Annotated in this window: 108 protein-coding genes, 1 tRNA gene and 1 riboswitch (1 of these 110 running past the window's edge); of the genes, 68 read left to right on the top strand and 41 right to left on the bottom strand. The window is 67.0% G+C overall.

The window, feature by feature from the left end:
• Window positions 1–185: 185 nt before the first annotated feature.
• The 4 genes from VG556_RS13950 (at window position 186) to VG556_RS13935 (ending at window position 5,717) form a co-directional block, all read left to right on the top strand.
• Entirely contained in the window at window positions 186–3,035 is a 2,850-nt protein-coding gene (locus VG556_RS13950) for a M16 family metallopeptidase (RefSeq protein ID WP_100450884.1), read from the top strand.
• 213 nt (window positions 3,036–3,248) lie between these two features.
• Window positions 3,249–3,566 (top strand): DUF4156 domain-containing protein, encoded by a 318-nt coding sequence (locus VG556_RS13945; protein WP_005407628.1) that lies wholly within the window; start codon window positions 3,249–3,251, stop codon window positions 3,564–3,566.
• 103 nt (window positions 3,567–3,669) lie between these two features.
• A complete protein-coding gene (locus VG556_RS13940) occupies window positions 3,670–4,686 on the top strand; it encodes a 3-oxoacyl-ACP synthase III (RefSeq protein WP_014035559.1) in 1,017 nt (338 codons plus the stop codon).
• 140 nt (window positions 4,687–4,826) lie between these two features.
• The gene (locus tag VG556_RS13935; RefSeq protein ID WP_100450885.1) at window positions 4,827–5,717 is read left to right on the top strand and encodes an alpha/beta fold hydrolase; all 891 of its coding nucleotides are present in this window, start codon (window positions 4,827–4,829) and stop codon (window positions 5,715–5,717) included.
• 111 nt (window positions 5,718–5,828) lie between these two features.
• Here the strand turns inward: VG556_RS13935 and VG556_RS13930 are convergent, their stop codons facing one another.
• Window positions 5,829–6,260: a YkgJ family cysteine cluster protein gene (locus VG556_RS13930; RefSeq protein WP_029380125.1), complete on the bottom strand. Its 432-nt coding sequence runs from the start codon at window positions 6,258–6,260 to the stop codon at window positions 5,829–5,831.
• A gap of 104 nt (window positions 6,261–6,364) precedes the next feature.
• On the opposite strand from VG556_RS13930, the gene oleC reads away from it, so the two are divergent.
• The 3 genes from oleC to VG556_RS13915 all read left to right on the top strand — a co-directional run bounded on the left by oleC (window position 6,365) and on the right by VG556_RS13915 (window position 9,249).
• Window positions 6,365–8,023 carry an olefin beta-lactone synthetase gene (oleC, locus tag VG556_RS13925; RefSeq protein ID WP_041862955.1) on the top strand — a complete coding sequence of 553 codons (1,659 nt, stop codon included), beginning with the start codon at window positions 6,365–6,367 and terminating at the stop codon, window positions 8,021–8,023.
• A complete protein-coding gene (gene oleD, locus VG556_RS13920) occupies window positions 8,020–9,012 on the top strand; it encodes a 2-alkyl-3-oxoalkanoate reductase (protein WP_032962229.1) in 993 nt (330 codons plus the stop codon). The genes oleC and oleD overlap by 4 nt, the downstream gene beginning before the upstream one ends.
• Window positions 9,013–9,093: 81 nt before the next feature.
• Window positions 9,094–9,249 (top strand): DUF1328 domain-containing protein, encoded by a 156-nt coding sequence (locus VG556_RS13915; protein WP_005407633.1) that lies wholly within the window; start codon window positions 9,094–9,096, stop codon window positions 9,247–9,249.
• Window positions 9,250–9,325: 76 nt separating this feature from the next.
• On the opposite strand, the gene ddlA is transcribed toward VG556_RS13915, so the two are convergent.
• Complete coding sequence (gene ddlA, locus VG556_RS13910; RefSeq protein ID WP_100450886.1) at window positions 9,326–10,420, bottom strand: D-alanine--D-alanine ligase; 1,095 nt, start codon at window positions 10,418–10,420, stop codon at window positions 9,326–9,328.
• 335 nt (window positions 10,421–10,755) lie between these two features.
• Here ddlA and VG556_RS13905 point away from each other — a divergent pair, with 335 nt between their 5' ends.
• Complete coding sequence (locus VG556_RS13905; protein WP_005420772.1) at window positions 10,756–11,391, top strand: ubiquinone biosynthesis accessory factor UbiJ; 636 nt, start codon at window positions 10,756–10,758, stop codon at window positions 11,389–11,391.
• On the top strand, window positions 11,388–13,043 hold the full coding sequence (ubiB, locus tag VG556_RS13900) for a ubiquinone biosynthesis regulatory protein kinase UbiB (protein ID WP_014645548.1): 1,656 nt from the start codon (window positions 11,388–11,390) through the stop codon (window positions 13,041–13,043). The genes VG556_RS13905 and ubiB overlap by 4 nt, the downstream gene beginning before the upstream one ends.
• Before the next feature lie 52 nt (window positions 13,044–13,095).
• Here ubiB and VG556_RS13895 read toward each other — a convergent pair whose 3' ends face one another.
• The 4 genes from VG556_RS13895 to VG556_RS13880 are packed head-to-tail and all read right to left on the bottom strand — an operon-like array spanning window position 13,096 to window position 16,228.
• Window positions 13,096–13,881, bottom strand: coding sequence for a YaiO family outer membrane beta-barrel protein (locus VG556_RS13895; RefSeq protein WP_100450887.1), 786 nt, complete (start codon window positions 13,879–13,881; stop codon window positions 13,096–13,098).
• Between the two features lie 4 nt (window positions 13,882–13,885).
• Window positions 13,886–14,491 carry an acetyltransferase gene (locus VG556_RS13890; protein ID WP_100450888.1) on the bottom strand — a complete coding sequence of 202 codons (606 nt, stop codon included), beginning with the start codon at window positions 14,489–14,491 and terminating at the stop codon, window positions 13,886–13,888.
• A complete protein-coding gene (locus VG556_RS13885) occupies window positions 14,478–15,617 on the bottom strand; it encodes a glycosyltransferase (protein ID WP_100450889.1) in 1,140 nt (379 codons plus the stop codon). The genes VG556_RS13890 and VG556_RS13885 overlap by 14 nt, the downstream gene beginning before the upstream one ends.
• Window positions 15,617–16,228, bottom strand: coding sequence for a PIG-L deacetylase family protein (locus tag VG556_RS13880; RefSeq protein ID WP_014645552.1), 612 nt, complete (start codon window positions 16,226–16,228; stop codon window positions 15,617–15,619). The genes VG556_RS13885 and VG556_RS13880 overlap by 1 nt, the downstream gene beginning before the upstream one ends.
• A 166-nt stretch (window positions 16,229–16,394) precedes the next feature.
• Between VG556_RS13880 and VG556_RS13875 the strand changes: the two genes are divergently transcribed.
• Together VG556_RS13875 and VG556_RS13870 are read left to right on the top strand one after the other, a co-directional pair.
• Entirely contained in the window at window positions 16,395–16,982 is a 588-nt protein-coding gene (locus VG556_RS13875; protein WP_075077208.1) for an O-methyltransferase, read from the top strand.
• Between the two features lie 85 nt (window positions 16,983–17,067).
• On the top strand, window positions 17,068–17,811 hold the full coding sequence (locus VG556_RS13870; RefSeq protein WP_014645554.1) for a pseudouridine synthase: 744 nt from the start codon (window positions 17,068–17,070) through the stop codon (window positions 17,809–17,811).
• A gap of 70 nt (window positions 17,812–17,881) precedes the next feature.
• On the opposite strand, the gene VG556_RS13865 is transcribed toward VG556_RS13870, so the two are convergent.
• Window positions 17,882–18,430, bottom strand: a complete 549-nt coding sequence (locus tag VG556_RS13865) for a DUF2059 domain-containing protein (RefSeq protein ID WP_401730180.1) — start codon at window positions 18,428–18,430, stop codon at window positions 17,882–17,884.
• Between the two features lie 113 nt (window positions 18,431–18,543).
• Here VG556_RS13865 and arfB point away from each other — a divergent pair, with 113 nt between their 5' ends.
• From arfB to dcp, 3 genes are all read left to right on the top strand, one after another.
• Complete coding sequence (arfB, locus tag VG556_RS13860) at window positions 18,544–18,975, top strand: alternative ribosome rescue aminoacyl-tRNA hydrolase ArfB (RefSeq protein WP_005420755.1); 432 nt, start codon at window positions 18,544–18,546, stop codon at window positions 18,973–18,975.
• Between the two features lie 46 nt (window positions 18,976–19,021).
• Window positions 19,022–19,582 (top strand): lysophospholipid acyltransferase family protein, encoded by a 561-nt coding sequence (locus tag VG556_RS13855; RefSeq protein WP_226053502.1) that lies wholly within the window; start codon window positions 19,022–19,024, stop codon window positions 19,580–19,582.
• 111 nt (window positions 19,583–19,693) lie between these two features.
• Complete coding sequence (gene dcp, locus VG556_RS13850; RefSeq protein WP_100450890.1) at window positions 19,694–21,850, top strand: peptidyl-dipeptidase Dcp; 2,157 nt, start codon at window positions 19,694–19,696, stop codon at window positions 21,848–21,850.
• Between the two features lie 146 nt (window positions 21,851–21,996).
• On the opposite strand, the gene VG556_RS13845 is transcribed toward dcp, so the two are convergent.
• Window positions 21,997–22,443: a 3-dehydroquinate dehydratase gene (locus VG556_RS13845; RefSeq protein WP_100450891.1), complete on the bottom strand. Its 447-nt coding sequence runs from the start codon at window positions 22,441–22,443 to the stop codon at window positions 21,997–21,999.
• A gap of 3 nt (window positions 22,444–22,446) precedes the next feature.
• Window positions 22,447–22,848 (bottom strand): hypothetical protein, encoded by a 402-nt coding sequence (locus tag VG556_RS13840; RefSeq protein ID WP_014645558.1) that lies wholly within the window; start codon window positions 22,846–22,848, stop codon window positions 22,447–22,449.
• A 275-nt stretch (window positions 22,849–23,123) separates the two neighbouring features.
• On the opposite strand from VG556_RS13840, the gene lepB reads away from it, so the two are divergent.
• On the top strand, window positions 23,124–23,750 hold the full coding sequence (lepB, locus tag VG556_RS13835; RefSeq protein ID WP_100450892.1) for a signal peptidase I: 627 nt from the start codon (window positions 23,124–23,126) through the stop codon (window positions 23,748–23,750).
• Between the two features lie 123 nt (window positions 23,751–23,873).
• On the top strand, window positions 23,874–25,130 hold the full coding sequence (locus VG556_RS13830) for an MFS transporter (protein WP_014645560.1): 1,257 nt from the start codon (window positions 23,874–23,876) through the stop codon (window positions 25,128–25,130).
• A gap of 118 nt (window positions 25,131–25,248) precedes the next feature.
• Here VG556_RS13830 and VG556_RS13825 read toward each other — a convergent pair whose 3' ends face one another.
• Window positions 25,249–26,157: a LysR family transcriptional regulator gene (locus tag VG556_RS13825; protein ID WP_014645561.1), complete on the bottom strand. Its 909-nt coding sequence runs from the start codon at window positions 26,155–26,157 to the stop codon at window positions 25,249–25,251.
• Window positions 26,158–26,504: 347 nt separating this feature from the next.
• Entirely contained in the window at window positions 26,505–27,473 is a 969-nt protein-coding gene (locus VG556_RS13820; RefSeq protein ID WP_049404590.1) for a LysR family transcriptional regulator, read from the bottom strand.
• Between the two features lie 109 nt (window positions 27,474–27,582).
• On the opposite strand from VG556_RS13820, the gene aceB reads away from it, so the two are divergent.
• The 4 genes from aceB to VG556_RS13800 all read left to right on the top strand — a co-directional run bounded on the left by aceB (window position 27,583) and on the right by VG556_RS13800 (window position 34,550).
• Window positions 27,583–29,205: a malate synthase A gene (gene aceB, locus VG556_RS13815; protein WP_049404592.1), complete on the top strand. Its 1,623-nt coding sequence runs from the start codon at window positions 27,583–27,585 to the stop codon at window positions 29,203–29,205.
• 64 nt (window positions 29,206–29,269) lie between these two features.
• On the top strand, window positions 29,270–30,571 hold the full coding sequence (gene aceA / locus VG556_RS13810) for an isocitrate lyase (RefSeq protein ID WP_019337654.1): 1,302 nt from the start codon (window positions 29,270–29,272) through the stop codon (window positions 30,569–30,571).
• Between the two features lie 432 nt (window positions 30,572–31,003).
• A complete protein-coding gene (locus tag VG556_RS13805; RefSeq protein WP_032956218.1) occupies window positions 31,004–32,044 on the top strand; it encodes a GGDEF domain-containing protein in 1,041 nt (346 codons plus the stop codon).
• Between the two features lie 13 nt (window positions 32,045–32,057).
• Window positions 32,058–34,550: a putative peptide modification system cyclase gene (locus VG556_RS13800; protein ID WP_032956217.1), complete on the top strand. Its 2,493-nt coding sequence runs from the start codon at window positions 32,058–32,060 to the stop codon at window positions 34,548–34,550.
• 7 nt (window positions 34,551–34,557) lie between these two features.
• On the opposite strand, the gene VG556_RS13795 is transcribed toward VG556_RS13800, so the two are convergent.
• Complete coding sequence (locus VG556_RS13795; RefSeq protein ID WP_032956215.1) at window positions 34,558–34,851, bottom strand: NHLP-related RiPP peptide; 294 nt, start codon at window positions 34,849–34,851, stop codon at window positions 34,558–34,560.
• A 138-nt stretch (window positions 34,852–34,989) separates the two neighbouring features.
• On the opposite strand from VG556_RS13795, the gene VG556_RS13790 reads away from it, so the two are divergent.
• Window positions 34,990–36,156, top strand: coding sequence for a putative peptide maturation dehydrogenase (locus VG556_RS13790; protein ID WP_100450893.1), 1,167 nt, complete (start codon window positions 34,990–34,992; stop codon window positions 36,154–36,156).
• A gap of 19 nt (window positions 36,157–36,175) precedes the next feature.
• Here VG556_RS13790 and VG556_RS13785 read toward each other — a convergent pair whose 3' ends face one another.
• The 3 genes from VG556_RS13785 to VG556_RS13775 are packed head-to-tail and all read right to left on the bottom strand — an operon-like array spanning window position 36,176 to window position 40,984.
• Entirely contained in the window at window positions 36,176–38,191 is a 2,016-nt protein-coding gene (locus VG556_RS13785; protein WP_414616636.1) for an acetyl-CoA carboxylase biotin carboxylase subunit, read from the bottom strand.
• An 8-nt stretch (window positions 38,192–38,199) separates the two neighbouring features.
• A complete protein-coding gene (locus tag VG556_RS13780; protein WP_100450894.1) occupies window positions 38,200–39,810 on the bottom strand; it encodes a carboxyl transferase domain-containing protein in 1,611 nt (536 codons plus the stop codon).
• A 10-nt stretch (window positions 39,811–39,820) separates the two neighbouring features.
• A complete protein-coding gene (locus VG556_RS13775; protein WP_100450895.1) occupies window positions 39,821–40,984 on the bottom strand; it encodes an isovaleryl-CoA dehydrogenase in 1,164 nt (387 codons plus the stop codon).
• Between the two features lie 159 nt (window positions 40,985–41,143).
• On the opposite strand from VG556_RS13775, the gene VG556_RS13770 reads away from it, so the two are divergent.
• The 3 genes from VG556_RS13770 to VG556_RS13760 all read left to right on the top strand — a co-directional run bounded on the left by VG556_RS13770 (window position 41,144) and on the right by VG556_RS13760 (window position 44,130).
• On the top strand, window positions 41,144–41,761 hold the full coding sequence (locus VG556_RS13770) for a TetR/AcrR family transcriptional regulator (RefSeq protein WP_014645572.1): 618 nt from the start codon (window positions 41,144–41,146) through the stop codon (window positions 41,759–41,761).
• Between the two features lie 196 nt (window positions 41,762–41,957).
• A complete protein-coding gene (locus VG556_RS13765; RefSeq protein WP_014035592.1) occupies window positions 41,958–42,476 on the top strand; it encodes a c-type cytochrome in 519 nt (172 codons plus the stop codon).
• Between the two features lie 208 nt (window positions 42,477–42,684).
• On the top strand, window positions 42,685–44,130 hold the full coding sequence (locus VG556_RS13760; protein WP_049441793.1) for an ExeM/NucH family extracellular endonuclease: 1,446 nt from the start codon (window positions 42,685–42,687) through the stop codon (window positions 44,128–44,130).
• Between the two features lie 122 nt (window positions 44,131–44,252).
• Here VG556_RS13760 and VG556_RS13755 read toward each other — a convergent pair whose 3' ends face one another.
• Window positions 44,253–45,110, bottom strand: coding sequence for a membrane protein (locus VG556_RS13755; protein WP_046428023.1), 858 nt, complete (start codon window positions 45,108–45,110; stop codon window positions 44,253–44,255).
• A 43-nt stretch (window positions 45,111–45,153) separates the two neighbouring features.
• On the opposite strand from VG556_RS13755, the gene VG556_RS13750 reads away from it, so the two are divergent.
• Together VG556_RS13750 and zapE are read left to right on the top strand one after the other, a co-directional pair.
• Window positions 45,154–45,825: an alpha/beta hydrolase gene (locus VG556_RS13750; RefSeq protein ID WP_100450896.1), complete on the top strand. Its 672-nt coding sequence runs from the start codon at window positions 45,154–45,156 to the stop codon at window positions 45,823–45,825.
• Window positions 45,822–46,922 carry a cell division protein ZapE gene (gene zapE / locus VG556_RS13745; RefSeq protein WP_100450897.1) on the top strand — a complete coding sequence of 367 codons (1,101 nt, stop codon included), beginning with the start codon at window positions 45,822–45,824 and terminating at the stop codon, window positions 46,920–46,922. The genes VG556_RS13750 and zapE overlap by 4 nt, the downstream gene beginning before the upstream one ends.
• Before the next feature lie 100 nt (window positions 46,923–47,022).
• Here zapE and VG556_RS13740 read toward each other — a convergent pair whose 3' ends face one another.
• Entirely contained in the window at window positions 47,023–47,859 is an 837-nt protein-coding gene (locus VG556_RS13740; RefSeq protein ID WP_032956617.1) for a DUF2884 family protein, read from the bottom strand.
• A 554-nt stretch (window positions 47,860–48,413) separates the two neighbouring features.
• Here VG556_RS13740 and VG556_RS13735 point away from each other — a divergent pair.
• Window positions 48,414–50,816 (top strand): ribonucleoside-diphosphate reductase subunit alpha, encoded by a 2,403-nt coding sequence (locus tag VG556_RS13735; protein ID WP_032956619.1) that lies wholly within the window; start codon window positions 48,414–48,416, stop codon window positions 50,814–50,816.
• Between the two features lie 144 nt (window positions 50,817–50,960).
• Window positions 50,961–51,980: a ribonucleotide-diphosphate reductase subunit beta gene (locus VG556_RS13730; RefSeq protein WP_005420683.1), complete on the top strand. Its 1,020-nt coding sequence runs from the start codon at window positions 50,961–50,963 to the stop codon at window positions 51,978–51,980.
• A 123-nt stretch (window positions 51,981–52,103) separates the two neighbouring features.
• Here the strand turns inward: VG556_RS13730 and VG556_RS13725 are convergent, their stop codons facing one another.
• Entirely contained in the window at window positions 52,104–52,739 is a 636-nt protein-coding gene (locus tag VG556_RS13725; protein WP_032956621.1) for a LysE family translocator, read from the bottom strand.
• 152 nt (window positions 52,740–52,891) lie between these two features.
• Here VG556_RS13725 and VG556_RS13720 point away from each other — a divergent pair, with 152 nt between their 5' ends.
• The 3 genes from VG556_RS13720 (at window position 52,892) to VG556_RS13710 (ending at window position 55,398) form a co-directional block, all read left to right on the top strand.
• Window positions 52,892–53,293 carry an acyl-CoA thioesterase gene (locus tag VG556_RS13720; protein WP_053494645.1) on the top strand — a complete coding sequence of 134 codons (402 nt, stop codon included), beginning with the start codon at window positions 52,892–52,894 and terminating at the stop codon, window positions 53,291–53,293.
• Window positions 53,294–53,349: 56 nt separating this feature from the next.
• Window positions 53,350–54,156 (top strand): NAD-dependent protein deacetylase, encoded by an 807-nt coding sequence (locus VG556_RS13715; protein WP_100450898.1) that lies wholly within the window; start codon window positions 53,350–53,352, stop codon window positions 54,154–54,156.
• Window positions 54,157–54,297: 141 nt separating this feature from the next.
• Entirely contained in the window at window positions 54,298–55,398 is a 1,101-nt protein-coding gene (locus tag VG556_RS13710; protein ID WP_014645582.1) for an NADH:flavin oxidoreductase/NADH oxidase, read from the top strand.
• Window positions 55,399–55,401: 3 nt separating this feature from the next.
• On the opposite strand, the gene VG556_RS13705 is transcribed toward VG556_RS13710, so the two are convergent.
• Window positions 55,402–56,313 carry a LysR family transcriptional regulator gene (locus VG556_RS13705; protein WP_032962124.1) on the bottom strand — a complete coding sequence of 304 codons (912 nt, stop codon included), beginning with the start codon at window positions 56,311–56,313 and terminating at the stop codon, window positions 55,402–55,404.
• A 114-nt stretch (window positions 56,314–56,427) separates the two neighbouring features.
• Here VG556_RS13705 and purU point away from each other — a divergent pair, with 114 nt between their 5' ends.
• On the top strand, window positions 56,428–57,279 hold the full coding sequence (gene purU / locus VG556_RS13700; RefSeq protein ID WP_005411937.1) for a formyltetrahydrofolate deformylase: 852 nt from the start codon (window positions 56,428–56,430) through the stop codon (window positions 57,277–57,279).
• Window positions 57,280–57,331: 52 nt separating this feature from the next.
• Here purU and pncA read toward each other — a convergent pair whose 3' ends face one another.
• The 4 genes from pncA to VG556_RS13680 form a co-directional block, all read right to left on the bottom strand.
• Window positions 57,332–57,958, bottom strand: a complete 627-nt coding sequence (pncA, locus tag VG556_RS13695; protein WP_014645585.1) for a bifunctional nicotinamidase/pyrazinamidase — start codon at window positions 57,956–57,958, stop codon at window positions 57,332–57,334.
• A 55-nt stretch (window positions 57,959–58,013) separates the two neighbouring features.
• Window positions 58,014–58,700, bottom strand: a complete 687-nt coding sequence (locus VG556_RS13690; RefSeq protein ID WP_080281917.1) for an epoxyqueuosine reductase QueH — start codon at window positions 58,698–58,700, stop codon at window positions 58,014–58,016.
• A 161-nt stretch (window positions 58,701–58,861) separates the two neighbouring features.
• A riboswitch (cobalamin riboswitch) is annotated at window positions 58,862–59,091 on the bottom strand.
• A 133-nt stretch (window positions 59,092–59,224) separates the two neighbouring features.
• Window positions 59,225–60,634: a nicotinate phosphoribosyltransferase gene (locus VG556_RS13685; RefSeq protein ID WP_100450899.1), complete on the bottom strand. Its 1,410-nt coding sequence runs from the start codon at window positions 60,632–60,634 to the stop codon at window positions 59,225–59,227.
• 64 nt (window positions 60,635–60,698) lie between these two features.
• On the bottom strand, window positions 60,699–61,748 hold the full coding sequence (locus VG556_RS13680) for a bifunctional nicotinamide-nucleotide adenylyltransferase/Nudix hydroxylase (protein WP_014645588.1): 1,050 nt from the start codon (window positions 61,746–61,748) through the stop codon (window positions 60,699–60,701).
• 193 nt (window positions 61,749–61,941) lie between these two features.
• Between VG556_RS13680 and VG556_RS13675 the strand changes: the two genes are divergently transcribed.
• Window positions 61,942–63,834 carry a patatin-like phospholipase family protein gene (locus VG556_RS13675; protein WP_032962108.1) on the top strand — a complete coding sequence of 631 codons (1,893 nt, stop codon included), beginning with the start codon at window positions 61,942–61,944 and terminating at the stop codon, window positions 63,832–63,834.
• A 132-nt stretch (window positions 63,835–63,966) separates the two neighbouring features.
• Here VG556_RS13675 and VG556_RS13670 read toward each other — a convergent pair whose 3' ends face one another.
• Complete coding sequence (locus tag VG556_RS13670; protein WP_014645590.1) at window positions 63,967–65,334, bottom strand: helix-turn-helix domain-containing protein; 1,368 nt, start codon at window positions 65,332–65,334, stop codon at window positions 63,967–63,969.
• Between the two features lie 115 nt (window positions 65,335–65,449).
• Between VG556_RS13670 and VG556_RS13665 the strand changes: the two genes are divergently transcribed.
• Genes VG556_RS13665 through mmsB form a run of 5 tightly spaced genes read left to right on the top strand, consistent with a single transcriptional unit; the run spans window position 65,450 to window position 70,989 of the window.
• Complete coding sequence (locus VG556_RS13665) at window positions 65,450–66,955, top strand: CoA-acylating methylmalonate-semialdehyde dehydrogenase (RefSeq protein WP_014645591.1); 1,506 nt, start codon at window positions 65,450–65,452, stop codon at window positions 66,953–66,955.
• Between the two features lie 14 nt (window positions 66,956–66,969).
• Entirely contained in the window at window positions 66,970–68,136 is a 1,167-nt protein-coding gene (locus VG556_RS13660; protein ID WP_099475903.1) for an acyl-CoA dehydrogenase family protein, read from the top strand.
• The gene (locus VG556_RS13655; RefSeq protein WP_005407685.1) at window positions 68,133–68,930 is read left to right on the top strand and encodes an enoyl-CoA hydratase; all 798 of its coding nucleotides are present in this window, start codon (window positions 68,133–68,135) and stop codon (window positions 68,928–68,930) included. Before VG556_RS13660 ends, VG556_RS13655 begins: the two co-directional genes overlap by 4 nt.
• A complete protein-coding gene (locus VG556_RS13650) occupies window positions 68,927–70,102 on the top strand; it encodes an enoyl-CoA hydratase/isomerase family protein (protein ID WP_046428050.1) in 1,176 nt (391 codons plus the stop codon). The genes VG556_RS13655 and VG556_RS13650 overlap by 4 nt, the downstream gene beginning before the upstream one ends.
• On the top strand, window positions 70,099–70,989 hold the full coding sequence (mmsB, locus tag VG556_RS13645; protein WP_032962101.1) for a 3-hydroxyisobutyrate dehydrogenase: 891 nt from the start codon (window positions 70,099–70,101) through the stop codon (window positions 70,987–70,989). The genes VG556_RS13650 and mmsB overlap by 4 nt, the downstream gene beginning before the upstream one ends.
• 302 nt (window positions 70,990–71,291) lie before the next feature.
• On the opposite strand, the gene VG556_RS13640 is transcribed toward mmsB, so the two are convergent.
• Together VG556_RS13640 and VG556_RS13635 are read right to left on the bottom strand one after the other, a co-directional pair.
• Window positions 71,292–71,717, bottom strand: a complete 426-nt coding sequence (locus VG556_RS13640) for an organic hydroperoxide resistance protein (RefSeq protein ID WP_004153735.1) — start codon at window positions 71,715–71,717, stop codon at window positions 71,292–71,294.
• Between the two features lie 111 nt (window positions 71,718–71,828).
• Window positions 71,829–72,785: a cation diffusion facilitator family transporter gene (locus VG556_RS13635; protein WP_100450900.1), complete on the bottom strand. Its 957-nt coding sequence runs from the start codon at window positions 72,783–72,785 to the stop codon at window positions 71,829–71,831.
• 378 nt (window positions 72,786–73,163) lie between these two features.
• Between VG556_RS13635 and VG556_RS13630 the strand changes: the two genes are divergently transcribed.
• The 26 genes from VG556_RS13630 (at window position 73,164) to VG556_RS13505 (ending at window position 98,136) form a co-directional block, all read left to right on the top strand.
• A complete protein-coding gene (locus tag VG556_RS13630; protein ID WP_014645595.1) occupies window positions 73,164–73,676 on the top strand; it encodes a head-tail connector protein in 513 nt (170 codons plus the stop codon).
• Complete coding sequence (locus VG556_RS13625) at window positions 73,673–74,023, top strand: head-tail adaptor protein (RefSeq protein WP_014645596.1); 351 nt, start codon at window positions 73,673–73,675, stop codon at window positions 74,021–74,023. The genes VG556_RS13630 and VG556_RS13625 overlap by 4 nt, the downstream gene beginning before the upstream one ends.
• A gap of 23 nt (window positions 74,024–74,046) precedes the next feature.
• On the top strand, window positions 74,047–74,403 hold the full coding sequence (gp17, locus tag VG556_RS13620) for a tail completion protein gp17 (RefSeq protein WP_014645597.1): 357 nt from the start codon (window positions 74,047–74,049) through the stop codon (window positions 74,401–74,403).
• A gap of 71 nt (window positions 74,404–74,474) precedes the next feature.
• Complete coding sequence (locus VG556_RS13615) at window positions 74,475–75,134, top strand: phage tail protein (protein ID WP_014645598.1); 660 nt, start codon at window positions 74,475–74,477, stop codon at window positions 75,132–75,134.
• On the top strand, window positions 75,134–75,442 hold the full coding sequence (locus VG556_RS13610) for a phage tail assembly chaperone (RefSeq protein WP_014645599.1): 309 nt from the start codon (window positions 75,134–75,136) through the stop codon (window positions 75,440–75,442). The genes VG556_RS13615 and VG556_RS13610 overlap by 1 nt, the downstream gene beginning before the upstream one ends.
• A 50-nt stretch (window positions 75,443–75,492) precedes the next feature.
• Window positions 75,493–75,750, top strand: a complete 258-nt coding sequence (locus VG556_RS13605; RefSeq protein WP_014645600.1) for a DUF1799 domain-containing protein — start codon at window positions 75,493–75,495, stop codon at window positions 75,748–75,750.
• A gap of 75 nt (window positions 75,751–75,825) precedes the next feature.
• On the top strand, window positions 75,826–77,190 hold the full coding sequence (locus VG556_RS13600; RefSeq protein ID WP_046428054.1) for a phage tail tape measure protein: 1,365 nt from the start codon (window positions 75,826–75,828) through the stop codon (window positions 77,188–77,190).
• Window positions 77,187–77,516, top strand: a complete 330-nt coding sequence (locus VG556_RS13595) for a phage tail protein (protein ID WP_049441818.1) — start codon at window positions 77,187–77,189, stop codon at window positions 77,514–77,516. Before VG556_RS13600 ends, VG556_RS13595 begins: the two co-directional genes overlap by 4 nt.
• Before the next feature lie 2 nt (window positions 77,517–77,518).
• Entirely contained in the window at window positions 77,519–78,685 is a 1,167-nt protein-coding gene (locus VG556_RS13590) for a hypothetical protein (protein WP_100450901.1), read from the top strand.
• Window positions 78,686–78,746: 61 nt separating this feature from the next.
• Entirely contained in the window at window positions 78,747–79,898 is a 1,152-nt protein-coding gene (locus VG556_RS13585) for a hypothetical protein (RefSeq protein ID WP_100450902.1), read from the top strand.
• A gap of 31 nt (window positions 79,899–79,929) precedes the next feature.
• Entirely contained in the window at window positions 79,930–81,051 is a 1,122-nt protein-coding gene (locus VG556_RS13580; protein ID WP_146257713.1) for a hypothetical protein, read from the top strand.
• Between the two features lies 1 nt (window position 81,052).
• A complete protein-coding gene (locus tag VG556_RS13575) occupies window positions 81,053–81,505 on the top strand; it encodes a hypothetical protein (protein WP_100450903.1) in 453 nt (150 codons plus the stop codon).
• A 12-nt stretch (window positions 81,506–81,517) separates the two neighbouring features.
• On the top strand, window positions 81,518–82,657 hold the full coding sequence (locus VG556_RS13570; protein ID WP_053494634.1) for a hypothetical protein: 1,140 nt from the start codon (window positions 81,518–81,520) through the stop codon (window positions 82,655–82,657).
• Between the two features lie 40 nt (window positions 82,658–82,697).
• Window positions 82,698–83,834, top strand: coding sequence for a hypothetical protein (locus tag VG556_RS13565; protein ID WP_100450904.1), 1,137 nt, complete (start codon window positions 82,698–82,700; stop codon window positions 83,832–83,834).
• A gap of 152 nt (window positions 83,835–83,986) precedes the next feature.
• Entirely contained in the window at window positions 83,987–84,682 is a 696-nt protein-coding gene (locus VG556_RS13560) for a phage minor tail protein L (protein WP_100450905.1), read from the top strand.
• A gap of 63 nt (window positions 84,683–84,745) precedes the next feature.
• Window positions 84,746–85,486 (top strand): C40 family peptidase, encoded by a 741-nt coding sequence (locus tag VG556_RS13555; RefSeq protein ID WP_014645609.1) that lies wholly within the window; start codon window positions 84,746–84,748, stop codon window positions 85,484–85,486.
• On the top strand, window positions 85,479–86,072 hold the full coding sequence (locus VG556_RS13550) for a tail assembly protein (protein WP_049405454.1): 594 nt from the start codon (window positions 85,479–85,481) through the stop codon (window positions 86,070–86,072). Before VG556_RS13555 ends, VG556_RS13550 begins: the two co-directional genes overlap by 8 nt.
• Complete coding sequence (locus VG556_RS13545; protein WP_100450906.1) at window positions 86,069–89,557, top strand: host specificity protein J; 3,489 nt, start codon at window positions 86,069–86,071, stop codon at window positions 89,555–89,557. The genes VG556_RS13550 and VG556_RS13545 overlap by 4 nt, the downstream gene beginning before the upstream one ends.
• A 38-nt stretch (window positions 89,558–89,595) precedes the next feature.
• Complete coding sequence (locus VG556_RS13540; RefSeq protein WP_238381500.1) at window positions 89,596–89,886, top strand: hypothetical protein; 291 nt, start codon at window positions 89,596–89,598, stop codon at window positions 89,884–89,886.
• Window positions 89,886–90,596, top strand: coding sequence for a hypothetical protein (locus VG556_RS13535; RefSeq protein ID WP_100450908.1), 711 nt, complete (start codon window positions 89,886–89,888; stop codon window positions 90,594–90,596). The genes VG556_RS13540 and VG556_RS13535 overlap by 1 nt, the downstream gene beginning before the upstream one ends.
• Before the next feature lie 594 nt (window positions 90,597–91,190).
• Window positions 91,191–91,784 (top strand): lysozyme inhibitor LprI family protein, encoded by a 594-nt coding sequence (locus VG556_RS13530; protein WP_014645616.1) that lies wholly within the window; start codon window positions 91,191–91,193, stop codon window positions 91,782–91,784.
• Window positions 91,785–91,809: 25 nt separating this feature from the next.
• Window positions 91,810–94,215, top strand: coding sequence for a peptidoglycan-binding protein (locus VG556_RS13525; protein ID WP_100450909.1), 2,406 nt, complete (start codon window positions 91,810–91,812; stop codon window positions 94,213–94,215).
• Window positions 94,216–94,309: 94 nt separating this feature from the next.
• Window positions 94,310–95,341 carry a tRNA dihydrouridine(20/20a) synthase DusA gene (gene dusA, locus VG556_RS13520; protein WP_100450910.1) on the top strand — a complete coding sequence of 344 codons (1,032 nt, stop codon included), beginning with the start codon at window positions 94,310–94,312 and terminating at the stop codon, window positions 95,339–95,341.
• A 213-nt stretch (window positions 95,342–95,554) separates the two neighbouring features.
• Window positions 95,555–95,929, top strand: a complete 375-nt coding sequence (locus tag VG556_RS13515) for a hypothetical protein (RefSeq protein WP_014645619.1) — start codon at window positions 95,555–95,557, stop codon at window positions 95,927–95,929.
• 73 nt (window positions 95,930–96,002) lie between these two features.
• Window positions 96,003–96,686 (top strand): response regulator transcription factor, encoded by a 684-nt coding sequence (locus VG556_RS13510; RefSeq protein WP_004136763.1) that lies wholly within the window; start codon window positions 96,003–96,005, stop codon window positions 96,684–96,686.
• 25 nt (window positions 96,687–96,711) lie between these two features.
• Window positions 96,712–98,136 (top strand): sensor histidine kinase, encoded by a 1,425-nt coding sequence (locus VG556_RS13505; RefSeq protein WP_014645620.1) that lies wholly within the window; start codon window positions 96,712–96,714, stop codon window positions 98,134–98,136.
• 85 nt (window positions 98,137–98,221) lie between these two features.
• Here VG556_RS13505 and VG556_RS13500 read toward each other — a convergent pair whose 3' ends face one another.
• Both VG556_RS13500 and VG556_RS13495 read right to left on the bottom strand, forming a co-directional pair.
• Window positions 98,222–99,013, bottom strand: coding sequence for a zinc-dependent peptidase (locus tag VG556_RS13500; RefSeq protein WP_162838513.1), 792 nt, complete (start codon window positions 99,011–99,013; stop codon window positions 98,222–98,224).
• On the bottom strand, window positions 98,980–99,264 hold the full coding sequence (locus VG556_RS13495) for a hypothetical protein (protein ID WP_014645622.1): 285 nt from the start codon (window positions 99,262–99,264) through the stop codon (window positions 98,980–98,982). The genes VG556_RS13500 and VG556_RS13495 overlap by 34 nt, the downstream gene beginning before the upstream one ends.
• Window positions 99,265–99,408: 144 nt before the next feature.
• Between VG556_RS13495 and birA the strand changes: the two genes are divergently transcribed.
• The 4 genes from birA to VG556_RS13475 all read left to right on the top strand — a co-directional run bounded on the left by birA (window position 99,409) and on the right by VG556_RS13475 (window position 102,085).
• On the top strand, window positions 99,409–100,377 hold the full coding sequence (gene birA / locus VG556_RS13490) for a bifunctional biotin--[acetyl-CoA-carboxylase] ligase/biotin operon repressor BirA (RefSeq protein WP_046428093.1): 969 nt from the start codon (window positions 99,409–99,411) through the stop codon (window positions 100,375–100,377).
• Window positions 100,374–101,105, top strand: a complete 732-nt coding sequence (locus tag VG556_RS13485; protein WP_049441835.1) for a type III pantothenate kinase — start codon at window positions 100,374–100,376, stop codon at window positions 101,103–101,105. The genes birA and VG556_RS13485 overlap by 4 nt, the downstream gene beginning before the upstream one ends.
• Window positions 101,106–101,114: 9 nt before the next feature.
• The gene (locus VG556_RS13480; RefSeq protein ID WP_100450911.1) at window positions 101,115–101,969 is read left to right on the top strand and encodes an SPOR domain-containing protein; all 855 of its coding nucleotides are present in this window, start codon (window positions 101,115–101,117) and stop codon (window positions 101,967–101,969) included.
• A 40-nt stretch (window positions 101,970–102,009) separates the two neighbouring features.
• Window positions 102,010–102,085, top strand: a tRNA-Thr gene (locus VG556_RS13475).
• A 101-nt stretch (window positions 102,086–102,186) separates the two neighbouring features.
• On the opposite strand, the gene VG556_RS13470 is transcribed toward VG556_RS13475, so the two are convergent.
• The 13 genes from VG556_RS13470 to VG556_RS13410 form a co-directional block, all read right to left on the bottom strand.
• Entirely contained in the window at window positions 102,187–103,365 is a 1,179-nt protein-coding gene (locus tag VG556_RS13470; protein WP_423180019.1) for an integrase, read from the bottom strand.
• Complete coding sequence (locus VG556_RS13465) at window positions 103,365–103,589, bottom strand: hypothetical protein (protein WP_053461891.1); 225 nt, start codon at window positions 103,587–103,589, stop codon at window positions 103,365–103,367. The genes VG556_RS13470 and VG556_RS13465 overlap by 1 nt, the downstream gene beginning before the upstream one ends.
• A 2-nt stretch (window positions 103,590–103,591) precedes the next feature.
• Window positions 103,592–103,864, bottom strand: a complete 273-nt coding sequence (locus VG556_RS13460; protein WP_423180018.1) for a hypothetical protein — start codon at window positions 103,862–103,864, stop codon at window positions 103,592–103,594.
• Window positions 103,861–104,775, bottom strand: coding sequence for a DNA cytosine methyltransferase (locus tag VG556_RS13455; RefSeq protein WP_423180017.1), 915 nt, complete (start codon window positions 104,773–104,775; stop codon window positions 103,861–103,863). The genes VG556_RS13460 and VG556_RS13455 overlap by 4 nt, the downstream gene beginning before the upstream one ends.
• The gene (locus VG556_RS13450) at window positions 104,772–105,560 is read right to left on the bottom strand and encodes a hypothetical protein (protein WP_061478820.1); all 789 of its coding nucleotides are present in this window, start codon (window positions 105,558–105,560) and stop codon (window positions 104,772–104,774) included. The genes VG556_RS13455 and VG556_RS13450 overlap by 4 nt, the downstream gene beginning before the upstream one ends.
• Window positions 105,553–105,744 (bottom strand): hypothetical protein, encoded by a 192-nt coding sequence (locus tag VG556_RS13445; RefSeq protein ID WP_423180016.1) that lies wholly within the window; start codon window positions 105,742–105,744, stop codon window positions 105,553–105,555. The genes VG556_RS13450 and VG556_RS13445 overlap by 8 nt, the downstream gene beginning before the upstream one ends.
• Window positions 105,737–105,922 (bottom strand): hypothetical protein, encoded by a 186-nt coding sequence (locus VG556_RS13440; RefSeq protein ID WP_061478818.1) that lies wholly within the window; start codon window positions 105,920–105,922, stop codon window positions 105,737–105,739. The genes VG556_RS13445 and VG556_RS13440 overlap by 8 nt, the downstream gene beginning before the upstream one ends.
• A complete protein-coding gene (locus VG556_RS13435) occupies window positions 105,915–106,340 on the bottom strand; it encodes a hypothetical protein (RefSeq protein ID WP_423180015.1) in 426 nt (141 codons plus the stop codon). Before VG556_RS13435 ends, VG556_RS13440 begins: the two co-directional genes overlap by 8 nt.
• Before the next feature lie 85 nt (window positions 106,341–106,425).
• A complete protein-coding gene (locus tag VG556_RS13430) occupies window positions 106,426–109,116 on the bottom strand; it encodes a toprim domain-containing protein (protein WP_423180014.1) in 2,691 nt (896 codons plus the stop codon).
• Between the two features lie 109 nt (window positions 109,117–109,225).
• A complete protein-coding gene (locus VG556_RS13425; RefSeq protein ID WP_049419434.1) occupies window positions 109,226–109,471 on the bottom strand; it encodes a hypothetical protein in 246 nt (81 codons plus the stop codon).
• Entirely contained in the window at window positions 109,471–109,779 is a 309-nt protein-coding gene (locus tag VG556_RS13420; RefSeq protein WP_423180013.1) for a hypothetical protein, read from the bottom strand. The genes VG556_RS13425 and VG556_RS13420 overlap by 1 nt, the downstream gene beginning before the upstream one ends.
• On the bottom strand, window positions 109,779–110,348 hold the full coding sequence (locus VG556_RS13415) for a hypothetical protein (protein ID WP_235648725.1): 570 nt from the start codon (window positions 110,346–110,348) through the stop codon (window positions 109,779–109,781). The genes VG556_RS13420 and VG556_RS13415 overlap by 1 nt, the downstream gene beginning before the upstream one ends.
• Window positions 110,345–110,461, bottom strand: partial view of a hypothetical protein gene (locus VG556_RS13410; RefSeq protein WP_423180012.1) — the 3' portion only. Its footprint extends 48 nt past the window's final position; the window shows 117 of its 165 coding nt (coding positions 49–165); its start codon lies off the right edge, out of view; its stop codon occupies window positions 110,345–110,347. The genes VG556_RS13415 and VG556_RS13410 overlap by 4 nt, the downstream gene beginning before the upstream one ends.

The following is a 110,461-nucleotide window of genomic DNA, read 5'->3' as shown; positions in this document are numbered from 1 at the left end:
CCATTCGATGTGCCGCGGACACTGTCCGGACGCCTTCAGCCGGCACATGTGACGGTTCACGCCCCCCGGCTGGGGCCGGGCCGGATGGCCTTCAGGGCAAACACCCCCAGTGACTGGCGACCGATTCCTGCCGTTGCCTGCGCAGGCTAGGATCGGGGTTCACCTATGTGACCAAGGATCCGGATATGTCTCTCGCCCTTCGCCCGCGCGCCGCATTGCTGGCCGTCGCCCTCAGCACCGCCCTGGGCACGCTTGCGCCCACCTCCGCGCTTGCCGCCAGGCCGACGGCACCGGCCAAGGTCGATATCCCGTACGAGCAGTTCACCCTGCCCAACGGCCTGCGCGTGATCGTGCATACCGATCGCAAGGCGCCGATCGTCGCGGTCAACGTCTGGTACCACGTGGGCAGCAAGGATGAGCCGGCCGGCCGCACCGGCTTCGCGCACCTGTTCGAGCACCTGATGTTCCAGGGCAGCGAGAACCACGACGGCGAATTCTTCGAACCGTTCAAGCAGGTCGGTGCCACCAACCAGAACGGCACCACCAACACCGACCGCACCAACTACTTCGAGAACGTGCCGACCACCGCGCTGGACATGGCGCTGTGGATGGAGTCGGACCGCATGGGCCATCTGGTCGGTGCGATCGACCAGGCTGCGCTGGACGAGCAGCGCGGCGTGGTGCAGAACGAGAAGCGCCAGGGCGAGAACCAGCCCTACGGCCAGGCCTGGGACCAGATCAACAAGGCGCTGTATCCGGTTGGCCACCCGTACCACCACGGCGTGATCGGCTCGATGAACGATCTCAACGCGGCCTCGCTGGATGACGTGAAGACCTGGTTCCGCACCTGGTATGGCCCGAACAACGCGGTGCTGGTGCTGGCCGGCGACATCGACCTGGCCACCGCCAAGGAGAAGGTCGCCAGGTACTTCGGCAGCATCCCCGCTGGCCCGACCATGGCGCAGCCGGCGGTGAACGTGGCCAAGCGCAGTGCCGATACCCGCGAGACGATGACCGACAAGGTGCCGCAGGCGCGCATCTACCGCGCCTGGAACGTGCCGCAGGTCGGCACCGCCGACATCGACCAGTTGCAGCTGTTCTCCGAAGTGCTGGGCGGCGCCAAGTCCTCACGCCTGAGCCAGCGCCTGCAGCACCAGGACAAGCTGGTGGACAGCATCGGCTCGGGCCTGTCGACGTCGCAGCTGGGCTCCAACTTCGTGATCGTGGCGACCGTCAAGCAGGGCCAGGACCCGGTCAAGGTCGAGAAGATCATCGACGAGGAACTGGACCGCCTGATCAAGCAGGGCCCGACCGCGGCCGAGCTGGAGCGCGCCAAGACCGGCGCCCGTGCCGGCTTCATCCGTGGCATCGAGCGCATCGGTGGCTTCGGCGGCAAGGCCGATGCGCTGGCCGAGTGCGCGGTGTTCACCGGCGACCCGGGTTGCTTCCGCACCTCGCTGGCCAACATCGAGAAGGCCAGTGCCGCCGATCTGAGCCGCCTGGGCGCAGAGTGGCTGGACAAGGGCAGCCACACCCTGGTGATCGCACCGGGTGAGCGCGTGGCGCTGAAGGAAGAACCGAGCCAGACGCCGAAGCCGTTCACCGTGCCGGCGGTGGACCCGAAGTACAGCACCCTGCCGGAACAGGTGGACCGCAAGGCCGGCGTGCCGCAGACCCGCGAGTTCCCGCAGCTGAAGTTCCCGGCACTGCAGCGCGCCACGCTGAAGAACGGCACCCAGGTGATCCTGGCCGAACGCCACGAGATTCCGGTGGTGCAGTTCAGCTACCAGTTCCCGGGCGGCTTCAGCGCCGACCAGGGCCGCAAGCCCGGCACCGCCAACTTCACCATGAGCCTGATGACCGAAGGCGCCGGCAAGCTCGGTTCGCTGGCCTTCGCCGACGCCGCCGACGCACTGGGCGCCAGCCTGGATGCCTCGGCCGGCCTGGACTCGATGAGCGTGGACCTGTCGGCGCTGAAGGAAAACCTGGCACCGTCGCTGGCGCTGTACCGCGACCTGCTGCGCGAACCGCGTTTCGAGCAGGGCGAGATCGACCGGGTCAAGGCGACCTGGATCGCCGGCATCCAGCAGGAGAAGGTGAACCCGGGTGCAGTGGCCATGCGCGTGCTGCCGCCGCTGCTGTACGGCAAGGGCCACCCGTACGCCATCCCGTTCACCGGCAGCGGCGACGAGGCGGCGATCAACGGCCTGACCCGCGAAGATCTGGTTGATTTCCACCACGACTGGCTGCGCCCGCAGAACGGCACCCTGATCGTGGTCGGTGACACCACCCTGGCCGAGATCGTGCCGCTGCTGGACAAGCAGCTGGGCGACTGGAAGGCGACCGGCGAGGCGCCGCAGGTGAAGGCGGCCACCGATGTCGCGCTGCCGAAGGGCCCGCGCGTGTTCCTGATCGACCAGCCGGGTGCGGTGCAGGCCAACCTGTTCGCCGGCCAGGTGGTGGCGCCGTCCGGCGCCGCCAGTTCGACCCGCTTCGACATTGCCAACGGCGTGATCGGCGGCGACTTCACCTCGCGCCTGAACATGAACCTGCGCGAGGACAAGCACTGGTCGTACGGCGCGCGCAGCAGCGCGACCAGTTCGGTGGGCCAGCGCCCGTGGATGGCCAGTGCGCCGGTGCAGATCGACAAGACCGGCCCGGCACTGGCGGAAATGCGCAAGGAGATCGCCGCATTCGCCGACGGCAGCAAGCCGGCCACCGCTGCCGAAGTCAACCGCATCCGCAACATCCAGACCCTCAGCCTGCCCGGTGCCTACGAGACCGCCAGTGCCGTGGCCGCGACCATCGGTTCGATCGTGCAGTTCAAGCGCCCGGACGACTATGTGCTGCGTCGCAAGGCCGAGATCGAAGCGATGACCCCGGCGCAGGTGCAGCAGGCCGCTGCCGAGATCAAGCCGCAGGCCCTGACCTGGGTGGTGGTGGGCGATCTCAAGCAGACCGAAGCGGCCGTGCGCGCGCTGAACCTGGGCGAGGTGACGGTGATCGACGCCGAGGGCAACCCGGTCAAGAAATAAGGCACGACCCGGCCCGCCTGTGGCGGGCCGGCTCCCCCGGTAGTGCCGGCCGCTGGCCGGCAAACCCTTAAGGGGTCGGAGCCCCCTGCGAGGGATCCGACCCCTCCGCCGACCTGGGGTCGGATCCCCCGCAGGGGCTCTGACCCCGGCCCCGGCTACCCCCGATTCAGGCTGTTCAGGCAGAATCGCCCCATACCCTTCCAGGATCTGCCCATGCGCGTTCTGCTGCTTTCCTCCCTGCTGCTCACCGTCACTGCCTGTACCTGGGTGCCGATCGAACCGGCCGGCAAGGCGACCCGCGTGTTGCCGGCAGGTCCGGTTCCGGCCGGCTGCATCGCCAAGGGCGAGGTGGTGGTCACCGTGAAGAGCAAGGTCGGCTTCTACAACCGCAACCCGCTGCGCGTGCAGGAAGAGCTGGAAACCCTGGCCCGCAACGAGGCCCCGAGTGCCGGCGCCAACGCCGTACAGGCCGCCGCCGCGCCCGCCGATGGCAGCCAGCGGTTCGCCGCGTTCCAGTGCCCGCCGCGCTGAACGCTTCACCATACGGCCAAGCCTGAATTCGTAAAGATGCGGTGAAGGCCCCGGGGGTTATAGAATAGCGCCCCCTTTTGCCTGAGCCTTGGCGCTAACCTCGATGCTCTTCAAGAATGTCTCGATCGCCGGCCTGGCACACGTTGATGCGCCGCATACGCTGACGACCAAGGAAATCAACGAGCGGCTGCAGCCGACGTTGGATCGCCTCGGTATCCGCACCGACGTGCTCGGCGATATCGCCGGCATCCATGCCCGCCGCCTGTGGGACAACGGCGTGCTGGCGTCCGATGCCGCCACCATGGCCGGCCGCAAGGCGCTGGAAGACGCAGGCATCGATGCGACGCAGGTCGGCCTGCTGGTCAACACCTCGGTCAGCCGCGACTACCTGGAGCCGTCCACCGCCTCGATCGTGTCGGGCAACCTCGGCGTCAGCGACGAGTGCATGACCTTCGACGTCGCCAATGCCTGCCTGGCCTTCATCAACGGCATGGATATCGCGGCGCGCATGATCGAGCGTGGCGACATCGACTACGCGCTGGTGGTGGATGGCGAGACCGCCAACCTGGTGTACGAGAAGACCCTGGAGCGCATGACCGCCCCGGACGTCACCGCCGACGACTTCCGCAACGAGCTGGCCGCCCTGACCACCGGTTCGGGCGCCGCCGCGATGGTGATGGCGCGCTCGGAACTGGTGCCGGATGCACCCCGCTACAAGGGTGGCGTGACCCGTTCGGCCACCGAGTGGAACCAGCTGTGCCTGGGCAATCTGGACCGCATGGTCACCGATACCCGCCTGCTGCTGATCGAAGGCATCAAGCTGGCCCAGAAGACCTTCACCGCCGCGAAGATCGCCTTGGGCTGGGCCGTGGAAGAGCTGGACCAGTTCGTGATCCACCAGGTCAGCCAGCCGCACACCGCTGCGTTCATCAAGAACTTCGGCATCGACCCGAAGAAGGTCATGACCATCTTCGGCGAGCACGGCAACATCGGCCCGGCCTCGGTGCCGATCGTGCTGAGCAAGCTCAAGCAGCTGGGCAAGCTGAAGAAGGGCGATCGCATTGCACTTCTGGGCATTGGTTCCGGCCTGAACTGCTCGATGGCTGAAGTGGTCTGGTAAGCAGCCCGCTGCCCGACCTCCTGTAGAGCCGAGCCATGCTCGGCTCACGCGCGCAGCGCGGCTCTTCCGCAGCGGACCGGAGAGCAGCCGAGCATCGGCTCGGCTCCACATTGCGCCGCGACTCTCCCTAGGTGCTCCGCATGCGCGATCTTCCCGGTTACCCCGCCCACCCGAAGCGCTTCGAGGTACGCCCCGGCCTGTCGATGAACTATCTCGACGAAGGCCCGCGCGACGGCGAAGTGGTGGTGATGGTGCACGGTAACCCGTCGTGGAGCTATTACTGGCGCACGCTGGTCGCCGGCCTGTCGGACACGTACCGCTGCATCGTGCCGGACCACATCGGCATGGGCCTGTCGGACAAGCCCGATGACAGCCGCTACGAGTACACGCTGCAGTCGCGCGTTGACGACCTCGATGCGCTGCTGAAGCACCTGGGCATCACCGGCCCGGTGACCCTGGCGGTGCACGACTGGGGCGGCATGATCGGTTTCGGCTGGGCGCTGTCGCACCACGACCAGGTCAAGCGCCTGGTGGTGCTCAATACCGCCGCGTTCCCGATGCCGGCGGCGAAGACGATGCCGTGGCAGATCGCGCTGGGCCGCCACTGGAAGATCGGCGAGTGGATCATCCGCAGCTTCAATGCGTTCTCGTCCGGTGCCTCGTGGCTGGGCGTGGAGCGGAAGATGCCGGCCGACGTGCGCCGCGCCTACGTGTCGCCGTACAACAGCTGGGCCAACCGCATCAGCACCATCCGTTTCATGCAGGACATCCCGCTGTCGCCGGCCGACAAGGCCTGGTCGCTGCTGGAGCGGGCCGGCAAGGCGCTGCCGTCGTTCGCCGACCGACCGGCCTTCCTCGGCTGGGGCCTGCGCGACTTCGTGTTCGACGACCACTTCCTGAAGGGCTTCCAGGCCGCGTTGCCGCAGGCCCAGGTGCATGCCTTCGAGGACGCCGGGCACTACGTGCTGGAAGACAAGCACGAAGTGCTGGTGCCGGAGATCCGCGCTTTTCTGGACAAGAACCCGATCTGATCGGTGTGCCGACCAACGGTCGGCACCCACCCCTTCCTCTTCCGGTGGGTGCCGACCGTTGGTCGGCACACCCGAAGGGTTCATGAGGTTGCCGGCCAGCGGCCGGCACTACTACGCCGCGACCGGTGCCTGCGGCGGTGAGGACGGGCTGTTGCCGTTGTCGTCCGGGTGATCGTCGTCATTGTCGGCGTCATCGCGCCAGCGCCAGTCGGCCAGCGTCAGCGGGTCCAGGCCGTAGGCGATGCGTGCCTTGTCGCACTGCGGGCTGGCCTTGCCGTACTCCCACGATGCATCCACCTCACGGCACACGCTGGGCCGGTTGGGGTGGATGGTGCAGCGTGAGTACACGCCGATCTGCGCGTCCAGCGCCACGCAGCGCACCGGCTTGGAGTGGGTGCCGCGCATGCACAGGCGGTGCGGGTCCAGCACCTCGGTCAGCTGGTGCGGCACGCCGCCGGGGGTGACCTCGTCCGATTCCATCCAGTGGAAGGCCACGCGGTATTGGGTGCAGCAGGCGCCGCAGGTCATGCAGGGATGTTGCATGGGCAAGCCGCCTCGGGCGGCAGTCGGAATCAGGAACGAGGGTGCGGATTTTCCACGAAGTGGGCCGCCGCGCAAGAAATTCCGTAAGCGGCGACAATGAACGGATGAACCGACCCTGCAACATTGCCGCGCGCCTGCCTGAACTGGCGCGTGAACGCCCTGACCAGATCGCCATCCGCTGCCCGGGCCGCCGGGGCGCCGGCAACGGCATGGCCGCCTACGATGTCACCCTGGATTACCGCCAGCTGGACGCCCGCAGTGATGCCATGGCCGCCGGCCTGGCCGGCTATGGGATCGGCCGTGGAGTGCGCACGGTGGTGATGGTGCGGCCGTCGCCGGAGTTCTTCCTGCTGATGTTCGCGTTGTTCAAGCTGGGCGCGGTGCCGGTGCTGGTCGATCCGGGCATCGACAAGCGCGCGCTGAAACAGTGCCTGGACGAGGCGCAGCCGCAGGCCTTCATCGGCATTCCGTTGGCGCACGTGGCGCGGCTGGCGCTGCGCTGGGCGCCGTCGGCGACCCGCCTGGTCACCGTTGGCCGCCGCCTCGGCTGGGGCGGTACCAGCCTGGCTGCGCTGGAGCGCGCCGGCGCCAAGGGCGGGGCGATGCTGGCCGATACCGATGGCGAGGACATGGCGGCGATCCTGTTCACCAGCGGCTCCACCGGTGTGCCCAAGGGCGTGGTCTACCGCCACCGCCACTTCGTGGGCCAGATCCAGCTGCTGGGCAGCGCGTTCGGCATGGAAGCGGGCGGCGTGGACCTGCCGACCTTCCCGCCCTTTGCCTTGTTCGACCCGGCGCTGGGCCTGACCTCGGTGATCCCGGACATGGACCCGACCCGGCCGGCGCAGGCCGATCCGGCACGCCTGCACGATGCCATCCAGCGCTTCGGCGTGACCCAGCTGTTCGGCTCGCCGGCATTGATGCGGGTGCTGGCCCGGCATGGCCGGCCGTTGCCGACGGTGACCCGGGTGACCTCGGCCGGTGCGCCGGTGCCGCCGGACGTGGTCGCCACCATCCGCAGCCTGCTGCCCGCCGATGCGCAGTTCTGGACCCCGTACGGCGCCACCGAGTGCCTGCCGGTGGCGGTGGTCGAGGGGCGTGAGCTGGAGCGTACCCGCGCGGCCACCGAGGCCGGCGCCGGCACCTGCGTGGGCAGCGTGGTGGCCCCCAACGAGGTGCGCATCATCGCCATCGACGACGCCCCGCTGGCCGACTGGTCGCAGGCGCGCGTGCTGGCGGTTGGCGAAGTGGGAGAAATCACGGTGGCTGGCCCGACCGCCACCGACAGCTACTTCAACCGCCCGCAGGCCACGGCCGCCGCGAAGATCCGCGAGACGCTGGCCGATGGCAGCACCCGCATCGTCCATCGCATGGGTGACGTGGGCTACTTCGATGCGCAGGGCCGGCTGTGGTTCTGCGGGCGCAAGACCCATCGCGTGGAAACCGCACAAGGGCCGCTGTACACCGAACAGGTCGAGCCGGTGTTCAATACCGTGCCCGGCGTGGCACGCACGGCACTGGTCGGCGTTGGCCCGGCGGGTGCGCAGGTACCGGTGCTGTGCGTGGAACTGCAGCGTGGCCAGAGCGACAGCCCGGCGCTGCAGGAAGCGCTGCGTGCGCATGCCGCAGCGCGCACGCCTGAGGCCGGCCTGCAGCACTTCCTGATGCATCCCGCGTTCCCCGTCGATATCCGTCACAACGCCAAGATCGGCCGCGAGAAGCTCGCCGTCTGGGCCAGCGCCGAACTGGAGAAGCGCGCATGAAGATCCTGGTCACCGGTGGTGGTGGTTTCCTTGGCCAGGCGCTGTGCCGCGGGCTGGTCGAACGTGGCCACCAGGTGCTGGCGTTCAACCGCAGCCACTACCCGGAACTGCAGGCCATGGGCGTGGGCCAGATCCGCGGCGATCTGGCCGATGCGCAGGCAGTGCTGCACGCGGTGGCCGGCGTCGATGCGGTGTTCCACAACGGCGCCAAGGCCGGCGCCTGGGGCAGCTATGACAGCTACCACCAGGCCAACGTGGTCGGCACCGACAATGTCATTGCGGCATGCCGCGCGCACGGCATCAACCGGCTGGTCTACACCTCAACGCCCAGCGTGACCCACCGCGCCACGCATCCGGTGGAAGGCCTGGGGGCTGACGAGGTGCCGTACGGCGAGGACTTCCAGGCACCGTATGCGGCGACCAAGGCGATCGCCGAACAGCGCGTGCTGGCCGCCAACGATGTATCGCTGGCGACGGTGGCACTGCGCCCGCGCCTGATCTGGGGCCCGGGTGACCAGCAGCTGGTGCCACGCCTGGCCGAGCGTGCACGTCAGGGCCGCCTGCGCTTGGTCGGCGACGGCAACAACAAGGTCGATACCACCTACATCGACAACGCCGCGCTCGCGCATTTCCTCGCTTTCGAGGCATTGGCGCCGGGTGCCGCGTGTGCGGGCAAGGCCTACTTCATTTCCAACGGCGAACCGCTGCCCATGCGCGAACTGGTCAACCAGCTGCTGGCCGCTGTTGGCGCGCCGACGGTGGACAAGGCGATCAGTTTCAAGACCGCCTATCGCATCGGCGCGGTCTGCGAACGGCTGTGGCCGCTGCTGCGCCTGCGTGGCGAGCCGCCGCTGACCCGCTTCCTGGCCGAGCAGCTGTGCACGCCGCACTGGTACAGCATGGAGCCGGCCCGCCGCGATTTCGGCTATGTGCCGCAGGTCAGCATCGAAGAAGGGCTGCGCAGGCTGAAGGCTTCATCTGCTGCATAGATCGCCGTCACTGGTTGCACACCGCAGGATCGGGAGGATGGACCCACGCCATCCAAGGCTCGACCACCCGCGAGGAGCGCCATGCTGCATTACGCCATCATTTTCTTTGTCATCGCCATCATCGCCGCCGTTCTGGGCTTTTCCGGTATTGCCGGCGCCGCAACGAACATCGCCTGGATCCTGTTCGTGGTGTTCCTGATCCTTGCGGTGATCTCCATGTTCCGCAAGCGCGGCTAGCCGGTAGTGCCGGCCGCTGGCCGGCATCGCTTTCCGCAGAGTCGAGCCATGCTCGGCTCTGCGGGCGATCACAACGCTACGCGGCGCTGTGCAATCCGCGATCGGCTTCGTGACGCTCCAGTGCCAGTTCGATCAGGCGCGTAAGCAACGTCGTGTAATCGACTCCGCTGGCACCCCACAATTTCGGGTACATGCTGATGCGGGTGAAGCCCGGCAGCGTGTTGACCTCGTTGATGACGATCCCGCCGCCAGCAGTAAGGAATACGTCCACGCGCGCCATGCCGGCACACTCCAGCGCCTGGTAGGCCTGCAGTGCGATCTGCTGGATGCGCGCCTGGGTTGCGGCATCGATATCCGCAGGTACCACCACCTCGGCGCCAGTTTCGTTGATGTACTTGGTGTCGTAGGCGTAGAACTCGTCGTGCACCACCACCTCGCCGCACAGGCTGGCCTGCGGGTGCGCGTTGCCCAGTACCGCGCACTCGATCTCGCGGCCGACCACCGCCGATTCCACCAGCACCTTGTGGTCGTAGCGCAGCGCCAATGCCAGTGCCTCGGCGAAGCCCGCTGCGTCCTTGACCCTGCTCACGCCCACCGACGAACCCTGGTTGGCCGGCTTCACGAACAGCGGCAGGCCGAGCTGTGCGATCACCGCATCGACATCGACCGTTGCCGCCTGGTGGCGACGGATGCACAGCCACGGTGCCACCTGCAGGCCAGCGTCGCGCAACAGGCGCTTGGTCACGTCCTTGTCCATCGCCACTGCCGAACCCAGTACCGGCGAGCCGACGAAGGGCAGGTTGGCCATGCGCAGCAGGCCCTGCAGCGCACCGTCTTCGCCCAGCGGCCCATGCACGATCGGCAGCACCACATCGATCTGGCCCAGCGCGCTGGCCGGATCGGACGGCTGCAGCTGTGCCTGTTCCGCACCCGGGCGCACCGCCAGCGACTGGCCCGAGCGATGCAGCGCGATGCGCGACGGATCATCGGCGTTGATCAGGAAGGTGTCCGGCTGGTTCAGATGCCACTGGCCCTGCTTGTCGATGCCGACCAGCACCGGCTCGAAGCGCTCGCGATCAAGCGCATCGAGAATGTTCTTCGCCGACTGCAGTGAAACCTCGTGCTCGGAGGATTTGCCCCCGAAGATGATGCCGACCCGGGTCCGTGCCATGGGAATGCGATGTCCTGTGCGTTGCGTGGCCGTACAGCATGAACCTTCCATAGCCACCCAGGTGAGGCACAGATGAATCACCGGGCTGCCGGCTCGGGTAGCGGCCAACCATGGTTGGCCCCCTGACATCCAGCGCCGACCAAGGTCGGCATCTACCAACGCCAGATCCCATCAGCATTGGGGTCAGAGCCCGTTGCGCAGCAACGGGACCCACCCCGCCATCTCACGGATCGCCAGCTTTTGATGTTGATCTTGCCGGCCAGCGGCCGGCACTACCGCGGGTGCCGGGCGGCAGCCCGGCGCAAGCCCCCCACCCACGCAGGTAGAATGCGCACATGGCTCTTTCCCTGCTCAAGTCCCTCAAGCCGGTCGCTGGCCGCGCCCTGCAGATCGCCCTGAACCGCGCGCTGGCGCTGGATCCGGATACCCGCCATGCACTGGCCAGCCTCGATGGCCGGCACATCGACCTGACCCTGGAAGCGCCGTCGCTGGCGATGCGCATCAGCGTCGACGGCGACCAGCTGCGGGTGGGCCCGGTGGATGCGCAGGAAGCCGACCTGGCCGTGCGCAGCAGCCTGGCCGGTGTGCTGGCGCAGCTGCCGCTGCTGGCCAACGCACGGCGCGGCGAGTCCAATAACAAGGGCCGTGTACGCGTGGCCGGTGACGCCGAACTGGCGCGACGCCTGCAGCAGCTGGCCAAGGGCTTCGATCCAGACTGGCAGCAGCCGTTCGTCAGCGTGTTCGGCGAGGTACTGGGCGTGCAGGTGGCCAACACCCTGCGCAGCGCCCTGCAGCACGCGCGCCAGGGTGCGATCGATCTGGCCCACAGCGCTGCCGAGTTCATCACCGAGGAATCGCGCGACGTGGTACCGCGCGCCGAACTGGATGCCTTCCACGATGATGTGGACGTACTGCGTGATGACGTCGAGCGCCTTGGCGCGCGCGTCCAGCGCCTGCGGGGTGCCGCATGAAGGCCGTGCTGCGGGCAAGCCGCATCGGCCGGGTGATCCTGCGCTACCGCCTGGACGACCTGCTGCACGGCACGCCGGCTGAGCGCTGGCTGCGCCTGGCCAAACCGTTCGTGCCGCGTGCTTCGGCCGACATCGCTGTACAGTCGCGCGGTGCGCGCCTGCGCCTGGCGCTGCAGGATCTCGGCCCGATCTTCGTCAAGTTCGGCCAGATCCTGTCCACCCGCCGCGACCTGGTGCCGCCGGACGTGGCCAACGAACTGACCCTGCTGCAGGACCGGGTCAAGCCGTTCGACGGCGATACCGCGCGCCGCATCGTCGAGGAAGCACTCGGCCTGCCGGTCAGCGAGGCATTCGCCAGCTTCGATACCGAACCGCTGGCCTCGGCCTCGATCGCACAGGTGCATGCGGCCACGCTGGCCGATGGCCGCCAGGTGGTGGTCAAGGTGCTGCGCCCGGGCATCGAGAAGCAGATCGACGCCGACATCGCCCTGCTCAACTCGCTGGCCGCCCTGGTCGAGCGTACCCATCCGCGTGCCGACAAGATCCGTCCGCGCGAAGTGGTGGCCGAAGTCGAGAACACCCTGGCCGCTGAGCTGGACCTGCAGCGCGAAGGCGCCAATGCCAGCGTGCTGCGCCGCTTCTGGGAAAACAGCGACGACCTGTACGTGCCGGAAGTGATCTGGAGCCACACCGCCGAGCGCGCGCTGACCCTGGAGCGCGTGTGGGGCATTCCGTCCGATGACATCGCTGCACTGGACAAGGCCGGCATCGACCGCAAGGCGCTGGCCGCCAAGGGCGTGCGGGTGTTCTACACCCAGGTGTTCCGCGACAACTTCTTCCATGCCGATGCGCACGCCGGCAACATCTGGGTCGATACCGATCCGTCGCGTCGCGCCAACCCGCGCTTCATCGCGCTGGACTTCGGCATCATGGGCCAGCTGTCGCAGGAAGATCAGTACTACCTGGCCGAGAACTTCATGGCCATCTTCAACCGCGATTATCGCCGCATCGCCGAACTGCACGTGCAGGCGCGCTGGATGCCGGACAACGTGCGCATCGATGATCTGGAAGCGGCCGTGCGTTCGGTGTGCGAGCCGTACTTCACCCGCCCGCTGTCGCAGATCTCGCTGGCCGAAGTGCTGATGAAGCTGTTCCGCGTGGCGCAGCGCTACCAGCTGACCCTGCAGCCGCAGCTGATCCTGCTGCAGAAGACCCTGCTGAACATCGAAGGTGTCGGGCGCCAGCTGGATCCGCAGATCGACATCTGGGCGGTGGCCAAGCCGGTGCTGGCGAAGATCCTGCGCGAGCGCTACAGCCCGCGTCGGGTCGTGCGCGAGATCGGCAAGCGCTTGCCGGAAATCATGACCCACGCGCCGGACATGCCGCGCCTGGTACATGCCTGGCTGACCCAGCAGGTGGAGGGCCGCCATGAGCTGGCGATGCGCTCGCGCGATCTGGTCGCGCTCGATGCCAGCGTGCAGCGCCTGCAGAAACGCGCGGTCGGTGCGATCACCGGCGTCGGCCTGCTGGCCATCGCCGCACTGGTGTACGTGCTGCAGCCGCCAGGCTGGTACTGGGGCGACCTGCCGATGTGGAGCTGGGTGTCCGGTGCCGTCGGCGCGCTGGCGCTGGCGCGCGCGTGGTGGCGCTGAAGCCTGTTGATCGAGGGTCGGCGGCGTCACGCGCCGCCGACCGGCCACGGCTCTACCAGTGGTAGCCCAGGCCCAGGTGCGACTGCACGCTCTGGAAGCGGTCCAGGCGCGTCTTGTGCCAGGTCTTGCCAATGCCCATGTCCAGCACCAGATGCTCCCCCAGCGGCTGGCTGCGGCGCAGGAAGGCACGACGTGCATCGTGTTCGCGCAGCAGCAGCGGATCGGAATCGGCGGTGTAGCCGGAAGTACCGCTGCCCAGCCACAGCTGGGTCGAACCACCGCCCTGCGCATCCTTCAGGCGTAGTGACAGCGTGGTGCCATGGCCGTCGGGCCCATTGGACTGGCGATGCCGCTCGTGGCGCAGTGAGGTGGTCACGCGCGGGAAGTAGTGCGAGGCACCTACCGACCAGCCACTCACGTATGCGCCGGCATGGTACTGGGCGTACTTGCCGCCCACGCTCAGCACGGTCTGCGGTGCCACCTTCCACTGGAAGTCCTGGTTGAGCTGGCGGTTGACGAATACCGGGTCATCGTTGGAGGCGGTCAAGGCGGTGCGGGTCGAAAAGCGTGGACTCCAGCGCTGGTGCAGGGAGCCCTGCACCCGGTTGCCGCTGAAGCGCTTGCTGCCGTAGTCGCGTTCACCATGGGCCAGGCCCAGATGCCAGCGGCTGTCACCGCTGCGACCGGCCACATCCACGGTCTGTACGTCGCGCTTGCCGAAGCCATCGGTGTAGTCGGCATGATCCAGCTGCACCGAGACCCGGTCGATGCCGGCATGGGCGCTGGACACAGCCAGCAGCAGGGCGCACGGCAGTGCGCCACGGATGATCAATCGCATGGGGTTACTCCAGGGGTTGGGAATGCAGCGACTGCAGCAGCCGGTAGCGACCGGGCGGCAGGTTTCGTTCCACGGTGATGCGCGGGCCGAACTGGCTGCCCGGGGCGACGATGCGACCGGGCAGGATGATCACGCCGACGCCCAGCGCGGCACCTTCGCCGATCCAGGCGCCGAGCTTGTCGCGCTGGCTGTCGATGACGGTGTCGCCGATGTGGACGGTGACCGTTGCGCCATCCAGGCGATGGTTGCTGGTACGCACCAGCGCGCCCAGGTAGGCACGGGCGTCGACGCGGCTGTCGGCGATGAAGCACTGCGGGCCGATGCAGGCGCCGTCGCCGATCAGTGCGTTCTTCAGTTCACTGGCAAAGCCGATGTGCACACCGTCACCGATGTGCAGCGGACCGCGCAGCAGTGCGTTGTTGCCGATCAGGCAGTCGCGGCCGATCGATACCGGCCCGTGCAGCTGGGCGCCGTCGCAGATGCGGCTGCCAGCGCCGATCCGTACCTCGCCCCGCACGATCGCACGCGGCGAAACCTGGGCGCTGGAATCGACGTGGGGTGGCAGCGTCGATAGCGCGTCGGCCATGGCGGCGAGGTCATTCCACCACATGCGGATACCTGGTCGGCTTGTCGCGTGCCGGCTCGCGGCCGGTAAACAGCCCGGCCACGCCATGCATCAGCCAGATCGCATAGGCGAGCAGCACGTACAGCATCGAGAACGCGGCGGCAGGGACCAGCGACGCGCGGCGGTGGTGGATCGCACTGATCACCGCCAGCAACATGACGATGCCGATCCAGAACAACGGCATCACCGACAGGGCGAGGCCACCCGGCCCATGCAGCTGGGTCGCACCGAACCAGACCTGCAGCGTCAGCACGATGCCGGCAAGGGCAAGCAGCATCATCGGCAGGATGCTGAACACGCCGAAGCGGGTCAGCAGCAGGCCGCGATGCAGGCGCATGCATACCGCATAGCCGACGATCCAGCGTCGCCAGCGCCGCCATTCCTCCACCAGCGTGTTGCATTCCTGCGGGTAGACCACGCAGCGCACGCTCTGGCGGACACGGTAGCCCTGCGCGACCAGCGACCAGGACATGTCCAGGTCTTCGACGCGGGTGCGGTCGGAGAAGCCGACCTTGCGCAGCACCGAGGTGCGGAACAGGCCACACGAGCCGGAGACGATGAACGGTGCGCCGCCCAGCCATTGCTGGAAGCTGCGCTTGATGACGATCATCGGCAGCTTCAGGCTGGCGCGCACATGCGGCAGGAAGCCGGCACCCTGCAGGCTGGACGAGGGTACGCCACCGACCGCATCGGCACCGCGCTCGATCTCGTCCAGCAGGTGGCCCAGGCCATGGCCGCGCGGATCGATGTGGGTGTCGGCGTCGGTCAGGAACACCTGCTCGGCGGTGGCGTGCCGCAGGCCATGCATCAGCGCGCCGCCCTTGCCGGTGTTGGCCTGGTGCACGGCCACGAGGCGCCCGGGCCAGCGCGCCTGCAGCGCATCGAGTACCTGGGCGGTGTTGTCGGTGGAACCGTCATTCACGCAGATCACCCGTGCCACGTAGGGGTTCTGCAGCAGGCCGGTCAACGAGCGCTCCAGGCACGGCGCTTCGTTGTAGGCCGGCACGATCGCATCGATGCTGTACAGGCGCGTGCTGGGGCGACGCGAGGCCTGCACGCACACACGCACCAGGATGAAGGCACACATGGCCAGGAACAGCAGCGTTTTCATCACAGCACCAGCCGGTAGGGCACGAAGCCCTCACTGGGGCCGATGCCGATCTGCTGGCCGCGGAACTGCGCGTGGCAGCGCAGGTGGTCCTCCTGCATGTAGTGGCGATCGCCCTGGCTGGCATGCTCGCGCAATGCGTGGATCTTCAGATCCAGTTGTGCGCTGATGTCCTCGAACACCTGCGGTGCGAACTGCGGCAGGGTGCTGGGGCTCTCGTAGCAGAGGATCTGCGGGATGCTGCGGCAGGCGATGATTGACGCTTCATGGACGGTGCGATGGTCCTGGTGGTGGTCTTCGCCGCACATCGTGTAGACGCGATGCGGTGCGATCTGCGCGCAGGCCTGCTCGATCACCGCGACGATGTCGTTGCGGCAGGCAGGAAAGCGCGTATCCGGGAAATCCTGCTGGATCACCTCGGTCACACCCAGGCGGCGCAACGCGCGGTGGGATTCGTCGCTGCGGTCGATGCCGGCATGGCAGCCACGGCCACCACGGCTGAGCACCAGCGCATGGATGCGTGCACCGTCGCGGGCCAGCTTGGCCAGGCTGCCGCCGCAACCGAGCTCGATGTCGTCGGGGTGGGCGCCGATTGCCAGAATGTCGAGAACCATGGCCGTGTCCTTGCGGAAACCAATGAGGGCCGCGGGCCGGTGGACCATCCCGCGTGAAGAAGGCGGGAACTATCGCAACCTCATCGGAGTACAGGCTTAAGACAAGTACGAAATGTGGCCGGACAGGCCACAATGCTCACCCTTGCTGTGGCAAATGAAAGAAGCAATGACGATGCAGCTTTCGGAATTGAAGAACGAACTGGCACGCTTCGGTGCTGAAAACGACGCGCATGAAACCGAGCGCGCTCGGCGCATGCTCAACATCACGCCGGACACCGGTGAATTCCTGTCGGTGCTGGTGCGTTTCGGCAATGCGCGCCGGGTGCTGGAGATCGGCACCTCCAACGGTTATTCCACGCTGTGGATTGCCGAAGCCGCAGCCGCCATCGACGGCCACGTGACCACACTGGAATACGCCGCGGACAAGGTGGCGATGGCGCGTGACACCTTCGCGCGCAGTGGCCTTGCCGATCGCATCACGCTGGTCCACGGCGATGCCGGGCAGTGGCTGGCACAGGCCGCCGATGCCAGCATTGACCTGCTGTTCCTCGATTCGGACCGCGAACAGTACGCCGGCTGGTGGCCGCGGCTGCGCCGCGTGCTGCGGCGGGGGGGGCTGCTGGTGGTGGACAACGCCACCTCGCACGCCGCGCAGATGGAACCGTTGCGGGTGCTGCTGGACGCTGATCCGGACTTCAGCACCAGCCTGGTGCCGGTGGGCAACGGCGAGCTTCTGGCCGTGCGCAACGCTTGACCGCCGCGCCACCAACCCGGGGTCAGATCCCTTTTCCGCAGGAAAAGGGATCTGACCCCGATCAGGGCGCCCGTATAATCCTGCGGTGAGCACCGAACCTGACACCCTCGCCGCGGTCGAGACCGAAACCGCGCCCCTGCAGCTGCTGCACCTGGACGAGCGCCTGGCCGTGGTCAACAAGCCCGCCGGGCTGATGGTCCACGACAGCAAGCTGGCCCGTGGCGAAGATGATTTCCTGGCCGACCGCCTGCGCGAGCAGCTGGGCCGCCCGATCTTCCTCGTGCACCGCCTGGACCGGGCCACCAGCGGCTGCCTGCTGCTGGCCTTCGACCGCGAGACCGCCAGTGCGCTGGGCAAGGCGTTGATGGGGGGTGAAGTGGCCAAGGACTACCTGACGGTCTGCCGGGGCTGGCCGGCCGAGCTGTCCTGGCGGGTGGACCATGACCTGGACGGCGGGCCGGGCAAGCCGGTGAAGAAGCCGGCGGTCACCGACTTCCAGCGCCTGGCCACCGGCGAGCTGTCGGTGCCGGTGGGTGAGTTCAGCAGTTCGCGCTACGCGCTGCTGCGCTGCCAGCCGCAGACCGGGCGCTTCCGGCAGATCCGCCGGCACCTCAAGCACCTGTCGCACCACATGATCGGCGACACCAGCCACGGCGATGGCCGCCACAACCGCATCTTCCGCATGCAGGGCGTGCACCGCATGCTGCTGCACGCCGAGCGCCTGCGCTTCCCGCACCCGGACGGTGGCAGCGTGGATGTCAGTGCGCCGCTGGATCGCGAGTTCCAGAAGGCGCTGGACCTGTTCGGCTGGCAGGTGGACGACGCCTGATGCTGCTGCGGTAAGCCGAGCGTGGGCTCGGCTCTACAGCCAGCGGCCGGGCGTGGCCCGGCGCACCCCGTTATTTCTTTTCCGGCTCGTTGACGATCGCTTCCAGGTCCTTCTGCAGATCCGCGAACAGCGGCTGCATGCGCGCCTGGATCGCCACCATCACGTTCTGCATCAGCGCCGGGGTCTTGTCCAGCAGGCTCTGGCCGGCCGCGCTCTCGTAGAACTCGGCCATTGCCAGCACGTCTTCCTTGCTGAAGGTCTTCTTGTACAGGTCCACGTACATGGGCCGCAGCTGTTGCCACGACATCGCCTGGCGCAGGGTCTGGCTGGTCCGGGCCTGGATCCGCTTCAGCTGTTCCTGCTGCTGGGCGGTGAGCTGGCGCTGCGCGGCCACCTGCTGGAACTGCTGCTGCTGCATGGCTTCGATCTGCGGCACCATGGTGTCGATCATGCTCTGCGCGCGCGAGGCCGACAGCAGGCGGTTGATGTCGCCGTCGGTCGGCGGGGCGGCCAGGGCCGGAACGCTGGCCACGGCCAGCGCCAGCAGCAGGGCGGCGCGGCGCAGCAGGGACGGCAGGGCGGGTGTGGAGCGGGTCATGCGGGGCTTCCTGCGGTACATGGGACCGCCAGCATACCCGCAGCCCAGGCGAAGGCGGCGTGTTCGGTGCCTGATCGGCGGCATACGGGGCGCGATGGCGTACTTCACCACGTGCCTGCCGCTACAATGCGCGGATGGGCAGTGGACCGGTCACCATCAGCGCGCAGCTTGAAATCCCCGACGGCGAGATCGTCGAGCGGTTCGTGCGCGCCAGTGGCGCCGGCGGCCAGAACGTCAACAAGGTGTCCACCGCGGTGGAACTGCGTTTCGACGTGGCCAACTCGCCCTCGTTGCCCGAACCGTTGCGCGCGCGCCTGCTGGCGCGGCGTGACCGGCGCATGACCGGCGAAGGCGTGCTGGTCATCGACGCGCAACGATTCCGCACCCAGGATCGCAATCGCGAGGATGCGCGCGAGCGGCTGGCGGCCTTCATCCAGGCCGGGCTGAGCGTGCCCAAACCGCGCAAGGCCACCAAGCCGACCCTCGGGTCGAAACTGCGTCGTCTGGACGCCAAACGCGGGCGCGCGCAGATCAAGCGCGGGCGCTCATCACGTGACTGGGAGTGATTGCTTGAACAACCCGACTTCGTTGCTGCCGGCCGTGCCGCCGCAGATGCCGCAGGTCAAACCCAACGCCTTCCTGCGCTGGCTGGCGCGCTGCACCCTGCGCATGGGCGGCTGGAAGGTGACCGGCACCCTGCCGGACATCCCCAGGCTGGTCTTCATCATCGCCCCGCATTCGTCCAACTGGGACGGGCTGTGGGGCATGGCGGCGAAGATCGCGCTGGGCATGAAGGTGAAGGTGCTGGGCAAGGCCTCGCTGTTCTGGTGGCCGCTGGGCCCGCTGCTGCACAAGCTGGGCGTGATCCCGCTCGATCGCAGCTCGCCGCAGGGCACCGTCGGCCAGGCCGTGGACCTGCTGCGCAACAACGAGAAGATGTGGTTCGCCATCACGCCCGAGGGCACCCGCAAGGCGGTGAAGGACTGGAAGGCCGGCTTCCTGAAGATCGCCCGGATGGCCGACGTGCCGATCCTGGCGGCGTATTTCCACTACCCGGAAAAGACCATCGGCATCGGCCCGCTGTTCACGCCGAGCGGCGATGACGCGGCCGACATGGCCGCCATCCGCGAGTTCTACCGGCCCTGGATCGGCAAGACCCGCGGCACGGTCTGAGCCGGCCGCATGCCGCCGCATAGACGCCACGTCCGGCACATGCCGGGCGAGCGCGACAGGAGTAGGGTGGAGGGCTGGTATCCCGTACCGTCTGCCCAAGGAGCGTTTCACATGTCGCGTACCGTAGTCCTGGCCGCCGCCATCAGCCTGGCGCTGGCGGCCTGTTCCGGCAAGGAGTCCACCCCCGTGTCCGAAGCCCAGAAGACCCCGGCCCAGCAGCCGGCCGAAGCCTCCACCAATCCGCTGCTGAGCGCGAGCACGCTGCCGTTCCAGGCACCGCCGTTCGACAAGATCAAGGACAGCGACTACCTGCCGGCGTTTGAAGAAGGCATGCGCCAGCACCTGGCCGACGTGCGCAGGATCGCCGACAGCAGCGAGCCGGCCACCTTCGACAACACCATCGTGGCGATGGAGCGCAGCGGCGAGACCCTGACCCGCGTGTCGCGCATCTTCTTCGGCCTGGTCCAGGCCGATACCAACGACGCACGCCAGAAGATCCAGGAAGAAGTGGCGCCGAAGCTGGCCGCGCACCAGGACGAGATCAACCTCGATCCGAAGCTGTTCGCGCGCGTGAAGTCGCTGTACGACCAGCGTGACACGCTGGAGCTGGACCCGGTGCAGAAGCGCCTGGTCGAGCACTACTACGACGGCCTGGTGCGCGCCGGTGCGCAGCTGTCCGACGCCGACAAGGCGAGCCTGCGCAAGCTCAACGTGGAAGAGACCACGCTCTCCACCCAGTTCCACACCCGCCTGGTGGCCGCCACCGCTGCTGCGGCCGTTGTCGTTGACGACAAGGCCAAGCTGGCCGGCCTGGACGAGGGCGCAATCAACAACGCTGCGGCCGCCGCCAAGGACCGCAAGCTGGATGGCAAGTTCCTGCTGCCGCTGCAGAACACCACCCAGCAGCCGGTGCTCGGCTCGCTGAGCGACCGCGACCAGCGCGCCGCCGTGCTGAAGGCCTCGGAAACCCGCGCCGAGCGCGGCGATGCCAACGACACCCGGCAGACCGTGCAGCGCCTGGCCCAGCTGCGTGCGCAGAAGGCCAAGCTGCTCGGCTTCGACACCTTCGCCGACTACCAGCTGGGCGACCAGATGGCCAAGACCCCGGCCGCCGCGCTCAAGCTGCTGACCGATACCGTGCCGGCCGCTACTGCCAAGGCGCGTGCCGAAGCCGGCGAGATCCAGAAGGTGATCGACGCGCAGAAGGGCGGATTCCAGGTGGCCGCTTCGGACTGGGACTTCTACGCCGAGCAGGTTCGCAAGGCCAAGTACGATCTGGACGAGTCGCAGATCAAGCCGTACTTCGAACTGGACAACGTGCTGCAGAACGGCGTCTTCTACGCCGCCACCCAGCTGTACGGCATCACCTTCAAGCCGCGCACCGACATTCCGACCTACAACCCGGACATGAAGGTGTACGAAGTGTTCGACAAGGACGGCACCTCGCTGGCGCTGTTCTACACCGACTACTTCAAGCGTGACAGCAAGTCCGGTGGCGCCTGGATGGACGTGTTCGTCGAACAGGACGGCCTGACCGGTGCCAAGCCGGTGGTCTACAACGTCTGCAACTTCACCAAGCCGGCCGCCGGCCAGCCTGCGCTGATCAGCTTCGACGACGTCACCACCATGTTCCATGAGTTCGGCCATGCGCTGCACGGCATGTTCTCGAACGTGAAGTACCCGTCGATCGCCGGCACCGCGACCTCGCGCGACTTCGTCGAGTTCCCGTCGCAGTTCAACGAGCACTGGGCGCTGGACCCGAAGGTGTTCGCCAACTACGCCAAGCACTACAAGACCGGCGAGGCGATGCCGCAGGAGCTGGTCGACAAGATCCTCAAGGCACGCAGCTTCAACCAGGGCTACGCGACGACCGAGTACCTGTCGGCCGCGCTGCTGGACCTGGCCTGGCACACGCAGAAGGCCGACGCGCCGCTGCAGGATGTCGGCGCCTTTGAAGCCAGCGCGCTGAAGAAGTTCAAGGTCGACCTGCCGCAGGTGCCGCCGCGCTACCGCACCACCTACTTCGACCACATCTGGGGTGGTGGTTACTCGGCCGGCTACTACGCCTACTTCTGGGCCGAAGTGCTCGACCATGACGCCTACCAGTGGTTCACCGAGCACGGTGGGCTGACGGCGGCCAACGGCCAGGAGTTCCGCGACAAGATCCTCTCGCGCGGCAACAGCGTGGAGCTGTCGACCCTGTACCGCGATTTCCGCGGCAAGGACCCGTCGGTGGAACCGCTGCTGAAGTTCCGCGGGCTGAAATAAGAAAGCGAAAACGGCGGGGGCAACCCCGCCGTTTTTCTTTCTGTAGCGTCGAGCCATGCTCGACGTTCTTCTGTAGAGCCGAGCCCACGCTCGGCTGATGGTTCCTGGAAAGGCAGCCGAGCATGGGCTCGGCTCTACAAGCAGCGTTACGTTCCCACGTGCACCCGGTTGGCCTGCTCGCCCAATCCCAGATGATCCAGTGCGATGTCCAGCGCCAGCACGTAGCTCTGCGCGCCGTAGCCGGCGGCGATGCCCAGGCGCTGGCCGACACCGGCCGGCAGGCACGGCTCGGCCACCGCGCCGTCGTCATGTACTTCCACGTAGGCGTTGTGCAGGTAGGGCAGCAGGCGCTGAAGACGCAGGCTGTTGGCACACGCGCCCGGGTCCAGCAGGGTCACCTCGCCGCGGCTGTGGTCGGCCACGCGCAGGGCGTCCAGCAGTTCCTGTTCCGAACCACAGGCACGGATCGCCACGCTGGTGCCGGCGTCGATCGCACGATGCACCAGTGACTTCAGGACCGGTGCCGGCAGCGGCATCGCGGTGCGGATCAGGGCGCCGGCCGCTTCCGGGCCACGGATGATGAAGATCGACATGGCTCAGCCCTCCTGTGCCAGGCGGCGGCCGACAATGGCCAGCGACAACGGGTAGCCGGCCTGCTGGCTGCGCTGGTCGACCACCACGGCGGCGGGACCGTGCTGCAGGCGCAGGCGTGCCTCCAGACCGGGTTCGCTGGGGGCCTGCAGTTCGATGTACTGCGCCGGCAGCCGTTCCAGCGCCGCCTGCAGCGCGCCACCTTCGGCCTGCCATTGCGCCTCGTCAGCGGTACCGACATCCAGCAGTACCCAGTCGGCCGAGCGCGCCTGCGGCTGGCACAGGCACTGGCGTACCTCGGACAGGCTGGCGCAGTCGCTGCACAGCACGCGATGGCCGGCCAGCTGCGTCGGCAGTTGGGGACGCGGTGCCGACGAAGAGGCGTGGCGGATCACCAGGAGGGTCATACAACACCTTGCGGAATGCGCCCTGCGGCGCGGTGGGCACACGATGCGCGTGCCGCCCGTAAAGGTGCGATGCCCGCGGCCGGTCCCGCGCGTAAAACCTGCGTAACCCTTCCTGTAGAGCCGAGCCTGCGCTCGGCCGCTCTGCGCCCCAGTCGGGCAACCTCGACGCTGCAAGGAACAAGCCGAGCGTGGGCTCGGCTCTACCGGATCGCGTCGCGGGAACCTCTCCCGCCTGGATGTGGTCTGATGCAGCTACCACCTACCCGGAGCCTGTCATGGATGCTGATGCCCGTCCTCCCTTGTCCGAACGCGCGCTGGTCTGGCTGAAGAAGGAAGCATTGCCGCTGCTGGTGATGCTCGGCCTGCTCGCCGCCGCCCGCGATACCCTCGCCAACCACTACGTGGTGCCGAGTGGCTCGATGCAGCCGACCCTGCAGCCGGGCGACCGGGTGGTGGTGGACATGCGCGCCTACGGCCTGCGCCTGCCGTTCACCGGCAAGGAACTGATGGCCACCGGCGTCCCGCAGCGCGGTGAAGTGGCGGTGTTCGATTCACCGGCCGACGGCACCCGCCTGATCAAGCGCGTGGCGGCGGTGGCCGGTGACCACGTGCAGATGCGCGAGGGCCATCTGAGCATCAACGGCCAGCCGCTGCAGATCGCCGATCTGCAGGACGTGGAAGCCTTCGGCGAGCGCCGTGCCCGCCTCGACCTGGACATGGGCGGCGGTCCGGACATCGCCGATCTGGTGGTGCCGGCCGGCAAGGTGCTGGTGCTGGGTGACCACCGCGGCAACAGCTTCGACGGCCGCTTCTTCGGCTTCGTCGACGCCGACAAGGTCTACGGCCGTGCGGTGGCGGTGTACTACCGCCGCGGCGACGGTTTCGAGTGGCAGCGCCTGTAAGCTGAATTGATATTTCTTGAGTATCAATCCTGACTTATCAGGTTATGGATCGACTGGATCGACAGGCCTAGTCTGAGGCCCGTTCCCTCCCATGCCCGGCCGCCCCACCGGCCCTTCGATCCCATGACTGGCGAAACCGCGGCGGCCGTCGAGCGCCGTCCCCCCACTGTCGATCCCATCGCCGAGACCCGCATCCAGCAGGGCACGCCGGCCTTCCGCCGCACCGCGCTGGCACTGTTCCTGGCCGGCTTCTCCACCTTCGGCCTGCTGTACACCGTGCAGCCGCTGCTGCCCGAGTTCAGCCGCCACTTCGGCGTGTCCGCCGCAGGCAGCGCGATGTCGTTGTCGCTGACCACCGGCACGCTGGCGGTGGCGATGCTGTTGGCCGGCCTGCTGTCCGATGCGGTCGGCCGCCGCCCGTTGATGATTGCCGCGCTGCTGGCCTCGGCCATGCTGTCGCTGAGCACGGCGCTGGTGGACGACTGGACCACGCTGCTGGTGCTGCGCACCCTGCTTGGCCTGGCGCTGAGCGGCGTGCCGGCAGTGGCGATGACCTACCTGGTCGAGGAGATGGACAGCCGCGCGCTGGGCCTGGCGATGGGCCTGTACATCGGCGGCAACGCCATCGGTGGCATGAGCGGGCGCCTGCTGGCCGGCATCATCGCCGATCACTGGGGCTGGCGTTGGGGCATCGGCGTGGTGTCGATCATCGCCGTGGCCAGCACCGTGCTGCTGTGGCTGCAGCTGCCGCCGTCGCGTCATTTCAGCGCGCGACGCGATGGCCTGCGCGAGTTGCCGTCGCGCTGGCGCACGCTGTTCGCCGACCGGGGCCTGCCGTGGCTGTTCGCCACCTCGTTCGTGCTGATGGGCGTGTTCGTCACCCTCTACAACTACCTGGGCTATCACCTGCTGGCGCCGCCGTACCACCTCAGCCAGACCGTGGTCGGGCTGATCTTCAGCGTGTACCTGGTGGGCACCTTCAGTTCGGCGTGGATGGGCCAGCAGGCCACGCGGTACGGGCGCGGCCGCATCCTGTCGATCTCGTTCGCGCTGATCGGCGCCGGCATCGCGCTGCTGGCGATGCCGTGGCTGAGCACGATGGCCCTGGGCATCGCGCTGGTGACCTTCGGCTTCTTCGGTGGTCACTCGGTGGCCAGCAGCTGGGTCGGCAGCCGTGCCGGTACGATGCGCGCGGAAGCGTCGGCGCTGTACCTGTTCGCCTACTACTTGGGCTCCAGCGTGCTGGGCGGGGTCGGCGGCCTGGCCTACGCGGCCTGGGACTGGCTGGGCGTGTGCGCGTTCGCTGCCGTGCTGACCCTGATCGGGGGCGGCATCGTCTGGGCGCTGCAGCAGCGCGCGCCGCAGCCGGTCACGGCCTGACGCCAGCCTCGCGTTCCGCACGGGCGCGGCGTTGCTCTGGTAGATGCCGACCTTGGTCGGCGCTCTGGCACGGCAGCCAACCAAGGTTGGCGTCTACCAAACCTAAGTGGGTGGCACTTCACCCTTCGGCGAACGCCCCGCGCAACAGCCCGGCGAAGTTGCGGATCAGCGGCGTCACCCCCTCGCGGTGCCATGCCAGCTGCACCTCCGAATGCGCACCGGCATCGGCCAGCGCCACGAAGCGCGCGCCTTCCACGCGGATGTGATCGCAGGACGAGGGCAGGATCGCCGCACCCAGGCCTGCAGCCGCAAGACTGATCAATGTCGATGCCTCACCGGCTTCCTGCACGATGCGCGGCGTGAACCCGGCGGCCGCGCACAGCGCGATCATGTGGTCATGGATGCCCGCGCCCGCGCTGCGGCGAAATGCCACGAACGGCTCCTGCGCGAAGTCGCGTAGCGACAACGTGCCCTGCTTCGACAGCCTGCGCAGGGCAGGGTGGTCGGCATGCACGATCAACGCCAGTGGATCGACGAACAGGCTGTGCGCCACCAGCTCCGGCGGCAATGCGCGCTTGCGGATGATGCCCACGTCCAGTGAACCGTCGAGCAGCGCATCGATCTGCTGCAGCGTGTTCATCTCGCTCAGCTGCAGCCGCACCTGTGGGTACTGCTGGCGGTAGCGCAGGATCGAACGCGGAATCTGCGGCGACAGCGGCGTGGCCCGGGTCAGGCCGATACGCAGTTCGCCCTGCTCGCCGCGCTGCGCGCGCTGTACCTCGTCCACCGCGGTTTCCACCTGCTGCACGATGGCCCGTGCGCGCTCCTGCAGCAGCTCACCCGCAGGCGTCAGCTGCACACGACGATGGCTGCGCACGAACAGGCGCGCCCCGATCAGGTCTTCCAGCTGGCGGATCTGCTGGCTGAGCGGCGGTTGCGACATGCCCAGCCGCTCCGCCGCCTGGCCGAAGTGCAGCGTATCGGCAACGGCGAGGAAGTAACGCAGGTGGCGGAGTTCGATGGACATGCGCCCAGTCTATGCATCGCCAGCCGGAAATGGGGTCAGATCCGTTTTCCTGCGGAAAACGGATCTGACCCCGGTCACCCGTCATCCACGCATGGCGTGGATCTACCGTGTCGACCAAGGTCGACACCTACCCACAGCAGCAGATACCAACAGCAGCAGGAATCTGTCAGAGGCGGGGCGGTGTGGGTGGGCAGGACCGTTGGCGCCATGGATGGCGCCATCGAGCCCCCAAGGAGGGGTTCACGGCGTGTCCTGCCCACCCACACCGCCCCGCCATCTACGGATAGCAGGCTTTTGCTGTTGCTTTGGCTTCAGCAGGTGCAGGGCGCAGCCCTGCCGAACACCGCTCACCGCTCCGAATGCCCGCTCTGGTCGTAATCGCGCGGACTGAACAACTCCGGCTGGATCAGCTCGATGAACGCGCGCGCCTGCGCCGACAGCGCCTTGCCCCGGCGCACGATCACCCCGTAACTGCGCTCGGGGAACCAGCGCTTCATCGACTGCGCCGCCAACCGCTCGCGGTCGGCCTCGTTCAGGCACAGCGCCGGCACGATGGAAATGCCCATGCCCATCGCCACGTACTGCTTGATCACCTCCCAGCCGCCCACTTCCAGTGCCACGGTGTAGGCGATGCGGTGGCGCTGGAATACCTGGTCAACCAGCCGGTAGGTGATCTGCCGCTTCGGCGGCAGCACCAGCGGGTAGCGCGCGATGTCAGCCAGCTCCAGCTCGCCGCCACTGGCCAGCGGATGGTCGTGCGGCGCGATCAGTACCTGCTCGAAGCGGTAGGCCGGGGCGTAGGTCAGGTCGGCCGGTACATCGGTCATCGAACCGATCGCCAGGTCGGCGGCGTCCTCGCGCAGCAGGTCGGTGCCATCGGCGCTGATCGCGTTGTGCAGGGTCAGGCGCACGTCCGGGTGGTGCAGGCGGAAGCGCTCGACGATCTTCGGCAGCAGGTACAGGATCGTCGAGCTGTTGGCGGCGATGTTCAGCTCGCCCGCATCCAGGCCGCGCACCTTGTCGCGGAAGCGCGCCTCCAGCCCGTCCAGGTTTTCCACCAGTGGCTGCGCCATCTCGTACAGCAGCTGGCCCTCGCGGCTGGGCACCAGGCGCCGCCCGCTGCGCTCGAACAATGGCACTCCCAGCTCGCGCTCCAACGCCTGCAACTGCAGGCTGATGGCCGGCTGGCTGACGAAAAGTGCCTCAGCCGCCCGTGAGACCGAGCCCAGGCGCACCGTCTGGCAGAACGCACGCAATGGCTTCAGCCGGTCGGATTTGTAGGAAAAACGCGGACTTGGCGGGGTGCGTGTGCTCATCGTGTCACGAGTATTAGCACAACTTATGTAGAACATTGCAAAAACTGTTTTGCCAAATACTCCGGCCCAGCGGCACCGTGGAGACGTTCCCCACCGCTGGAGTCGCCCCATGTCCGCCGTCGCTTCCGCTGTTCCCACCCCTGCCAGCAAGGCTACCCCCGGCATCGCCCTGGCGACCCGCGTGGCCGGCCAGGACACCGTGCTGCCGGCGCCGCTGCTGGCCCTGCTGGTGTCGCTGCACCGTGCGGTGGAACCGGGCCGGCAGGCACGGCTGCAGGCGCGCCGCGAGCGCCAGGCGTTCTTCGACCAGGGCGGCCTGCCGGACTTCCGCGAGGACACCGCTGCGATCCGTAGCGGCGACTGGCGCGTTGCGCCGCTGCCGGCCGCGCTGCAGGACCGCCGCGTCGAGATCACCGGCCCCACCGACCCGAAGATGGTCATCAACGCGCTGAACTCCGGCGCCAAGGTGTTCATGGCCGACTTCGAGGATTCGACCTCGCCGACCTGGCGCAACCTGCTGGCCGGGCAGCAGTCGCTGGCCGCCGCGGTGCGTGGCGATCTCGACTACACCGCCCCCAATGGCAAGCACTACACGCTGCGCCCGTATGACGAGCAGGCGGTGCTGATCGTGCGGCCACGTGGCTGGCACCTGGACGAAAAGCACGTGCGCATCGATGGCCAGTTCATCGCCGGCGGCCTGTTCGACGCGGCGGTGTTCGCCTTCCACAACGCCCGCACCCTGCAGGCGAAGGACCGCGGCCCGTACTTCTACCTGCCCAAGCTGCAGAGCATGGAAGAGGCGGCGCTGTGGGAAACCGCGCTGTCGCACATCGAAGGCATGCTCGGCCTGCCGCACGGCCAGATCAAGGTAACCGTGCTGATCGAAACGCTGCCGGCGGTGTTCGAGATGGATGAGATCCTGCACGCGCTGCGTGACCGCATCGTCGGCCTGAACTGTGGGCGCTGGGACTACATCTTCTCGTACCTGAAGACCTTCCGGCGCCACGCCGACCGCGTGCTGCCCGAGCGCGGCCAGGTGACCATGACCCAGCCGTTCCTGAAGGCCTATTCGGAACTGCTGATCCAGACCTGCCATCGCCGTGGTGCACATGCGATGGGTGGCATGGCCGCGCAGATTCCGATCAACAACGATGCCGCCGCCAACGAACAGGCGATGGCCCGCGTGCGCGCTGACAAGCTGCGCGAAGTGACCGCCGGCCACGACGGCACCTGGGTCGCGCATCCGGCGCTGATTCCGGTGGCGATGGCGATCTTCGACGAACACATGCCCGGTGCGAACCAGCACAGCGTGCTGCGCCAGGATGTGTGCGTCGGCCGCGACGAACTGATCGCACGGCCGCCCGGCACCATCACCCGCGCCGGCTTCGAAGGCAACGTGGAAGTCTGCGTGCGCTACCTGGCGGCATGGCTGGATGGCAACGGCTGCGTGCCGATCCACCACCTGATGGAGGACGCGGCCACCGCCGAGATCAGCCGCAGCCAGTTGTGGCAGTGGCTGCATACGCCGGGCCAGCAGCTGGACGATGGCACCGCCATCGACCTGGCACTGCTGGATGCCACGCTGGCACAGCTGCCGGCACGGCTGGGTGACACCGCCACGCTGCCCGGTGGCGCACGCATCGGCGAGGCCATCGCCCTGCTCGGCGAACTGAGCCGCAGCGACGAACTGACCGATTTCCTGACCCTGCCGGCCTACGCGCGCATCGACTGATCGCCGCCCGCGTCTCCCGCCGTTTCCCTCCCCGCTGCACGCACGAACCGAACTGGAGAAAGACATGAGCAAGCTGCCCACTGCCGAACAGATCCAGCACGACTGGGATACCAACCCGCGCTGGGAAGGCATCCAGCGCAACTACAGTGCCGCCGACGTGGTGCGCCTGCGCGGCACCGTCCACATCGAGCATTCGCTGGCCCGCCTGGGTGCGGAGAAGCTGTGGGCATCGCTGCATGAGCGCGAGTTCGTCAACGCGCTGGGTGCATTGACCGGCAACCAGGCCATGCAGCAGGTCAAGGCGGGCCTGAAGGCGATCTACCTGTCCGGTTGGCAGGTGGCGGCCGACGCCAACCTGGCCGGGCAGATGTATCCGGACCAGTCGCTGTACCCGGCCGATTCGGTGCCGGCAGTGGTCAAGCGCATCAACAACACGCTGCTGCGCGCCGACCAGCTGCACCACGCCGAAGGCAAGGATGACATCGACTTCCTGCAGCCGATCGTCGCCGATGCGGAGGCCGGTTTCGGCGGCGTGCTCAATGCGTTCGAACTGATGAAGGCGATGATCGAGGCCGGTGCCGCCGGCGTGCACTTCGAGGACCAGCTGGCCTCGGTGAAGAAGTGCGGCCACATGGGCGGCAAGGTGCTGGTGCCGACCCGCGAGGCGATCGAGAAGCTCAACGCCGCGCGCCTGGCCGCCGATGTGCTGGGCGTGCCGACCCTGCTGGTGGCGCGCACCGATGCCGAAGCGGCTGATCTGCTGACCAGCGACATCGACGGCAACGACAAGCCGTTCACCACCGGTGAGCGCACCGTCGAAGGCTTCTACAAGACCCGCAACGGCCTGGACCAGGCGATCAGCCGCGGCCTGGCCTATGCGCCCTACGCCGACCTGGTGTGGTGCGAGACCGGCAAGCCGGACCTGGAGTTCGCACGCAGGTTCGCCGAGGCGATCCACGCGAAGTTCCCGGGCAAGCTGCTGGCCTACAACTGCTCGCCCAGCTTCAACTGGAAGAAGAACCTGGACGACGCCACCATTGCGAAGTTCCAGCGCGAACTGGGCAGCTACGGCTACAAGTTCCAGTTCATCACCCTGGCCGGGTTCCATGCGTTGAACTACGGCATGTTCAATCTGGCCCACGGCTACGCACGCCGCCAGATGAGCGCGTTCGTCGAGTTGCAGGAAGCCGAGTTCGAAGCGGCCGAGCGCGGCTTCACTGCGGTCAAGCACCAGCGCGAGGTCGGTACCGGCTACTTCGATGCGGTGACCCAGGCGATCCAGCAGGGCCAGTCGTCGACCACCGCGCTGACCGGCTCGACCGAGGAAGAACAGTTCCATGGCGGGCGCAGCGAACGCGCGGCGTGATGCGGCGCGCCGCGTGATCCGGTGGTGCCGGCCGCTGGCCGGCAACCCATCGATGTTTCCGAAGCCCATGCAGTTGCCGGCCAGCGGCCGGCACTACCGGGCTCCGGGTGATCAGGGTGGCCAGGGAAGGGCCAGACAACGCCGGCCGGTCGGGGGACCTGCCGGCGTTGTTGTATCGATGCAAGGGCGCAGCACGCGCGGAGCGTCAATCAGGCGCACCCCGGTGCCGGCAACTTGGCCGAAACCCTGTGAAACCCGGCATCGGATTGATCCAGCAGGAGTTTTGCCCGGACACCCGTGACCAGAACGGGCCATCACCGATCTTCACATCAATCAAGATCGGCAGAAGGGTCAAAATGAGATAGGGCGCACACTTTAAAGCGGTGCTATGCTCCGCGGCTCACCAGGGGACGCTGGCGGCGGGTGCAGGGAATGACCGGCAGGGGTGCGGCCGAGAACAGTGATGTGACGACAGGTATCGCCCGGGTGGCGATGGCCGAGATCGTGCACGCTCTGTTGTCCGATGCCGAGGTGGCATTGTTCGCCAGATTCGCCCGCGCATGCAAGCTCCGTGCCGGACAGTGGCTGTTCCAGCGTGGCCACCGCGGCGAGCGCATGTATGTGATCCTCGAAGGCCAGATCGAACTGGACTTCGGCGAGGACCTGGTGATCAAGACGCTCGGGCAGCACGAGTTCTTCGGAGAACTGGGCCTGCTGGTCGGCGACCACCTGCGCAGCGCCAGTGCGCGCGCGCTGGTCGACTGCGATGTGCTGGAGCTGGGCCCGGCCGATTTCCATCGGCTGGTCGAATCCGATCCCGGCCTGGTGGCCTATTTCCTGCGCCGCACGATCATGCGCGTGCTGGCCAACGAACAGGCACTGATCGCACAGCTGCGCCGGCGCAACCACGATCTGGAAACCGCGCTGGACAATCTGTACATCACTACCCATCAGTTGACCCACACCCGTGAGCTGGTGCGTACCGATGAACTGACCGGGCTGCACAACCGGCGAGGCCTCACCCTGTACCTGCAGGAGTGCCGCGAGCGGGCCGAGGGGCCGCCGCAGGCGCTGCTGCTGATCGATTGCGACCGCTTCAAGCAGATCAACGACCGCCACGGCCACCAGGCCGGCGACCGCGTGCTGCAGAGCATGGGCAACATCCTGCGCTCGATGGCCGGCGAGCAGGACCTGGCCTGCCGGCTTGGTGGCGATGAGTTCTGCCTGATCCTGCGCCGTGGCAATCACGAGATCGTGCAGCACGCGGCCGAGTTCATCATCAGTGCGGTGCATGGCCTGCTCGAGCGCAGCCATGGCACGCCGCATGTGAGCCTGGTCAGCATCGGCGCCTGCCTGTTGGCGCCGGAGGCAGGCTGGAGCGAGTGGTATGCCTGCGCGGATCGTGCGCTGTACCAGGCCAAGCGCGATGGCGGCAACTGCCTGCGCTGGGCGGATGATCCGGACGGCCAATAGGGAGAGGCAGGCGATGAATGGCGACAACGGAACGTCAGCCCCGCATAGCCCACAGCTGCGCGCCCTGCTGTTCACCGATCTGTGTGATTCGCTGCAGCTGGTCGAGCGGATCGGCGATGTGGCGGCGGCAAGCCTGTTCCAGGAACACGATCGCCTGGTACTGGTGCTGCAGCAGCGCTGGAACGGCCAGCTGATCGATCGCTCCGATGGCTTGTTCATGCTGTTCGAGCGCGTCGTCGACGCACTGGGCTTCGCCCTGGACTACCAGCGCGAACTGCACGCGCTGGGCCAGCAGCGCGCGATTGAACTGCGCGCGCGCGCCGGCCTGCACGTGGGCGACGTGCTGACCTGGGAGAACAGTGCCGAGGCGGTCCGTGCCGGTGCCAAGTCGATGGAGGTGGAAGGCCTGGCCAAGCCGATGGCGGCGCGCCTGATGATGCTGGCCCGCCCCGGCCAGATCCTGCTGTCGGCGGTGGCCGAATCGCTGACCCGCCGTGCCACCGATGCACTGGGCGAGCGTGGCACGCGCCTGCTGTGGAAATCGCACGGGCGCTGGCGCTTCAAGGGCGTGCCGGTGGTGCAGGAAGTGATCGAAGTGGGCGAGATCGGTTCGGCGCCGCTGCGCATGCCGCGCGCCAACGCCAAGGCGCGCCGCGACCTGCCGCTGTGGCGGCAACCGCTGGTGCTGGCCGCCGAAGGCCTGATCCTTGCCGCGGCCGTGCTGGGCGGCTGGCTGCTGCTGCGGTCGGAGCCGGCCATTGCCTTCGCCGAACGTGACTGGGTGGTGCTTGGCGATGTCGACAACCTCACCGGCGATCCGATCTTCGATGACTCGATGCGGCACGCGATCCGGATCGCGCTGGAACAGTCGCGCTACGTGAACGTGCTGTCGGAAGGCAAGATCCGCGAAAGCCTGGAAATGGCGCGGCTTTCGGGCGATACCCGGCTCAACCGCGATACCGCGGTCGATGTGGCGGTGCGTGAGGGCGCACGCGCGGTGCTGCTGCCGACCGTGCGGCAGAAGATCGGTGGCTACGAGCTGGCCATCGATGTTGCCGCACCGGGCAGTGGCCAGGTGATCCAGACCTTCACCGCCACCGCCGATCGATCCGACCAGATGGTGTTCGCCGTGGACGACGTGGTCGGTCGCCTGCGTCGCGGACTGGGCGAGTCGGTGGCCAGCCTGGAGCAATCCCTGCCGCTGCCGCGCGCCTCGACCCAGGACCTGCGCGCACTGCGTGCGTTCGCGCTGGCCGAGAGCGCACTGGGTCAGCGTCGCTTCGAAGAAGCACGCAACCTCTACCAGGCCGCGATCGACATCGATCCCGGTTTTGCCCTGGCCTACATGGGCGTGGCCAAGCTGCATGCGCGCGTCGAGGAAGGGCGGCGCGCGCGCGAAGCCATGCAGCACGCGCTGGACCTGCAGGATCGCCTGCCGCCACGCGAGCGGCTGTACCTGAAGGCCTGGATGGCCGAGCTGGAGCCCGGTGGCTGGCCGCTGGAGCACTGGCGCACGCTGGCCAAGGTCTATCCGGATTCGTTCGCGGGGCTGTCCAACACGTCCTGGTACCTGTTGCAGGCCAACCAGTTCAGCGAGGCCGAACCCTATGCGCGTGCGGCTGCGGTGCCGCAGGATCCGCTGCGCCTGTATCCGCTGGTCCACCTGGTGCGGATACAGATCGCCGCCAACCAGCCGCAGCTTGCGGCCGGGACGCTGGCCCAGGCACAGGTCCTGCGCGGTCGTGATGATGTCGATGAGACCGGCGTGGACGTGCTGGTGGCGCAGGGACAGTATGCGAAGGCCGCGCAGCTGCTGCCGCAGATCCGTGCCACCGATGCCCTGCAGCAGCGCATGAAGCTGCGCGCGCAGCTGCTGCTGGCGGCCGCGCAGCGCGATTGCGCGGCCATGCAGCAGGCGGTACGCGAAGACGCACCGGCGCCGACGCTGGCCGACTTCCAGGTGCAGCAGCGACTGCAGCACGCCAGCGTATCGGCGCTGTGCGGCACGGCGGACCGGACCGGACTGCAGGCCATCGCCGCACTGCTGCAGCCGATGCTGCAGGAGCGCGATGATCCCATGCTGCATGCGCGTGTCCTGCAATGGCTGGCGCTGGTGCACCTGGCCCAGCGCCAGGGCCAGTTCGATCTGGCCAGGCGCTGGCTGGACGAGCAGCGGCCGCTGCTGAGCAGCCTGCGTAGTCCAGTCGCGGAACGCTGGCTGCGCATCGTCAGCGCGGAGGATCAACTGCAGATGCAGCGACCGGATGCCGCCCGCACCCTGATCGAGCCGATGCTCGACGGCAACGAGCCGGTGCAGGCCCACGTGGTGCTGCTGCTCGCGTTGCGTGCGCAGGGCGACGCCGCCGCCGTCCGCCGCCAGCAGGCCTGGCTGGCCCAGCACCGGGGCCGGGCGATTGCCGAGGTCACCGCGCTGCAGGTGTGGCAACCGCTGAACGTGCATGACGTCTCCACGTGGGCGACGCCGGCCACGGCCGGCGCACCGTGATGGTCGGTCAGCCGTCGATGCGTTCGCCGACCTTGCCGGCTTCGAAGCAGAACACCACGGTCATGGCCGCTACCGACCCGGACAGGTGGGCCTGCAGCCCATCACGCACCCGGCTCAGTTCCTCGACCGAGGCCAGGGTGCCGATCTTCATGCAGTCGTTTTCGCCAACGGCACCGTCCAGCCCGATCGAGGCCAGGGCCTTGGCCGGCGAAGCGGTGAAGTGGCTGCGGAACGCTTCGCTGCCGATCAGGTGGTCCAGCAGGGTGCTGGCGTCGGCGGCGGAAAGACGGGGATGGCTCATGGGGATTGTCCGTAGGTGGAGCTACTCGTATCGGCCGCGACAGCCTGCCATTGAGGGCCGCGCTGTGCACGTCGCTAAAGTTGGCCGCGCTGCGGTCGTTGCTGCTATGCCGGCTGTGCGGCACAAGGAAGGAAACCGATGCGCCTGCGCCGCTGCGCCAGCCTGATGTTCGAGCCTCGCGAGGCGGTCACCCTGGACCTGCGTGCGATGCTGGCCGGCCACGCCGAGATGGACAGCCAGATCAGCTGGGTGGCGCTGGCCGCCCACCTGGACCAGCCACTGCCGGTGGACGCCGAGGAGCGCCAGCTGCTGGGCGGGCTCAGCGCGCACCGCTGGAGCGAACCGCCCGCCGATGCCTGCCCGGCCATGCTGGCCCGCCTGGTCGAACAGGGCCTGCTGTTGACCGACCCACCGAGCGAGGTTGGGTACCAGATGCGCGACGAGGCGCTGCGGCGCAGCCAGTGGTGGCCATTGGCTGCGCTGGCCCATCGCCATGCGCGCTGGCAGGCCGTGGACAGCGTGGAGGACATGCGCCGGCAGGGGTTGGACACCGCGGCCGGCCTGCGCCAGCGCCTGGGGCCGCCACCGCCGGTGGTGCAGCCGATGCAGGGCGACTACCAGCCGCTGCCGCGCAGCGAAGAGGCCGCGTTCGATGCACTGCTGGCGCGTCGCACCACCTGCCGCAATTTCGACCCGCAGCGCGCGTTGCCGCTGCCACTGCTGGCCCAGGTGCTGCAGCGGACGTTGATGGCGCACGCGGTGCAGAAGGTCGAGCGCGATACCGAGTTCCTGAAGAAGAACGTGCCTTCCGGTGGCGGCCTGCATCCCACCGAGGGCTTCCTGCTGGTGCAGAACGTGGAAGGATTGGCACCGGGCTTGTACCACTATCATCCGGTGCAGCACGCCGTGCTGCCGCTGCCCTCGCCACCGCCGCAGGCGTTGCCTGCGATGGCGCGGCGGATGCTGTCCGGGCAGGCGTGGTTCGCCGATGCGCCAGCGCTGCTGGTACTGGCACCGCGTTATGACCGCTGCTTCTGGAAGTATCGCAACCATGCCAAGGCGCACCGTGCGGTGACGCTGGACGTGGGCCACATTTCGCAGTTGCTGTACCTGTGCGCCACCGAGCGCGGGCTGGCAGCATTCGTGACAGCGGCGATCAACGATGCCGATGTCGATCGTGCTTTTGGGTTCGATGGCATCGGCCAGAGCGCGATGGCCATCTGTGGCCTGGGCTGGCGCAGTGCCACGCTGGACACGGCCGAATTCGATCCCGCTGGCCGGGTGGTGGCGGGCGACGACCGCTGAGCGGTCGCCGCCCCGGCGTTCACGCCGCTTCGAAGTCCACCAGCACCGCACCATCAACCACCTGGTCGCCGGCCTTGGCGCGGTAACCCTTCACCGTGCCGTCCGCCGGTGCCTGCAGCGTGTGCTCCATCTTCATCGCTTCCAGCACCACCAGCGGCGTGCCGCGCTTGACCTCGGTACCGGCCGCGACCAGCGTGGCCACGATCCTGCCCGGCATGGGTGCCAGCAGGCTGCCGGCGTCGGCCACGGCGTGGTCCGATTCACCCACTGGATCATGCAGGGTGAAGCGGTGCTGGCCGTCGGCGCCGAACAGGTACAGCTGGTTACCGTCGCGCAGCAGCTGCAGCGACCCGCGGCGCTCGCCCAGCTGCACCGTCAGGCCGTGCACATCGGCCGTGCCGATCATCCGCACCGGTGCAGCGTCATCGCACTGCACGCGCCAGCCATCGGCCTGCGCCCACACCTTCAGCGTGTGCTTGCGTTCGCCCTGCTGCAGCGGCACTACGCGCGGCGCGGACGCGCCGAGGCGCCAGCCATCCTGTGACCGCCACGGCGAATGCGGATCGCGCACGTCGGTGCTGGCGGGCACCGTGCTTGCCACCGCAGCCACGGCGGCCAGCAGCCACAGGTCCGCACCCGCGTCGCCCACGGCACTCAATGCCGCCTGTTCGCGTTCGATCAGCGCCGTATCCAGCCTGGCGTGCGCGAACGAATCGGTATTCACCAGGCGGCGCAGGAAGCCGGCGTTGGTGGTCACGCCCACCACCTGGCAGTCGGCCAGGGCCTGGCTCATGCGGCGCAGCGCGGCGTCGCGGTCCACGTCCCAGACGATCAGCTTGGCGATCATCGGATCGTAGTACGGGGTGATGCTGTCACCTTCCTCCACGCCGGTATCGACGCGCACGTTGGCCGACGCTGCCGGCAGGCGCAGGCGGCGCAGGGTGCCGGTGGAGGGCAGGAAGCCACGATCGGCATCTTCGGCGTACAGCCGCGCTTCGATCGCGTGGCCATGGATGGCCAGCTGGTCCTGGCGCAGCGGCAGCGGTTGGCCCGAAGCCACGCGCAGCTGCCACTCCACCAGGTCGGTGCCGGTGATGTATTCGGTGACCGGGTGCTCGACCTGCAGGCGGGTGTTCATTTCCATGAAGTAGAAATCGCCGTCCGGGCCGGCGATGAATTCCACCGTGCCCGCACCCTCATAGCCCACTGCGCGTGCGGCATCGACCGCGGCCTTGCCCATTGCAGCACGACGTTCCGCGCTCATGCCCGGCGCGGGCGCTTCTTCCAGCACCTTCTGGTGGCGGCGCTGCACCGAGCAGTCGCGCTCGAACAGGTAGACCGCCTCACCGTGGCTGTCACCGAACACCTGGATCTCGATATGGCGCGGGCGCTCGACGTACTTCTCGACCAGCACGTGGTCGTTGCCGAACGCCGAGGCCGCCTCGCGCTGGCAGCTGGCCAGCGCATCGACGAAGTCCTCGCTGCGTTCGACCTTGCGCATGCCCTTGCCACCGCCACCGGCGCTGGCCTTGATCAGCACCGGATAGCCGATGCCATCGGCCTGCGCGCGCAGGAAGTCCGGCGCCTGCTGGTCACCGTGGTAACCCGGCGTCAGCGGCACACCGGCCTTGGCCATCAGCGCCTTGGCCGCGCTCTTGTCACCCATCGCTCGGATCGCGCTGGGCGGTGGCCCGATGAAGGTGATGCCGGCGGCGGCGCAGGCATCGGCGAAGTCGGCATTCTCGGACAGGAAGCCGTAACCGGGGTGGATGGCCTGTGCACCGGTAGCGCGCGCGGCATCAAGCAGGGCATCGCTGCGCAGGTAGCTCTCGCGTGCGGCGGCCGGGCCGATGTGGACGGCTTCATCGGCCAGGCGCACGTGGCGTGCGTTGCGGTCGGCATCGGAATACACCGCCACGGTGGCGATGCCGAGGCGGCGGCAGGTAGCGATGACGCGGCAGGCGATTTCGCCGCGGTTGGCGATCAGGACTTTGCTGAACATGGCAACGTGCTTCATAGGAGCGTGCTCGGTCATGGCACGGGTCACATGCGGAACACGCCGAAGCGCGTCTGCTGCGGGGCGGCGTTGAGGCTGGCCGACAGCGCCAGCGCCAGCACCTGGCGGGTGTCGGCCGGATCGATCACGCCGTCGTCCCACAGGCGCGCGCTGGCGTAGTACGGGTGGCCCTGCTGTTCGAACTGGTCGCGGATCGGTGCCTTGAAGGCATCCTCTTCCGCCGCCGGCCACTGGCCGCCCTTGGCTTCAATGCCATCGCGCTTGACCGTGGCCAGCACACTGGCGGCCTGCTCGCCGCCCATCACGCCGATGCGCGCGTTCGGCCACATCCACAGGAAGTTCGGCGAGTACGCACGGCCGCACATGCCGTAGTTGCCGGCACCGAACGAGCCGCCGATCACCACGGTGAACTTGGGCACCCTGGCACAGGCCACCGCCATCACCAGCTTGGCGCCGTCCTTGGCGATGCCGCCCTGTTCGTACTTGCGGCCGACCATGAAGCCGGTGATGTTCTGCAGGAACACCAGCGGGATGTTGCGCTGGGTGCACAGCTCGATGAAGTGCGCGCCCTTCAAGGCCGACTCGGAGAACAGGATCCCGTTGTTGGCGATGATGCCGATCGGGTAGCCGTTCAGATGGGCGAAACCGGTCACCAGCGTTGCGCCGTAGCGCGGCTTGAACTCGTCGAAGCGCGAGCCATCCACCAGCCGCGCGATCACTTCGCGAACGTCGTAGGGTTTGCGCGTATCGGCCGGGATCACGCCATACAGCTCATGGGCCGGCAGCAATGGCGCTTCAGGGGCCCGCACCGCCATCGCCGGTTCCGGCTTGCGCCAGTTGAGCTGGGCGATGATCGCGCGCACCCGTGCCAGTGCCTGCAGATCGTTGTCGGCCATGTGGTCGGCCACGCCGGAGATGCGGGTGTGCACGTCGGCGCCACCCAGTTCCTCGGCCGTGACCACTTCACCGGTGGCCGCCTTCACCAGCGGCGGGCCGCCGAGGAAGATCGTGCCCTGCTCGCGCACGATCACGGTCTCGTCGCTCATCGCCGGCACATAGGCGCCACCGGCGGTGCAGCTGCCCATCACGCAGGCGATCTGCGGAATGCCCTGCGCCGACAGGTTGGCCTGGTTGTAGAAGATGCGGCCGAAATGGTCGCGGTCGGGGAAGACTTCGTCCTGCAGCGGCAGGAACGCGCCACCGGAATCGACCAGGTAGATGCACGGCAGGTGGTTCTGCTCGGCGATCTCCTGCGCGCGCAGGTGCTTCTTCACCGTCATCGGGTAGTAGGTGCCGCCCTTGACCGTGGCGTCGTTGGCCACGATCACGCATTCCACGCCGCTCACCCGGCCGATGCCGGCCACCACGCCCGCGGCGGGCACGGCGTCTTCATACATGCCGTGCGCGGCCAACGGCGCGATTTCCAGGAAGGCGCTGCCGGGGTCGAGCAGGGCGTCGATGCGATCGCGCACCAGCAGCTTGCCGCGCGCGGTGTGCTTGGCGCGTGCCGCCTCACTGCCACCCAGCGCAGTGCGCGCGAGGGTGGCATGCAGGTCGTCGACCACGGCCTGCATGGCCGCGCGGTTGCTTTCAAACGTTTCGCTGCCTGGTTGCAGCTGGCTGTTCAGGACGGTCATCGCGGTGGCCTTACAGGGTGCGCTGGAACAGTTCGCGGCCGATCAGCATGCGGCGGATCTCCGAGGTGCCGGCGCCGATTTCATACAGCTTGGCGTCGCGCCACAAGCGGCCGGTCGGGTATTCGTTGATGTAGCCGTTGCCGCCGAGGATCTGGATCGCCTGGCCGGTCAGCCAGGTGGCCTTCTCGGCGGCGTACAGGATCGCACCGGCGGCGTCCTGGCGGGTGGTGCGGCCCTGGTCGCAGGCGCGCGCCACGGCATAGACATACGCGCGGCAGGCACCCAGGCCCACGTACATGTCGGCGATCTTGGCCTGGATCAGCTGGAAGCTGCCGATCGGTTCGCCGAACTGGTGGCGCTCGTGCACATAGGGCATGACCACGTCCATGGCTGCGGCCATCAGGCCCAGCGGGCCACCGGACAGCACCACGCGCTCGTAGTCCAGGCCGGACATCAGTACGCGCACGCCACCGCCGACCTGGCCCAGCACGTTCTCTTCGGGAATCTCGCAGTCTTGGAACACCAGCTCGCAGGTGGGCGAGGAGCGCATGCCGAGCTTGTCCAGCTTCTGCGCGGTGGAGAAGCCCTTCATGCCCTTCTCGACCAGGAACGCGGTGATGCCCTTGGCACCGGCCTCCATGTCGGTCTTGGCGTAGACCACCAGCACGTCGGCATCCGGGCCGTTGGTGATCCACATCTTGTTGCCGTTGAGCACGTAGCGGTCCCCGCGCTTGTCGGCGCGCAGCTTCATCGACACCACATCCGAACCGGCACCCGGTTCGCTCATCGCCAGCGCGCCGACCAGGCTGCCGTTGCACAGGCCGGGCAGGAAGCGCTGCTTCTGTTCTTCGTTGCCGTTCTTGCGCAGCTGGTTCACGCACAGGTTGGAGTGCGCGCCATAGGACAGGCCGATGCCGCCGGAGGCGCGCGAGATTTCTTCCATCGCCACCACGTGGGCCAGGTAGCCCATGCCGGTACCACCGTATTCTTCTTCCACGGTGAGGCCGAGCAGGCCCTGTTCGCCCAGCTTCGGCCACAGGGCCAGCGGGAACTGGTTACTGGCATCAGCCTCGGCGGCCAGCGGTGCGACCTCGGCGGCGGCAAAATGGGCCACGCTCTGGCGCAGCAGGTCGACGTCTTCGCCAAGATCGAAGTTCAGGGATGGCACGTGCATTGTGGTGGCTCCACGGCGGGATGGCAGGGAATGGACGCACCCGGCGGGGGAGCGGGCGGCGGTCGGCAGGACCGCCACCCGCACGGGCGATGGCCCCAGCGTAGCGGGGTTCGGATAAGAAGTGAATACGAATTCAAAAATTGAAACTAGAATCAGAACATGGCCTATAAACGCTCTGCATTGATGGAAGAACGCCTGGCGGGCGCCCGTGAACGGATCCTGCTGGCCACCCGCGAGCTGGTCGCCACCGGCGGCTGGCGCAACGCCCCGGTGACCGCCGTGGCGACCCAGGCGGGGGTGTCCACCGGCCTGATCTATCGCCACTTCCCGTCCAAGGCCGAGCTGTTCGTGGAGGTGCTCAACGCCGCGGTGGCCCACGAGGTCGCGATCATGGAGCGCATCGCCAGCGGTCCGGAGGTGGCCAGCGAGCGCCTGCGGCTGGCAATCACCGCCTTCGTCCGCCGCGCCCTGGCCGGGCCGGGGCTGGCGCACGCCTTCATCGTCGAACCGGTCGATCCGGACGTGGAGGCCGAGCGCATGCGCGGACGTCGCGCGTTCGGCGACGTGTTCCTGCGGCTGGTGGAGGAAGGCGTGGCCGCCGGTGAGCTGCCGGCGCAGGACGCGCATGTGGCCGCCGCGTGCCTGGTCGGCGCCTTCACCGAGGCGATGGTCGGTCCGACCGCGCCCAGCCGCGAAGCGCACCGCGACGAAGACGCGCTGGTGGATGCGATCTGCAGCTTCTGCCTGCGCGCGATCGGTGCCCCGGTAATCCGGTAGCGCCGGCCGCTGGCCGGCTTCTGTTGCTGGGGTCAGATCCCTTTTGCGGCGTAAAAGGGATCTGACCCCATCCTCCGGCATGTTGCGCCGCACCAGCAGTGACGCCTGTTGTCGCACGCAAGGCGCGTTCTATACTCGGTCCATCACGCAGTCGCTCAGCCGTGGTCCAACGACTATCAGCCAGGGGTAACGAAGAGTGCGGAATTACGATCTGGAGTTCCTGAAACGCTTCTCCATGGTGATCGCGCTGCTGGCGACCATCACCCTCGGCCTCATCCTCCTTGCCGCCTACATCCACACCCGGATTCCGCCCGAGGTGTCGCCGACCGCGGCCAAGCGCACTGAACAGCGCATCTCGCCCACCGGCGCGGTCTATGCCGGCAGCACCGGCGCCGCCGCGCAGGCCGCGGCCAAGGCCGCCGCGCTGGCCAAGGCGGCGTCGCAGGTGGCCTACGGCGGCACCAAGGATGGCAAGGTGATCTTCGACAACCTGTGCACCGCCTGCCACACCAACGGTGTGGGCATGGCACCGACGCTGGACCATTCGCATTGGGACAAGCGCATCGCGCAGGGCAAGGACACCCTCTACAAGCACGCCATCGAGGGCTATACCGGCCCCGACGGCGGGATCATGCCGCCCAAGGGCGGCAACCCGGCGCTGACCGAAGAACAGATCCATGCCACCGTGGACTGGATGCTGGGCAACCTGAAGTAACCGCCGCAACGCGCCGCTTCCTGTAGAGCCGAGCCCGCGCTCGGCTGCTCTCCGCGCGGTGTGGCCAGGTGCAGCCGAGCATGGGCTCGGCTCTACGATCCCCCGGCTTTGCCCACCGAGGCCTGATCGCTCATATGCCCCCGCTGCGCAGGCGGGGTTTCGCATTTCAGGGTTAGTCTGTGCGCCTCTTCCATGGAGTCGCCCGTTGATGCGCCGCCGTTCCCTCGCCCTTGCCCTGTCCCTGCTGCTGCCGGCCGGCGCCTTTGCCCAGGCCCAGCCGCAGGCCACGCCGGTCGCGCCGCCCTCCGTCGCGCGCGGCAGCGCCACTGTGGTGCTGACCGCTGCGCCGGCCGACTGGCGCGCGCTGGATGGGCAGCGCGTGCGCATCGCCGCGCCGCTTACCCTGGCCGGTACCGATGGCCTGCAGCACTTCGGCCAGCTCACGGTGGCGTTCGATGGCCGCCTCTGGCAGCCGACCGAAGTGGCCGCGCCGGGCACTGCCGGCTATGAGCAGGTGATGGCCGACAACCAGCGCCGCCGCCTGGTGCTGGAGGATGGCAGCGATGCCCGCGACCCCGCCAGCGTGCCCTACCTGCCGGGCAACCCGGTGCTGCGCACCGGCATGCAACTGCGCAATGTGGAGGGCATCGTGCGCGTGGACGCGCAGGGCCATCCGCGCCTGCAGGTCGAAGGCGCGCTGAAGCTGCCGGAACTGAAGCGCCCGGCAGTACCCACGGTGCCGGGAAGCCTGCACGTGGCCGCCTTCAACCTGGAGAATTTCTTCAATGGTGACGGCCAGGGCGGTGGCTTCCCGACGCTGCGCGGCGCGCGCACGCTGGACGAGCACAAGGCGCAGCTCGCCAAGCTGGTCACCACGGTCAATGCGCTGGGCGCCGATGTCGCTGCGCTGATGGAACTGGAGAACGACGGCTACGGCCCGCAGTCGGCCATCGCCGAACTGGTCGATGCGCTCAACCGCGACCGCGGCGCGCAGGGCGACTGGCGCTTCGTCGACGCCGGCAACGGCCCCGGCGACAACCCGATCCGGGTCGGGATCATCTACCGAAGCACGCGCCTGCAGCCGGTCGGCAAGCCGGCCACGCTGACCGGCGGCCCGTTCGTCGAGCACAGCCGCGTACCGTTGGCGCAGGCCTTCCAGGGCAAGCAGGGCGCGCCGTTTGTGGTGGTTGCCAACCATTTCAAATCGAAGGGTTGCCGTGACGCGGCCGGTGCCGACGCCGATCGCAACGACAATCAGGGCTGCTGGAACGCCACCCGTGTGACGTCGGCGCAGCAGCTGCACGCCTGGCTGCAGACCGATCCGACCGGTACCGGCGCCAGGGACGCGGTGCTGCTGGGTGACTTCAATGCCTACGCGATGGAAGACCCGATCCGCGCCCTGCATGATCTGGGCTGGCAGGACGCGTTCAAGGTGGCCAAGGTCGAGCATCCCTACAGCTACGTCTACAACGGCTACACCGGCCGTCTCGACCACGCGCTGCTGAACCCGGGCATGGCCAGGCGCCTGCGCGGTGCCGCCGAATGGCACAGCAACGCCGACGAGCAGGACGCCAGCGGCTACCAGGGCCGCAACGTGCAGGGCCCGTGGCGCAGCTCCGACCACGACCCGCTGCTGCTGGGCTTCGACAAGTAACGCGCCAGGCCGGGGTCGGATCCCATTCCCACGGAATGGGCTCTGACCCAAGGCATCGCGGGGTCTGAGGCGTAGGGGTCAGAGCCCATTCCGTGGGAATGGGATCCGACCCCGGGTATCGCTCACCCCCAGGCGATCATCCCGATCGCCAGCACCGCCAGCGCCAGTCCCGCGCGGTTCCACTTCGTGGTGGCCTCGCCGAAGACGAACATGCCTACCAGCGCGCCCAGCACCACCACGCCGATGTTCATGCCGGCGAACACGGTGGCCGGGCTCTCTGGCATCGCCTGGTGCGCATGCACATAGAACAGGATGTTGCCGCCATTGAGCAGGCCCAGCAGTGCACCCGCGCCGAGGTTGCGCCAGGCCAGTCGGCTGCGGCCACTGACATGCCGCCACAGCTGCATTGCCAGCATCAGCACGAAGGCGACGCTGAAACTGGCCAGCACCGCCGCCATCGACGGCGTGCCGGACAGCGCCACCTGCTTGAGCAGCACGTCCACCACTGCGAATCCGGCCCATACGCCCAGCAGCCAGCCCCAGCCGCCGGGTGAGGACGCCACCGCCGGGCCGCGCGGGCGCAGGCTGATGGCCACCATCGCCAGCAGGCCCAGGCCCAGGCCGGCCAGTTTCCAGGGCGTTGCGGTCTGGCCGAAGCACAGGAAGGCGGCGGCCAGGGAAAGCAGCAACGACAGCCGCTGCGCCACGTCGCTGCGGACGATGCCGGCCACCGCCACCGCGCGGCCCAGTACCAGGAAGATCGAGGGCAGCACCACCGCCAGCGCCAGCAGTGACAGCCACGGCGCATGCGGCGCGCGCAGCGCATCCAGCGGTGGCTGCAGCACCACGGCGGTGAGCGTTGCCGCTACCAGATAGTTCCAGGTGACCATCTGCGCAACATCCAGCTGGCGGCGTGCGGCCACCTTCAACAACACCGAAACCAGCACACTGCAGATCACGGCCAGTGACAGATAGAGCATGGGGCGGGCACAGGGCAGGGGCGGGGGACGGTATCATGGTGCCATGCACAAGCCCTTGTTCCCCGTTGCCCCCGGCGAAACCGCCTGCCTCGAACTGGACGGCCCGGCCGGCCCGCTGGAAGTGGTCGTCGACCTGCCCAAGGCCGATGTGCCGGTGCAGCCGATCGTGGCCATCGTCTGCCATCCGCTGTCCACCGAAGGTGGCACCCTGCACAACAAGGTGGTCACCATGACCGCCTCCACCCTGCGCGAGCTGGGCATCGCCACGGTGCGCTTCAACTTCCGCAGCGTGGGTGGTTCGGCTGGCACCTTCGATGGCGGCGTGGGCGAGCAGGATGACCTGAAGGCCGTCGCGGCCTGGGTGCGCAGCCAGCGCCCGGACGACCGCCTGTGGCTGGCCGGTTTCAGCTTCGGCGCGTTCGTGTCGCTGAAGGCCGCCGCCACGCTGCAGCCGGAAGCGCTGATCTCGATCGCGCCGCCGGCCGGTCGCTGGGATTTCGACGGCATCGCGCCGCCGGCGCGCTGGCTGGTGATCCAGGGCGAGCAGGACGAGATCGTCGACCCGCAGGCCGTCTACCAGTGGCTGGACTCGCTGGATTTCCCGCATGAGCTGGTGCGCATGCCCGAGACCAGCCACTTCTTCCACCGCAAGCTGATCGACCTGCGCGGCGCGCTGACCCACGGCGTCAAGCACTGGCTGGGCGCGGCGGCATGAGTGCACCCGAGCTGACCCCGTCGCAGCGGTATGCGGAAGGGGTTGCCCGTGGCGACTGGCAGAACGATCCGGCCCAGCATGCGGCGCTGGCCGAGCTGGACCGCATCCACCTGGGCCTGCTGGACAGTGCCGAGGATGGCTGGCTGGACCGCCTGTCTTCGTTCTGGAAGAAGCCCGAGCCGGTCAAGGGCCTGTACTTCTGGGGCGGCGTCGGCCGTGGCAAGACCTTCCTGGTCGACCTGTTCTACGACGGGCTGCCGATCAAGCAGAAGTACCGCACCCATTTCCACCGCTTCATGCGCAGCGTCCATGAGCGCCTGCGCGAGCACCAGGGCCAGAGCGACCCGCTGGCGAAGATCGCCCAGGAATGGCGCAGCAACCTGCGCGTGCTGGTGCTGGACGAGTTCTTCGTCACCGACATCGGCGATGCGATGCTGCTGGCGCGGCTGCTGGAGCGGCTGTTCGCCGAGGGCGTGACCCTGGTCACCACCTCCAACACCGCAGTGGAGAACCTGTACCTCAACGGCCTGCAGCGCGAGAGCTTCCTGCCGGCCATCGGCCTGCTGCAGCGCTTCTGCGTCGAGCTGTACGCCGAAGGTACCGAGGATTACCGGATGCGCGCGCTGACCCGCTCGCCGGTATACCGCGCACCGCTGGCGGCCGACAGCGACGACTGGCTGGCCACGCGCTGGAACGAGCTGAGCGGCGGCCAGCCGGCCAAGCCCGGCAACATCGAGATCGAGGGCCGCAAGATCCCGGTGCGTGGCCGCGGCAAGAGCATTGCCTGGTTCGATTTCGCCGCGCTGTGCGAAGGCCCGCGCGGGCCCTCGGATTACATCGAGATCGCGCACGAGTTCAACACGGTGCTGCTGGGCGGCATTCCCGCCTTCGACCGCTTGAATGAGGATGCCGCGCGCCGCTTCGTCAACCTGATCGACGAGCTGTACGACCGCCACGTCAACCTGGTCTGCACCGCCAGCACCTCGCCGATCGAGCTGTACACCGGCCAGCGCCTGCAGGGCGCGTTCGAACGCACCGCCTCGCGCCTGATCGAGATGCAGAGCGCCGAGTACCTGGGTACCCCGCACCGGGCGTGAGGGCGGTTTACTGTAGAGCCGAGCCCACGCTCGGCTGCTTCTGGATGATGTGCCGAAAGGGAGCCGAGCATGGGCTCGGCTCTACAGCAGCGCCGCGCAGCTATCGGGAAGGCGCCACCGCATTCCCACGCGGCCGCTCATCCGGCCCGGCCGACACCTGCAGGCCCGAGCCATCGCCGTGCTCCACCCGTACGCTCTCGCTGCGCTCCAGCAGCCGCAGCGGTTGGCCTTGGTAGCGCACTTCCAGCGCGTCATGGGTGTCGGCCAGCGACTGCACCAGCGGGCACAGCGACTGTGCTTGGGCCTCGATGCGTTCGGCGCGGCCTTCCAGCTGCTGTTCCATCTGCGCGTCCAGACGGTCGGCGCGTGCCTCCATCGCATCGCTGCGTCCGGTGAAGATCTGCCACAGCATGCTGCGGGCGATGGAGGCGGACAGCGACTCGGCCATGTCCTGCACCTTGGCCTCGAAGCCTGGCCCGAACACAGCCTGTTCCCAGTAGCCCTTGCCCAGCGTGCCGCCGATCCAGTCATCGGCCTGCCGGCGCAGGCGCCGGACCTTGCGGCTGTTGGCGGTACCGGTGAGGCTTTCATAGACCCCGTCGAGCACGTCGAAGCTCAGTCCGCTCACTTCATGGGCCAGCGCCGTGGCGGCCGGCATCAGCTGCCGTGCCCCGGCCTCCATCTGCCGAAGGCGGGCCGCGTCGGCCTCGCTGACCGGCACGACCGTGTCGTCCAGGCTCAGCACGCCATCGTGGAACACCACCTCGTGCGGTGCCTGCGGGCCATGCCGCAGCCAGATGCCACCGCTGTCCACCAGCACGTCATAGTCGGTGTGGATACCGCACTGGTCCGCGCGCAGCTTCGGGGTGTCAGCGGCAATTGCAGGTACGGTGACCACAGCAGCCAGCAGGGCCAAGGCGGGTGCTGACAGGCGCATGGTGGAATCCTTTCCGGTCATTGCAGGACCCCAGCATCCCGCGTTCGGCAGGCGCCGTCACCCGCCGAAAGTCACTGCGCGATGGCGATTCGTCCGGCCATACCGGCTTTCCCACCGGCTGCCCACCACCTATCCACAGGGTTGTCCCTAGCCAGTTTCATCACTGTCATGTGAAGCTGTCATTGTTCCGTTTTCGCGGTGCGTTGTGCCACCGCAATGACGCCTTTCGGGCTTGACTGCGCAGCCCGTTCCGGCAGGTCTGAAGCGTCTGATCAGGGCGCCGATGGCACGATCCTTGCGGCGCAAGGGATTGCCGAATTTCACTACATTTGGCGTTGACGGACCCCATTACCCCCACTATCTTGTGGCCGTCGGTCGCAGCAACCCCCATTCCAGGGGTTGCCCCGGGGTACCCATCCGCGATCGTCAACGGCAGTGGCAGGCGCAGGGTCTCATCCCCTGCGACGCCGTCCTGCCATCCTGGGCTGTCATGTCCCGGGCCGCGTCACCCGATGCATCGAGCACCCCCAAATCACGCCAAGAGGACACACGCCGTGAGCACCGAATCCAGCGCCACCATCGAGAAGGAAAGCGAATTCCTGTTGACGTCGCCGCCGACGGCCAACGCGATGAGTGTGACCAAGCGCAATGGGACCACCGAACTGGTGGACCTGAACAAGATCGTGCGTGCGGTGCAGCGTTCCTCCGAAGGCCTGCACGCCGTCGACCCGATGCGCGTGGCCACCCGCACCATTTCCGGCCTGTACAACGGTGCCACCACCCGCGAGCTGGACGAACTGTCCATCCGCACCGCCGCCCTGCTGATCGGTGAAGAGCCCGAGTACGGCCGTCTCGCCGCGCGCCTGCTGGCCAACTACATCGCCAAGGAAGTCTCGGGCCAGGAAATCTACGCCTTCTCGCAGTCGGTCAGCCGTGGCCATGAAGTCGGCCTGATCAACGACCGCCTGCTGAACTTCGTGCAGACCAACGCACGCAAGCTCAACGATGCCATCGACATCTCGCTGGACCTGAACTTCGATTACTTCGGCCTGCGTACCCTGTACGACCGTTACCTGCTGCGCCACCCGCACACCCGCAAGGTGATCGAGACCCCGCAGCAGTTCTTCCTGCGCATCGCCAGTGCGCTGAGCGAGGACGTGTCCGAGACCCTGGCGCTGTACAAGCGCATGGGCAACCTGGACTACCTGCCGTCCAGCCCGACCCTGTTCAATTCCGGCACCACCCACGAGCAGCTGTCCTCGTGCTTCCTGCTGGACTCGCCGCAGGACTCGCTGGAATCGATCTATTCCAAGTACGGCGACATCGCCCAGCTGTCGAAGTTCTCCGGCGGCATCGGCGTCAGCTACACCCGCGTGCGTTCGCGTGGTTCGCTGATCAAGTCGACCAACGGCCATTCCAACGGCATCGTGCCGTGGCTGAAGACCATGGATTCGTCGGTGGCCGCAGTGAACCAGGGCGGCAAGCGCAAGGGCGCGGCCTGCGTGTACCTGGAAACCTGGCACGCCGACATCGAGGACTTCCTCGAGCTGCGCGACAACACCGGTGACGAAGCCCGTCGTGCGCACAACCTGAACCTGGCCAACTGGGTGCCGGACCTGTTCATGAAGCGCGTCGAAGCCGACCAGGAATGGTCGCTGTTCGATCCGCGCGTCGTGCCGGAGTTCACCGACCTGTTCGGCGAAGCCTTCGAGCAGGCCTACCTGCAGGCCGAAGCCCAGGGCAAGGCCAACCGCACCATCTCCGCGCGCAAGCTGTATGCCCGCATGATGCGTACGCTGGCCGAGACCGGCAACGGCTGGATGACCTTCAAGGACAAGTGCAACCGCGCCAGCAACCAGACCCTGCGTCCGGGCAACGTGATCCACCTGTCCAACCTGTGCACGGAAATCCTGGAGGTCACCTCCAACGATGAAACCGCAGTGTGCAACCTGGGTTCGATCAACCTGGGCAACCACTTCGACGAGCACAACGAGTTCGACTTCGAGAAGCTGGCCGAGACCGTTCGCCTGGCCGTGCGCCAGCTCGACCGTGTCATCGACCTGAACTTCTACCCGATCGAGACCGCCCGCCGCGCCAACCTGCGCTGGCGTCCGGTCGGCCTGGGCTGCATGGGCCTGCAGGACGTGTTCTTCCGCAAGCGCCTGCCGTTCGACAGCGCCGAAGCCCGCGCCCTGTCGAAGAAGATTGCCGAAGCGATCTACTTCCACGCGCTGGAAACCTCCTGCGAGCTGGCCCAGGAACGTGGCAAGCACCCGTCGTTCAACGACACCCGTGCCGCCGGTGGCGAACTGCAGTTCGACGCCTGGAACGTGGTGCCGGAAGACACCGCGCGCTGGGATGCCCTGCGCGCCCGCATCAAGGAACACGGCCTGCGCAACTCGCTGATGATCGCGATCGCCCCGACCGCGACCATCGCCTCGATCGCCGGCTGCTACGAGTGCGTCGAGCCGCAGGTGTCCAACCTGTTCAAGCGCGAGACCCTGTCCGGTGACTTCCTGCAGGTCAACCGTTACCTGGTGAACGAGCTGAAGAAGCTGGGCCTGTGGACGCCGGAAATGCGCGATGCCATCAAGCTGGCCGAAGGCTCCATCGCGGGTCTGCCACAGATCCCGGAAACGCTGCGCGAGGTCTATCGCACCGCGTGGGAACTGCCGATGCGTTCGCTGATCGACATGGCCGCCGAACGTGGCGCCTTCATCGACCAGTCGGCCTCGCTCAACCTGTTCATGGAAAGCCCGAACATCGGCGCGATGTCCTCCATGTACATGTACGCCTGGAAGCAGGGCATCAAGACCACCTACTACCTGCGTTCGCGCCCGGCCACCAAGATCGCCAAGACCACGGTCAGCGCTGCGGCCCCGGCCAAGGTGTTCAGCCCGGACGAAGCCATCGCCTGCTCGCTGGAAAACCCGGAAGCCTGCGAGGCCTGCCAGTAAGACACCGCGCGGTGGGTGCCGACCGTTGGTCGGCACTCGAACACCTCGCACCTGTAGAGCCGAGCCATGCTCGGCTGCGGAAAAACACCCACGGTAGCGCCGGGCCACGCCCGGCGGCTCACCCAGGAATTCAAGGAAACACCCATGGCCGACAAGCCCAAGCAGATGCTGCTCGATCCCGGTTTTGAACTGACCCTGCGCCCGATGCGCTACCCGCAGTTCTATGACATGTACCGGAATGCGATCAAGAACACCTGGACGGTGGAAGAGATCAACTTCCAGATCGACATCACCGACCTGCACAGCAAGATGTCGCCGGGTGAGCGCCACCTGATCCACCGCCTGGTCGCGTTCTTCGCCACCGGCGATTCGATCGTGTCCAACAACCTGGTGCTGAACCTGTACCAGCACTTGAATGCGCCCGAAGCGCGCATGTACCTGTCGCGCCAGCTGTATGAGGAAGCACTGCACGTGCAGTTCTACCTGACCCTGCTGGACAACTACCTGCCGGATCCGGAAGAGCGCGCCAAGGCGTTCTCGGCGGTGGAGAACATCGACTCGATCAAGAAGAAGGCCGATTTCTGCTTCAAGTGGATCGACTCGATCCAGGACCTGACCCGCATCGAGACCCGCGAACAGCGCCGCCAGTTCCTGCTCAACCAGATCTGCTTTGCCGCCTGCATCGAAGGCCTGTTCTTCTTCGCTGCGTTCGCCTACGTGTACTACTTCCGTTCGCGCGGCCTGCTGCCGGGCCTGGCCTCGGGCACCAACTGGGTGTTCCGCGACGAGAGCGCGCACATGGAGTTTGCGTTCGAGTCGGTGCGCGTGGTGCGTGAGGAAGAGCCGGACCTGTTCGACGACGAGATGAAGCAGCAGGTCTACGACATGCTGGCCGAAGCCATCGAATGCGAAGTGCAGTTCGCCGAGGACGTGTTGTCCGGTGGCGTGGCCGGCATCTCGACCCGCGACATGCGCCAGTACCTGCAGCACTGCGCCGACCAGCACTTCGCCAAGCTGGGCATGGAAAAGAAGTACAACGTGCGCAACCCGCTGCCGTTCATGGAACTGCAGGACGTGCAGGAGCTGACCAACTTCTTCGAACGCCGCGTCTCGGCCTACCAGGTCGGCGTGCAGGGCGAAGTCGCCTTCGACATGAACTTCTGATCGAAACGGCCAGGCCTGTCGCAGCGAAGAACCCCGGCCAATGCCGGGGTTTCTTGTTTCCGTAGCGTCGAGCCATGCTCGACTGCTGCTCGCAAGAAAGTCGAGCATGGCTCGACTCTACAATCAGCGCCGCCCTTCCACCGCCATGCGCACCGCCAGCCCGGCCAGCACCGTGCCCATCAGCCAGCGCTGCACCATCTGCCAGGTGGGGCGCGCGGCCAGGAAGCCGGCGATGCTGCCGGCGGTCAGCGCGATCATGCCGTTCACGCTGACGCTGACCAGGATCTGGGTGGAGCCCAGCACGATTGACTGCATCAGCACGCTGCCTTCGCCGTCCGGGTGCAGGAACTGCGGCAGCAGCGACAGGTACATCACCGCCACCTTCGGGTTCAGCAGATTGGTCAGGAAGCCCATCGTGAACAGCTTGCGCGGGCTGTCCTGCGGCAGGTCGCGCACCGCGAACGGCGAACGGCCGCCGGGCCTGAGCGCCTGCCAGGCCAGGTACAGCAGGTACAGCGCGCCGCCGATGCGCAGCGCGTCGTAGGCGAACGGCACGGTCATCAGCAGGGCGGTGATACCCAGTGCCGCACACAGCATGTAGAACACAAAGCCCAGCGCCACCCCGCCCAGCGAGATCAGGCCAGCCATCGGCCCCTGGCAGATCGAGCGCGAGATGACGTAGATCATGTTCGGCCCGGGCGTGAGCACCATGGCCAGCGAAACCAGCGCGAAGGCCAGCAGGTCGGAAGTGGCGGGCATGGGCAGTCCTGGCAGTGGGCGTGGCGCAGTGTAACGCCTGCCGCAGGCGCGGCCTGCGCAGGCACCGCTGCCGGGTGCCCGTTGCACGTGCATGCCGATGGCCATCACGCCGGTCGCTTAGAATCCGCAGCACCCCACACCGAAGCACCCCCATGACCCCGATCCCCGAGACCGTGCCGCCCACCGAAGTGCGCATGGCTGAAATCGTCTTCCCCAACCACACCAACCACCTGGGCACCCTGTTCGGTGGCCAGGCATTGGCATGGATGGACAAGGCCGCGTTCCTGGCCGCCGCCCGCTATTCGCGCCGCACCGTGGTGACCGCGCGCAGCGACCAGGTCGACTTCAAGCTGCCGATCCGCATCGGCCAGATGGTGGAAACCATCGGCCGCATCGTCGAAGTCGGCCGCAGCTCGATGAAGGTCGAGGTGGAACTGGTCGCCGAGGACCTGCACAGCGGCGAGCGCAAGCTGTGCACCCGCGGCCACTTCGTGATGATCGCGCTGGACGAGGAAGGCCACCCGATCGCGGTGGCGCCGCTGCCGGCCGCCTGAGACCACCGGCTGAACCGGTGCTTGCGGGGGCGCTGCGGCGCCCCCATCTGGCAGCCATGACCCTGCCACTGACCGACTTCATCGACCGCGCCGAGCGCCTGTTCGTGCTGACCGGCGCGGGTTGCAGCACCGCCTCGGGCATACCCGATTACCGGGACGCCGACGGCCAGTGGAAACGCACGCCGCCGGTGACCTACCAGGCCTTCATGGGCGAGGCGACCACCCGCCAGCGTTACTGGGCGCGCAGCCTGCTGGGCTGGCCTCGCTTCGGCCTGGCCCGGCCCAACGGCACCCACCAGGCCCTGGCCGCCCTGGAAAGCCGCGGCAAGCTGCAGGTGCTGCTGACCCAGAACGTGGACGGCCTGCACCAGCGCGCCGGCAGCCGCAACGTGATCGACCTGCATGGCCGCCTGGATCTGGTGCGCTGCATGGGCTGCGAGCGCCGCAGTGGCCGCGAGGATTTCCAGCAGCGGCTGCTGGACGCCAATCCCGGCTGGGACGCGCTGGAGGCCGGCATCGCCCCGGATGGCGACGCCGACCTGGAGACCGATTTCTCCACGTTCGTGGTGCCTGATTGCCCGCACTGCGGCGGCGTGCTGAAGCCGGACGTGGTGTTCTTCGGCGAGAACGTGCCGCGCGAGCGGGTGGCGGCGGTGCACGATCATCTGCAGCAGGCCGATGCAGTGCTGGTGGTGGGCTCGTCACTGATGGTCTATTCCGGCTTCCGCTTCGTGCAGGCGGCGGCGAAGGCAGGGTTGCCGGTGGCGGCGCTGAACCGCGGCCGCACCCGTGCCGACGACCTGCTGTTGTTCAAGGATGAGCGGGACTGCGCTGAAGCCTTGTCCGGTTGGGTGGCGGGCTGAGCCGAGCGTCGGCTCGGCTCTACAAGGGACTGTTCGGCGCTCGGCGGCATGATCGGCTGCGAAACAGCGATCCATCCAGACGGTTGATCCAGAAGCCGCGCAGCGGTGCAATACGCACCCCCTACGTCGTTCATCACCCCCTTGAGCCAGCTGTTTTCGCCGATCTCGTTCGGCCCCCTGACCCTGTCCAACCGCATCGTCATCGCGCCGATGTGCCAGTACTCCGCCGAAGACGGCCGCGCCAGCGACTGGCACGCCATGCACCTGGGCAACCTGGCGCAGTCCGGCGCCGGCCTGTTGATCCTGGAAGCCACCGCGGTCGAGCCGCGCGGCCGCATCAGCTGGGCCGACCTGGGCCTGTGGGATGACGGCACCGAGGCCGCGCTGGCACAGGTGCTGGCCAGCGTCCGCCGCTGGTCGCCGATGCCGCTGGGCATCCAGCTGGGCCATGCCGGCCGCAAGGCATCCACCGCCCGCCCGTGGGACGGGGGTGGCCAGTTGCCGGCCGGCGATGCGCGTGGCTGGGCCACCGTGGCGCCGTCGCCGCTGCCGTTCCATGCCGCCGATCCGGCACCGCAGGAACTGGACGAAGCCGGCATCGCCGAGGTCATCGCCGCCTTCGCTGCCAGTGCGGTGCGCGCCGAGCGCCTGGGCTTCGAGCTGATCGAGCTGCATGCCGCGCACGGTTACCTGCTGCACCAGTTCCTGTCGCCGCTGAGCAACCGCCGCACCGATGGTTACGGTGGGTCGCTGCCGAACCGCCTGCGCCTGCTGGTGGAAGTGTTCGACGCGGTACGCGCGGCGGTGTCCGACAAGGTCGCCGTGGGCGTGCGCATTTCCGCCAGCGACTGGGTCGAGGGTGGTTGGGACCTGGTGCAGAGCGAAGCACTGGCCCAGGTGCTGGACGCGCGCGGCTGCAATTTCCTGCATGTCTCCAGTGGCGGCCTGGACGAGCGCCAGAAGATCACCGTCGGCCCCGGTTACCAGGTGCCGTTCGCGGCGGCGATCAAGGCCAAGGTGCGCATGCCGGTGATCGCCGTGGGCATGATCACCGAACCGGAGCAGGCCGAATCGATCCTGCGCCATCGCCACGCCGATGCCGTGGCCCTGGCGCGCGGCATCCTCTACGACCCGCGCTGGCCGTGGCATGCCGCCGCCGCATTGCGCGACAGCGTTGAACCGGCGCCGCAGTACCTGCGCTGCGAGCCGCGCGATGCGCGCGGCGTGTTCAAGGCGCGCTGAGGCTCACACCCGCCAGGCCGGCGCCATGCCGGCCTGCAGGTGCTCGAACAGCGCGCGGATCTTGGCGGTGAAGTCGCGGCGATCGCTGACGCAGAAATAGACCTCCATCGGCTCCGGACGCCACGTGCTGTCGGCGCCGAACACGGCCTGCAGGCGTCCATCGCGCAGGTAGGGCTCGGCCACGAACGCAGCCAACCGCGTGATGCCGGCACCGGCCGCCGCCAGCGACGCCAGCGCATCGATGTCATCGCAGACCATGCTCGGCGGTAGCGCGGCGTCCACACGCTGGCCGTCCTTCAGCAGGCCCCAGCGCAACGGCCGGCCATCGGTGGGGAAGCGGTGCAGCAGCCCGCGATGGCTGCCCAGATCCGATGGTTCCTGCGGGGTGCCATGGGCCTTCAGGTAGGCCGGCGAGGCGCAGAACACGAACGGTACGCGTGCCAGCTGCCGTGCGACCACGCCGTCTTCCAGCTGCGCGCCGATGCGGATGCTGGCATCCACCGCCTCTGGACCATGCTGCACGGCGCGGTCGGTCAGCCGCAGTTCCAGCTGCAGCTGCGGGTAGCGTTGCTGCAGTGACGGCAGCAACGGGGCCAGCACGTGGCGGCCGAACGCGCTGCTGCTGGCGATGCGCAGCGGCCCGGCCGGTTCGATATCACCGGAGGTGACCATCGCCTGCGCGCGCGCCAGGTCGGCCTCGATGTGGCGCACCTGCGCCAGGTACAGCGCGCCGGCCTCGCTGAGCGCCAGCTGGCGCGTACTCCGGTTCAGCAGCCGTACGCCCAGATGCGCTTCCAGCCGGTTGATGTTCTGGCCGACTGCGGTGGCGCTGATGCCAAGGATGCGGGCCGCGGCGGCAATGCTGCCGGTCTCTGCGGTGCGGGTGAAGCTGCGGATCAGTTGCAACAGGTTCATGACCGACCAGCTTGCCACGGTGATGGCCAAGTATCGCTTGGGACTGAACCAAGCGGTTCGGTTGCATCGGCGATCATCCGGCTGCTGGACAGGAAGCTGCCCTACACTGTGGCGATGCGCCCCGATTCCATCCTCACCCTGTCCTGCCCCGACCGTACCGGCATCGTCTACCGCGTGTCCGGCCTGCTGTTCGACCACGGCTGCAACATCCTCGACGCCCAGCAGTTCGGCGATGAGGAAAGCGGCCGCTTCTTCCTGCGCGTGCATTTCGACCGTGACGCCGGCCTGCCGCTGGAGACCGTGCACGCCGCGATGGCCACGCTTGCCGAAGGCTTCGGCATGGACTGGCAGCTGCATGATGGCCGCCGCCGGGCACGCCTGCTGGTGCTGGTCAGCAAGCAGGGGCACTGCCTCAACGACCTGCTGTTCCGCGCCCACAGCGGCCAGCTGAAGGTCGACATTGCCGCAGTGGCCTCCAACCACGCCGACTTCGCGCCATTGGCCGCGTCCTACCAGGTACCGTTCCACCACCTGCCGGTAACCGCCGATACGCGTGCGGTGCAGGAGCAGCAGATCATCGACCTGGTCGAGCGCGAGCGCATCGACCTGGTGGTGCTGGCACGCTACATGCAGATCCTGTCACCCACGCTGTGCCGCGCGCTGGCCGGGCGTGCGATCAACATCCACCACAGCTTCCTGCCCAGCTTCAAGGGCGCGCAGCCGTACCACCAGGCGCACGCGCGCGGGGTCAAGATCATCGGCGCCACCGCGCACTACGTCACCGAGGATCTGGACGAAGGACCGATCATCGAACAGGACGTGGCCCGCGTGGATCACGCCATGGCGCCGCGCGAGCTGGTGCGGCTGGGCAGCGATACCGAATCGCTGGTGCTGGCACGCGCCGTGCGCCGCCATGTGGAGCACCGCATCCTGCTCAACGGGCATCGCACGGTGGTGTTCCGGTAACGCGCTGCCCCTTCCGGGTCCGCCGGGCATGGCCCGGCGCTACCGTTGTGGGTCAGGCGGTCGCGATCCCCGCCTTGCCCAGCGCATCGCGCACCATCGCGTCGTTGGCTTCGGTCACCGGCCGGGTCAGGTCCCACAGGAACTTCACCCGGAAGCCGGACTTCACCGCGTCCTGCGCGCTCCACAGCACGCAGTAATCGCGGGCCAGGCCGCACACGTGCACTTCGCGGATGCGGCGCTCGTGCAGCCAGCCGGCCAGGCCGGTGGCCGGGCGCTCGCCATCGGGGCCATGGTTCTCGCGGAAGGCGCTGTACGAATCCACCTGTTGGCGCGTGCCCTTGCGCAGGATCAGGTCGGCCACGGTCCAGTCCACGCCCGGGTGCAGCGCGGCACCGGCGCTGCCCTGCACGCAGTGGTCCGGCCACAGGGTCTGCGGCTGCGCGTGCAGCAGGATGGTCTCGAACGGGCGTTGGCCGGGGTGCTGGCTGGCGAACGAGGCATGGTCGGCCGGGTGCCAGTCCTGGGTCGCCACCACGGTGCGGTAGCGGCGCTGCGCCAACAGATCGGCGATCGGTGCCACCAGCGCATCGCCCTGGTCGCAGGCCAAGGCGCCACCGGGCATGAAGTCCGGCTGCAGGTCGATCACCAGCAGGGCGACATCGGCGGGCAGGGCGGTCATGGCAGTTCCGCTACAACAGAAGGGGCGACCAGCGTGGCCGCCCCATGCCTGCACGTCAATCGCCCTGTGGCGTCCCAGCGTCCTGCCCGTAGTACAGCAGGCCGATCCTGATCCGCTCGCGGCCATTCTCGCGGCGATGGCGGTTCGCATCGCGAAGCGAGTACACGCAGCCGCAGTATTCCTGCTGGTAGAACTGCTCGCGCTTGCTGATCTCGATCATGCGGCTGGCGCCGCCGCCCTTGCGCCAGTTGTAGTCCCAGTACTGCAGGCCTTCATAGCGCGAGGCGGCGCGGATGCCGCAGTCGTTGATCTGCGCCATGTTCTTCCAGCGCGAGATGCCCAGCGAAGAACTGATGGTGTCGTAACCGTGCTCGTGCGCGTACAGCGCAGTGCGCTCGAAGCGCATGTCGAAGCACATCGTGCAGCGGATACCGCGTTCGGGTTCGTTTTCCATGCCCCGCGCACGGCTGAACCAGTTGTCGGTGTCGTAGTCGCAGTCGATGAAAGGAATGCCGTGCTGCTCGGCGAAGCGGATGTTCTCCTGCTTGCGCAGCTCGTATTCCTTCACCGGGTGGATGTTGGGGTTGTAGAAGAAGATCGCGTAGTCGATCCCGGAGGCGGTGATCGCCTCCATCACTTCGCCGGAACAGGGCGCGCAGCACGAATGCAGCAGCAGGCGCTTGCCGTCGGCGGGCAGGGTCAGGGTGGGGCGTTGGAGCTCGGTCATCGTCAGGTACCGCATGGACCGCCGGCAACGGCGGTGGCCCATGCATCAGCGCGTGGGTGAACGGGTCTGGCCGGATACCGTGAACAGGACGCGCGCGGCCACACCGCCTGCACGCGCAGGACGACGACGGCCCCGGCAACCTCCCCGCGGAGATTCCAGGTCGAGTCAGGGGACGGTCGTGTCCCCCGGCCGGGGCCGGTATTCGGGCTGATGGACACGGGCCGCAGCCCACCTACTACCCGCCGCTTCCCAGGCGCGAGCCCAGTGCTGTTGGCAGGATTCGTTTCCATTCACCGCTGCGGGGCAGCTCCGGAATGGACGCGCGAGGCGCCTTCACCGGATTCCCGTTTAAATCCCTCCCCGCGCCGCAGCGATGGGAGGGATACCTTCAGCGTGTGCAAGGTGGACCTGTTGGTGGCGCCGGTCAAGAGCGCAGGGGTCAGAACCCGCTACGCTGCAACGGGATCCGACCCCAGCGGAAGGAAGGGGTCGGATCCCGCTGCCACGCAGCGGGCTCTGACCCCGGTCGGGATGCACCTTCAATGCCCCGCGGCCGCCCGCGTGCGGATGTCGTCCAGGCGCTGGTCGTGCAGCAGGCGGCCGTTCTCCCACACGGTCACCATTGCGTCCTCGAAGCCGTCCGGCAGGGTGTCGTCGCCGTTGGCCGGCAGCGGCACCGTGTGCAGGCTGCCATCGTCCAGGCGGCGCAGCAGGCGCATGCGGCCACGCTTGCTGGCCTTGCCGGCGTCGGTGACCGGATCCTTGTAGACGTCGATCCACTCACCCTCGACCCGCGCCGCCGAGCACTTCAGTGCGAACTTCTGCGTGTCGCGGTCCAGCCGCTGCAGCAGCGCACCGCCCATGCCGAAGGCCACGTTGTCGGCGGCGTAGCCGTCGTTGGTGATGCGCTGCAGGATCGCCCGGATGGTGTCCGGATTGATGCCGTCGCCCTGGATCACCCGCACGTGGTTGAGCACGCGGTAGCCCTTGCCGTTGAGGCTGTGGCCGAACGCTTCATCCAGCCGGCGCAGGCTTTCGGCCACCACCTCCACCGGGTCCCCCGAGTCCGGGCGGATGACCAGGGTGGCGCCCGAGGCGATCACTTCATCGCGCAGGGTGGTACCCCAGTGCTCGCTGATGGCGCGGTAGATGTCATAGCTGTCCGATACCACCGCCACGATCGCACCGGGCGTGCCGAACTGGCGCAGCATGTTGCGGTAGGCGTCCACCTCGCGCTCGCGGCCCCAGCTGGTGATGGTGCTGTGCTCGGCGGCGGGAATCGAATAGCCGGCCATCGGCGCGTGATAGTGCGCGCGCGCCAGGCACAGGGCCGATACGGTATCGGTGCCGAGGAAGTTGACCAGGTGTGCGGCACCGCCCAGCGCGGCCGATTCCAGGCTCGATACACCGCGCGCGCCGAAGTCGTGCAGCTTGAACGGCAGCTGCCCTTGCGGATCATCGCTGGTCTGCTGCAGGAACGCGGCGATGGTCTGCCGTGCGTGCCAGCTGATGGTGGCCACGGTGACTGGATACCACACCCGCAGCAGCAGCGTTTCCAGGTACGACGGCACCCAGAACGCGGCCGGATCGGTCGATTCGATGGTCATCAGTGCCTGGTGGGTGGGCACCACGCTGCCTTCGGGCACGGCGCGGATGCGCACCGGCAGGTGGCCGCCAAGCCGGTCGACGATATCGCGCCAGCCGGCCTCGTTGAACGGTTCGCCATGCGCGGCGAACACCGCAGCAGCGTCGTCGATGTCGGCGTGGGTGACCGGCCGTGCCAGCGCGTCCTTGAGGATCGCCTGCAGGCCGAAGAACACCGTGCGATCGTGCAGGCCGCCACGTGATTCGACGTAGAAGAACGTGGCATCGGTACCCGGCGGGTACTGCAGCCAATGGCTGGCCTTGTAGCTGTCGGTGTTGAGGAGAAGATTATCGAGGTAGTGCATGACGGAAGCTCCTTCGCGTCGGGTGGCACCGGCGGTCTATCCGCCAGTGGGAAAGCCGGGCCGGTCAGCCGCGGCCGAGGAAGTACTCCAGGATGTGCAGGTGGTCTTCGAACAGCTGCGGGCCCATGTCCAGGGCCTCACTCACCGGTATCCAGCGTGCCTTGTCGGCATCGTCGCCGCCGCGCACCGGCGGCAGCTCGCCGGCCGGAAACTCGAAGTGGAAACCGTGGGTGATGGTGCGGCCACGCTGGCTGCGGTCCGGGTGGTCGAACACCTGCTGGCCCTTCAGCGACCCCTTCAACACCGGCAACGGAATCTTCAGGCGGGTTTCCTCGCGCAGTTCGCGCAGGCAGCTGTCGAGCAGGCTCTGTTCCTGGCCGACGAAGCCGCCGGGCAATGCCCACAGCCCCTTGCCGGGTTCCGAGCGGCGACGCACCAGCAGCACGTGGCCCGAATGCACCACCACCGCATCGGTGGTGACGAAGGTGGGCGCGTAGGGCGCATCCTTCCAGGCGGCCTTGTACTGTTCGATGAAGCGGTACTCGGCCACCAGCTGGCCATACGCAGGCGCACTCTTGCGGAACGCTTCGAGCATGTCGTACACCGGCGCCGGCACATTGCCACGCAGCATCAGCAGCGCGCCGTGGAAGTCGACGTCGCCGGCCTCGAACAGGTAGCGCCGCAGCTCGGTGGCCGACAGGGTGGCGGTGTGCTGCACGTCCACCAGCGGCCACTGCGGGAACTCGCGCAGGTAGTAGCTGGACGCATCCTTGTCCATGCCGATCAGGCCTACCCTGGCATCGGCGGCGGCACCGTCGTTGCGCAGGGCGTCAGCCACCTGGCGCTGCACGTTGGCGATCCACTGTGCTTCGTTGTACAGGTGGTCACGCAGCGGGCGGATCAGCAGACGGTCGGTGTGGCCGTCGAGGGCCGCCTGGATCATCACGGCGCGTTCGGCCACGGTCCAGGGATTGCGCAGGCTGCGGGGGGTATCGGCAGAGCCGACCAGGAAGATCAGCTTGCGGGCCCGGCTCAGGGCCAGGCGGGCAACGGCGGCGTGGCCGTTGTGGAAGGGCTCGAATCGCCCGATGAAGACGAGATAGTCGAATTCCATGAGAATCCCTCATGTCGTTGTGGCAGCCGCGGGTCTGTCCCTTGGCTTGCTGCAGATGCTACGCCGATGGCGGGGCGGGTCAAGCCTGCAGCCGTGCTTTCTGCTGAACGGCGCATTGCGTGCGCGGACTGCGCCGTTGTTCTCAGGCCCTGAGAAGCCGCTGCGCCATACTGCAACCCACGCGGCGGACGGCATGCTCGGGGGCAAGACAGTGGCGGACAAGTACTGCGATCTGGTCATGAAAGGCGGCATCACCAGCGGCATCGTGTACCCCAATGCGGTACTGGCGCTGGCCCGCGAGTATCGCTTCAAGAGCATCGGCGGCACTTCAGCCGGCGCCATTGCGGCAGCGGTGGCGGCTGCAGCGGCCTGCGGCGATCGCCGCCAGCAGGCCGGCGAGCAACTGGCTGGCGACGCCGGCTATGGCGGGCTGTCGGCGGTGTCGGCACAGCTGTCGCGGCGCGGCTTCATCTACAGCCTGTTCCAGCCGGCGCGCGGCGCGCGCGCGGCCTATCGGCTGCTGGTGGTGCTGACCGGCAATGCCCGCCTGCCGCACAAACTGCTGTGCCTGGCCGTTGCGGTATTCGAGATCGCGCCGCTGGAAGTGCTGGTGTCGCTGGCGCTGCTGCTCGGCCTGGGCTGGTGGGGCGGTGGCTGGAGCGGCGTGGCCGCCACGCTGCTGCCATCACTGCTGTGCGCCTACGGTGCGGGTGTGGCCGGTGCCGCGCTGCGGGTCGCGCGGGTGGCGCGTCGCAACCTGCTGGGCCTGTGCAGCGGCCTCAGCCGCGATCCACGCACGCCGGCGCTGACCGAGTGGTTGCATGAATGCCTGCAGCAGCTGTCCGGCAAGCCGCTGGATGCACCGTTGACCTTCGCCGACCTGCACGATGCGCCGCGCTACGCCGGTGAGCCGGACAGCCCGCATGCGATCAGCCTGCAGATGATCACCACCTGCATCTCGCACAACGAGCCGCGCACGCTGCCGCTCGGCGGTGCGCAGTTCTGGTTCCTGCGCGAGGAGTTCGAACAGCTGTTTCCTGCCGGCGTGGTGCAGTGGCTGGTGACGCAGGCCGGCCCGCCGCTGGAGGTGGACGGGCGGCAGTACTACCACCTGCCGCAGGGCCCGAAGCTGCCGGTGCTGGTGGCCACGCGCATGAGCCTGAGCTTCCCGCTGCTGATCAGCGCGGTGCCGCTGCATGAACCCTCACGCCGCGAACGACGCTGCGAACCGGCCGCCCCTGCGGCCGACCAGGAGCACAACGTTGCCGACAGCATGGAAGGGCTGACCAGTGCCGGGCAGACCTGCGGCCCGGTGATCACCGCCTTCCGCATCTGCTGGTTCTCCGATGGCGGCATCAGCAGCAACTTCCCGATCCATCTGTTCGACGCCGCCCTGCCGCGTTGGCCGACCTTCGCCATCAACCTGGTCTATCCACAGCACGCCGAAGCGGTGAGCCAGGGCAGCGGCGGCCGCCAGGCGCTGGAACATGCGGTGTTCCTGCCCACCGAAAACCGCCACGGCTGGCAACGGCATTACCAGTCCATCGCCACGCCACTGGCCGCAGCCGAGCTGGGTCGTTTCCTGTTCGCGGTGGTGGCGACCATGCAGAACTGGCGCGACCTGCTGCAGGCGCGCGCACCGGGTTATCGCGACCGCATCGTGCACGTCAGCCTGCAGGGCGACGAAGGCGGCATGAACCTGGACATGCCGCAGGAGGTACTCTCCCGCATCGCCGACAAGGGCAGCCTGGCCGGTGCGCGCTTCTGTTCGTTCTCGTTCGAGAACCACTACTGGATCCGCTGGCGCAACCTGGCCTCGGCCTACCAGCGCTACACGCTGGAAGTGGCGCGCACCGATGATCCGGCGCAGCAGGTGCTGGCCTACCGCGCGGCGTACGCGATGGTCGCCAGCGGTCAGCCGACGCCACCGTCGTACAAGCTGGGCTCGGAAGACAAACGGCTGGCCTCGCAGCAGTTGTGGGGCTTGATGGTCGAGCAGGGCCGCACCTGGGAGGACCTCGGCCCGGACCTTACCGACGGCGCACCGCGTCCGCTGCCGCAGATGAAGGTGACCCCGATCTACTGACCCGATCCTGCGGTCGAATCGGGGTCAGATCCGTTTCCGCAGGAAAACGAATCTGACCCCGCAGTGGTTGCTGCTCTTGCCGGCCAGCGGCCGGCACTACCGCAGGTGCAGGGCGCAGCCCTGCAGAACCCCCTATCGCCCCGGCAACTGCGCGAACGCGCGCTGCATGCAGTCCTCGCGCGGGCACACCCGGCACCCCGGGCCGATCGATACCGAATTGCCCGGGCTCTGCACATCCAGCCCCAGTGAATACACCAGGCGTTCGGCATGCTGCAGGTCGCAGCCCAGCGCCACCGCGAAGGTCTTGCGCGGTTGGCCATGGCCGACCGGGCCACTGCTGACCTGCCGCGCCAGCCAGAAATGACGGCGGCCATCGGGCATGCGCGCGGTCTGGGTGAGGATGCGCCCGGGTTGGTTGAACGCCTCGTAGACGATCCACAGCGGGCACGATCCACCCACCTGCGAGAAGTGGAAATCGGTGGCCGAATGGCGCTTTGAGACGTTGCCCGCCCGATCCACGCGGATGAAGAAGAACGGCAGGCCGGGCGCGCTGCGCCGTGCCAGCGTGCTCAGTCGGTGGCAGACCGCTTCGAAGCCGACGCCGAACTGGTGCGCCAGCAGTTCGATGTCGTAGCTGCTGGTTTCGGCTGCACGCAGGAAGCGCATGTACGGCATCACCAGCGCACCGGCGAAATAGTTGGAGAGACCGATCCGCGCCTGCGCGATGCGTGCCTCATCGGTGAACCCGGCGCGCGCCACCACCGCATCGATCTGCGGCAGGTAGCCGTGCAGGGCCAGCTCGGCCGCCATCTGGAACGCCTGCTGTCCGGGCTCCAGGTAATCGGGCAGCCACAGCCGCCGCGCACCGGCATCGTAGTGCCGCTTTTCGCGCCCGGCCTGCAGTGCGGCCACTTCCACCAGCACGCCATGGCGGTCGGCCAGCAGCTGGCGCAGCCGCGGTGCCACATGCCCGGGCGACAGCCCCCATTCGGCGAACAGCTGCTCGGCCAGCTCGTCCAGCTCGGGAATGTGGTTGTGCATGCGGTTGAAGAACTCGCGCACCTGGTCACCGGCGGGCAGGGTGCTGCCGGCGCCGGGCTCGCCCAGCTGGAACTCCAGTGCGGCCGCGTGCTCGCGCAGCGCCAGGTGACGACGGTGCAGGTCCAACAGCGCGCGGCTGACCTGCGGCAGGTTGCCGGCCAGGGCGCGCAGTTCGGTCGCGCTGACCTCGGCCAGGCCCAGGTCGCGCAGGGTTTCGCCCAGCGCCTCCTGCAGGGCGGCGGGCTCATCGTCATCGAACAGCGAGGAAACGTCGCCCAGCACCTCTCCCAGCTTCTTCTGCACCGCCGGTGTCAGGGGGCGCTTGTTGCGCTCGATCTGGTTCAGGTAGCTGGCCGACAGCCCCAGCGCACGCGCCAGATCGGCCTGGCTGTAGCCGCGCTGCTCGCGCAGCCGCAGCAGGCGCAGGCCGAGTTGCCGCTGGGGAGCTGAATAATTCACAGAATTAACAGGAATCGTGGGGCGTGTTGGCCAGATTAAGCGGATTCAGCCCGGAAATCGAGCCGGGTGCTGTGAATAATGCCAAGCATCTTTCGCACCCTGTGGGATTGTCGTCATGACTGTTGCAGCGCCCCGTATCCGCATGCTGATCGATGGCCAGTTCGTTGAATCGGCCACTTCCCACTGGCAGGACGTGATCAATCCGGCCACCCAGGACGTGCTGGCCCAGGTGCCGTTCGCCACCACCGGCGAAGTGGACGCCGCCGTCGCCGCCGCCAAGGAAGCCTTCAAGACCTGGCGCAAGACCCCGATCGGCACCCGCGCGCGCATCTTCCTGAAGTACCAGCAGCTGATCCGCGAAAACATGAGTGAGCTGGCCCACATCCTCACCGCCGAACAGGGCAAGACCCTGCCGGACGCCGAAGGTGATGTGTTCCGCGGCCTGGAAGTGGTCGAGCACGCCGCCGCCATCGGCAACCTGCAGCTGGGCGAGCTGGCCAACAACGTGGCCAATGGCGTGGACACCTACACGATCATGCAGCCGCTGGGCGTGTGCGCTGGCATCACCCCGTTCAATTTCCCTGCGATGATCCCGCTGTGGATGTTCCCGATGGCGATTGCAACGGGCAACACCTTCATCCTCAAGCCGTCCGAGCAGGACCCGATGGTCACCATGCGCCTGGTCGAGCTTGCCCTGGAAGCCGGCATTCCGAAGGGCGTGCTGAACGTCGTCCACGGCGGCGAGGAAGTGGTCAACGCGATCTGCGACCACCCGGACATCAAGGCCGTGTCGTTCGTCGGGTCCACCCGCGTCGGCACACACGTCTACAACCGCGCCTCGCTGGCCGGCAAGCGCGTGCAGTGCATGATGGGCGCCAAGAACCACGCCGTGGTGCTGCCGGACGCCAACAAGGAACAGACCCTCAACGCAATGGTCGGTGCCGCCTTCGGTGCCGCTGGCCAGCGCTGCATGGCGGCTTCCACGCTGGTGCTGGTCGGTGAAGCGCGCAACTGGGTGCAGGACCTGGTGGCCAAGGCCCAGACCCTGAAGGTCAGCGCCGGCACCGTGTCCGGTACCGACGTCGGCCCGGTCATCTCCTGCAGCGCCCGCGAGCGCGTGGAAGGCCTGATCGCCTCGGGCGTGGAGCAGGGCGCCAAGCTGGTGCTCGATGGCCGCAAGCCGCAGGTCGATGGCTTCGAGAAGGGCAACTTCGTTGGCCCGACCATCTTTGCCGGTGTCACCACCGACATGCGCATCTACCAGGAAGAAATCTTCGGGCCGGTGCTGGTCATCCTCGAAGCGGAAACGCTGGAAGAGGCCATCGCGATGGTCAACAGCAACCCGAACGGCAACGGCACCGCACTGTTCACCCAGTCCGGTGCTGCCGCGCGCAAGTTCCAGGAAGACATCGACGTCGGCCAGGTCGGCATCAACGTGCCGATCCCGGTGCCGGTGCCGCTGTTCTCGTTCACCGGTTCGCGCGCCTCCAAGCTGGGCGACCTGGGCCCGTACGGCAAGCAGGTGGTGCTGTTCTACACCCAGACCAAGACGGTCACCGCGCGCTGGTTCGATGACGAGACGCTGAGCCACGGCGTCAACACCACGATCAGCCTGAAGTAACGGCAGGAGCAGCCATGAGCCACTCGATGACGACGGAACTGGACGAAGCACAGCAGGCGTACCGCGAGGCGGCGCGCGACTTCGCACTGGCCGAACTGGCGCCGCACGCCGCGCGATGGGATGCGGAGGGCATCTTTCCGCGCGAGGCGATCGCCAAGGCCGGTGAGTTGGGCTTCTGCGGTCTGTACATGGACCCGGAAGTGGGCGGCAGCGGCCTGAGCCGACTGGACGCCGCCGTCGTCATCGAGGAGCTCGCCAGCGTCGACCCGTCGACGGCGGCGTACATCAGCATCCACAACATGGCCTCGTGGATGGTGTCCACGTGGGGCCAGCCGGCACTGCGCGATGCCTGGGGCACCGACCTGTCATCGGGCAACAAGCTGGCCTCGTACTGCCTGACCGAACCGGGCGCCGGTTCCGATGCGGCCTCGCTGAAGACCACCGCCGTGCGCGATGGCGACTTCTACGTGCTGAACGGCTCGAAGGCCTTCATTTCCGGCGCCGGTGCCACCGACCTGCTGGTGGTGATGGCGCGTACCGGCGGTGCCGGTGCCGGCGGTGTCAGCGCCATTGCGGTGCCGGCGGACCTGCCGGGCATCAGCTTCGGCCGCAAGGAAGAGAAGATGGGCTGGAACAGCCAGCCCACCCGTGGCATCACCTTCGAAAACGTCCGCGTGCCGGTCAGCCACCTTCTGGGAGAGGAAGGCGGCGGCTTCAAGCTGGCGATGAAGGGGCTGGACGGCGGCCGCATCAACATCGCCGCCTGCTCGCTGGGTGCCGCACAGGGTGCACTGGATGCTGCGCGCCGCTACATGGGCGAGCGCCGCCAGTTCGGCAAGGCGCTGGCCGAGTTCCAGGCGCTGCAGTTCAAGCTGGCCGACATGGTCACCCAGCTGGTGGCTGCACGGCAGATGGTGCACACCGCGGCACGCAAGCTCGATGCCGGTGCCAGCGATGCCAACGTGTGGTGCGCGATGGCCAAGCGCTTCGCCACCGATGCCGGTTTCAACGTCTGCAATGAAGCGCTGCAGATCCACGGGGGCTACGGCTACATCCGCGAATACCCGATCGAGCGCCTGCTGCGTGACTGCCGCGTGCACCAGATCCTGGAAGGCACCAACGAGATCATGCGGGTGATCGTTGCCCGTCACCTGCTCAACACCGAAGAGGAACTGCGATGAAGGATTGGCGTACCCAGGAGCACGTGGGCCTGAAGGTGGAGGTCGATGGCCACACCGCCGTGGTCACCCTGAACAACCCGCCGGCGCATACCTGGACCGTGCACAGCCTGTCGGCGCTGCGCGACCTGGTCGGCGCGCTCAACGCAGACCGCGACATCTACGCGCTGGTGATCACCGGTGACGGCGAGAAATTCTTCTCCGCCGGTGCCGACCTCAACCAGTTCGCCTCCGGCGACAAGGCCGCTGCACGTGAGGCCGCGCGCCGCTTCGGTGAAGCCTTCGAAGCGCTGTCCGGTTTCCGTGGCGTGTCGATCGCCGCGATCAACGGCTACGCCATGGGCGGTGGCCTGGAGTGCGCGCTGGCCTGCGACCTGCGCATCATTGAAGACCATGCCCAGGTCGCGCTGCCGGAGGCCACCGTCGGCCTGCTGCCGTGTGCCGGCGGTACCCAGAACCTGCCACGCCTGGTCGGCGAGGGCTGGGCCAAGCGCATGATCCTGCTGGGTGAGCGCATCAATGCCGAGACCGCGCTGCGCATTGGCCTGGCCGAAGAAAAGGTCGGCAAGGGCGAAGCCAAGGCGCTGGCGCTGGAATGGGCGAAGAAGGCCGGCAAGCAGAGCCCGACCAGCATCGCCGCCTGCAAGACCCTGGTGCAGTCCACCCGCACCGGCACCCACGCCTCGGCGCTGGTGGCCGAGCGCGAAGCCTTCGTCGACCTGTTCGACACCGCCGACCAGGTCGAGGGCGTGACTGCCTTCCTGGAAAAGCGCGCCGCGCAGTGGAAGAACGCATGAGCACGGATACCGCTGCCGACGACGCACCGGTGCTGTTCGAAGAGCGCGTGGCTGGCAACGGCACGCGCATCGGCATCGCCACGCTCAATGCGCCGCGTACGCTCAACGGTTTCTCGCTGCCGATGGCGCACCTGCTGCTGAAGCAGCTCAACGCCTGGGCCGACGACGATGGCATCGCCATGGTGGTGCTGCAGGGCGCCGGCGAAAAGGCGTTCTGTGCTGGTGGCGACCTGCACAGCCTGTACAAGGCCATGGTCGCCTTCCGTGAGGCCGGCCACAGCGACATCCGCCAGAACGCCTATGCCGCCGAGTTCTTCGACGTCGAATACCGCGTCGATTACCTCATCCACACCTACACCAAGCCGATCCTGTGCTGGGGCCACGGCATCGTGATGGGCGGCGGCATCGGCCTGATGTCCGGCGCCAGCCACCGTGTGGTCAGCGAACGCTCCAAGCTGGCCTTCCCGGAAATCACCGTCGGCCTGTTCCCCGATGTCGGTGGCAGTTGGCTGCTGTCGCGCGTGCCGGGCAACGGTGGCCTGTTCCTGGCCCTGACCGGCGCACTGCTCAACCCGGGCGATGCCATCTACGCCGGCCTGGCCGACGTGCACGTGGCCGAAGAACGCCGCAGCGCGGTGTTCGATGCGCTGCTGCAGGTGGCCTGGTCCAATGACACCGCACACAACCACGAACGCCTGACCCATCTGCTGCAGTCGCATGCCAGCGATGCCGCCACCGGTCCACTGCTGGCCCACGCGGCGCAGGTCGATGCGTTGTGCGAAGGCGATGACCTTGAAGCCATCGTGGCGCGCATTGCCGGCCTGCAGACCGACGACGCCTGGTTGCAGGCGGCTCAGAAGACCCTTGCTGCCGGTGCACCGGGTTCGGCACGGTTGGCGTACGAACTGCAGCGCCGCAGTGCCGGCCAGGACCTGGCCGCGATCTACCGCCTGGAGTACATCGTCGCCCTGCATTGCGCCGCCCATGGTGATTTCGCCGAAGGCATCCGCGCGCTGCTGGTCGACAAGGACCGCAATCCGCAGTGGAACCCGGCCACCCTGGCCGAGGCCACTGGCGCGTGGGCAGACACCTTCTTCGCTTCCCCCTGGGCCGACGCCGCGCATCCGCTGGCCGACCTGGGCACTCCCCTTGTTGAAAGGAGCCTTGCATGAGCCGCATTGCATTCATCGGGTTGGGCAACATGGGTGGCCCGATGGCCGCCAATCTGGTCAAGAACGGCCACAGCGTGCGCGTGTTCGATCTGGTTCCGGCCGCGGTGCAGGCCGCTGTCGACGCCGGCGCCAGCGCTGCATCGTCGGCGCGCGACACCCTGGCCGATGCCGAAGTGGTGATCTCGATGCTGCCGGCCAGCCGCCATGTCGAAGGCGTGTACCTGGGCGACGACGGCATTCTTGCCGCGATCCCGGCCGGTGCGCTGGTCATCGACTGCAGCACGATCGCCCCGGCCAGCGCCCGCAAGGTCTCGGAAGCGGCCGCCGCGCGTGGCCTGCAGATGATCGACGCACCGGTGTCCGGCGGTACCGCCGGCGCCCAGGCCGGCACCCTGACCTTCATCGTCGGCGGCGAGGAAGACGCGCTGGAACGCGCACGCCCGGTGCTGCAGGCGATGGGCAAGAACATCTTCCACGTCGGCGCCAGCGGCGCTGGCCAGGTCGCCAAGCTGTGCAACAACATGGCGCTGGGCGTGATCATGGCGGTGACCGGTGAAGCCATCGCACTGGGCGTGGCGCACGGGCTGGACCCCAAGGTGCTGTCGCAGATGATGGCGGTCAGCACCGGCCGCAGCTGGGCCACCGAAGTGTGCAACCCGTGGCCGGGCGTGCTGGAGAATGCGCCGGCCTCGCGTGGCTACAGCGGCGGCTTCGGCAGCGATCTGATGCTGAAGGACATGGGCCTGGCGGTGGAAGCGGCGATGAGTGTCGGCGCTTCGATTCCGCTGGGCGAAGTGGCCCGCAATCTCTACTCGATGAACCACCAGGCCGGCCGCGGCAAGCTGGATTTCTCCAGCGTCGTGCAGCTCATCACCAGCGACCAGTAACTGGTCGCTGGTCCGCGCATTCCACCTTATCCCCGCGCCGTTGGCGCGCCCCCTTGAACAACAAGGGGGCTCTTCTCCAGAGGGATGGATGCGCGCCGCAGCGAATGCGTCCCCGGCCAGGTGCTGGGGCCCACCCGAGGTGGGATGGGCGGATGCCCGGTTTCGACCGGCATCCGCCCATTTTTTTGGGGGTCGGATCCCTTTCGCAACGCGAAAGGGCTCTGACCCCATATAGCCGTGCGGGCCTGGGATGGGGTCAGAGCCCTTTGCCGGTGGCAAAGGGATCCGACCCCGGCACCGCATCAGGCAACGATCAGCGTTACATCAATGTTGCCGCGGGTGGCGTTGGAGTACGGGCACACGATGTGCGCCTTCTGCACCAGTTCTTCCACCTGCTCGCGCGGCACGCCCGGCACGTTGATGGTCAGCTCTGCCTCGATGCCGAAGCCGGTCGGGATCTGGCCGATGCCGACCTTGCCGGTGACGGTGGTGTCGGCCGGCAGCGCGACCTTGGCCTGGCCGGCCACGAACTTCAGCGCGCCCAGGAAGCAGGCCGAGTAGCCAGCGGCGAACAGCTGTTCCGGGTTGGTGCCCGGGCCGCCGGCACCACCCAGCTCGCGCGGGGTCGACAGCTGGATGTCCAGCACGTTGTCGGACGAGACGGAACGGCCTTCACGGCCGCCGGTGGAGGTGGCCTGGGCGGTATACAGAACCTTTTCGATGGACATCGGGATGCTCCTGGTCAGTGGGTGGGTACTGCTATGGAGCCTACTTTGCCCGGTTTCTGCGTACGTTGGGTTGCAGTCCGTACGAAAAACTTGATTGATCGTCCTGTTGGCCTAGATCGTCCACTCGCGGTCGGTGGTGAACATGATGGTCAGCCAGCGGTCCGGCGAGGCCTCGCCCAGCGCATCGCCGATCTCGTCGCGCAGCTGGTCCCATTCCAGCAGGGGCCGCGGCGGGTCGTCCTCGCGTACCACGAAGAACAACTCGATCTGCTCGCCACGCCCCACCTGGGCGACGTAGCTGCGATGCTCGACGAAGCCATGCTTGGCCACGATCGCGCGTGCCACCGCGTCCACGTGCGCCTGCAGTTCCGGCGGGGTGACCAGCAGGATGCCGGCCAGCGCCCGGCGCACCGTCCCGAGCGGGGCGATCATCACCAGCACGCAGACGAAGGCAAGGATGGCCGGGTCGATGTACGGCCCGACCCAGGCCAGCGAGGTGCCGCGCACCAGCACGCCGCCAAGGAAGGCCAGCAGGTAGCAGGCCGACATGCTGGCGGCGATCACCCAGTTCTTCGCGTCCAGCGCGATGAACTCCGAACCGATGCGGCGGTTGGCGCGCAGCACGAACCAGGCCAGCGCACCTTCGCCGATGATCGACAACCCGGCGAAGGCGATGGCTGGGCCGAGTGCGATGTGGCGGCCGCCGGACATCAGCGCATCCACCGCATTGACCAGCGCATACAGTGCCGCGCCGATCATCTGCGTGCCGCTCACCCCCAGCACGATGGGCTCCAGGTGCCAGAAGCCCATGGTGAAGCGCTGGTTGAGCCGCGACTGCAGCGCGTCGGTGCTGGTGGACAGTGCGATCAGACGCGCGACCAGCAGTGACAGCCACGTCATCACCACATCGATCAGGCCGTAGATGCCATCGAAGATGATCAGCGAGGAATTGGCCAGAAGACCAAATACCACCGCAGCGGCAGCCAGCAGCAATGAGCCTGCGATGGACAGGCGCAGCACGCCTTGTTCGGTACGCGCATCGAAGAAGCGTTCGGTGTTGGCAGGCATGCGGGAATCCAGCGGGAAATGGGCTGCGGAAGCAGCGCGTTGCCATTCTATCCAGCCTGCGGCACGTCGCCATGACCACGCCCGCACAGCGCCTGGAAAAGTCACCAGACTGGTAACCGTTTGCGGATTGACGGGTGCACACCCGAAGCGTATCGTTTGTACCACGATGACATAGAAGCCTCCGGTGACCCCGGGGGCTTCTTTCGTTTGCGCCGTCGCGCGCTGCGAGGTCACCGCCACCGGCCCTGACGTCCCCGTCGCAGCCGTTCTGTTTTCCGCCCCGATCCTGCCTTTCCCGCGCCGTCCTGGTGATCGCGTGGGGCGCCGCCGTGCGCGCAGGATCGGGGCACTCCACATCCATCAACGAAGGAGGATTCGATGCCCCTGCTGACCCTTGAGCAGTGCCGCGCGCACTGCCGTATCGACGGCGATTTTGACGACGCCATCCTGGGTGACCTGCTGGCCGCAGCCAGCGACGCAGCCGCGGCCTATCTGGGCCGCGAGCTGTACGCCGATCAGGCCGCGCTGGACCAGGCGCTGGACCAGCTGCCGCAGGACATGGCGGCGGCGGTGACCGGGCATGAAGCCGCGGTTGCCGCCGCCAATGCCGAGACCAACGCGGCCAAGGCCAAGGCCATGCGTGATGTGGCCGATCGCCGCCTGGCCGTGGCGACCGCGCGCAGTGCGCGCCTGCTGCAGGGCATGCCGGTCAACGACAGCATTCGTGCAGCGGTGCGCCTGTTGCTGGGCCACCTGTACGCCCATCGCGAAGCCGTGGTCGTCTCTGCGCAGACGTTCGATGCACCGGCAGGCGCCGCTGCCATCGCAATGGAGCTGCCGTTCGGCGTGGCCGCGCTGCTTGATCCGTACCGATCGGCAGCAACGCCATGAACGCCGGCCACTTCAATCGCCGCATCCGCATCGAGCGCCAGGACGGCCAGCTCGATGCGTGGGGGCAGCCGCTGGACGCCTGGCAGCCGGTGGCAGAACTGTGGGCCGCCATCATCGCCGACCGCGCAGACAGCGTGCAGCGGCTGACGCTGGAAAGCCGCCTGCCGGCAACGATCCGGCGCCAGCGCTTCCATGTCCGATTGGCAGCCGCACGACAGGCAGGCATCCAGGCCGGCATGCGCATCGTGCATGACGGTCGTGTTTTCAACATCACCGGCGTTGCGCCCGACTTCAGCCGGCGCCAGACCACGGTGCTGTTCACCGAACAGTCTTCAGGCATCGCCTGAGCGACGCCAACCAGGACACCGCGATGAGTTACGAAGCACAGCTGCACGCGCTGCTGGCCCCGCTGCTGCAGGGCCGGCTGTATCCCGACCTTCCGCCGGAACCGGTCATCTATCCGTGTGCCGTCTACCAGCAGATGGGTGGACAGTCCGTGTGGTTCAACGAAGGTTCCATTCCCGAACAGAAGCACGCTCGCGTGCAGCTGACCGTCTGGGCAGACAGTCGCGCCCAGGCCAACACCCTGATCCGCAACATCGAGGATCAGGTATGCGCAGGATTGCCGACCGCCGAATCGTTCGGCGCTGCAATCGCCGTGCATGAGCCGATGCTGCACAAGTACGGCGCGCGGCTCGATTTCGGCCTGTGGTACGTCGACCCGTAAACCGCATCACCCGTGCAACACCCCAGCCCGGCATTCGCCGGGCTTTTTTTTATCCAACGAGGAAATACACCATGGCACTCAAGCTTCCCAAGGGCACCCAGTTCGGCTTCGCACCGGTCGTCTCCACCGCGATCGCCACCAGCGCGATCTCCAAGGCTGCGCCGGCGCTGGCCAGCGTTGCCGCCAACAGCGTCGACACCGGCGATGTGGTGGTCATTGAACTGCCGGGCTGGCCGGCCCTGAACAACCGCGCCACCCGCGCCGGTGCTGAAGCCACCGGCAGCGTTGAACTGCTGGGCATCGACACCACCGATACCGTGCTGTTCCCCGGCACCAGCGGTGCCGGTGTACTGCGCAAGGCGGGCGCCTTCGTCGACCTGGACCAGCAGGGCGACCCGACCACCGCCGGTGGCGAGCAGCAGTACTGGAGCGGCACGCTGCTCGAAGACCCGACCGGTCGCCAGGTGCAGATGCCGACCTTCAAGAACGCCAAGACCATCACCCTGCCGCTGTTCTACGATCCGAAGAAGCCGTGGTATTCGGCACTGAAGAACGCTGACGCCAAGGGCGAGCCGGTGATCCTGCGGGCCAAGCTGGTCGGTGGCGACGTGCTGTACTGGTACGGCTACCTGAGCTACAACGGCGACCCGACCATGGCCGCCAACACCCCGATGGGCACCACCGCGACCTTCACCGCGCTGGCAGACTCCATCCTGGTCGAGGGCGCCTGATGTTCCAGGTCAAGGCGCCGGAGAGCTTCAAGAGCACCCTGACCATCGTCGGTCACGGCCGCGAGCAGAAGCTCAACCTGACCTACCGGCACCTGTCGGTAGCCGACTACGCCAGCCTGCTGGAGCGTCTGGGCGATGACACGTTGAGCGTGGCCCAGGCCATCCTGGACATCGTGGTGGACTGGGATGCCGATGTGGCGCTGGACACCGCCGGCGTCGAGCTGGCGCTGCAGCAGCAGGCCGGCCTGGATGGCGCCATCATCGGTGGCTACACCCAGGCCCTGCAGGTCGCACGCAAGGGAAACTGATTGAGGCGGTGGGGGCCCTGTACTGGCGGGCCCCCACCGAGTCCGAGCTGATGAAGCTTGGATTGAAGGCAAAGCACTTTCCACCACCGCAGGTCGAGCTGTGGCCGGAGTGCGTGCTTCCCATCGAACTTTTCTCGCGGGTTGCCACCCAGTGGCGCGTCGGCGCAGGTGGCCCGATCGGGCTGGATTACAACGTGGTCTACCGGGAGCTGGAGCGCGAAGCGCTCGACGGCGACCAGCATGACGAGGTGATGGCGGCCATCCGCATCATCGAACGCGCTGCCTTGGAGCAGATGCAACAGGAATGAGCCGGTCATCGCGGCAATGCCGATGGCCGATCCAGGCTCCGCCGAAGCGGAGCCGACTCTCCCGAGGAACACTCAATGAGCACTACATCGCCTGGCAGCACACGGACCACCGTGGAGGCCAGCAACGCATTGGAAACGGCCATGCAGGCAGCAAGGCGCGGCATGACCGAGATGACCGGCACCACACAGGAGTTCCAGCGGCAGCTGGAGAAGATCAACACGGTGCAGCAGGCCTTCAATGCCGTGCTGACCACCAGCGCATCATTGGTCACCGCACTGTCCACGCAGCTGACCGCCCTGAACACGCAGCTGCAGGCGGCGGCGAAGGCAGGAACAACCGCAGCGGGCGCGGACGCCGGCAAGGCTGCAAAGAAGGAAGAGAAGGCCCAACAGGACGACAAGGGCCTAGCAGGCATCCGCAAGGGCCTGGGCGGCGCGCTCGGCGACTATATCGGCAAGACCGAAAACACCGCCACGGCTGCCAAGAAAGCCTTCGACAAAGCATTCACCGGCGCCGACGAAGCGTTGAGGAGCTTCGTGACCACCGGCAAGTCCAAGTACAAGGAACTGGCCCAGTCCATCCTGTCCGACCTCAAGATGATCGCCGCACAGCAGGCACTGGTCTGGGGGGCGAGGAAGATCGCCGGCTTGATGGGGGTCGACCTGACGCCCAAGGATGCAGCGACGGACGCGGCGGCGGTGGCTGCAGGCGTGGCGACTGCCAAGGACGCCAAGGTCGGTGATGCCAAGGCGGGCGAAACCAAGGACGCCAAGGACACCAAGGGCACCACAGGACTTTCGGGGTTCCGCAAGGGCTTCGGCAGCGCGCTCGGCGAGTACATGGAAAAGACCGAGAACTCCGCCAAGTCCACCCAGGATGCCTTTTCCAAGGCGTTCACCGGCGCAGAGGCGGCACTGCAGAGCTTCGTGAAGACGGGCAAGTCCAACTACAAGGATCTGGCCAAGTCGATCATCGCCGATCTCAAGATGATCGCCATCCAACAGGCAATCGTCTGGGGCGTCAAAAAGATCGCGGGCCTGTTCGGATATGGCACGGGGGTGGAGGCCAACGCCAACGGTGGCGTCTACCAGTCGCCGAGCCTGTCGGCCTATTCCGGCGGTGTCTACAACACTCCGCAGCTGTTCGCCTTCGCCAAGGGCGCCGGCGTGTTCGGCGAAGCGGGACCGGAAGCGATCATGCCGCTGCGGCGCGGGCCGGACGGCCGCCTGGGTGTGGCCGCGCACGGTGGCGGCGGTGGCGGCGGAGTGGGAGTCAGCATCCGCATCGACAACAACGGTGGCAAGGAAGTCACCACCAACGAAAGCATGCTGCAGCAGTTCGGCAACGAGATCGGCCAGTTCGTGGAACGCAAGTACCGCGAGCTGCAGAGTCGTGACCTGAAGGCAGGTGGTGTGCTCAGCAGGAGTGCCATGCAATGACCGACACCTTCACCTGGCCGGCAACCAGCCAGAGTACTGGAACCACCACCGCCGCCGTGAAGCGCGCGAAGTTCGGAGATGGCTATGCGCAGGCCGCTGCCGATGGCCTGAACGCCACTTCACGCAGTTACCAGCTGCAGTTCGTCGGCAACCGCAAAACGATCAACGAGATCGTGACCTTCCTGGATGGTCATGCCGGCCGCAGCTTCCTGTGGAAAGGGCCACTGGGGCAGGGGCTGTACATGTGTGATTCCTACACCGACAGCCATCTCGGCGGCCAGGTATCGACCATCACCGCCACCTTCGAGCAGACCTTCCACGCGTAGGGATGAGCATGGATCTTCAACGGATCGACCTGGATACCATCCAGCCCAACGGAAAGCGTGGGGAGACCCAGCGGCCGGCCTTCACCAAGATCAACCAGAACTTCCAGCAGGTTGGCCAGGCAGTCGACGGCCTGCCCGGGCAGCTCGCCGATACCATGATGCGCGCGCCGGCACGGCGCAATCGCCTGATCAATGGCAATTTCGACATCTGGCAGCGCGGCAGCAGCTTCGGCATCTCCGGGAACTACACAGCCGACCGATGGTTCCTGCAGATGGGCAACGTCGAAGACGCCGTGTTCAAGCGCAATCCCGCAGCGGCAGGCGACAACAACTTCCCGTTCAGCACCTTCACGTTGTCGGTCAGTTCGAGTGGCAATACGGATGGCACAAAACACTTCTTTGTCTTCGAGCAGCGCGTGGAAGACGTCCGCAACTTCGCGGGCGTGGAGAGCACCGTTTCGTTCCTGGTGTTCAACGCCGGCGCCGCCGGGCGGAAGATCGCCCTTGAATTCGCCCAGACCTTTGGCGCGGGGGGAAGCACGCCTGTGCTGGGAATCGCGCCGGAGGTGGTCGAGCTGGCCTCCGGCCTGAACCGGATCCGCAGGACGGTGACCCTGCCTTCCATCTCAGGGAAGGCACTGTCCGGTGACGGTGCGGCCGTGGTCTGCATATGGGTGACGGCGGGCACGCAGTTCGCCAGCCGCACCGCAGGACTGGGCGCGCAACAGGGCCAGCTGTACTTCGGAGAGTTCCAGTGGGAGGCGGGCCCGCTCGCGACGCCGTTCGAGTGGAGGCCGAAGGGGGAAGAGCTGCGGCTGTGCCAACGCTACTACCAGGTGGATGCCACTGGCGTGCCGTTCGACGGTGGATCGCGCTTCAACGCGGGCGTGGGCCTGATCCGGGGCGACAACGCGGTGTACCTCACCTACCGATTCAATCAGCGAATGCGGTCGGTACCCGCGGTCGCCTTCTCGAACCCATCGCAATGGCGGCTGCTCACGGGAGACGGTGCAACCAGCCTGACAGCGCTCAGTGCGGCGGAAGTTACGTCGACCCGCATGACCATCATCGGTGCGCTGAACACTGCAGCAGCGGGTCAGGCCGGCATCCTGCAGAGCGGAGATTCGGCAGCGGAGGGCACTGGATTGACCATGGATGCCGAAATCTGAGGTCCGCGGGAGGGCTGGAGAGCGTTCCTTCGCAACCGAAACCATCAAGGAAACAGCACAAATGCCACGAAAGATCATCGACCTCGATTCCGTTCAACCGAACGGAAAGCGGGGTGAAACACAGCGCCCGGCGTTCACCAAGATCAACGACAACTTCGCCGAAGTCTACGACGCGTTGACTGAAGTGGCGAAAATCCCGCAGATAGTGGGGAATGCCATCACCGAGCGCGTTCCAGGCAGGAATCTGCTCATCAATGGTGCCCTGCAGTTCTGGCAGCGCCGTACATCTGGTCGTGTTGGCAGTGGGTCGGGGACGCTGGGCGCGGAAGTGTTCTTCGCCGACCGTTTCACGAACTCGGCGCTGGTCTGCAACCACGACGTGCAGCGGGTGGCGTACGACGGGCAAGCCGGATTTCCGGAAGACACACGGTCGATTCTGGTCTGCACCGTATCCGAGGCCATCGCCAGAAGTGGCGCCTGGATGGGGCAGAAGATCGAGGGTGTCGGCAGTGCAAGTGGAGACATCACGATCTCGGTATGGGCGAACTCTGATGCGCCCGGTCGCAGTGTGGGCGTGCGTGTCATCCAGGATTTCGGAACCGGAGGCTCACCCTCGCCGCAGGTGGTGCTGGAGGCCGGTGTGCTCACACTGGGCACCACCGCCAAACGTCACAGCATCACGGTGACGTTGCCGAGTACCCGGGGAAAGGTGCTCGGCAGCAACGGCAACGACCACCTCTACGTAGTGTTCGACCTGTGCGGTGCTGGTCAGAAGGGCGAGCTGGTGGCACAGAACGGCTCGTTCGGCTTTACCCAGTTCCAGGTCGAATCGGGCCGCGCAGCGACATGCTTCGACTGGCGGCCGCCAGGTGTGGAACTGGCGTTGTGCCAGCGCTACTACGAGAAGAGCTACAACCTCGACATCGTACCCAACACGGCGCACAACGAAGGGCGCGAGGCATTCTCGATCAACTCACCGGGAATGGCGCATTACCAGAGCGTGCGATTCCAGACGGCAAAGCGTGCCCATCCCTACGTGATGATCATCTCGGCCGACAACATCCAGCAGGATGGACACATCGCGGAAGACAACATCTCCCGCGTGCCCTGCCTGGTCAACTACGCCTCGCCTTCCGGGTACGAAGTCAGCTGGACCAACAATCCAGGCCGCTGGGGCGGCTGGTGGCATTGGTGGGCCGACGCCGAGCTTTGATGGGGCGCCCGCAGGGAACAGGACGACAGCAATGACGAGAAAAATCATCGACCTCGATTCCGTTCAGCCGAACGGAATGCGGGGCGAAACCCAGCGCCCGGCGTTTACCAAGATCAACGACAACTTCGCCGAAGTGTATGGCGCGCTGGATTCGCTGGAAAGCGCATTGCAGAGCGCGGCTCCAGGCAGGAACCGCCTGATCAACGGCAACTTCGATTTCTGGCAGCGGGCCAGCACTGGCACCACCCAAGGCGGCGAGATCTATGTGGCCGATCGTTGGACCGTGGCAGCGCTGAGCTGCACGCATACCGCAAATCGCGGGGCCAATCTTCCTGCCGGCGGTGCCGCGCCGGAATCGCGCCGTTTCCTCAACAGCGTTGTCTCCAAGGTCAGTGCAGGCAGCAGCGCCTATGTCGCACAGAAGGTCGAAGGGGTCGCCACGCTGTCCGACGGCGAAGTGGTGGTTTCCGGCTTCGCCTATGGCCCGCCAGGAAAACGCATCGGTGTTCGTCTCATCCAGCACTTTGGCACCGGTGGTTCGCCGTCCGCCGCGGTCAGCGTAGAGCTGGGAACCGTAGCGGTCACCGCCGCGTCCTGGACCTATTTCCAGCTCAGTGCGCGATTGCCATCGGTGAAGGGGAAGACGCTGGGCAGCAATGCCGACAGCGATTTCCTGTGGCTCGTGGTGGATCTGTGCGCCGATGCCTATGGCGGTGTCATCTCCGGTCAGAGCGGAGAGTTCGGCCTTGCGATGATGCAGCTGGAGCGCGGCGACAGGGCAACGGCATTCGACCTGCGCCCGCTGGCCCACGAGCTGCAGCTGTGCCAGCGCTACTACGAGAAGAGCTACAACCTGGATGTGCCGCCTGGCACGGCCGATGGCATCGGACGCGACAACCAGTTCTACGACCGCAGTGTCGGCGTTGGCAGCACCTCGCATATCCGGTGTCGCGTGCCCAAGCGGGCCATCCCAGCCTACACGGTCTACAGCGATGTGAACGGGCAGGCAGGGCGCATATCCGGCGCAAGCGGCGGCATCGGCACGGTGACATCCATCGTATATGCCGGCCAGTCCGGCGCACAGGTCAATTACCAATCCGCCGCAGGCAACTGGGGCTCCTCCTTCCATTGGACCGCCGACGCGGAGCTATGACATGTATCAACTGACCGAAGAGATCGACACCATCAAGTGCCTGCAGACCGGCGCCTTCATTCCACGTGGCCACCGTCTGTGGAATGACTATGAAGCCTGGTGTACGGCAGGCAATGAGCCGGAGCCGGTACCGCCGCTGTTCGTACCCGGCTCGGCGCAGTTCCATCGCTTCATCCGCGGAAAGGCGTGGGAGTGGATGGCCCAGTGTGCCCGCGATCGCGGCTATGACAGCATCGAGAGTTGCTGCAGCTACGCGGGCAGTGCGGTGCCGCGCTATGCGCAGGACGCCATCGCCATGATTGCCTGGCGCGACGGGGTCAACCTCGCATTGGAGACTATTGAGTCCACCGCCGAGGAGAACGTGCCGGACTGGCGGCAGGTCCAGGCGCAACTGCCGCAGCCGGATGCATTCGGCTGGCCTGCCGAGCAGGCGCCGGAAATCATCGGCGGCTGAGGAGGACGACGCATGGCACGACGCACAATCGACCTTGATACCGTGCAGCCGAACGGAAAGCGGGGTGAGACGCAACGGCCGGCCTTCACCAAGGTCAATGAGAACTTCGCCGATCTCTACACGGATCTGGATGAACTCGAAACCACGGTGCAGGATCTCCGGCGCAGGCAGAACGGCCGGAACCGGCTGATCAACGGTGACTTCAGGTTCTGGCAACGGGGCAGCAGCCGCACTGTGGTGTCGCCTCTGGCGGTGTATGTTCCCGATCGCTTCCAGGTGGTATGCACCGGGGCGGGGCAGGTCGCGGTGTCACGCCGCAGCTTCGATGCCCCGGCATTCGGGGTCACGGGATTCATGAACTGCGATCTCACCGGATCGACGGCCGCGACCGAGGCGTTCGTCACCCAGCCGGTGGAAGGCGTGCAGACGCTGGCGGGAAGTACCGTGACGCTGAGCATGCAGGCATGGGCCGCGACGCCGGGCTGCCGCATCGGCGTTCGCTTCATCCAGACGTTTGGTACCAATGGGTCTCCGGATGTGACGGTCCGGGCAGGCGTCCAGGAGATCGGCACCGCGGCCGCGCTCAGGTACTTCACCGTCGAGTTGCCATCCATTGCTGGCAAGACCGTGGGAGCCAACAGCAAGCTGCACGTCATCGTCGACTTTGCGACACCCGGTGGTTATGGCGGACAGCTTGTCGGCCAGTCTGGGTCCTTTTCGCTGACCTGCATGCAGTTGGAGAAGGGGGCGACACCTACCGACTACGACATGCGTGATGACGCAACCGAGCTGATGCTGTGCCAGCGGTACTACGAGAAGAGCTTCCCGCTGGAACAGGCACCGCAGCTTGGCATGCCGTCACCGCAGGGCGTCGCCGCCGCGTTCCAGGCAGGCCTGGCGCGCAGTGAGCAGATCTCCTTCAAGGTCGCCAAACGCACTGTGCCCGCACTCACGCTCTACTCCAACAGTGAAGTGGCGCCGGCCCTCGGCTACTGGTCGTTGTTCAACGGCAACGGGTGGTCACGCGGAATGGCTGTCCCGCTGTTCCTTCGTCCCGATGGATTCACGCTTCAGCTTGATTTCGGTTCTGGCCTGACGCCGTTCTATGCCTATCTGGTGGGCGGCAACTGGGCGGCTGACGCCGAGATCTGACCCTGGTCGTCAACACCGGCGCACGCAGCGAGGAGTGCACATGACACGAAGAATCATCGACCTGGACACCGTCCAGCCCAACGGCAAACGAGGTGAGACCCAGCGACCGGCATTCACCAAGATCAACGACAACTTCGCCGAGATCTACGCTGGTCTGGACGACGCGCAATCGGCGCTCATGCATCTGGAAGGCCGCATGGCCGGAAGGAACCCGCTCATCAACGGCGACTTCCGGTTCTGGCAGCGCGGTGCAGCGTTCCCTGCATCCACGGGCTCTCGCTACATCGCTGACCGCTGGGCGGTCAATGCCATCGGCACCAGGGTGGCTGCCTCACGCGAGGATGTGCCTCCAGGCGGCGGCCAGGGAGGGCGCCTGCTGGCTGGGTCGCGCCACCTGCTTCGGCTGGAGGTGCAGAGCGTTGCCGGTGCCGGCAACATGGCGCTGGTCCAACAGCGCATCGAGGATGTCCGGACACTGGCCGGGCGCACCGTCACGATCAGTTTCAAGGCGCGCGCCTCGGTGGACGACTTCCGCATCGGCGTGGAGCTGCAGCAGTCCTACGGAACGAGTGGGTCTACCGCGCGCGACAGCATCGGCGCCTCGGTCGTGCTCGATACGCTGTGGCGATGGTACCAGGTCACCGTGGAAGTTCCCGGTCTTGCCGGCAAGGCGCTGGGCCCGGACAGCTACCTGCAACTGAGCTTCTGGCTGGACGCAGGTGCCGATTTCGGCGGCCGCGCGTTCGCTGCCGGGCAGAAGAGCGGCAGCGTGCAACTGGCCGAAGTGCAGATCGAAGAAGGCGATACCGCCACCGACTTCGACCGCCGGTCCGAAGCACTGGAGCTGCTGTTGTGCCAGCGCTACTACGAGACGGTGGATGTAAACCGGATCATCGGCATCACCTACACCGCCAACGGCGACACGCGAGCGTGCATCCCGTTCAAGGTGCGCAAGCGCTCAGCACCCAGAATCTCCTCGCCGTCCACCGCGCTGAACCTGGTGGGCTTCGGCAATGCCGGAAACCTGGTCAACTTCGACGGCGGAGCGCCCAGCTGGCAGTCCACCGTTGACGCGGCAGTCATCGCCTCGATGCCGAACAACATGCAGCTCTGGGGTGCGGTGGTGGTGTGGTCGACCACCTCGCAGGTGCTGGTCCAGGCCGATGCGGAGCTCTGAGCCATGACAACCCCTGCTCCGCAGGCGCCAAAGCACGCCTGCTTCACCACCACTGCCTCGCTGCGCCCAGGCCACCACGTCATCGTACCGTGCGGCCAGGAACGGTACCCCGTACCACCTCCTCTTCCCAATGCCGCACAGGAGAACACCCCATGATCACCGCCGATGCCCAGCAGCTTGGGCCGGGTGGCCGCATCACCGTCTATGAACTCGACGCCAGCAGTTTCGGCGCCGACAAGCTCTTCTTCCATGCGCACCTGCAGAGTGGCCTCATCTGGTGGCAGGGCCAGGAATATGGCCCCTGGCCGATCGAGGCCAGCGGCTTCGAGCGCACCAGCGACCAGCCGCCGAACCCGCGCCTGCGCGTGAGCAACATCGATGGCCGCATCACCGCCATGTGCCTGTTGTTCGATGACCTGGTCGGTGCACGCATCATCCGCCGGCAGACACTGGCCAAGTACCTGGATGCCGCCAACTTCGAGGAAGGCAATCCCAGCGCGGATCCTGGCGAGCACTTCCCTGATGAAGTCTGGTTCATCGAGCGCAAGATCGGTGAGGACAAGCAGATGGTCGAATTCGAGCTGACCACCGCGATCGATCTCAATGGGCAGCAGCTGCCGGGCAGGCAGATCATCGCCGGCATGTGTGGCTGGCTGGTGCGTGGCGGCTATCGCGGCGCGTACTGCGGCTACAACGGTCCAGCGGTGGCCGACAGCGACGACGTCGCCACCGATGATCCGGCGCGTGACCAGTGCGGCGGTCGGGTACGCAGCTGCAAGCTGCGCTTCGGCCAGGACAAGCCGCTGCCCTATGGCGGCTTCCCCGCCGCGGGCCTGTTGCGCTCCTGATCGATCCCCTCCCGAATTCCACTTTCCAGGCCCGCCCGCGCGGGCCTTTTTCATGGGTGAAACATGCAACCGACAACCCTGCAGGCCATCCAGGCGCACGCCGTGGCCGAGTACCCGCGCGAATGCTGCGGGCTGATCGTGGCCATTGAAGGCCACGAACGCTATCTTCCCTGCCGCAACGTGGCCGCCACGCCCAGCGAGCATTTCCGCCTGCCCGCTGAGGACTATGCCGTGGCCGAGGACAAGGGCGAGGTGCTGGCCCTGGTGCACAGCCATCCCGATGCCGCGGCAACGCCGTCCGACGCCGATCGGGTCATGTGCGAGCGCAGCGGGCTGACCTGGCACATCGTCAGCGTCGGCCAGGTAACAGGCGAGGCACCGCTGTGCGGTGATCTGCAGACCCTGCATCCCACTGGCTACATGGCACCGTTGGTCGGTCGCCAGTTCGCCCACGGTGTGCTGGACTGCTACAGCCTGGTCCGCGATTTCCACGCACGCGAACTGGGCATCCCGCTGTCCGAGTACGAACGCCAGGACGACTGGTGGAGCCACGGCCAGGACCTGTACAGCCTTGAACGGCTGCACGCCGAGGGCTTCGACCTGATCGAGGGCGAGCCGCAGCGGGGCGACATGATCCTGATGCAGATCCGCTCGCCGGTCACCAACCACGCGGGCATCTACCTCGGCGACGGGCAGATGCTGCATCACCTGCATGGCCGCCTGTCCGAGACCGTACCGTACGGCGGCATGTGGGCCGAGCGCACCCGTTGCATCGTCCGCCATCGCGAGGTGCGCCATGACTGACCGTCTTCGTACGATCCGCCTGTACGGCAAGCTGGGTGCGCGCTTCGGGCGCAGGTTCCGGCTGGCGGTGAACAGCCCGGCCGAGGCGGTGCATGCGCTGTGCACGATGCTGCCTGGCTTCCAGCAGTACCTGATGGGCGCAAAGGCCAAGGGCATGGAGTTTGCCGTGTTCAACGGGCGGCAGAACCTGTCGCGGGATCAGCTGCACGACCCGCCGGGACAGGATGACATCCGCATCGCGCCGGTGCTGGTGGGCAGCAAGCGGGGCGGTGTACTGCAAACCATCATCGGCATCGTGCTGATCGTTGTGGGGAGCTACACATCTTGGGCTGGCGGAGCTGCACTGGTATCAACCGGCGTCAGCATGGTGGTTGGCGGGATCACCCAGATGCTCTCCCCCCAGCCAAAAGGCCTGGGCGCCAAAGACACACCCGAAAACGCACCCAGCTACAGCATGAACGGCACCGTCAACACGCAGGCGCAAGGCAACCCCGTGCCGGTCGCCTATGGCGGCCATGACACCAAGGGCATGTTCATCGGCTCGGCCGTGATCAGCGGCGGCATCCTGGCGGAGGACCAGTTTTGAATCAGACCACTCATCCCACGCCGCGCACGCGTGGTGCAGCCACGCCAGTGCTGGCGGGCGCCAAGAAGGGCGCGAGCAACGCCCGAACCCCGGTCGAAACCGCCGACAGCCTGCACTCGATGGCGGTGGCCCGCATCATCGACCTCGCCAGCGAGGGCGAGATCCGTGGCCTGGTCGCCGGCAAGCAGTCGATCTACCTGGACCAGGTGCCGATCGAGAATCCGGACGGCACGCTGAACTTCTCCGGCGTGGACGTGCAGACGCGTTCCGGCACCCAGGACCAGGACCACATCAGCGGCTTCCCCTCCATCGAGAACGAAGTCGGGGTCAACGTCGAGCTGCGCAGCGATGCGCCGGTGGTGCGCACGGTATCGGGTGCCGATCTGTCAGCCGTCCGTATCCGCTTTGCGGTGCCGGCGTTGCAGAAGACCAACACCGAGAACGGTGATACTGAAGGCTACCGGATCATGTACGCGGTGGATCTGTCCACCGACGGCGGCCCGTTCAGCACGGTGCTGACCGATGCCTTCAGCGGCAAGACCACCAGCCAGTACGAGCGCAGCCGCCGCATCGATCTGCCTGCCGGCAGCCAGTGGCAGGTGCGCATCCGCCGGCTGACCGCCAACGCCAACAGCAGCACCATCGCCGATACCATCAACGTGCTGTCGATGACCGAGATCATCGATGCCAAGCTGCGCTATCCGAACTGTGCGCTGGCGGCGGTGCAGGTTGATGCCAGCCAGTTCCAGAACATTCCCACCCGGTCCTACCAGCTGTGGGGCCGCATCGTACGCATCCCCTCCAACTACGATCCGCTCAGCCGTCTCTACAGCGGTGTGTGGGACGGTACCTTCAAGAGTGGCTGGACCAACAATCCGGCCTGGGTGTTCTTCGACATCGTCACCAACGATCGCTTCGGCCTGGGCCATCGTGTTCCGCTGGACTGGGTGGACAAGTGGCGGCTGTACCAGATCGCGCGCTACTGCGATGAACTGGTCAGCGATGGCCAGGGCGGCAAGGAGCCGCGCTTCACCTGCAGCCTGTATCTGCAGACCCGCGCCGAGGCCTACCGCGTGCTGCAGGACATCGCCACCATGTTCCGCGGCATCAGTTTCTATGCGGCGGGGCAGGTGATGGCCTCGGCCGACATGCCCAAGGACCCGGTGCTGACCTACAGCCAGGCCAACGTCATCGAAGGGCGCTTCCACTATGCCGGCAGCAGCCGCACGGCGCGGCACACGGTGGCCCTGGTGTCGTGGATCGATCCGGACGACTTCGGCCGGCAGAAGGTCGAAGTGGTGCAGCACCTGCCTGGCGTGGCCCGCTACGGCATCAACCAGACCGAAGTGACGGCGGTGGGCTGCCACTCGCGTTCGCAGGCGCAGCGCGTGGGCAACCACATCCTGCATACCGAGATGCTGGAAACCGAGACGATCAGCTTCTCGGTGGGCCTGGATGCGCTGGGCTGCATGCCCGGTGATGTGATCCAGGTGGCCGACCCGAACCGCGCCGGCCGCCGCAATGCGGGTCGCATCCGCAGTGCAGGTGCGCGCAGCCTGGTGCTGGACCGCATGCCGGAACAGATCGCGGCCGGTGACACCCTGCGTGCCACCCTGCCCAGCGGGCAGACCGAAGCACGCACGGTGCAGTCGGTGGACGGCGAGACGTTGACCGTCAGCGCGCCGTGGTCGGCGGTGCCGGTGGCGCAGTCGGTCTGGGCATTGGAATCGCCGGAGCTGGCCCTGCAGCACTATCGCGTGCTGTCGATCAGCGAAGGCGACGACCTGACCTATCAGATCACCGCGCTCAAGCACGTGCCGGGCAAGTACGCCGCCATCGACGATGGCACGCGCCTGGAGCAGCCGCCGATCAGCATCATCCCGCCCAGCGTGCAGCCGGCACCGGCCAGCGTGCGGATGGCCTCGCATGTGGTGGTCGACCAGGGCATCGCTACCTCCGTGCTCACCATCGAGTGGGATGCTGCGGACAAGGCGATCGGTTATGACGTGGAATGGCGCCGTGGCGATCTCAACTGGGTCCGCGCTGGCCGCGTCGGGACGCAAAGCCTGGAAGTGCGGGGCGTCTACGCAGGCGAGTATCTGGCCCGCGTACGCGCGGTCAATGCGCTGGGCGCCGTATCGCAGCCGACGCTCAGCATGCTCACCACCATTGAAGGCAAGACGACGCCGCCACCGGCATTGACCTCGCTGACCGCGCGCAGCAGGGTGTTCGGCATCGAGCTGGGCTGGCAATTCCCGGCAGGCGCCACGGATACCGAACGCACGGAGCTCTGGTACAGCACCAGCCCGGATCGCGCAGCGGCCATCAAGCTTGGCGACTTCGCCTATCCACAGTCGCGGCACCAGATGAACGGTCTCGCGGCGGGCGCACGCTTCTGGTTCTGGGGGCGCCTGGTCGATCGCAGCGGCAACGTGGGTCCGTGGCATCCGGTGGAGGCGGGTGTTCTGGGCGAGTCCAGCAGCAACCCTTCGGACTACGATGCCTACTTCGCCGGCCGCATCAACGAAAGCGCGCTGGGCCAACAGCTGAAGGGCAAGATCGAGCGCGTCACCGAAGTGCTGCCGCTGGTCTGGAATGCCGAGGCAACCTACAGCCCAGGGCAGACCGTCATCCACGACGGCAGGATCTGGAGCTGGCAGGGCGCCGCTGCAGGCAACGAGACGCCGCCGGGCAGCCACTGGAAGAACATCGGCGACGCGATCGCCGAGGCGGGCGCCATCGTCGGCCGTGTCGACCAGCTGGAAATGGACGTGACCGACGTCGATGGCAAGGTGGCTGCGCAGGGGCAGAAGGTCGACGGCCTGTTCGCCCAGGTCAGCGACCACACTGCCGGCGAGGAGGACTACAACGTCGGCGAGAACGATGTCAGCGCCGGTGCCATCACCGTCTACAGCGTGATGGCCGAGAAGGACGCGGCGCTGGCCAAGCGTGTGGATACGGTCGAAGCATCCATCGAGGGTGTTCCGGGCAAGATCGAAGGCGTGAGCGCGGCGGTCCAGCAGGTCTCGCAGGCCGTGGTGAACCTGGATGGCAAGGTCAGCGCGACCTATACGGTCAAGGCGCAGATCACCAGCGCCGGGCAGATCTACATGGCCGGCATGGGTCTGGGCGTGGAGCAGCAGCCAGATGGCAGCTACCAGAGCCAGATCCTGATGCAGGCTGATCGCTTCGCGCTGTTCAACACCAACAGCGGGCAGGTCAGTGCGCCCTTCGTGGTGCAGGGCGGGCAGACCTTCATCAGCCAGGCACTGATCGGCAACGGCTGGATCCAGAACGCCATGATCGGCGATGTGATCCAGTCCAATGCGGTTGGTGCCGGCGGGCAACCGCGATGGAGGCTAGACAAGAACGGCACGTTGACGATGAACGGCCCCGAGAACGGCGGCCGCCTGACCATCAATGACAGTGTCATCCACGTTTACGACAGCAACGGCCGCGTCCGCGTCCGCATGGGGATCTGGTAATGGCAACAGGTATGCAGATATTCGGCCCGGATGGGCAGATGTGGTTCGACACCAATGATCGTGCCGGCAAGGTAATGGGTGAGATGCACGTCAGCACCAGAGACAGCATCTATGTGGGCATGGGGGGCATGGGGCAGCCATTCGCGATCCTGCCGAGCACCTTCTGGGACAGCTGGCAGGACATGAATGGAAACCAGTTCTCCGCGCCGAACATGGCATCCATGTCCTTCAACAAACCAGGCGCCGCCGAGGGCGACTACCTCACACTCAACTTCACGTTCATGACGACCACCAATCCCAATGCCTATGTCTTCTACGGGAGTTTCTGATGACCGTCGGCCTTGAAGTCACCAACGACAGCGGCGTCCCCGTTCTGGTCAACGCACACGCCCTTGCCTTCTTCGCGGCAGGCAAGGGGGTGGAGTCCATCGGTAGCAACACGTCGCCGTTGGGCCAGCGTGGATCGGTCAGTTTGCCCGCGCAGAGCGTGCCCTACCTGGTGTTCATCCGCTGCAATGGCGGCTCCACGCGGATCTCCACCGGCACTGCAGGTTTCAGCTGGAACATGGCCCAGGGCACCACCAGTTTCGAATGGTGGGCATGGGGACATGCGGTTCCCAGCAACAATACTGGCATGCAGGTCTACAACGCCGACGGTTCGCTGCAGTGGGACATGAGCAGCCGCCCGCTGCGCATGGCGGGCCTGGTCAATACGACTGGCGCCCGACCGCCGCTCCCCAGCGAGATGTCCAACGAGAACATTCTCACCGGTGACCTGATCAACGGCCCGGGCGACAATCTTGCCTACCTGCTGTCAGACATCGGCCTTTGTCACGATGTCTATGCGATGCCCAGCGGTAATCCCACCATCCGTACCAACATGCGCTATGCGGCGGCCATCAGCACGCCGAACGCATCGCAGATGCGCGTCAACTTCACCCGGCAAGCTGCCAATCGCCAGCGTTCCCTCAGTGGAGCGTCCTATCAGACGTTCGCCTCGCGTCTGCCAAGCTTCGTCCTTGCGGCTTACACCTACTGAGCGGGGATTGCCGGCCCGGGCGGCCATTTGAGCCGCCTGGGCCCTTCCCATAGACTGCGCCCCTCCTACGCTCGTCGACGACGCACTGCAGTGATCACGCCACCCTGACCCTTGCCGCACATCGGCAGCCGGCCCGCCCGGCTCAGGAACCCGTGTCTTTCCACTGCAGCGCCATGCGGCCACGCCCGCGTGCGCTCGGAGTTTTCCCACGCAAGCGTCCGACTCCCTGCACCAGCAATGGCTCGGCAAGATTCGTGATGGTCTGCTGTCCGGCAAGGTCGTCGCCCTGGCCCTGATTCCCGAGGCCATCGCCTTCTCGCTCATCCCCGGCGTCGACTCCGAAGCTTGCCAAGCATGGGGCGGAGGTGACGGTGGTGGGCTTGAATGCGGCCAGCCAGACGTTGATCGAACAGGTGGGCGGGGGCGGCGGCGGGCACTGACGCTTCCGCGTTCGCGTCTGAGACGACGCGCACGCATTCTGAAGCCGGTCAGGCACCTGAAACCGTCGCTGTCGTAGCATTGCCCGCGTGATGGGGCCGATGGACGGCCCCGCGTTGACGGGCCACGTGCCTGGATGCCAAGGAGATGCAAGCAATGCAGGGAACAAACCACCTTCCAGCGGCCCCCCGCGAAACGTTCGGCAGGGCCGGGGCCATCGCGCTTGCGCTGGCCCTGGGCCTCAGCCTGGCAGCATGCCAGGCCAAGAGCCCGGAGGCGGATACGGCAGTTGCCCCCGCGGCCGCCGCGCCCGCCACCGCATCGCCGCCCGCCACTGCAGAGCCTGCACGCGCCGCACCTGCCACGACAGCGGCCGATGCCGATGATCAGGACATGCCGCCGCAGCGCCCGGATGATTCCTACAACAAAGCCACGCTGCGGCCGCAGTACGCCACGTGCGTGAACTCCAGCGGCGGCGAGACCCCCGCACTGCAGGCGTGTGGCGATGAGGAGCTTGCCTGGCAGGAGCAGCGACTCGAGCAGGCCTTCATGAAGATCGTCGACGGTCCCGATGGCAAGGACAAGGATAGGCTGATGGACGAGCAGGCCGCCTACATGTCCGATACCAATCGCTACTGCAGCTGGAACCCTGCCGAAGACGGGCAGGGGCAGATGCTGGACGCGCAGTCCTGCCGGATCAATCGCACCGCCAACCGTGCCGACGTGCTGCAGGCACTGACCTCGAAGTAATTCCCCCGCAAAGGAGTGCAGGAAAATGGATGTTGTGACCCAGGCAAAGCAGGCAATGGACAACTGGCATCGCGGCCAGACGTCGGCGCATTTCGAAACCGGAGGTCGCGGCCCCGGCCACGTTTCCACCGGCAGGGGCGACCATGGCGGCGTGTCGTATGGCAGTTACCAGTACGCCACCAACGTTGGCGGCGTGGATGAGTACGTCGCCGCCTCGCGCTATGGCAACCGCTTCAACGGCCTGCAGGCAGGAACCCCGGCCTTCACCGAACGCTGGAAGGAAGTGGCGGCCGCCGATCCGGCAGGGTTTGCCAGGGACCAGCACGACTTCATCCAGCACAAGTACTACGACGTGCAGATGGGCCGCCTGAAGGATGTGGGCATCGATCTCTCCGGCCGTGGTGCGGCCGTGCAGGATGCGCTGTGGAGTACCTCGGTGCAGTACCGCGGCATGACCCGGTCGGTGTTCCAGAAGGGCCTGCAGCAGGCCTATGGCGAAGACTTCAAGCTGACTGAGCTGAGTGACGAGCAGATTGTCCGCGCGGTGCAGGACTACAAGCACGCCAATGTGCAGGTGCACTTCCAGAGCTCGCCCACCCTGTGGGATTCGCTGCGTGATCGTGCGCTCACCGAGAAGACCGCACTGGTCGGGCTGGCGCGCTACGACCAGGTCAACCACAACCCCGAGGCTTACCGGGGCAAGGATTACCAGCAGGTGTTCGGTGAACCTGAGCCCGGCCAGCGCGGCCAGCGTGCGGCCGCATCGGCGATGGCCGACGGCGTGCTGGCACCCGGCGAGCGCGGTACCGAGGTCCAGGCCCTGCAGGCCAAGCTGATCCAGGCCGGCCATACCGGTCGCAACGGGCAACCGCTGACAGCCGATAGCCACTACGGTGCCAATACCGAGCATGCAGTGCGCGAGTTCCAGCAGGCGCATGGGCTGACCGTCGATGGCAAGGCGGGCCGGCAGACCCTGCAGGCCCTGGATACGGCGGTACGCGAGCACACGCCGGCGCAGCCTGTGGCACCGGCCACGCCTGCACCGGTCACTCCTGCTGCGGCACCCGCACCCGCGACTGCGCGGGAACCCGATGCCGCCGCCGCGCCCGGTGGCCAGCGCATCGTCGTGGTCGAACCCTTTGGCAACGGCAGCAGCAACCGCACACTGCGCCATGGCACCAGTGGCGAGGATGCCTATCGCGAACTGAAGATCCATCACCCCAACACCAACGCCGAGGCCGTGCGCACCGGCAATGCCGCCAAGGCTGACCGCCCGTCGGCCATGGTCGAGGGCGAACTGGAGACGGTACGGACCCGCGGTGATCGCAACGGCATCCCGCTGGTGCACAAGGATCTGATCCTGAGCAATGCGCGCGGCGACCGGGAGGTGATGATTCCCAATCCGGTCGCCGGGTATGTGCAGGTCAACAATGACAAGTGGAATTCGATCAGCATCTGGAGCCATCCGGCCGGGCATCCGCAGCGCGAACTGGTCGGGCAGGTGCTGCACGGTGCGCGTGGAACCACCCCTTACAGGACCGGTGATTTCGTCGAGTACGGTGCGCCGTTGATCCGCCAGTCCGATGCCGGTACCCCGGGCGCCGTGCACGCGCATATCGAGCTCGAGCCCGATCAGTACCGCAGGTTCCTGGGTGACATGCTCAACGACCGCATCACCCTGGGCGGCAAGGTCCACGCGCAGGGCCCCGAGGCCGCGCAGGCCGCACGCAGTGCACAGCAGGCGCCGATGGCCGATGGCGTGCTGAAGCAGGGCGAGCGCGGCGATGAGGTCAAGGCCCTGCAGGGCAAGCTGGCGGCGCTGGGCTACGCCGGGGCCGACGGCAAGCCGCTGCACGCCGATGGCGTGTATGGCAAGGACACCTTTGCAGCGGTCAAGCAGTTCCAGGCCAACAATGGCCTGGACGACGATGGCAAGGCCGGCCGCAGGACCCTGGCGCAGGTCGATGCGCCCAACGCGGTGAAGGCCGGTATCGCGCCGGCGGCACCGGCCCAGGCCGAACCTGCAGCGCCGGCCAGCATGCGCGACGCCGGGCATGCCGACAACGCGCGCTTCGGCCAGGCTTTGGACAGGCTGCAGGCGCTCGAACAGCAGCGCGCCCAGGCCGGCCTGAAGCCGCTGTTCGCCAACCCGCAGGAAGCCGAACGAGCGGCTGGCCAGCTGGCCTACGAAAGCAAGGTGTCCGGCATGCGCCAGATCGACCATGTCGTGGCCCGCCCGGACGGCACCGGCCTGTTCGCGGTGCAGGGCGAGCTGGGTGACCCGGCAGCGCAGCGGACCTTCGTCGACCGCCAGCAGGCGGTGTCGCACTCGGTCGAGGCCAGCAGCCGGCAGAGCGAAGCGCTGGACAGTCAGTTCAACCAGCGTGCGCAGGAACAGCAGCAGGAACAGGTGCGCAACCGCGGGTTGTAAGCCACGCGGTGTCCCCGGGGCCGGTCGAGCGGCCAGCCCCGGAGCCACCCGCCGCCATTCAGCCGTCCGGTGTAAACTATTGATCTCACTGGCAATGCCAGTCTCCACGATCAACACCCCGATGCCGTCCGCCACCGCCCGTTACGCCGATTCCCTGCGCCTGTCCGTTGCCCCCATGATGGACTGGACCGATCGCCATTGCCGCGTGTTCCATCGCGTGCTGGCACCGGGTGTGCGCTTGTACACGGAAATGGTGCACGCCAACGCGGTCATCCACGGCGATCGCGCGCGCCTGCTCGGCTTCGACCGCAGTGAACAGCCGCTGGCGCTGCAGCTGGGGGGCAGCGATCCCGCGCTGCTGGCGCAGGCTGCGCGCATCGCTGCCGACTGGGGCTACGACGAGGTCAACCTCAACTGCGGCTGCCCGTCCGACCGCGTGCAGGCCGGGCGCTTCGGCGCCTGCCTGATGCGCGAGCCGAGGCTCGTGGCCGAGTGCGTGGCGGCGATGGTCGATGCCGTCGAGATCCCGGTGACGGTGAAGTGCCGCCTGGGCGTGGACGAGGACAATGACTACGACGTGTTCGCCGCCTTCGTCGACCGCCAGGTCGCCGCAGGTGCCGCGATGGTGGTGGTGCACGCGCGCAACGCGTGGCTGAAGGGCCTGTCGCCGAAGGAGAACCGCGAGGTTCCGCCGCTGAAGTACGACTGGGCCTACCGGCTGAAGCAGGAGCGCCCGGCGCTGCCGGTGGTGCTCAACGGCGGCCTGGCCAGCGTCGAGGTGGTGCAGGCGCAGGCCGCGCACGTCGATGGCGTGATGCTGGGCCGCGCGGCCTACCACGATCCCTACCTGCTGCATCAGCTGGAGGCGCTGCAGACTGGCGCCCCGCTGCAGGCCCGCGGCGACCTGCTGCGCGCGCTGCGCCCCTACGTGGAAGCGCGCCTGGGCGAAGGCCTGGCGCTGAAGCACATCACCCGCCACCTGCTCGGCCTGTTCCATGGCCAGCCCGGTGGCCGCGCATTCCGCCAGGTGCTGAGCGAGGGCGCACACCGCCCGGGCGCCGATTGGAACCTGGTCGAGCAGGCGCTTGCCGCGACCGAACGCGACGCTGATCGCGCCGCAGCGTGACCGTTGTCACATTCCTGACTTGACAAGGCGCGGCGATTCGTTCCGAATGTTCACCTAGCTGAACATCGCGGGGTCGCGGCCGGAAAAGTTCAGACCGGATTCACTGCCCCAAACCAAGAATTTGCAAAGGATTTGTGAAGCGCCGGGCCCCGAACCCGGCATCCGGATTTACGACTTTTGAACGAATCGCCGTGCTCGGCTAGGATCGCATCGATGTCTTCCGCTCCCTTCCATCGCCGCATTGCCCTGGCCACCTGCGTGGTCCTATCGGCCGTGCCGCTGTCGTCGGCGCTGGCACAGCAGCCGCCGCGGGGTGAGCAGGGGCGTGCGGAGATGATGGAGCGGGGCGAGCGCGGCAACCGTGGCGACGAGCGTTCGCTGTCCGATGCCGTGCGCCGCGTGCAGCGCACCACGGGTGGTCACATCCTCGGTGCCGAGCGCGTGCCGTTCGATGGTCGTGATATCAACCGGGTGAAGTACATGGACGACCGGGGCCGGGTCCGCTATATGGACGACCCCGCCCCGTCGCGTTCACAGCCGCGCACGCCGCGGTCGGATATGTCATCACTACGCGGCGATAACCCCTGAACAGGGATAGTTGTCGCTATCAACCCGTACCCCACAGGCCTCCGGGCCACACCCAGGACACTAGGGAGAGTTCATGCGTATCCTTCTGGTCGAAGACGAAGCCCCGCTGCGTGAGACCCTGGCAGCCCGGCTCAAGCGCGAAGGCTTTGCCGTCGATGCTGCGCAGGACGGCGAGGAAGGCCTCTACATGGGGCGCGAAGTTCCGTTCGATGTCGGCATCATCGACCTCGGCCTGCCCAAGATGTCGGGCATGGAGCTGATCAAGGCCCTGCGTGATGAAGGCAAGAAGTTCCCGGTGCTGATCCTGACCGCGCGTTCGAGCTGGCAGGACAAGGTCGAGGGCCTGAAGCAGGGTGCCGACGATTACCTGGTCAAGCCGTTCCACGTCGAAGAGCTGCTGGCCCGCGTCAACGCGTTGCTGCGCCGCGCCGCCGGCTGGAGCAAGCCGACCCTGGAATGCGGCCCGGTCGCATTGGACCTCGCCGCCCAGACCGTCAGCGTGGCCGGCAGCAATGTCGACCTGACCAGCTACGAGTACAAGGTGCTGGAGTACCTGATGATGCATGCCGGTGAACTGGTCTCCAAGGCCGACCTCACCGAGCACATCTACCAGCAGGACTTCGACCGCGACTCGAACGTGCTGGAAGTGTTCATCGGCCGCCTGCGCAAGAAGCTGGACCCGGATGGCGAACTGAAGCCGATCGAGACCGTACGCGGTCGCGGCTACCGTTTCGCGATCCCGCGCAACGAGGGCTGAGCCGGCTCACCCTGGCGATAACACGATGTCCGGCCGTCTGTGGTTCTTCCGACGCTGGCGGCCGCGCTCACTGCAGGCGCGCCAGATGCTCGCCGCGTCCGTGGGCCTGGTGGCGTTCCTGGCCCTGGCCGGTTACGCGCTCGACGCCGCCTTCGCCGACACGGCGAAGGCGAACCTGCGTGAGCGCCTGAAGAACTACGCCACCTCCTACGCGGCCGGCATCGACTTCACCCGCGACCGCTCGCTGTACATCCGCGAGCAGCCGCCGGATTCCCGCTTCGACGTGCCCGGCAGTGGCCTGTACCTGCAGGTAGTGATGCCGCACGGCAAGGGCAATTCGATGTCCGCTGAAGGCCCGATGCTGCCCACCGTCGGCGGCGGCCTGCTGGCACCGCGCCAGGAGGTGTTCGAAGGCCCGCTGCCGATGATCCAGATCGATGGCAGCCAAGGCTCGGTGTACCGCTACGGCCTCGGCCTGGTCTGGGGCGCCGACGCCGATCCTGCCACCGAATTCCCGTACACCATCTATGTGATGGAAGACTCGCGCGCGCTGGGTGCCCAGCTGCGCGTGTTCCGTGGCCGCGTCTGGTTCTACCTGGGCGGCATCGGCCTGATCCTGCTGCTGCTGCAGACCGTCATCCTGCAGTGGAGCCTGCGCCCGTTGCGCCGGGTGATCACCGAGTTGACCAAGGTGCAGCGCGGCGAGACCGAGCGCATGAGCGAGCGCCACCCGCGCGAGCTGGAACCGCTGACCGACAGCATCAACGCCTTCATCGAAAGCGAGCGCGAGAACCTCGAGCGCCAGCGCAACACCCTGGCCGACCTGGCGCACAGCCTGAAAACGCCGATTGCGGTGTTGCGCACGCAGATGGACAGTGGTGCCGGCGACGGCGCGCTGCGTGAGGAACTGGACGTGCAGCTGCAGCGCATGAACAACCTGGTTTCGTACCAGCTGGCACGCGCGGCCTCGTCGGGCCACAAGCTGTTCTCCGCGCCGCTGCCGATCGAGTCCAACGCCGAGGAAATCGTACGTGGCCTGGAGAAGGTCTACGCCTCCAAGGGCGTGCTGTGCGAGTTCGACATCGATCCGGCAGCGCGCTTCCACGGCGAACCGGGCGACCTGCAGGAACTGCTCGGCAACCTGCTGGAGAACGCCTTCAAGTGGGCCAACCGCCGCGTGCTGCTGACCGCGCAGCCGCTGCCGGCCCCGAACGCGCGCCGCGCCGGCCTGCTGCTGGCGGTGGATGACGACGGCCCGGGCATTGCCCCGGACGACATCGGCAAGGTGCTGCAGCGTGGCGTGCGTGGCGACGAGCGCGTGCAGGGCCACGGCATCGGCCTGTCGATCGTGCAGGACCTGATCAAGGATTACCGCGGCGAACTGACCGTGGGCCGTTCGGCCGAACTGGGCGGCGCCCGCTTCGAAGTGCGCCTGCCGCCAGGGCCGTAAGCCTCGTTGATCGGTAGTGCTGGCCGCTGGCCGGCAACCAAGCAATGCCATCGAAGATCATGGGGTTGCCGGCCAGCGGCCGGCACTACCGCATTGCGATCCTGGGCGGCTCGCCGTAGAACCGTCGCAGCTGCGCCGCCACCTCCGGCAACGCCTGCTGCAGCAGATCCGGTGCCGAGAAGTGGTACTCGCTGGCCACCGCGAAGAACTCTTCCGGCGCCTCGGCCGCATACGGATCGATCAGCGTCTCTTCGCCTGCGTCCACCTGCGCACAGAACGCGTCGTAGGCGCGCTGGAACGTGCCCGCCCACTCGCGCTGCCATTCGCGCGGCAGCGGCGGCGTACCGTCCATCGCACCATCGAGCGCATCCAGCTTGTGCACCATCTCGTGCACCGCCACGCAGTAGCCCTCGTGCGGCGCCGCCAGGTCGGCCTGCACATCGGCCCAGGACAGGATCAACGGACCGCTGTCCCACGACTCGCCGATCAGCTCGTCATCCCACTCGTGCAGCACGCCAGCCGCATCCATGTGGCTGCGGTGCACGCGGAAGGCATCGGGGTAGACGATCAGCTGCGACCAGCCCTCCAGGCCCACCTCACCGAACGCCAGCAGCGGCAGGCAGCACAGCGCGGCCAGCAGCACGCCGTCACCGGCCTGCAGCTGCAGCTCACCGATCGGGGTGATGGTCTTCTCGTGCAGGAAGCGCGTAGCCAGTGCGCGCAGGCGCGCGCGGCGTTCGTCGTCCAGTCCGTGCAGCCAGGCCGCGCGGCGGCAGGCGTGTTCCCACAGTGCATCGTCGATCGGCCGCGGCGTAGGCCGCAGCCACTGCAGCAACGACTTGATCAGCGGAACATTCCCGGCAGGTAGCTGTGCCACTTCGGCGCACGGATGCGCTGCAGCACGTCATCGTCGCTGCCGCCGCCCCCGGTGCTGGTGGCACTGCTGGCCGCAGGGCGTACCGGTGCCGGCTTGGTGGTCGCAGCCGAGGCAGTCGCGGTCGGCGCGCGCTGCGAGGCGGCATCACCGTTGGAGGACACGCAGGCGCCGCGGCTGTCGTCCAGCGCTGCCGTCGCAGACGCCGCGAAGGGCATCATCAGCAGGATCAGGCAATGGGCATAACGGCGCATTGACGACATCCACGTTAAGGGAGGGTGAGTTCCCGATTCTAGCCCGAACCCGGCGCCCCGTTGGAAGCCCCCGCGGAACCCAGCGTGGCGGGCGTCGCTGGCGGCTTTCCCGCATAATTCCTGCCTGACTTCGTGGAAGCTGCCGTGGACGATCGCCAATTGCTGGCCAAACTCGCTGCCGGTCGCCTGTCCGGCGACGCCCTGGCCCGTGAGCTGGGCCAGACCCGTGCGGCTATTTGGAAGCGTATTCAAGGGCTTAGGGCCGCCGGTGTGGATGTCGAGGGCCGTGCCGGCGAGGGCTATGGCCTGACCCGCCCGGTTGACCTGCTGGACCCGGCGGCGATCCGTGGTGGCCTGCCGGCCGGGGTCCTGCCGCTGCTGCACGACCTGCAGGTGGCCTGGACGGTGGACTCCACCAATGCTGAATTGCTGCGGTGCAGCGCGCCCCAGCGCGGGGTCAGCGTGCTGCTGGCCGAACGCCAGACCGGTGGCCGTGGCCGTCGTGGCCGCACCTGGGCCTCGCCGCTGGCCGCGCATATCTACCTGTCGGTGCTGCGCCTGTACTCCGGTGGCCTCGGCCGCCTGGCCGGGCTGAGCCTGGTGGCCGGCATCGCCGTGGCTGAAGCGCTGCACGACCTGGGCTATGCCCAGGCACAGCTGAAGTGGCCGAACGACCTGATCGTCGATGGCAAGCGCAAGCTGGTCGGCCTGCTCGCAGAGGGCGGTGGCGAATACGCCGGCCCGGCGCGCGCGGTGATCGGCATCGGCATCAACACGCACATGCCGCCGTCGTTCGCCGAGCAGATCAGCCAGCCGTGGGTGGACCTGGACACCCTGGCCGGGAAGCCGGTGGACCGCAACGTGGTCGTTGCCGCCGTGCTGGCCCGTCTGCTGCCGGCGCTGGAGGAATTCGATCGCGAAGGCCTCGCTCCGTTCCTGCCGCGCTACGCCGCCTTCGACATGCTGGCCGGCCGCGAAGTACGCGTGGAACTGGACGGGCAGTGGCAGCACGGTACCGCGCTTGGCCTGGCCGATGACGGCGCATTGCGCGTGCGCATCGATGGCCAGGAGCGCCTGCTGCACGCCGGCGAAGTCAGCGTGAGGGCAGCATGAGCGATTGGTTGTTCGACCTCGGCAACTCGCGCTTCAAGTTCGCGCCGTTGCAGGGAGATCGTGCCGGTGACGTGCAGGCCTGGGCGCATGGCGCCGAAGGCATGGCCGGGCAGCCGCCGCACAGCCTGCCCAGCGGTACCACCGCGTTCGTGGCCAGCGTGGCCGCACCCTCGCTGACCAGCGCCATGCTTGACCAGCTGCAACGCCGCTTCGAAAACGTGCACGTGGTGCGCACCAGCGCCGAATGCGCCGGCGTCCGCATTGCCTATGCCAAGCCGGAAAAGTTCGGCGTCGACCGCTTCCTGGCCCTGCTGGCTGCCGCAAAGGCACAGCGCCCGGTGCTGGTGGTCGGCGTGGGCACCGCGCTGACGCTTGACCTGCTCGACGCCGACGGCCAGCACCATGGTGGCCGCATTTCCGCGTCGCCCACGACCATGCGCGAAGCGCTGCACGCCCGCGCCGTGCAGCTGCCGGCCACCGGCGGCGACTACAGCGAGTTCGCCAACGACACCGCCGATGCGCTGGCCTCCGGTTGCGATGGCGCTGCGGTGGCGCTGATTGAACGCAGTGCGCAGCAGGCGCACGCGCTGCTGGGCGTAGCGCCCTCGCTGCTGGTGCACGGTGGCGGCGCACCGGCACTGATGCCGTTGCTGCCCGGCGCCGATTACCACCCCTCGCTGGTGCTGGATGGCCTCGCCCGCTGGGCGGTGCACCAGCCCGCAGGCTAGTATCCGCGCATGCTGACCCGTGCCCTGATCGTCGTACTGGCCGTTCTCAATCTTGGCGTCGCCTGCTGGTGGCTGCTGCGCGATGCACCGCAGAAGCCTGCGCCGCTGCCGCAACCCGCTGGTGTGGCCGAGCTGCGCTGGGTGCCCGGTGGCGCGGATGCCAATGCCGCAGCCGAGGTCACCGCCGCCGCCCCGACCGCACCGCTGATGGAGCGCGAACCGGCCGCGAAGACCGCAGTGGCTGCGACGCCTGCACCCGCGCCGGCCGTGCCGGCCAAGCCGGAAATTCCCAAGCCGCAGACGGCTGACGCTACGCCGGTTGCTGCCGCCGCCAAGCCGGCAACACCGCCTGCCCCCGTTCCGGCACCGGAAAAGCCCGTAACCCCGCCCGCGGCCGCCGAGCCGCCGCGCTGCGTCGCGCTGGGTCCGTTCGCCGACCGCGCCGCCGCGACCACTGCGCAAGGCAAGGCCGGCGCGCTGCTCAGCCAGGCGCGCCTGCGCGAACAGCCCGCTGCCAGCGGCAGCGCCCGTTACCGGGTGATGCTGCCGGCCGCCGCCAACCGTGATGAAGCGCAGGCCACCGTGAAACGTATCGTCGCCGCCGGCCTGAGCGACTACTACATCATCAGCCAGGGCGAGGAGGCCAACGCGGTGGCGCTGGGCCAGTACCGCAACCGCGAAGGCGCCGAGCGCCGCATGGCAGCGGTGCAGGCCGCCGGCTTCCAGCCGCGCCTGGTGGCCAGCGGCGACGCCGGCCAATGGTGGCTGGAAGGACAGCTGGCGGCGGGCACGCAGCCGGCCCAGGCCCAGCAGCGCAGCGGGGCGGCACAGAGCCGGTCGCTGGAATGCACGCGGTTGCGCTAGAATCCCCGGACCACGGCGATGCCGCCGGTGCACCACTCATGCCGCTTTAGCTCAGTTGGTAGAGCAACTGTCTTGTAAACAGTAGGTCATCCGTTCGATTCGGATAAGCGGCACCACTCGGGAAGTGTCGAAACGCCTTTAAAACAGGGGTTTCAACGAAAAAGGCCAGCGCGGTGCGCTGGCCTTTTTACGTCTACCGGGAAAATTACCGGGAAAATTAGCGACTTTTTTTTGGTTTCACGGCCGCTTTTACCACCGGTACGGAATGGTCGTACAGCTGACGCATGGCCTCGGTCACGTGGCCGCCAGCGGCCTTGTCCTCGCTGTCCGTGATTCCCCGATGTTTTAGGCCGTGGAGCGCGAAACGCCGGTCCTTCTCAATCACGTCCTCCGCAATCGCGCGGCGGACCAGGCGTTGCCAGGCGCTGTCGAGGGCTGATTTCGTGAGCGGGGTGCCGGACTCCGAAACGAGAAGGCGTCGCTGCTCCGGTTTGATCGGTACCGGCCGCCCATGCGCCTTCATCCGTTCGTCCCGGTAGGACTGTAGCCACTTCACGGCCGCGCGCAGATCCTTGGTCCACAGCGTCACGTTGTCGCGCGACCCTTTTCGGCGATTGCTGCGAATGCCATCCGTTTGCAGGTTGGCGTCGGTGAGAGTGTTCACCTCAATGCCGCGTAGGCGGACCGCATAGGCCAGCACCATAACTGCGGGGAGATAGGGCGGACAGCTGCCAGCGGTATGCGCCTGCCGGCTCGCGCACGTGCGTGCGAATCGCAGCACCGCGTCGAAAGAATCGTGGTCAGGCATGCGCGCGTCGCGCCTCTCACGTACCTTGCGGATGCCGTCAGCGGGGTTGGTGGTGCAGTGACCGTGTCGGATGCCCCATGCAAAGAGACGTCGTAAGTAACTGGCGACGCGGTTGGCCGCTGCCGGGGTCGCTGGGACCCCCGGTAGCTTTCCGATGGCCGCTCGGCCAGTGGCCAGCGTTTCCACTACGCGCTGCAGTACTGGCACCGAAAGCTGCTCTACACGCTGCTCGCCAAGCCGGCGACCGTCACGCAGCAGGTATCCGCAAGCCTTCGCAGCGCAGTAGTCGTACCCTTGCCGTGACTTGGTAGAGAGGTCCAGATACTCGCTGGACTTCTTGAAAATCTCGGTCAGGTGATTGAGCGAGCCGCGCAGACTGCCACCGCCACGCGCTTCCATGATCGCGTGCAGGTCCGACAGGCGAGCGTTGCCGTTGGCCACAGTTGTCTTGATTCGGCCAATGCCCTCGGGGTGAGGGGAAAGCACGTACCAGCGCCCATCCTCCCAGTAAAGGCCGCGCGGCAGCGATCCCTGGTCAATGTGACCAGGGATCTCCGGGTTGAACTTCCTTTTTCGACCACGTGTCATCAAACCAGTTCCAGCAGTGTCGTTTCGTGTGGCAGTGCCGTTGCGCCGGGCAGACCCAAGGCCGCGTTAATGGCCTCCACCGTGGTCCAGATGCGCCCGCGCCGGTCGTACTTATACAGAATCCCTTGAGCGTCCGCCCACCGCTCCACCGTGGTTGGTGTTGGGGGCGGACCGTCAGGGGCGCAGATCCGTTGTAGATCATGGAAGTGCAGGATCTGCGCCATGCTCAAGCTCTCCCTGCGGCGAACAATTTCATCTGTAACACGTTGCTTGCCGACCGTTCCTCCACGGCCGCTGCGGTCGGCTGCAGGCCGTGCTGCTTGTGCCAGTGCGCCCACGCCAGATCGAACGTCGGGTGCTTCGCCGTGGTGCTGCAACGGCATTCGATGAGGTGGCCACCGCCCGCGCCCTCGCGACGCAGGTCGTGGATGTACCGGGCCTGATGGCCCGCCGTGCAGGTGGGGAGGGCGCGCGGCGGCGTCTTCTGCTGCTGCGTCATGCTGCGGCCCTCAATGCTTGAATGAACTGGCATGCCTTGGGCGGGCAAACTGCGTTGCCCATCATCTGCATCCCGTCCTTCTTGTTTGAGGGCAGCACGTAGTGCTGGGGAAAGCCCATGGCGATCTTGGCTTCATCCACCGAAACCATGCGCATGCGGTCACCGTCGATCACGGCCCAGCGGTCCCGCGTGGTGATCGTACCGATGGGCCGATCCAGTGACCGGCCGGTCAAGCCAGATCCGGTGCCGAAGTAGGGCGCTACGAAGCGCTCGCCGAAAGCAGCTCGGCCAGCGCGTACACGGGAGATTGTGGCAGCGGCACGGCCAGGGCGCTCCACCGATGTCCATGCACCGGCGTTGAAGTCAATGAAGCTGCTGGCAGGGACGTGCGGCACCTTCGGCAGCCTCAGTTCCAAGGGATGCTTGCTCTTCGTCAGCAGAACGAAGACGCGCACGCGGTGCTGCGGGACGCCGAAGTCGGCGGCGTCCAGCAAGTGGGGACTGATCGCGTAGCCCAATGCATGCACTGCTGCGCACCAGGCCGGAAACAGCTTCCACTTGAGAAAGGCGGGTACGTTCTCGACCACCGCCGCCTCTGGCGAATTGCACTCCAACGCAGAGACGACAGCCCATGCAGTTGAACGTGTGGCGTCGTGATGGGGGCGTTCCTTGCCGCGCGCAGGGGTATGCCCCTGACACGCGGGCGAGGCCAGCAGGAGATCGTAGTGGGGCATCTGGGTCCAGTCGGCCTGCTGCAGGTCCTGGCAGATATGCTTGGCGCGTGGGTGGTTTGCTGCGTGCGTAGCTACAGCTGCGGGCCAGTGGTTCGCAGCCAACACCACCTCGCAGCCCGCCTGCTCGGCGCCCTCCGTGAACCCACCGCCGCCGGCGAACAAGTCGATAGCCTTCATGCCTGAGCCTCCCTGCGGCTGGTAACAATGTGGTGCGGCGGCTCCTCGCAGAAGATGCCGCAATCGAAGTTCAGCGACTTCATGGAGCCGCCCTTGTCGGACGGCTGCAGCTGGTCGAGGAAGATCCGCTGACCCTTCACCTTGACCAGTCGCGCGCCCAGCCTGCGGGACTGCTCTGCGCGCTCAGCGAACACCTGCGGGTCATGCTGGCGCACATGGTTCCAGTAGGTCGGCGACTGCGACTTCACACAGCCGATGCAGTTCGCGTTCGGGTAGCCGCGCAGATAGATCGCCGGCAAAGCGATGCCGGCGGAGAGCAGCAGAGCCGCGCAGTCGGGCTTGCTCAAGCCTGCTTCGATCAGCACAGGCAGCACGTTCTCGCGCTCGCCGCGCACGAACCGCTCATGGCGTGCGCGTTCTTCTACAGTGAAGCCGAGGACGTGAAAGTCGGGCTTGTGGATCTGCTCCCATTCCTGGCGTGCGCGCTTCTTGAGTGCGCGGGTGCAGGGCGCGCCAGCGACACCGGCCATGTACCGCTCCTTCTCCCACACGTCGACGGCATTGCAGGTGGGGAACTTTGAATTTATGGCCGTCTCGACCTCGACCCCCAGCCACGCCGCCACATCGCGGGCGAAGCGCAGGTTGTCCGGATCTTCGTTAGCGACGGGGTTGTTCACCACGCGCACGTCATGGGTCGAGCCGTAGCGGTCCAGCGTCAGCTTCGCCGCTACGGCGCTCGCGGCCCCGCAGGAGAACCACACCGCAATCAACTTGCGCTTACCCATGGGTGCCCTCCTTCGCGTAGCCACAGGCCGCACAGGGCGCTGCCAGCGCGGCTGCAACAGCGGTGATGTACGTGCCCTGGCCAAAGGGGCTGGTGCCGCCCAGGATGGCGCCGGCGACGTGAGGCAGCCCCGCGCTCGCGAACTCAGCGGCGAGGAATCGGCGGGCGGCGTCGATATCAGCCATGGGCCACCTCCCGTCGCACAGCCATGGGGGTACGGCGACGCAGCGCCTGAGGGATCTGGCCCACGGCCAAGCCGCTGTGCCGGCGGCGGGGTGGGCGGGTCTGCCACATCTTGAGCATGGTGGCGCCAGCGACCGGCAGCAGTACGCACATGGCCAGCAGTGCGACGAAATCAGCCATTGGCCACCTCCTGCGCAGCCTGCGCCACGGCAGCTGCGGTTGCTCGCTTGCCCGGCAGCATGTTGGCCACTTCGTAGGGGAAGGGAATGCGGTTGGCCAGGTCGGCAAGCTCGGGCGAAATCCAGCTGCTCTCGTCGTTGAAGTCGGTCCCCTTCACCAGTTCCCAGCCCTTCCTGCTGCCCTTGCGGCGCTCGAAGACGCATTGCGCGATCTTGGCCGGTCCCATGTTCAGCATCGCCGTGGCGATGACGCGGTTGTGGGTGATATGGAGGGTGACCGTAGCGCTAGCGCTGGTTTCACCGTCTGCCGCAGCATTCACACAGTTATGCACACCCGTGATAGCCTCCGCACCGGGTCCGGTGCTGGAATCCAGCGACTTTGCGAGGGTGGTCATGGCTTGGCCTGTCATCTGTTGCATGGTTCTCTCCTGAACTTCGTTGGTGGATGGCCTTGGGGGCGGTGTTGGCGCACTCCCCGCCGGGCCTTTGCTGTTGCTGCGGGTCTTACTTCTGGAACACCCAGCACTTCACGGTGCTGCTGAGCATCGGGGTGGAACGGATCGCGCTGTTGACGGCGGTGTTGGCGCTCACGAACTTGTGGCGCTTGGACTCAACCAGCAGTCGGCGCAGGTCGCCAATGTCAGGCACCTGCTGGCCGTAGTAGCCCGCCTTCTGAATGAACTCGTTGAGGTTGATGGCGATGCGGGTGTCGTCGCGTGAGTGATTCAGCACGGTTCGCCTGTCGCCACTGGCCTGCATCTCGATGTACTCGTACGCATCCCAGAACTCGGAGACGATGCGGTGATCGGCGCCGATGGCGTCCTGACGTTCGGTGGCCATCTTGACCAGGGCGTCTCGGGTCTCACGCACCATGTGTTCCGGCAGGTTGACCACCAGCCGTAGCGCATCGAGCAGGGCAAGCATCTGCGCGTGGTTCTTGATGATGCGCTCGACGCGAAGCTCCTTCTCCTCGCGCAACCTGGCTTCGTAGAACCGAACGCGCTCGGCGAACTTCTCCATCACGGCGGTTTCCGCCTTGAGCGCTGCCAGCAGGAAGTAGCTCAGCTTCTCAACCGGCAGCGCATTGAGATTGTCCGCAGCCTGTCGGCTCTCGGTCGTCGCAGTCGGCTTCTTGAAATGCAGCTTCACGATGCGCGTGAGAATGGCTTCGCTGCCATCAACAGGCGCGTTCTGGCTGATGACGATGGTTCCCTGGAACGGCGGCTCGTAGGTTTCGTTGCCGCCGTTGCGCACACCGCGCGTGGCCAGGGTGCCGCCGCCGTAGTAGTCCTTCAGTTCGTCCCACTCGAACGATTTGGCGTGCGCCTTGTCCCCGTTGTCGCTGCGGTCGGCTTCCAGCAGCACAATGGGCATGCCGGAAATCTGCCCCATGGCGCGGGCGCGGCCGGCCTTCGTGGACTTGGCGGGGTCAAAGCCTTCATGGTCGGCGCGGGCGAGCAGCTTCCATAGGAAGTTGAGCAGCGTGGTCTTGCCGGCGCCGGCCTCGCCCGTGGCTTCCAAGAACGGGAACGACTTGTGACTGCTGCGGATCTGATTGGCGTACAGCGAGCCGAACCAGAACGTGAGGGCCACGATCCCGTGTGTGCCAAAGCACGTCCAGAGCCAGCCGAGCCAGTCGGTGGAGTAGTTTTCGTGATCGCGCTGGATGTCCATGCGGATCGACCGCTGCGTGGTCTTGATGCGCAGCTTGTTGAACTCGAAGTAGTCCTCGGCGTTGGCGAGGGTGACCTCGCCGGCGCGCACGGCCAGGTCAGGGAAGATGTACGCCTTGTGTTCGGGGCTGTACCCGACGAAGTCGACCGTGTCGACCTTTTTGATGTTGAACAGCTGGTCTTCCATCATCCGGTCCAGCTGCTGGCCGCTACCGCTGAAAACAGCACCCTGGGCAAGGCTGATGATGCGCTTCTTGAACTCGGTGGCACTGGCCACCTGGGCGCCGGTGAAGGTGCCCTTTACCGATGGCGCGTCGTGCGGGAAGTCAACGCGGAAGTAGTACCAGCTTTCGTCGGTCGCTTCGTGGCGCTGGAAGTAGAGCGCCTCGGGGTAGCAGTTGGCGATCTGCTGCACAGACGCACAGGCGCGCTGGATTTTGGCCACCGCCTCATCGCTGAGCGTACCTTCTTCGTCGTCGGGATTCTTCTCACGCATCATCTTGTCGAAGCGCACTGCATCGAACTCGAACCAGAACAGGCGCGATGCGAACTCGATGTGGAACTCGGTCTTCTGCTCGCGCTGGTAGATCACAAGGCCCTTGTCCACGGCCGTGCGCGCCATCAGCACCGCGCCGTTGTGGCGCGCCTGGTCGAGGTCAGCCTGCCACTGTGCGTCGCCGTCCTCCGCCGCCTGCGCACGCAGGTGCAGATCGTTCCAGTCGGTCTTCTTCTCGCCCACCTGCTCGATCTGCGCGGCCAAGCAGCGATAGCCCAGCTTCTCGGCCCGGCGGGCGTGCTTGATGGTGTAGGCGCGTGCGCCCGGCTCATTGTCCAGACCCCACACCAGCACCGGCAGGTCGTTGGGACGTGCGGCCTTCAGTTCCTTGAGGGACAGTTCGGGATAGGCGTTGCTCGACATGGCGGCAACAGCGCAGATGCCGCGCTGCAGGAGCGCGATGGCGTCGAAGATGCCCTCCACGATCCAGACCTCGCGGGCGGTGCGCAGCTGATCCTGTGCGGCGGCACCCCACCACACCCCAGCGTAGCTCTCGCCCGGCGCAAACCGGGCCTTCATCTTGCCGAACCGGTGTGGTCGGTCGATCAGACGTTCCCACCAGCCGCCTTTCACCAGCGGGAAGCGGACAGTGGCGGTGCCCTGGCGCTTCGCGCGGTCGTAGTAGTCCTCTTGGGTGTAGAGGCCCTTTAACGGCTTGACGCTGAATCCGCGGGCTGTGGCAAGGTAGGCGTCGGCTGCTGCATGGGGCGCCTGCGGCGTCTGCGGGTTGGTTTTGGAGTAGTCGTCGAACAGGTCGTCGTAGAGGTCGCGCACGCGGACCTCCTGGCCGCACTTGGCCTGTCGACCGCAGCGCAGTACCCAAGGCTTTTCGTAGCTGGTGTACAGCTCCTTCTTGCCGCAGTGTGGGCACTTGCCCCCGCGCATGTAGGGGGTGCCGCTACGGTGCTTGAGGCCATAGTCGCGCTGAACGCGCGACAGTACCTGTTGGCGGATTTCTTCTTGCATGGCGGCTCAGCCTTCGTTCGCCGCATGAGCGGCGGTGCGGTGGTGTTGCATGGTTCTCTCCTGACCGCCCCCGGCCGCGTTGGCGCGCTGCCGGGGGCGGGGTGTTGCATTACTCGTCTGCAGGGCGGGATCGGCTCAGGATCGCGGCCAGGTCTTCGGCCATGTACTGCGCTACGGCAGACGTGTGATCGGCTTTGATATCCAGCATCTTTGCCGCTTCGCTCGGCAGTTTGGCGAGCAACGCGGCTGCGTCGGCGATGCGGCACAGTCGCAGGTAGTCGGCGCTGCCGATGACCTGCGCACCGCGATCCATCGGGCCGGGCAGTACCGGTGTATGCCCGTTGCTGCTGGCCATCAGTTCACCCCGCCTGGGTAGCTCTCGCCAGTGCGCAGCCACTGGAAGAAGCGCTCGGCCTCGCCCTCGGCGAGCAGGTAGACGACGGTTCCAATCTGGATTCCCCCGGCGGCAGTCCGCAACAGATTGCGTGAGTGATGCGCGGTGAACGTGGCTGCTGTGTCCGACTCGATGTGTACCAGCGCCAGAAACAGGATCTTGTGCTGGTCGAACGAGGCACGCAGGCCGAGGCCAGGAATCGGCGTCTCCAGCACGATGACCGGACGCAGGCATGGTTCGGGGATGGTCACGTTTTTGGGCGGCGCCATCAGTGCGCCCCCTTACCATCAGCGCCACGGGCATCCCTGCGGGCATCGCACTGTGCGGTGTAGGCCATCAGTACGTCGCCCAGGGTGATGGCGAGTGGTGACACGCCCACCCCGACCAGCCGGGCAATGAACGCCTGGTAGTCTTCATTGGGCCATTCGAGGGTGTCGGCGATCAGGCCGAAGGCGAGCGAAATCTGACGCGCGGCAGCATTGCCGGGCGTGGAAGGGGCGCCGTGAGGCATGGAGACGTCTCCTGTATCCGAGTTGTGGCCTCGGCGAGACGTTTCTAAGCGCCGCACCGAGGAAGTCGGGAGGTTAGAAACCGGGATACAGACCGGCCGACAGCTTTCCCCTTGCGGGTGTTGTATCGCTGCCGCCTCCCGACGCAGAAAAACGTCGGTGCGCTCGTTTTGCAGGCGCAAAAAAACCGCGATGCTGACGGGCGCGGATGCCGCTGTATCCTCGGAGTTTCTAAGCTCCTTGGCGCAGATCCTGCTCCCCGTCCTTGGGGAAGTCAAGTAAATCTGTGTAGAAATGTGCAGATTGGTTGATGCGGTGGACAGGCTCATGCGGACACCTGTGCGGCAGTCGTTGCAGGCAACACGTCGTACGCGCCACCGGCGGCGATGTGAGCCTCCACTAGGGCGCGAAGCTCGGCAGCGTCGCGCTGTTTCTGCGCGAA

The sequence above is a fragment of the Stenotrophomonas sp. CASM106 genome (assembly GCF_049384825.1).
GTDB lineage: Bacteria > Pseudomonadota > Gammaproteobacteria > Xanthomonadales > Xanthomonadaceae > Stenotrophomonas > Stenotrophomonas muris.
The sequence above is the reverse complement of the archived record's forward strand: the minus strand, read 5'-3'. Positions and strand labels throughout refer to the sequence as shown.

What these genes read in the sequence shown, in the direction of transcription:
- VG556_RS13655 (WP_005407685.1), top strand. Translation starts at nt 68,133, where the DNA reads ATGAAGGATTGGCGTACCCAGGAGCACGTGGGCCTGAAGGTGGAGGTC.
- VG556_RS13615 (WP_014645598.1), top strand. Translation starts at nt 74,475, where the DNA reads ATGGCACTCAAGCTTCCCAAGGGCACCCAGTTCGGCTTCGCACCGGTC.
- VG556_RS13770 (WP_014645572.1), top strand. Translation starts at nt 41,144, where the DNA reads ATGGCCTATAAACGCTCTGCATTGATGGAAGAACGCCTGGCGGGCGCC.
- VG556_RS13555 (WP_014645609.1), top strand. Translation starts at nt 84,746, where the DNA reads ATGCAACCGACAACCCTGCAGGCCATCCAGGCGCACGCCGTGGCCGAG.
- VG556_RS13680 (WP_014645588.1), bottom strand. Translation starts at nt 61,748, where the DNA reads ATGGAATTCGACTATCTCGTCTTCATCGGGCGATTCGAGCCCTTCCAC.
- VG556_RS13505 (WP_014645620.1), top strand. Translation starts at nt 96,712, where the DNA reads ATGTCCGGCCGTCTGTGGTTCTTCCGACGCTGGCGGCCGCGCTCACTG.
- VG556_RS13420 (WP_423180013.1), bottom strand. Translation starts at nt 109,779, where the DNA reads ATGGCGCCGCCCAAAAACGTGACCATCCCCGAACCATGCCTGCGTCCG.
- aceB (WP_049404592.1), top strand. Translation starts at nt 27,583, where the DNA reads ATGTCCGCCGTCGCTTCCGCTGTTCCCACCCCTGCCAGCAAGGCTACC.
- VG556_RS13845 (WP_100450891.1), bottom strand. Translation starts at nt 22,443, where the DNA reads ATGTCGATCTTCATCATCCGTGGCCCGGAAGCGGCCGGCGCCCTGATC.
- VG556_RS13640 (WP_004153735.1), bottom strand. Translation starts at nt 71,717, where the DNA reads ATGTCCATCGAAAAGGTTCTGTATACCGCCCAGGCCACCTCCACCGGC.
- dcp (WP_100450890.1), top strand. Translation starts at nt 19,694, where the DNA reads ATGTCGCGTACCGTAGTCCTGGCCGCCGCCATCAGCCTGGCGCTGGCG.
- VG556_RS13675 (WP_032962108.1), top strand. Translation starts at nt 61,942, where the DNA reads ATGCTCGGGGGCAAGACAGTGGCGGACAAGTACTGCGATCTGGTCATG.
- VG556_RS13865 (WP_401730180.1), bottom strand. Translation starts at nt 18,430, where the DNA reads ATGTACCGCAGGAAGCCCCGCATGACCCGCTCCACACCCGCCCTGCCG.
- VG556_RS13465 (WP_053461891.1), bottom strand. Translation starts at nt 103,589, where the DNA reads ATGGCGCAGATCCTGCACTTCCATGATCTACAACGGATCTGCGCCCCT.
- VG556_RS13570 (WP_053494634.1), top strand. Translation starts at nt 81,518, where the DNA reads ATGGCACGACGCACAATCGACCTTGATACCGTGCAGCCGAACGGAAAG.
- VG556_RS13890 (WP_100450888.1), bottom strand. Translation starts at nt 14,491, where the DNA reads ATGTGGTGGAATGACCTCGCCGCCATGGCCGACGCGCTATCGACGCTG.
- VG556_RS13895 (WP_100450887.1), bottom strand. Translation starts at nt 13,881, where the DNA reads ATGCGATTGATCATCCGTGGCGCACTGCCGTGCGCCCTGCTGCTGGCT.
- aceA (WP_019337654.1), top strand. Translation starts at nt 29,270, where the DNA reads ATGAGCAAGCTGCCCACTGCCGAACAGATCCAGCACGACTGGGATACC.
- zapE (WP_100450897.1), top strand. Translation starts at nt 45,822, where the DNA reads ATGAGTGCACCCGAGCTGACCCCGTCGCAGCGGTATGCGGAAGGGGTT.
- oleD (WP_032962229.1), top strand. Translation starts at nt 8,020, where the DNA reads ATGAAGATCCTGGTCACCGGTGGTGGTGGTTTCCTTGGCCAGGCGCTG.
- VG556_RS13540 (WP_238381500.1), top strand. Translation starts at nt 89,596, where the DNA reads ATGTGGTTCGACACCAATGATCGTGCCGGCAAGGTAATGGGTGAGATG.
- VG556_RS13650 (WP_046428050.1), top strand. Translation starts at nt 68,927, where the DNA reads ATGAGCACGGATACCGCTGCCGACGACGCACCGGTGCTGTTCGAAGAG.
- VG556_RS13525 (WP_100450909.1), top strand. Translation starts at nt 91,810, where the DNA reads ATGGATGTTGTGACCCAGGCAAAGCAGGCAATGGACAACTGGCATCGC.
- VG556_RS13945 (WP_005407628.1), top strand. Translation starts at nt 3,249, where the DNA reads ATGCGCGTTCTGCTGCTTTCCTCCCTGCTGCTCACCGTCACTGCCTGT.
- VG556_RS13630 (WP_014645595.1), top strand. Translation starts at nt 73,164, where the DNA reads ATGCCCCTGCTGACCCTTGAGCAGTGCCGCGCGCACTGCCGTATCGAC.
- VG556_RS13930 (WP_029380125.1), bottom strand. Translation starts at nt 6,260, where the DNA reads ATGCAACATCCCTGCATGACCTGCGGCGCCTGCTGCACCCAATACCGC.
- VG556_RS13580 (WP_146257713.1), top strand. Translation starts at nt 79,930, where the DNA reads ATGACGAGAAAAATCATCGACCTCGATTCCGTTCAGCCGAACGGAATG.
- VG556_RS13800 (WP_032956217.1), top strand. Translation starts at nt 32,058, where the DNA reads ATGAATGGCGACAACGGAACGTCAGCCCCGCATAGCCCACAGCTGCGC.
- VG556_RS13880 (WP_014645552.1), bottom strand. Translation starts at nt 16,228, where the DNA reads ATGGTTCTCGACATTCTGGCAATCGGCGCCCACCCCGACGACATCGAG.
- VG556_RS13825 (WP_014645561.1), bottom strand. Translation starts at nt 26,157, where the DNA reads ATGTCCATCGAACTCCGCCACCTGCGTTACTTCCTCGCCGTTGCCGAT.
- gp17 (WP_014645597.1), top strand. Translation starts at nt 74,047, where the DNA reads ATGAGTTACGAAGCACAGCTGCACGCGCTGCTGGCCCCGCTGCTGCAG.
- VG556_RS13875 (WP_075077208.1), top strand. Translation starts at nt 16,395, where the DNA reads ATGACGATGCAGCTTTCGGAATTGAAGAACGAACTGGCACGCTTCGGT.
- VG556_RS13635 (WP_100450900.1), bottom strand. Translation starts at nt 72,785, where the DNA reads ATGCCTGCCAACACCGAACGCTTCTTCGATGCGCGTACCGAACAAGGC.
- VG556_RS13795 (WP_032956215.1), bottom strand. Translation starts at nt 34,851, where the DNA reads ATGAGCCATCCCCGTCTTTCCGCCGCCGACGCCAGCACCCTGCTGGAC.
- ubiB (WP_014645548.1), top strand. Translation starts at nt 11,388, where the DNA reads ATGAAGGCCGTGCTGCGGGCAAGCCGCATCGGCCGGGTGATCCTGCGC.
- VG556_RS13805 (WP_032956218.1), top strand. Translation starts at nt 31,004, where the DNA reads ATGACCGGCAGGGGTGCGGCCGAGAACAGTGATGTGACGACAGGTATC.
- VG556_RS13530 (WP_014645616.1), top strand. Translation starts at nt 91,191, where the DNA reads ATGCAGGGAACAAACCACCTTCCAGCGGCCCCCCGCGAAACGTTCGGC.
- VG556_RS13510 (WP_004136763.1), top strand. Translation starts at nt 96,003, where the DNA reads ATGCGTATCCTTCTGGTCGAAGACGAAGCCCCGCTGCGTGAGACCCTG.
- VG556_RS13855 (WP_226053502.1), top strand. Translation starts at nt 19,022, where the DNA reads ATGCCGCAGGTCAAACCCAACGCCTTCCTGCGCTGGCTGGCGCGCTGC.
- VG556_RS13485 (WP_049441835.1), top strand. Translation starts at nt 100,374, where the DNA reads ATGAGCGATTGGTTGTTCGACCTCGGCAACTCGCGCTTCAAGTTCGCG.
- mmsB (WP_032962101.1), top strand. Translation starts at nt 70,099, where the DNA reads ATGAGCCGCATTGCATTCATCGGGTTGGGCAACATGGGTGGCCCGATG.
- oleC (WP_041862955.1), top strand. Translation starts at nt 6,365, where the DNA reads ATGAACCGACCCTGCAACATTGCCGCGCGCCTGCCTGAACTGGCGCGT.
- VG556_RS13610 (WP_014645599.1), top strand. Translation starts at nt 75,134, where the DNA reads ATGTTCCAGGTCAAGGCGCCGGAGAGCTTCAAGAGCACCCTGACCATC.
- VG556_RS13460 (WP_423180018.1), bottom strand. Translation starts at nt 103,864, where the DNA reads ATGACGCAGCAGCAGAAGACGCCGCCGCGCGCCCTCCCCACCTGCACG.
- VG556_RS13705 (WP_032962124.1), bottom strand. Translation starts at nt 56,313, where the DNA reads ATGAACCTGTTGCAACTGATCCGCAGCTTCACCCGCACCGCAGAGACC.
- VG556_RS13595 (WP_049441818.1), top strand. Translation starts at nt 77,187, where the DNA reads ATGACCGACACCTTCACCTGGCCGGCAACCAGCCAGAGTACTGGAACC.
- VG556_RS13840 (WP_014645558.1), bottom strand. Translation starts at nt 22,848, where the DNA reads ATGACCCTCCTGGTGATCCGCCACGCCTCTTCGTCGGCACCGCGTCCC.
- VG556_RS13455 (WP_423180017.1), bottom strand. Translation starts at nt 104,775, where the DNA reads ATGAAGGCTATCGACTTGTTCGCCGGCGGCGGTGGGTTCACGGAGGGC.
- VG556_RS13950 (WP_100450884.1), top strand. Translation starts at nt 186, where the DNA reads ATGTCTCTCGCCCTTCGCCCGCGCGCCGCATTGCTGGCCGTCGCCCTC.
- VG556_RS13715 (WP_100450898.1), top strand. Translation starts at nt 53,350, where the DNA reads ATGACCCTGCCACTGACCGACTTCATCGACCGCGCCGAGCGCCTGTTC.
- VG556_RS13575 (WP_100450903.1), top strand. Translation starts at nt 81,053, where the DNA reads ATGTATCAACTGACCGAAGAGATCGACACCATCAAGTGCCTGCAGACC.
- VG556_RS13905 (WP_005420772.1), top strand. Translation starts at nt 10,756, where the DNA reads ATGGCTCTTTCCCTGCTCAAGTCCCTCAAGCCGGTCGCTGGCCGCGCC.
- VG556_RS13495 (WP_014645622.1), bottom strand. Translation starts at nt 99,264, where the DNA reads ATGCGCCGTTATGCCCATTGCCTGATCCTGCTGATGATGCCCTTCGCG.
- pncA (WP_014645585.1), bottom strand. Translation starts at nt 57,958, where the DNA reads ATGACCGCCCTGCCCGCCGATGTCGCCCTGCTGGTGATCGACCTGCAG.
- VG556_RS13435 (WP_423180015.1), bottom strand. Translation starts at nt 106,340, where the DNA reads ATGCAACAGATGACAGGCCAAGCCATGACCACCCTCGCAAAGTCGCTG.
- VG556_RS13725 (WP_032956621.1), bottom strand. Translation starts at nt 52,739, where the DNA reads ATGCCCGCCACTTCCGACCTGCTGGCCTTCGCGCTGGTTTCGCTGGCC.
- dusA (WP_100450910.1), top strand. Translation starts at nt 94,310, where the DNA reads ATGCCAGTCTCCACGATCAACACCCCGATGCCGTCCGCCACCGCCCGT.
- VG556_RS13760 (WP_049441793.1), top strand. Translation starts at nt 42,685, where the DNA reads ATGCGCCGCCGTTCCCTCGCCCTTGCCCTGTCCCTGCTGCTGCCGGCC.
- VG556_RS13885 (WP_100450889.1), bottom strand. Translation starts at nt 15,617, where the DNA reads ATGAAAACGCTGCTGTTCCTGGCCATGTGTGCCTTCATCCTGGTGCGT.
- VG556_RS13625 (WP_014645596.1), top strand. Translation starts at nt 73,673, where the DNA reads ATGAACGCCGGCCACTTCAATCGCCGCATCCGCATCGAGCGCCAGGAC.
- VG556_RS13780 (WP_100450894.1), bottom strand. Translation starts at nt 39,810, where the DNA reads ATGACCGTCCTGAACAGCCAGCTGCAACCAGGCAGCGAAACGTTTGAA.
- purU (WP_005411937.1), top strand. Translation starts at nt 56,428, where the DNA reads ATGCGCCCCGATTCCATCCTCACCCTGTCCTGCCCCGACCGTACCGGC.
- VG556_RS13415 (WP_235648725.1), bottom strand. Translation starts at nt 110,348, where the DNA reads ATGAGCCTGTCCACCGCATCAACCAATCTGCACATTTCTACACAGATT.
- VG556_RS13915 (WP_005407633.1), top strand. Translation starts at nt 9,094, where the DNA reads ATGCTGCATTACGCCATCATTTTCTTTGTCATCGCCATCATCGCCGCC.
- VG556_RS13790 (WP_100450893.1), top strand. Translation starts at nt 34,990, where the DNA reads ATGCGCCTGCGCCGCTGCGCCAGCCTGATGTTCGAGCCTCGCGAGGCG.
- VG556_RS13775 (WP_100450895.1), bottom strand. Translation starts at nt 40,984, where the DNA reads ATGCACGTGCCATCCCTGAACTTCGATCTTGGCGAAGACGTCGACCTG.
- VG556_RS13565 (WP_100450904.1), top strand. Translation starts at nt 82,698, where the DNA reads ATGACACGAAGAATCATCGACCTGGACACCGTCCAGCCCAACGGCAAA.
- VG556_RS13590 (WP_100450901.1), top strand. Translation starts at nt 77,519, where the DNA reads ATGAGCATGGATCTTCAACGGATCGACCTGGATACCATCCAGCCCAAC.
- VG556_RS13830 (WP_014645560.1), top strand. Translation starts at nt 23,874, where the DNA reads ATGACTGGCGAAACCGCGGCGGCCGTCGAGCGCCGTCCCCCCACTGTC.
- VG556_RS13685 (WP_100450899.1), bottom strand. Translation starts at nt 60,634, where the DNA reads ATGCACTACCTCGATAATCTTCTCCTCAACACCGACAGCTACAAGGCC.
- VG556_RS13720 (WP_053494645.1), top strand. Translation starts at nt 52,892, where the DNA reads ATGACCCCGATCCCCGAGACCGTGCCGCCCACCGAAGTGCGCATGGCT.
- arfB (WP_005420755.1), top strand. Translation starts at nt 18,544, where the DNA reads ATGGGCAGTGGACCGGTCACCATCAGCGCGCAGCTTGAAATCCCCGAC.
- VG556_RS13440 (WP_061478818.1), bottom strand. Translation starts at nt 105,922, where the DNA reads ATGGCTGATTTCGTCGCACTGCTGGCCATGTGCGTACTGCTGCCGGTC.
- VG556_RS13940 (WP_014035559.1), top strand. Translation starts at nt 3,670, where the DNA reads ATGCTCTTCAAGAATGTCTCGATCGCCGGCCTGGCACACGTTGATGCG.
- VG556_RS13935 (WP_100450885.1), top strand. Translation starts at nt 4,827, where the DNA reads ATGCGCGATCTTCCCGGTTACCCCGCCCACCCGAAGCGCTTCGAGGTA.
- VG556_RS13750 (WP_100450896.1), top strand. Translation starts at nt 45,154, where the DNA reads ATGCACAAGCCCTTGTTCCCCGTTGCCCCCGGCGAAACCGCCTGCCTC.
- VG556_RS13730 (WP_005420683.1), top strand. Translation starts at nt 50,961, where the DNA reads ATGGCCGACAAGCCCAAGCAGATGCTGCTCGATCCCGGTTTTGAACTG.
- VG556_RS13755 (WP_046428023.1), bottom strand. Translation starts at nt 45,110, where the DNA reads ATGCTCTATCTGTCACTGGCCGTGATCTGCAGTGTGCTGGTTTCGGTG.
- VG556_RS13560 (WP_100450905.1), top strand. Translation starts at nt 83,987, where the DNA reads ATGATCACCGCCGATGCCCAGCAGCTTGGGCCGGGTGGCCGCATCACC.
- VG556_RS13470 (WP_423180019.1), bottom strand. Translation starts at nt 103,365, where the DNA reads ATGACACGTGGTCGAAAAAGGAAGTTCAACCCGGAGATCCCTGGTCAC.
- VG556_RS13450 (WP_061478820.1), bottom strand. Translation starts at nt 105,560, where the DNA reads ATGGGTAAGCGCAAGTTGATTGCGGTGTGGTTCTCCTGCGGGGCCGCG.
- VG556_RS13690 (WP_080281917.1), bottom strand. Translation starts at nt 58,700, where the DNA reads ATGCGGTACCTGACGATGACCGAGCTCCAACGCCCCACCCTGACCCTG.
- VG556_RS13535 (WP_100450908.1), top strand. Translation starts at nt 89,886, where the DNA reads ATGACCGTCGGCCTTGAAGTCACCAACGACAGCGGCGTCCCCGTTCTG.
- VG556_RS13445 (WP_423180016.1), bottom strand. Translation starts at nt 105,744, where the DNA reads ATGGCTGATATCGACGCCGCCCGCCGATTCCTCGCCGCTGAGTTCGCG.
- VG556_RS13515 (WP_014645619.1), top strand. Translation starts at nt 95,555, where the DNA reads ATGTCTTCCGCTCCCTTCCATCGCCGCATTGCCCTGGCCACCTGCGTG.
- VG556_RS13785 (WP_414616636.1), bottom strand. Translation starts at nt 38,191, where the DNA reads ATGACCGAGCACGCTCCTATGAAGCACGTTGCCATGTTCAGCAAAGTC.
- VG556_RS13740 (WP_032956617.1), bottom strand. Translation starts at nt 47,859, where the DNA reads ATGCGCCTGTCAGCACCCGCCTTGGCCCTGCTGGCTGCTGTGGTCACC.
- ddlA (WP_100450886.1), bottom strand. Translation starts at nt 10,420, where the DNA reads ATGGCACGGACCCGGGTCGGCATCATCTTCGGGGGCAAATCCTCCGAG.
- lepB (WP_100450892.1), top strand. Translation starts at nt 23,124, where the DNA reads ATGGATGCTGATGCCCGTCCTCCCTTGTCCGAACGCGCGCTGGTCTGG.
- VG556_RS13820 (WP_049404590.1), bottom strand. Translation starts at nt 27,473, where the DNA reads ATGAGCACACGCACCCCGCCAAGTCCGCGTTTTTCCTACAAATCCGAC.
- VG556_RS13550 (WP_049405454.1), top strand. Translation starts at nt 85,479, where the DNA reads ATGACTGACCGTCTTCGTACGATCCGCCTGTACGGCAAGCTGGGTGCG.
- VG556_RS13605 (WP_014645600.1), top strand. Translation starts at nt 75,493, where the DNA reads ATGAAGCTTGGATTGAAGGCAAAGCACTTTCCACCACCGCAGGTCGAG.
- VG556_RS13660 (WP_099475903.1), top strand. Translation starts at nt 66,970, where the DNA reads ATGAGCCACTCGATGACGACGGAACTGGACGAAGCACAGCAGGCGTAC.
- VG556_RS13585 (WP_100450902.1), top strand. Translation starts at nt 78,747, where the DNA reads ATGCCACGAAAGATCATCGACCTCGATTCCGTTCAACCGAACGGAAAG.
- VG556_RS13480 (WP_100450911.1), top strand. Translation starts at nt 101,115, where the DNA reads ATGCTGACCCGTGCCCTGATCGTCGTACTGGCCGTTCTCAATCTTGGC.
- VG556_RS13425 (WP_049419434.1), bottom strand. Translation starts at nt 109,471, where the DNA reads ATGGCCAGCAGCAACGGGCATACACCGGTACTGCCCGGCCCGATGGAT.
- VG556_RS13600 (WP_046428054.1), top strand. Translation starts at nt 75,826, where the DNA reads ATGAGCACTACATCGCCTGGCAGCACACGGACCACCGTGGAGGCCAGC.
- VG556_RS13665 (WP_014645591.1), top strand. Translation starts at nt 65,450, where the DNA reads ATGACTGTTGCAGCGCCCCGTATCCGCATGCTGATCGATGGCCAGTTC.
- VG556_RS13430 (WP_423180014.1), bottom strand. Translation starts at nt 109,116, where the DNA reads ATGCAAGAAGAAATCCGCCAACAGGTACTGTCGCGCGTTCAGCGCGAC.